The 115,343-nt window shown below is 38.2% G+C and carries 80 protein-coding genes, 2 tRNA genes, 1 pseudogene and 3 riboswitches (1 of these 86 running past the window's edge); of the genes and pseudogenes, 13 read left to right on the top strand and 70 right to left on the bottom strand.

Annotated features, from left to right (window positions below):
• The 3 genes from guaA to Q0X59_RS02900 all read left to right on the top strand — a co-directional run.
• Positions 1 to 580, top strand: the 3' end of a protein-coding gene (guaA, locus tag Q0X59_RS02910; RefSeq protein ID WP_075523263.1) for a glutamine-hydrolyzing GMP synthase. Its footprint begins 983 nt before the window's first position; only the last 580 of its 1,563 coding nucleotides appear in the window; its start codon lies beyond the left edge, outside the window; the stop codon is at positions 578 to 580.
• A 354-nt stretch (positions 581 to 934) separates the two neighbouring features.
• Positions 935 to 2,641, top strand: a complete 1,707-nt coding sequence (gene pta / locus Q0X59_RS02905; RefSeq protein WP_297643012.1) for a phosphate acetyltransferase — start codon at positions 935 to 937, stop codon at positions 2,639 to 2,641.
• 166 nt (positions 2,642 to 2,807) lie between these two features.
• A complete protein-coding gene (locus Q0X59_RS02900) occupies positions 2,808 to 4,037 on the top strand; it encodes an acetate kinase (RefSeq protein WP_297643010.1) in 1,230 nt (409 codons plus the stop codon).
• A 108-nt stretch (positions 4,038 to 4,145) separates the two neighbouring features.
• On the opposite strand, the gene aroA is transcribed toward Q0X59_RS02900, so the two are convergent.
• The 5 genes from aroA to Q0X59_RS02875 form a co-directional block, all read right to left on the bottom strand.
• A complete protein-coding gene (aroA, locus tag Q0X59_RS02895) occupies positions 4,146 to 5,501 on the bottom strand; it encodes a 3-phosphoshikimate 1-carboxyvinyltransferase (protein WP_297643008.1) in 1,356 nt (451 codons plus the stop codon).
• 170 nt (positions 5,502 to 5,671) lie between these two features.
• The gene (locus Q0X59_RS02890; protein WP_297643006.1) at positions 5,672 to 6,556 is read right to left on the bottom strand and encodes an energy-coupling factor transporter transmembrane component T; all 885 of its coding nucleotides are present in this window, start codon (positions 6,554 to 6,556) and stop codon (positions 5,672 to 5,674) included.
• On the bottom strand, positions 6,556 to 8,190 hold the full coding sequence (locus tag Q0X59_RS02885; protein ID WP_297643004.1) for an ABC transporter ATP-binding protein: 1,635 nt from the start codon (positions 8,188 to 8,190) through the stop codon (positions 6,556 to 6,558). Before Q0X59_RS02885 ends, Q0X59_RS02890 begins: the two co-directional genes overlap by 1 nt.
• Before the next feature lie 104 nt (positions 8,191 to 8,294).
• Positions 8,295 to 8,900 (bottom strand): ECF transporter S component, encoded by a 606-nt coding sequence (locus tag Q0X59_RS02880; protein WP_297643002.1) that lies wholly within the window; start codon positions 8,898 to 8,900, stop codon positions 8,295 to 8,297.
• 37 nt (positions 8,901 to 8,937) lie between these two features.
• Positions 8,938 to 9,039: riboswitch (TPP riboswitch) on the bottom strand.
• A gap of 172 nt (positions 9,040 to 9,211) precedes the next feature.
• A tRNA-Pro gene (locus tag Q0X59_RS02875) sits at positions 9,212 to 9,288 on the bottom strand.
• Between the two features lie 263 nt (positions 9,289 to 9,551).
• Between Q0X59_RS02875 and Q0X59_RS02870 the strand changes: the two genes are divergently transcribed.
• A complete protein-coding gene (locus tag Q0X59_RS02870; protein ID WP_075523270.1) occupies positions 9,552 to 10,697 on the top strand; it encodes an ABC transporter permease in 1,146 nt (381 codons plus the stop codon).
• 381 nt (positions 10,698 to 11,078) lie between these two features.
• Here the strand turns inward: Q0X59_RS02870 and glgX are convergent, their stop codons facing one another.
• From glgX to Q0X59_RS02820, 10 genes are all read right to left on the bottom strand, one after another.
• The gene (gene glgX / locus Q0X59_RS02865; protein WP_075523115.1) at positions 11,079 to 13,196 is read right to left on the bottom strand and encodes a glycogen debranching protein GlgX; all 2,118 of its coding nucleotides are present in this window, start codon (positions 13,194 to 13,196) and stop codon (positions 11,079 to 11,081) included.
• 220 nt (positions 13,197 to 13,416) lie between these two features.
• Positions 13,417 to 14,304, bottom strand: a complete 888-nt coding sequence (locus Q0X59_RS02860) for a Nif3-like dinuclear metal center hexameric protein (RefSeq protein ID WP_297643000.1) — start codon at positions 14,302 to 14,304, stop codon at positions 13,417 to 13,419.
• Positions 14,305 to 14,366: 62 nt separating this feature from the next.
• A complete protein-coding gene (polA, locus tag Q0X59_RS02855; protein ID WP_297642998.1) occupies positions 14,367 to 17,537 on the bottom strand; it encodes a DNA polymerase I in 3,171 nt (1,056 codons plus the stop codon).
• A gap of 69 nt (positions 17,538 to 17,606) precedes the next feature.
• Positions 17,607 to 18,374: a response regulator gene (locus tag Q0X59_RS02850; RefSeq protein ID WP_075523118.1), complete on the bottom strand. Its 768-nt coding sequence runs from the start codon at positions 18,372 to 18,374 to the stop codon at positions 17,607 to 17,609.
• Positions 18,375 to 18,635: 261 nt separating this feature from the next.
• On the bottom strand, positions 18,636 to 19,748 hold the full coding sequence (gene menA / locus Q0X59_RS02845) for a 1,4-dihydroxy-2-naphthoate octaprenyltransferase (RefSeq protein WP_297642995.1): 1,113 nt from the start codon (positions 19,746 to 19,748) through the stop codon (positions 18,636 to 18,638).
• A gap of 80 nt (positions 19,749 to 19,828) precedes the next feature.
• Positions 19,829 to 20,602, bottom strand: a complete 774-nt coding sequence (locus Q0X59_RS02840; RefSeq protein ID WP_075523120.1) for an energy-coupling factor transporter transmembrane component T — start codon at positions 20,600 to 20,602, stop codon at positions 19,829 to 19,831.
• A gap of 14 nt (positions 20,603 to 20,616) precedes the next feature.
• Positions 20,617 to 22,551 carry an energy-coupling factor transporter ATPase gene (locus tag Q0X59_RS02835; protein WP_297643067.1) on the bottom strand — a complete coding sequence of 645 codons (1,935 nt, stop codon included), beginning with the start codon at positions 22,549 to 22,551 and terminating at the stop codon, positions 20,617 to 20,619.
• Positions 22,552 to 22,835: 284 nt separating this feature from the next.
• Positions 22,836 to 23,447, bottom strand: a complete 612-nt coding sequence (locus Q0X59_RS02830; protein ID WP_199172726.1) for a hypothetical protein — start codon at positions 23,445 to 23,447, stop codon at positions 22,836 to 22,838.
• A 461-nt stretch (positions 23,448 to 23,908) separates the two neighbouring features.
• Complete coding sequence (locus Q0X59_RS02825; protein WP_103042948.1) at positions 23,909 to 25,285, bottom strand: glycoside hydrolase family 3 protein; 1,377 nt, start codon at positions 25,283 to 25,285, stop codon at positions 23,909 to 23,911.
• An 84-nt stretch (positions 25,286 to 25,369) separates the two neighbouring features.
• Positions 25,370 to 27,748 carry a VWA domain-containing protein gene (locus Q0X59_RS02820; RefSeq protein ID WP_233186094.1) on the bottom strand — a complete coding sequence of 793 codons (2,379 nt, stop codon included), beginning with the start codon at positions 27,746 to 27,748 and terminating at the stop codon, positions 25,370 to 25,372.
• Between the two features lie 185 nt (positions 27,749 to 27,933).
• A riboswitch (TPP riboswitch) is annotated at positions 27,934 to 28,027 on the top strand.
• Between the two features lie 24 nt (positions 28,028 to 28,051).
• On the opposite strand from Q0X59_RS02820, the gene thiM reads away from it, so the two are divergent.
• The gene (gene thiM / locus Q0X59_RS02815; protein ID WP_199172725.1) at positions 28,052 to 29,578 is read left to right on the top strand and encodes a hydroxyethylthiazole kinase; all 1,527 of its coding nucleotides are present in this window, start codon (positions 28,052 to 28,054) and stop codon (positions 29,576 to 29,578) included.
• 4 nt (positions 29,579 to 29,582) lie between these two features.
• Here the strand turns inward: thiM and Q0X59_RS02810 are convergent, their stop codons facing one another.
• The 18 genes from Q0X59_RS02810 to Q0X59_RS02725 form a co-directional block, all read right to left on the bottom strand.
• Positions 29,583 to 30,314, bottom strand: a complete 732-nt coding sequence (locus Q0X59_RS02810; protein WP_297642991.1) for a HesA/MoeB/ThiF family protein — start codon at positions 30,312 to 30,314, stop codon at positions 29,583 to 29,585.
• Positions 30,315 to 30,322: 8 nt separating this feature from the next.
• Positions 30,323 to 31,147 carry a thiazole synthase gene (locus Q0X59_RS02805; protein ID WP_075523129.1) on the bottom strand — a complete coding sequence of 275 codons (825 nt, stop codon included), beginning with the start codon at positions 31,145 to 31,147 and terminating at the stop codon, positions 30,323 to 30,325.
• Positions 31,148 to 31,197: 50 nt separating this feature from the next.
• The gene (gene thiS, locus Q0X59_RS02800; RefSeq protein WP_075523126.1) at positions 31,198 to 31,404 is read right to left on the bottom strand and encodes a sulfur carrier protein ThiS; all 207 of its coding nucleotides are present in this window, start codon (positions 31,402 to 31,404) and stop codon (positions 31,198 to 31,200) included.
• A gap of 33 nt (positions 31,405 to 31,437) precedes the next feature.
• On the bottom strand, positions 31,438 to 32,508 hold the full coding sequence (gene thiO, locus Q0X59_RS02795; RefSeq protein ID WP_297642988.1) for a glycine oxidase ThiO: 1,071 nt from the start codon (positions 32,506 to 32,508) through the stop codon (positions 31,438 to 31,440).
• Positions 32,499 to 32,602, bottom strand: a riboswitch (TPP riboswitch). (Overlaps the previous gene by 10 nt.)
• A gap of 330 nt (positions 32,603 to 32,932) precedes the next feature.
• A complete protein-coding gene (gene pulA / locus Q0X59_RS02790) occupies positions 32,933 to 38,443 on the bottom strand; it encodes a type I pullulanase (RefSeq protein ID WP_297643032.1) in 5,511 nt (1,836 codons plus the stop codon).
• A 957-nt stretch (positions 38,444 to 39,400) separates the two neighbouring features.
• A complete protein-coding gene (locus Q0X59_RS02785) occupies positions 39,401 to 41,029 on the bottom strand; it encodes an alpha-amylase family protein (protein ID WP_297643030.1) in 1,629 nt (542 codons plus the stop codon).
• A gap of 199 nt (positions 41,030 to 41,228) precedes the next feature.
• Positions 41,229 to 42,164 carry a class C sortase gene (locus Q0X59_RS02780; protein ID WP_297642986.1) on the bottom strand — a complete coding sequence of 312 codons (936 nt, stop codon included), beginning with the start codon at positions 42,162 to 42,164 and terminating at the stop codon, positions 41,229 to 41,231.
• 156 nt (positions 42,165 to 42,320) lie between these two features.
• The gene (locus Q0X59_RS02775; RefSeq protein ID WP_297642984.1) at positions 42,321 to 44,213 is read right to left on the bottom strand and encodes a SpaH/EbpB family LPXTG-anchored major pilin; all 1,893 of its coding nucleotides are present in this window, start codon (positions 44,211 to 44,213) and stop codon (positions 42,321 to 42,323) included.
• A gap of 253 nt (positions 44,214 to 44,466) precedes the next feature.
• Positions 44,467 to 46,968, bottom strand: coding sequence for a hypothetical protein (locus Q0X59_RS02770; protein WP_297642982.1), 2,502 nt, complete (start codon positions 46,966 to 46,968; stop codon positions 44,467 to 44,469).
• Positions 46,969 to 47,332: 364 nt separating this feature from the next.
• A tRNA-Leu gene (locus Q0X59_RS02765) sits at positions 47,333 to 47,406 on the bottom strand.
• 242 nt (positions 47,407 to 47,648) lie between these two features.
• Positions 47,649 to 49,088: a pyruvate kinase gene (gene pyk, locus Q0X59_RS02760; RefSeq protein ID WP_075523526.1), complete on the bottom strand. Its 1,440-nt coding sequence runs from the start codon at positions 49,086 to 49,088 to the stop codon at positions 47,649 to 47,651.
• Between the two features lie 179 nt (positions 49,089 to 49,267).
• Positions 49,268 to 51,376: an excinuclease ABC subunit UvrB gene (gene uvrB, locus Q0X59_RS02755; RefSeq protein WP_297642981.1), complete on the bottom strand. Its 2,109-nt coding sequence runs from the start codon at positions 51,374 to 51,376 to the stop codon at positions 49,268 to 49,270.
• A 117-nt stretch (positions 51,377 to 51,493) separates the two neighbouring features.
• Positions 51,494 to 52,198, bottom strand: coding sequence for a dephospho-CoA kinase (gene coaE, locus Q0X59_RS02750; RefSeq protein ID WP_297642980.1), 705 nt, complete (start codon positions 52,196 to 52,198; stop codon positions 51,494 to 51,496).
• Between the two features lie 113 nt (positions 52,199 to 52,311).
• Positions 52,312 to 52,866 (bottom strand): TM2 domain-containing protein, encoded by a 555-nt coding sequence (locus Q0X59_RS02745; RefSeq protein WP_297642978.1) that lies wholly within the window; start codon positions 52,864 to 52,866, stop codon positions 52,312 to 52,314.
• Between the two features lie 372 nt (positions 52,867 to 53,238).
• Positions 53,239 to 54,630, bottom strand: a complete 1,392-nt coding sequence (locus tag Q0X59_RS02740) for a phosphatase domain-containing protein (protein ID WP_296157393.1) — start codon at positions 54,628 to 54,630, stop codon at positions 53,239 to 53,241.
• Positions 54,627 to 56,288, bottom strand: a complete 1,662-nt coding sequence (locus Q0X59_RS02735; protein WP_297642975.1) for a L,D-transpeptidase — start codon at positions 56,286 to 56,288, stop codon at positions 54,627 to 54,629. The genes Q0X59_RS02740 and Q0X59_RS02735 overlap by 4 nt, the downstream gene beginning before the upstream one ends.
• A gap of 199 nt (positions 56,289 to 56,487) precedes the next feature.
• Positions 56,488 to 57,993: a 30S ribosomal protein S1 gene (gene rpsA, locus Q0X59_RS02730; protein WP_075523532.1), complete on the bottom strand. Its 1,506-nt coding sequence runs from the start codon at positions 57,991 to 57,993 to the stop codon at positions 56,488 to 56,490.
• Positions 57,994 to 58,306: 313 nt separating this feature from the next.
• Complete coding sequence (locus Q0X59_RS02725) at positions 58,307 to 59,185, bottom strand: bifunctional methylenetetrahydrofolate dehydrogenase/methenyltetrahydrofolate cyclohydrolase (RefSeq protein WP_103042934.1); 879 nt, start codon at positions 59,183 to 59,185, stop codon at positions 58,307 to 58,309.
• Between the two features lie 148 nt (positions 59,186 to 59,333).
• On the opposite strand from Q0X59_RS02725, the gene Q0X59_RS02720 reads away from it, so the two are divergent.
• Positions 59,334 to 60,395 (top strand): zinc ABC transporter substrate-binding protein, encoded by a 1,062-nt coding sequence (locus Q0X59_RS02720; protein WP_075523534.1) that lies wholly within the window; start codon positions 59,334 to 59,336, stop codon positions 60,393 to 60,395.
• Between the two features lie 224 nt (positions 60,396 to 60,619).
• Here Q0X59_RS02720 and Q0X59_RS02715 read toward each other — a convergent pair whose 3' ends face one another.
• Positions 60,620 to 61,216, bottom strand: coding sequence for a CarD family transcriptional regulator (locus Q0X59_RS02715; protein WP_196489643.1), 597 nt, complete (start codon positions 61,214 to 61,216; stop codon positions 60,620 to 60,622).
• 134 nt (positions 61,217 to 61,350) lie between these two features.
• Here Q0X59_RS02715 and glgB point away from each other — a divergent pair, with 134 nt between their 5' ends.
• From glgB to Q0X59_RS02695, 4 genes are all read left to right on the top strand, one after another.
• Entirely contained in the window at positions 61,351 to 63,624 is a 2,274-nt protein-coding gene (glgB, locus tag Q0X59_RS02710; RefSeq protein WP_296156358.1) for a 1,4-alpha-glucan branching protein GlgB, read from the top strand.
• 16 nt (positions 63,625 to 63,640) lie between these two features.
• Positions 63,641 to 64,366 (top strand): response regulator transcription factor, encoded by a 726-nt coding sequence (locus Q0X59_RS02705; protein WP_296156348.1) that lies wholly within the window; start codon positions 63,641 to 63,643, stop codon positions 64,364 to 64,366.
• Positions 64,367 to 64,889: 523 nt separating this feature from the next.
• A complete protein-coding gene (locus tag Q0X59_RS02700) occupies positions 64,890 to 66,068 on the top strand; it encodes a HAMP domain-containing sensor histidine kinase (protein ID WP_297642973.1) in 1,179 nt (392 codons plus the stop codon).
• Between the two features lie 45 nt (positions 66,069 to 66,113).
• Positions 66,114 to 66,881 carry a type III pantothenate kinase gene (locus tag Q0X59_RS02695; RefSeq protein WP_103042929.1) on the top strand — a complete coding sequence of 256 codons (768 nt, stop codon included), beginning with the start codon at positions 66,114 to 66,116 and terminating at the stop codon, positions 66,879 to 66,881.
• Positions 66,882 to 67,089: 208 nt separating this feature from the next.
• On the opposite strand, the gene Q0X59_RS02690 is transcribed toward Q0X59_RS02695, so the two are convergent.
• The 13 genes and pseudogenes from Q0X59_RS02690 to map form a co-directional block, all read right to left on the bottom strand.
• The gene (locus Q0X59_RS02690) at positions 67,090 to 68,481 is read right to left on the bottom strand and encodes an extracellular solute-binding protein (protein WP_230955909.1); all 1,392 of its coding nucleotides are present in this window, start codon (positions 68,479 to 68,481) and stop codon (positions 67,090 to 67,092) included.
• Positions 68,482 to 68,579: 98 nt separating this feature from the next.
• The gene (gene glmS, locus Q0X59_RS02685) at positions 68,580 to 70,487 is read right to left on the bottom strand and encodes a glutamine--fructose-6-phosphate transaminase (isomerizing) (protein ID WP_075523541.1); all 1,908 of its coding nucleotides are present in this window, start codon (positions 70,485 to 70,487) and stop codon (positions 68,580 to 68,582) included.
• A gap of 79 nt (positions 70,488 to 70,566) precedes the next feature.
• A pseudogene (locus tag Q0X59_RS02680) lies at positions 70,567 to 71,430 on the bottom strand (amino acid ABC transporter permease); the annotation flags it as partial.
• A gap of 66 nt (positions 71,431 to 71,496) precedes the next feature.
• The gene (locus Q0X59_RS02675; protein ID WP_075523293.1) at positions 71,497 to 72,474 is read right to left on the bottom strand and encodes an ABC transporter substrate-binding protein; all 978 of its coding nucleotides are present in this window, start codon (positions 72,472 to 72,474) and stop codon (positions 71,497 to 71,499) included.
• A gap of 147 nt (positions 72,475 to 72,621) precedes the next feature.
• Positions 72,622 to 73,524 carry an amino acid ABC transporter ATP-binding protein gene (locus Q0X59_RS02670; protein WP_297642970.1) on the bottom strand — a complete coding sequence of 301 codons (903 nt, stop codon included), beginning with the start codon at positions 73,522 to 73,524 and terminating at the stop codon, positions 72,622 to 72,624.
• 84 nt (positions 73,525 to 73,608) lie between these two features.
• Complete coding sequence (locus Q0X59_RS02665) at positions 73,609 to 74,610, bottom strand: amino acid ABC transporter permease (protein ID WP_297642967.1); 1,002 nt, start codon at positions 74,608 to 74,610, stop codon at positions 73,609 to 73,611.
• 30 nt (positions 74,611 to 74,640) lie between these two features.
• Positions 74,641 to 75,549, bottom strand: a complete 909-nt coding sequence (locus Q0X59_RS02660; protein WP_075523102.1) for an ABC transporter substrate-binding protein — start codon at positions 75,547 to 75,549, stop codon at positions 74,641 to 74,643.
• A 369-nt stretch (positions 75,550 to 75,918) separates the two neighbouring features.
• On the bottom strand, positions 75,919 to 76,413 hold the full coding sequence (gene smpB, locus Q0X59_RS02655) for an SsrA-binding protein SmpB (RefSeq protein ID WP_297642965.1): 495 nt from the start codon (positions 76,411 to 76,413) through the stop codon (positions 75,919 to 75,921).
• 101 nt (positions 76,414 to 76,514) lie between these two features.
• Complete coding sequence (locus Q0X59_RS02650) at positions 76,515 to 77,852, bottom strand: CHAP domain-containing protein (RefSeq protein ID WP_297643025.1); 1,338 nt, start codon at positions 77,850 to 77,852, stop codon at positions 76,515 to 76,517.
• Positions 77,853 to 78,153: 301 nt separating this feature from the next.
• Positions 78,154 to 79,077, bottom strand: coding sequence for a permease-like cell division protein FtsX (gene ftsX / locus Q0X59_RS02645; protein ID WP_075523100.1), 924 nt, complete (start codon positions 79,075 to 79,077; stop codon positions 78,154 to 78,156).
• Positions 79,074 to 80,603 carry a cell division ATP-binding protein FtsE gene (ftsE, locus tag Q0X59_RS02640; RefSeq protein WP_297642963.1) on the bottom strand — a complete coding sequence of 510 codons (1,530 nt, stop codon included), beginning with the start codon at positions 80,601 to 80,603 and terminating at the stop codon, positions 79,074 to 79,076. The genes ftsX and ftsE overlap by 4 nt, the downstream gene beginning before the upstream one ends.
• 120 nt (positions 80,604 to 80,723) lie before the next feature.
• Positions 80,724 to 81,872, bottom strand: a complete 1,149-nt coding sequence (prfB, locus tag Q0X59_RS02635) for a peptide chain release factor 2 (protein WP_075523098.1) — start codon at positions 81,870 to 81,872, stop codon at positions 80,724 to 80,726.
• A gap of 50 nt (positions 81,873 to 81,922) precedes the next feature.
• Complete coding sequence (gene map / locus Q0X59_RS02630; RefSeq protein ID WP_075523097.1) at positions 81,923 to 82,696, bottom strand: type I methionyl aminopeptidase; 774 nt, start codon at positions 82,694 to 82,696, stop codon at positions 81,923 to 81,925.
• 159 nt (positions 82,697 to 82,855) lie between these two features.
• Between map and Q0X59_RS02625 the strand changes: the two genes are divergently transcribed.
• Entirely contained in the window at positions 82,856 to 85,000 is a 2,145-nt protein-coding gene (locus Q0X59_RS02625) for a M13-type metalloendopeptidase (RefSeq protein ID WP_297642960.1), read from the top strand.
• A 451-nt stretch (positions 85,001 to 85,451) separates the two neighbouring features.
• Positions 85,452 to 85,934, top strand: coding sequence for a single-stranded DNA-binding protein (locus tag Q0X59_RS02620; RefSeq protein ID WP_296156324.1), 483 nt, complete (start codon positions 85,452 to 85,454; stop codon positions 85,932 to 85,934).
• Between the two features lie 422 nt (positions 85,935 to 86,356).
• Here Q0X59_RS02620 and Q0X59_RS02615 read toward each other — a convergent pair whose 3' ends face one another.
• The 21 genes from Q0X59_RS02615 to Q0X59_RS02515 form a co-directional block, all read right to left on the bottom strand.
• On the bottom strand, positions 86,357 to 88,198 hold the full coding sequence (locus tag Q0X59_RS02615) for a proline--tRNA ligase (protein WP_297642957.1): 1,842 nt from the start codon (positions 88,196 to 88,198) through the stop codon (positions 86,357 to 86,359).
• Between the two features lie 151 nt (positions 88,199 to 88,349).
• Complete coding sequence (locus tag Q0X59_RS02610) at positions 88,350 to 89,861, bottom strand: PIF1 family ATP-dependent DNA helicase (protein WP_103042920.1); 1,512 nt, start codon at positions 89,859 to 89,861, stop codon at positions 88,350 to 88,352.
• Positions 89,862 to 89,879: 18 nt separating this feature from the next.
• Positions 89,880 to 90,587 carry an oligoribonuclease gene (gene orn, locus Q0X59_RS02605; RefSeq protein WP_075523092.1) on the bottom strand — a complete coding sequence of 236 codons (708 nt, stop codon included), beginning with the start codon at positions 90,585 to 90,587 and terminating at the stop codon, positions 89,880 to 89,882.
• A gap of 86 nt (positions 90,588 to 90,673) precedes the next feature.
• A complete protein-coding gene (locus Q0X59_RS02600; RefSeq protein ID WP_082266207.1) occupies positions 90,674 to 90,991 on the bottom strand; it encodes a hypothetical protein in 318 nt (105 codons plus the stop codon).
• Between the two features lie 210 nt (positions 90,992 to 91,201).
• Positions 91,202 to 92,746, bottom strand: a complete 1,545-nt coding sequence (gene guaB / locus Q0X59_RS02595; RefSeq protein ID WP_075523091.1) for an IMP dehydrogenase — start codon at positions 92,744 to 92,746, stop codon at positions 91,202 to 91,204.
• Positions 92,747 to 92,792: 46 nt separating this feature from the next.
• Positions 92,793 to 93,896: an MraY family glycosyltransferase gene (locus Q0X59_RS02590; protein WP_075523090.1), complete on the bottom strand. Its 1,104-nt coding sequence runs from the start codon at positions 93,894 to 93,896 to the stop codon at positions 92,793 to 92,795.
• A gap of 193 nt (positions 93,897 to 94,089) precedes the next feature.
• Positions 94,090 to 94,740 (bottom strand): L-threonylcarbamoyladenylate synthase, encoded by a 651-nt coding sequence (locus Q0X59_RS02585; RefSeq protein WP_103042918.1) that lies wholly within the window; start codon positions 94,738 to 94,740, stop codon positions 94,090 to 94,092.
• Positions 94,741 to 94,830: 90 nt separating this feature from the next.
• Positions 94,831 to 95,733, bottom strand: coding sequence for a peptide chain release factor N(5)-glutamine methyltransferase (gene prmC, locus Q0X59_RS02580; protein ID WP_296156313.1), 903 nt, complete (start codon positions 95,731 to 95,733; stop codon positions 94,831 to 94,833).
• Positions 95,734 to 95,758: 25 nt separating this feature from the next.
• The gene (prfA, locus tag Q0X59_RS02575) at positions 95,759 to 96,856 is read right to left on the bottom strand and encodes a peptide chain release factor 1 (RefSeq protein ID WP_297642948.1); all 1,098 of its coding nucleotides are present in this window, start codon (positions 96,854 to 96,856) and stop codon (positions 95,759 to 95,761) included.
• A gap of 309 nt (positions 96,857 to 97,165) precedes the next feature.
• On the bottom strand, positions 97,166 to 97,378 hold the full coding sequence (gene rpmE / locus Q0X59_RS02570) for a 50S ribosomal protein L31 (RefSeq protein ID WP_075523086.1): 213 nt from the start codon (positions 97,376 to 97,378) through the stop codon (positions 97,166 to 97,168).
• Positions 97,379 to 97,555: 177 nt separating this feature from the next.
• On the bottom strand, positions 97,556 to 98,893 hold the full coding sequence (glnA, locus tag Q0X59_RS02565; RefSeq protein WP_075523085.1) for a type I glutamate--ammonia ligase: 1,338 nt from the start codon (positions 98,891 to 98,893) through the stop codon (positions 97,556 to 97,558).
• Between the two features lie 146 nt (positions 98,894 to 99,039).
• Positions 99,040 to 99,978: a hypothetical protein gene (locus tag Q0X59_RS02560; protein WP_297642945.1), complete on the bottom strand. Its 939-nt coding sequence runs from the start codon at positions 99,976 to 99,978 to the stop codon at positions 99,040 to 99,042.
• Positions 99,979 to 100,113: 135 nt separating this feature from the next.
• A complete protein-coding gene (gene dnaE / locus Q0X59_RS02555; RefSeq protein ID WP_075523083.1) occupies positions 100,114 to 103,674 on the bottom strand; it encodes a DNA polymerase III subunit alpha in 3,561 nt (1,186 codons plus the stop codon).
• A gap of 51 nt (positions 103,675 to 103,725) precedes the next feature.
• Positions 103,726 to 104,640, bottom strand: coding sequence for an RluA family pseudouridine synthase (locus tag Q0X59_RS02550; protein ID WP_297642943.1), 915 nt, complete (start codon positions 104,638 to 104,640; stop codon positions 103,726 to 103,728).
• A 9-nt stretch (positions 104,641 to 104,649) separates the two neighbouring features.
• Positions 104,650 to 105,294, bottom strand: coding sequence for a signal peptidase II (locus tag Q0X59_RS02545; RefSeq protein ID WP_297643023.1), 645 nt, complete (start codon positions 105,292 to 105,294; stop codon positions 104,650 to 104,652).
• A gap of 90 nt (positions 105,295 to 105,384) precedes the next feature.
• Positions 105,385 to 106,698, bottom strand: a complete 1,314-nt coding sequence (locus Q0X59_RS02540; RefSeq protein ID WP_297642941.1) for a DivIVA domain-containing protein — start codon at positions 106,696 to 106,698, stop codon at positions 105,385 to 105,387.
• Between the two features lie 312 nt (positions 106,699 to 107,010).
• Entirely contained in the window at positions 107,011 to 107,310 is a 300-nt protein-coding gene (locus tag Q0X59_RS02535) for a YggT family protein (protein WP_075523080.1), read from the bottom strand.
• 276 nt (positions 107,311 to 107,586) lie between these two features.
• Positions 107,587 to 108,054, bottom strand: a complete 468-nt coding sequence (locus Q0X59_RS02530) for a cell division protein SepF (RefSeq protein WP_075523079.1) — start codon at positions 108,052 to 108,054, stop codon at positions 107,587 to 107,589.
• 24 nt (positions 108,055 to 108,078) lie between these two features.
• A complete protein-coding gene (gene ftsZ / locus Q0X59_RS02525) occupies positions 108,079 to 109,296 on the bottom strand; it encodes a cell division protein FtsZ (RefSeq protein ID WP_075523078.1) in 1,218 nt (405 codons plus the stop codon).
• A gap of 224 nt (positions 109,297 to 109,520) precedes the next feature.
• The gene (gene dusB, locus Q0X59_RS02520; protein ID WP_075523077.1) at positions 109,521 to 110,675 is read right to left on the bottom strand and encodes a tRNA dihydrouridine synthase DusB; all 1,155 of its coding nucleotides are present in this window, start codon (positions 110,673 to 110,675) and stop codon (positions 109,521 to 109,523) included.
• Positions 110,676 to 110,801: 126 nt separating this feature from the next.
• Entirely contained in the window at positions 110,802 to 112,322 is a 1,521-nt protein-coding gene (locus Q0X59_RS02515; protein ID WP_075523076.1) for a glycine--tRNA ligase, read from the bottom strand.
• 407 nt (positions 112,323 to 112,729) lie between these two features.
• On the opposite strand from Q0X59_RS02515, the gene Q0X59_RS02510 reads away from it, so the two are divergent.
• Positions 112,730 to 113,086 (top strand): MTH1187 family thiamine-binding protein, encoded by a 357-nt coding sequence (locus tag Q0X59_RS02510; protein WP_075523075.1) that lies wholly within the window; start codon positions 112,730 to 112,732, stop codon positions 113,084 to 113,086.
• A gap of 132 nt (positions 113,087 to 113,218) precedes the next feature.
• Here the strand turns inward: Q0X59_RS02510 and Q0X59_RS02505 are convergent, their stop codons facing one another.
• Together Q0X59_RS02505 and Q0X59_RS02500 are read right to left on the bottom strand one after the other, a co-directional pair.
• The gene (locus Q0X59_RS02505) at positions 113,219 to 113,719 is read right to left on the bottom strand and encodes an alcohol dehydrogenase (protein ID WP_230955887.1); all 501 of its coding nucleotides are present in this window, start codon (positions 113,717 to 113,719) and stop codon (positions 113,219 to 113,221) included.
• 110 nt (positions 113,720 to 113,829) lie between these two features.
• Positions 113,830 to 115,343, bottom strand: a 1,514-nt coding sequence (locus Q0X59_RS02500) for an EF-Tu/IF-2/RF-3 family GTPase (protein WP_297642933.1), incomplete at its 5' end; no start/stop codon positions are given.

The raw sequence follows: 115,343 nt of genomic DNA, 5'->3' as shown, positions 1-115,343 counted from the left end.
AGTACAAGGCACGCTTTACCCAGATGTTGTGGAATCTGGCGGCGGCGATGGAGCTGCAAATATTAAATCTCACCATAATGTTGGAGGACTACCAAAAGACTTAAAGTTTAAGCTTATTGAACCTTTACGAACTTTATTTAAGGATGAAGTTCGCGCTATTGGACACGAACTTGGACTTCCAGATGAGATTGTATGGCGTCAACCTTTCCCAGGCCCAGGTTTGGGTATTCGTATTATTGGAGAGATTACTCGAGAACGTTTAGCACTTCTTCGTGAAGCTGACGCTATAGCTCGAGAAGAACTTTCTAAAGCCGGTCTTGATCGTGATATTTGGCAATGCCCTGTTGTACTTCTAGCAGACGTACATTCTGTTGGAGTTCAGGGCGATGAACGCACATACGGATCTCCAATTGTGCTTCGTCCAGTAAGCTCTGAAGATGCAATGACAGCAGATTGGTCACGAGTACCTTATGATGTTTTAGCAAAAATCTCCACTCGCATAACGAACGAGTGCCGTCAAATCAATCGAGTTGTACTTGACGTGACTTCTAAGCCACCTGCAACAATCGAATGGGAATAAATCGATATAAAATCGATATAAAAATAGTATTGTCAGCATATGTTGGCAATACTATTTTTTTATTTGTAAATTATAAGTCGCGTCTTAAAAATCATAATCAAACAAAAATAAAACCAAAAACAGAACCAAAACCAAAGCAAAAACCAGAACCAAAACAATCTAATCTACATAAAACTAAAACAAAACGCGTATACTTCGCATGTACACTATTAAAATGGTTTAAAATGATAACGAAAATAAAGTTGCGCAGTTCGCACAATCATATACAATGCAAAATTACACAACTTTGTTCTAGAAAATTTAATATATGATTAAATGCATATTAAACACGAACCGAATCAAAGGAGAAAAGGCGTGTCACTAACTAATGTTTCTATCATAAGTGCGCAATGCAATAATGGGCGTAATGTTGTTGCTATAGGAATCACAAATTTATTAGCACACAGACTTTCAACAACTATTTTTAGACCATATGCTCATAAAGACGATGCTTTCACTGCTTCACTTTTAAAACTAACTAACAGCAACACTAGCTTTGATAATGTTATAGGTGTAAGCGATTTAGAAGTAGAAGATAATAAAGAAACAGTAAGAGGAGATATTGTTGCATCTTACAACGAATTATTAAATAAAACACAAGCTCAAGCTTGCGTAATTATTACAAGCGATTACACTCCAGTATACGATCCTGACATTTTCGCTTTTGATGCACAAGTATCAGCTGATTTAGCATCTCCAATTTTCCTTGTTGTTTCATCAAAAAATCGCACCTCGAAACAAGTATTAAAAACTATCGATGCACAAAATGCAAGAATCGTTAAAGAAAGTTCAAAAGTTATAGGCATTTTCGTCACGGATTGCAACGAGAAAATAGGCTCTGCAATAATACGAGATTATACATCTCAAAATTGCTCAAATATTGAAGGTAAAGTTTCTCATATACGTAACACTCCGCTTTGGGTTCTTCCTGAAATAGATAGCAATAATATTGAGCAAACAATAAAAACTTTCGAAGAATCAGTTAAAGAAGAAGACGTATTAAACGCACTACACCAAACATTCAAACGCGCGATTACGCCTTACGCTTTCCAATACAATCTTTTAGGTAAAGCTAAAGAAAATAAAAAAACAATAGTTCTTCCAGAAGGACAAGAGGATCGCATTCTTAAAGCAGCTGATTACCTCTTGCAACGAGATATAGTAAATCTTATTATCGTAGGCGAACGCGATTCAATCTTAGAACGCGCTGAAGAATTGAATCTAGATTATATATGCAAAGCAAGTTTCCAATCTATGAATGACGAAGCAATGCTTAAGCATATGATTACTAAACTTTGTGAGCTACGTGCAAAGAAGGGGCTGAGCGAACAGGAAGCTAGAGAGCAGCTGAAAGATGCGAGCTATTTTGGAACTATGCTAGTAGTTCTAGGTCAAGCTGACGGTCTTGTTTCTGGCTCAATAAATTCAACTGCAAATACAGTTCGCCCTGCACTCCAAGTAATTAAAACTAAGCCTGGAACAAAATTAGTTTCTGGAGCGTTTATAATGTGCTTCAAAGATCACGTTGCAATATTTGCAGATTGCGCTATTAATCCAAATCCTAATGCTGAACAATTAGCTGATATCGCTATTCAATCAGCGAATACTGCAAAAGCATTTGGACTAGATCCTAAAGTAGGCATGCTTTCATACTCAACTCTCGGATCTGGAAAAGGGCCAGACGTCGATATGGTGGAAGAAGCAACACGATTAGTTCATGAAAAAGCGCCAGATTTACAAGTTGTTGGCTCTATTCAATTTGATGCAGCATGGTCCCCAACTGTTGCATCATCAAAAGCTAAAGGAAACTCTATTGCAGGTCATGTGAATGTATTTGTATTCCCAGATCTATGTGCAGGCAATATTGCTTATAAAGCTGTACAACGTTCTAGCGGAGCATTAGCAGTAGGCCCAATCTTACAAGGACTTAATAAACCTGTTAATGATTTATCTCGAGGAGCATTGGTACAAGATATTATTAACACAGTAGCCCTTACAGCTATTGAAGCACAATCCAAATAAATAAATAAACTAACTAACAAACAAAATAAATAAACTAACAAACTTAAAAATGCTGTAAATTACTTACAAACATTTAATGTACTATAAGTAGTGTTGTATAAACTTACATGTACACTTGGCTGTGGCAATTTACTAGCCTTATCAATACTTTATGGAGGATGCCCCCATGGCAAAAACCGTTCTTGTTATCAATTCTGGTTCTAGTTCAATTAAATATCAACTCGTTGATCTTGGAAGTGGCGAAGGTATTGCTTCCGGTATAGTTGAGAAAATCGGTGAGCCAGTTGATGGCCACTATAAGCACGTATTCAATGGCGAAAAACATGAATTCGATGAACCAGTTCACGATCATGAGCAAGGTTTGAAACGCGTACTTGGATTCTTCGAAGAATATGGTCCAAAGCTTTCTGAATCTGGCATTGTAGCTGTAGGTCACCGAGTTGTGCAAGGTGGCTTAACATTCCCTAAGCCTGCATTAGTAAATGCCAAGACAATTAACAAAGTTAAAGACTTGGCAGTTTTAGCTCCACTTCACAACGGTCCAGAAGCTGTTGGAGCAGAAGTTATGAGCGAACTTTTGCCAGACGTTCCACAAATTATGGTATTCGATTCTTCATTCTTCCACGATTTGCCACAAGTTGCTGCAACTTACGCTTTGAACAAGGAAATTGCAAATCGCTACCATATCCGCAGATACGGTGCTCACGGAACTTCTCACGAATACATTGGTTCCGTTGTTCCAAGCGTTGTTGGAAAACCTGCTGAAGGTTTGAAACAAATCGTTTTGCACATTGGCAATGGCGCTTCCGCTTCTGCTCAAATTTCCGGCAAGCCAATTGAAACTTCTATGGGCTTAACACCACTTGAAGGTTTAATGATGGGTGGACGCACTGGTGATATCGATCCAGCAGTAGCATTCCACCTTATTCGTAATGCTCACATGAACGTTGATGAGCTTGATACTCTCTTCAACAAGCGTTCCGGCATGATGGGCATGACTGGTCATGGTGATTTGCGTGATATTCATAAACTTATTGCTCAAGGCGATGAAGACGCTAAGCTCGCTCTCGGAGTATACGTTCATCGCATCGTAGGATACATTGGCAATTACACTGCTCAAATGGGCGGAGTCGATGTAATCACATTCACTGCTGGCGTTGGTGAAAATGATGAAATCGTACGCGCTAAAGTATGCGAAAAGCTTGAACCATTCGGCGTAAAGCTCGATAAAGAAAAGAACTTGGTTCGCTCTAAAGAACCACGCATTATTTCCACTCCAGATAGCTCTGTGATTATTGCTGTTATTCCAACTAATGAAGAGTTGGCGATTGCACGCAAGGCTGCAGCTATTGCTGAAGCTGGCGAAGATACCTACGGCAACAAGTTTGAGCGCTAAAAAATCAAGTTTGTAGCGTTCTCTAACATTCTGCACAAAATAATCCCGGGTTCCATTTAGGCTCGGGATTATTTGTTTATTCGGTCATTTTTTTATTCAAGTATTTGTTTATTCAAGCATTTTATGCCACATTCCCGGAAAATCAGGAATAGTTTTTCGAGTTGTGGAAATGTTTTTGACGCGAATGTTTTCTATACGCAATCCAAGCATTGCAGCAAACGTTGCCATCCTGTGGTCTGCATAAGTTTCCATCACTTCCCCATGCATATTATTCCTTGGCTCAATACGAATTCCATCCTCAAGTTCTCTAGATCCAATACCAACTCGATTCAATTCTTTAACTAAAGCTTGCAAACGATTAGTTTCATGACCACGCAAATGCGCAATACCATGAAGTTCACTTGTACCATCCGCAAAAGCTAAAATAGCTGCAATACTTGGAGCAATCTCCCCTGCTTGACTTAAATCAAGATACGGAATTGCTTTAATAACACCATTGCTTACTACATGAATTATTCCAGAATCATCACTTGTTTTTTCAAAACTAACTTTTGCACCCATTTTTTCTAATATTTCAGGAAGTAAGACTCCAGGTTGAGTTGAAGAAAGCGGCCAATTAGGTACGCTAACACTTCCTCCAGCAATCAATGCTGCTCCTAAAAATGGCGCTGCATTTGAAAGATCTGGCTCTACGCTAACAATATCAGGCAATGTTAAATCGCTATATTTAATACTCCAAACTTTATTTTGAAGAACTTCTACTTCCCCGCCAGCTTTACAAATATCATCTATAGTCATACGTATATGAGGCATACTAGGCAAAATTTTACCAATATGCTCAAGCTCTAATCCGCCAGGAATGCGTGAACCAATTAACAGCAATGATGAAATAAATTGTGAAGATGCTGACGAATCTATGCGCACAATCTTTTTAAAACTATTTTTAAGAATTTCACTCGAAGGCGGAGTAACAGTAAAAGGCAAAAAACCAACTTCCCTATGGTATGTTACTTTTGCACCAAGTTGCTCTAAAGCATCAAGAACAGGTTTCATAGGACGCGCGTATGCTTGCGAGTCGCCATCAAAACGCACTGAATTATCCGCAAACAAAGCTAAAGCAGAAACAAATCGCATTACAGTTCCAGCTAACCCACAATATACTTCAGCATTATTTTTTACATGAAAAACTCCATCTTTGGGCGCAATCACACGAATTTTCGTCCCATCATCACTTAAAGACTCAGTTTTAACACCAAATACAGATAGTGCATTAAGCATAAGTTCAGTATCACGCGAGCGCAATAATCCTTGTAAGACAACTGGCTTAGTGCTAACAGATGCAAGAATTAAATATCGATTTGACAAAGATTTGCTACCAGGCAAAGTTACAGTTGCATTCAAAGGATTAGAAACATATGGAGCATACCAAAAATCGGATTGCATTGTTTCGTTAAGCTCACTCATACTACGATACTATCTAGCAATATGTACGCAAAAAGAAAAAGCATGTTTTAAAATAAAAAAGCGTGTTTTACACAAAATAAAAAAGCGTTATTTTAAAAATAAAAAGCGTGTTTGACACTAAAAGCAATTCTGTAATCATACTAAAGTATCAAACACACCTTTATTATTATTTACATATGTATAAAAGCATTATGATAATATCCAGTTTTTATTGCAGCGGTAAGAGCAATAGCAGGAACTAGAATACATATAGCGTAAAAAATCCAATCTACAATTGTTAGCTTTGAATCCCTAGCTGGGCAACGCTTAATATCACTACCGAAAGCTCGCGCTTCCATAGCAGTTGCAAGTTTTGTACCACGTCTAATAGAAAGAACAAGCAAACCAAAAGATTGAGAAAACATACGTTGTATCGCCTTACTATCAGTTACACCGCGAGAACGTCTAGCAAGACCGAAAGCACGCCAATCGTCTTGTAATAAGGTAAACATACGCAATCCTGCTAATGCTCCATATACGAATCTAGGCGAAAAATGTAAGATTTGCACTAAACCATCTGCTAAATCAGTTGGATCAAGTCCAATAGCCAAAATAACTCCAGGCACTGCTACTGCAGCAACACGTACAAATGTGCTACAAGCAAAATATGCTGATCCTTGACTAATATGAATCAAACCAAATTGAAATAGCATTTTTCCAGAACTTTGTCCGTATAAAAGAACAGAGATAAAACTTCCAGATGCAGCAATCCACACTGGCCACGTATTACGTAAAACAGTCCAAGGCATAACTCCAGCAATAGCTAGAAGAATTAAATCTAATAAGAAAGCTACTGAAGAAGATACTATATCAAGCGTAATAAACATTGGTAAACATAGAAATAGTGCTCCAATAAAACGACTAATCGGATTAAGTTTACAAATAAACCACGATGGAGATTTAAGTCTTTCAGGCTCTACACGATCCGATGATGGAGTTACGTTAATACGCGAAACTTTTAGCAAATCTTCTTCATTTATTTTTTTAACTGTTGCGATATCGCATGTTTTCTTCATTATTTTACATTCCTTTCATCGCAACTTGTATTTTCTGTAGAATCTTCATGATCAACCCTGATTACGCGAGCATCCAAAGCCTGAACTAAAGCATCATCATGAGTGACCATAACTACAGCAGAACCACTATCTCTAATTTGTGCAATCAACTCAACCATAGAAGTCCAAGTAGTAAAATCTTGACCAAAAGTTGGCTCATCCATAATAACAACACGAGGTGCTGCAGCTAGCAAAGACGCAACAGAAAGACGCCTTTTCTCACCACCAGAAAGAGTATAAGGATTAGCTAGAGCGAAACGTTTAAGATTCATTCTTTCAAGCATTTCATCTGCAATTTTATAAGCTTCTTGCTTGCTTTTACCTTGCTTTTTTGGACCTATTGCAACTTCATCACGCACAAACGGAGTAATGAATTGATGTTCAGGTTCTTGAAATACCATTCCAACTCTTCCTAGCAACTCATGACTTTTCCAAGTAAAAAGATTGTTTTTACGCCCTTTTGGCACTAAATCTTCATTTAAACATACACTTCCAGATATAGGCTTTAACAATCCAGCAAGAGTAAGAGCTAAAGTAGTCTTTCCAGCACCATTAGGTCCCATTAAAACGCTTACTTCTCCAAATCGGAAACCTATATTAACATGCTCTGCTAATGGCTTGTTTCTACCAAACGCACAATCATCAGTGTAAAGAGCTAATTTAGAGCTATTATCATGTGATTTTTTAGGAGCAAAAGACTTAATCTTACGACCTGGGACCCATGCTCCTCCATCAGCTAACATATTTCCATACTTCGCAAATATTTCTTCAGGCTTACCATCAGCAATCACACAGCATGAAGAAACATCATTACTTTTTTCAACTACACAAGAATTATTTTCATTCGAAGAATCAGCAATATTACTATCTTCTTTACAACTATTATTTTCTTGAGCTTGCCAAGGTTTTCCTATTACAATAACTCTGTCAATTAAATCCATCCACACATCAATATGATGTTCAACAACAACCATAGTTGCGCCAGTTTTGTTAAGTACTCTAGAAACTGCATCGTGAACTTGTTTTACACCTTCAGGATCAAGATTGGCAGTTGGCTCATCTAATAGCAGCAAACCAGGATGCATAGAAAGTACACCAGCTAAAGCAAGACGCTGACGCTGACCTCCAGATAAACATTGAGTAGAACGGCGAAGTCCGATACTACCAGAAGTGATATCTTCAAGCCCCACTGCTTCAAGTGATTGACGAACACGATTCCAAGTTTCGTCAGCAGAAACACCAATATTCTCGCTACCAAAAGCAACATCGTCACCAATGCGCTCAAGTATTATTTGCGAGTCAGGATCTTGCATAACTAAACCGACTTTTCCGCGAGCTTTAGAAGCATCAATATCGTCAATAGAAAGACTTCCTTCAGCCATTCCTTCAGTTTCATCACCAAGAACTCCAGCTAAAGCTGACATCAACGTACTTTTACCAGCTCCTGAAGCTCCTAAAAGAAGCACTCTCTGACCAGGTTGAATCTTAATATTTATATGCCGCAATACAAAATCTTTACGAGTCGCATGACGCCAACCCCAATCCTTAGCAACAACACTAGCAGGATTCCAAGCAGCATTATCCGCAAGTTGCATAATAATAAACTTTCATTTAAAAGCTTTATAAATAATTAAAATATCGCGCTTTAAAGCCATGTATGACCATAAAGCGCGATTTTCATGACATTATTGACACTTAATCAAACTAAAGCTTGAGGACGTCCAGATTCAAAACGATCAAGCACACCAGTTGCAGCTAATGCTTTTTGTACAACCCACATAAGAATGCCAGCAATGATCAATCCTGAAATAATAGAAGTAACAACATTTGCTAAAGCATATTGTGCATTCCATTTTTGTCCGTTGCTTAACCAGTTATATGAGAAGCAAGCTAAGCCAGCTAAAGCTCCAGAAATAGACGCTGTAAGAAAATTCCAAGACTTATACAAGAAGAAGATAAACGCAAGTTCTGCGCCGATTCCTTGTATAATTCCAACAATTAAAGATCCACCAACACCCCACTGATTGCCTAAGAGAAGTTCAACAAATGCAGCAAGTGTTTCTGCAAACAAAGCAGAACCAGGCTTACGAACAATCAATGCAGCTAAAGGACCAGCGAACAGCCAAAAACCATTGCACAAACCTTCAGCGCCAGGCAAAAGACTTGCAGAAAAATCAATAGGAGCTGCACAGACAATGTCCCAAGCCCAGAACAATACGCCAGACGCAACTGCGATAATAGCGGCTATAACAATGTCAATAACACGCCAATGATTAGAATGCTTAGATACTGAAGTATCAACCATAATAAGTGCCTTTCTTTCTAAAATAAATAGATTTGGGCACGGGAAAAGAGCGACTTCCGTTGCTAATATTGCTTAGCTCACGTTCAATCGGTCGAAGCTAATGCTTCCTCTCAGCCTTGTGGCTCCCGAGTCAATATTTTTATAAACAAGGCGAACGCAAAAATCTATAATTGCGAAAGCCTAACACTACAACATTACACGTTAGTAAGACATATTAAAAGACGTACGTCAAAAAATCTGATTATAAGCAAAAATCAAATATATTGTGAAAGAAATAATAAAACCTAGGCTTCACACCTAGGCTTCACTGATGGTCGGGGTGACAGGATTCGAACCTGCGACATCCTGCTCCCAAAGCAGGCGCGCTACCAAACTGCGCTACACCCCGATGCTTTTAACTGAAATCCAGTTCCAAGCACAAGTGATTAGTGTAGCGCAAATCATCGCTCAACACAAATGCGACACGCTGTAAATATATAAATTATAAAAATATATTTCCAATATGTGTTTAAAACACGTCTTATTAAAACTCGTTTTATATACGAATAATTCTAACAAACTAAACAAACCCAAACACTAAACAAACCCAAACACTAAACAGCATTTCAACACGCACTAATACAATATACATGAAACAAGAAAGGTTAAATGATGGGTAAATTCCAACGCGCAGAAGCAGCAGGTCTTATATCATTCCTAGTCTGCGCAATACTAGCTATAGCTATCATGTATATTTACATGGGTACTATGCCAGCCATTTGGCAAGTAAGCCAACGTTTATTCACAGTTGCCTCAGGCACAGTCGCAATATGCAGCATGGGAGCTTTCATAGTAGGATATTTACGCACTCATGGAGAATTCGACAAAAAACGCTTAATAAAAATCATAAAAAACACTTTTGAAATAAGCGCATTATCAACTATTTACGGCGCAACAATGTTTCTCATGTCTTTCGCACTACTATCAATAATCAATAGCATTGTAGGACGAGCAGTTGTCAACAGTTATCTTCCTATACTTTGCTCAGGTCTTTCAGGAATAGTAGGATACGCAACACTAGTGCAAGCTGAACTATTAGAAGCAAAAACCGTTGCATCATTATTACCTATTTTTGTTATCTCAGGAGCAGCAACAGCTGGACTAACATCAGATGATCCATACTGGTATAACAATAATTTTTCACAATTAGGAGATCGAACAACATTTGCAGCTAGCATGTTTAACGCAACACTAATATTGGCTGGAATTTGCATTATTATTACAAGTTACTTCGCAATTGAAGAATTCATAGAAGCTCAACACACTCTTAAAAACAAAATACAATCAGATACACAAACACAAGATGAGCTAAACGAACAAACAAACAACAAATGCAATAATCATAAAGATCATCCTATAAAATATTTTTATATTCGCACTAGCATTATGGCTACCCTACTGATTCTTGGAGGAATAGCATTCATAGGAATTGGAACATTTAGATATACTCCTCACCCATTCATACACGATTTATGCGCTCGCGGTGTAACACTATTAGTAGGAGCAGTTCTTATTGGACTTCCATGGCTAGCACCGCAGCTTTCAAGAACTTTTTATATAGCATCCGATTTAGCAATAATTATTACTTCATTAGCTGGAACTCAATGGTTAAATGGGCACAACACTCTAACAAATGTTGAAGCACTATCATGCCTTCTATTTTTAGGATGGATTATAGTATTTTCTCGACAAGTTGCAGCACTACAAAGCGACAGAATACAAGGTAACTCATATTCACAAAATAAACATAATGCGTAAAATACAAAGATTCTACGCATTATGTTTCAACTATGTGATTGTTTGCGAAATAATTTTTATACACTTTTTGACTAGCAATCAAAATGATGAGTTTTGTAAAACTACGTATAAGCTTGCTGACAATGTAATTTCGCACTCATCATGTACTAGTGAGGTGTGGAAAATACTTAACGAACAATAAAAAGCGAAACGGTATTTAAAAAAGTTGCACCTAATCCAAACTCTTTATAAAACTAAAGTAACCTAAAATCTAACTTTTACTATTACAAGCAACAACATTTAAACGAACGTAAAAAGTTGAAGCTCCTGTGAGGTAAGTATTTTCCACGCTTCACAACAACAGTCATATTCTGTAAACAAACCTATACGTTATTTGACGCTCTACTTCTCGCTCATCAAAAGCAAAAAACTCCTTGAATGCGCAACGATATTAAAACCAGATTCATAATGCAATTGTGGACCTTTAGGATTATTAGTATCAACAACTAAAGTCCATTTTTCACCATATCTTTTATCTGGCAAAGTGAATGTAATAGGCTCATAATGTGCGTTAAAAATCAATATGAAGTCATTATCTACCATTCTCCGTCCATACCAGTCAGTTTCTGGAATATCTGAACCATTCAAATAGATCATAACCGACAACGCGTGAGTATTAGTCCACGCATGCATATCCATAACAACACCAGTGTGATCAAACCACTCAACTTGCGGAATCTCTGAAACATCATCATCCGCTTGACGACCAGTAAAGAATCTACGACGATGCAATACAGGATGATCCAATCTCAAATGAATTAGTTTCGAAACGAAATCAAACATTTCTTGTTGAGTTTCATTCACTTCCCAATTCATCCAAGAAATACTGTTATCCTGACAATATGCATTATTATTACCATTTTGAGTACGCATAATCTCATCGCCAGCACAAATCATAGGAATGCCCTGACTCATTAACAAAGTTGAAAATAGATTACGCATTTGGCGCTGACGAAGATCATTTACATCGTGTATACTTGTTGGTCCTTCAACACCGCAATTCCAAGAGCGATTATCGTTAGCACCATCATTATTGCCTTCTTTATTTGCTTCATTATGTTTCTCGTTATAGCTCACTAAATCATTCATAGTGAAACCATCATGAGCAGTAATAAAGTTCACAGAAGCAACAGGCTTTCGTCCATTTTGCTCATACAAATCTGAGCTTCCCATAAGACGGCTAGCAAACTCAGGCAGTGTTGAAGGCTGAGAACGCCAAAAATCGCGAACGCAATCGCGATATCTTCCATTCCACTCAGACCAACTTGGAGGGAATCCTCCAACTTGATATCCCCCAACTCCAATATCCCACGGCTCAGCAATAAGCTTAACACTTGAAATAATTGGATCTTGCTCAATAATATCGAAGAACGCTGAAAGCTTATCAACCTCTTGGAATTGGCGAGCCAAAGTTGCAGCTAAATCAAATCGAAAACCGTCTACATGCATTTGAGTAACCCAATAACGTAAACTATCAGTAATCAAACGCAAAGCTTTAGGCGAGCGCATAAGAAGAGAATTACCTGTTCCAGTAGTATCAAAGTAATGTCTTTGATCGTTGTCAACCAAACGGTAATAAGCACGATTGTCAATACCACGGAAACTTAAAGTTGGACCTCTATCATTACCTTCAGCAGTATGGTTATAAACTACATCGAGAATTACTTCCATACCAGCAGCATGATAAGCCTTAACCATTGCTTTAAATTCATTAACTTGTTCTCCGCGCTGACCAGAGCTAGAGTATGAATTTTGCGGAGCAAAGAATCCAATTGTGTTATATCCCCAATAATTACTCAAACCTTTATTTTGCAAGAATGAGTCATTTACAAATTGATGAATAGGCATTAACTCTATAGCAGTAACACCTAATTTCTTCAAATAACTAATAACAGTTGGATGAGCCAAGCCAGCATAAGTTCCACGAATTTCCGGAGGAACTTGACGATCTAAATTAGTCATACCACGAACATGAGCTTCATAAATAACTGAGTCATGGTAAGGAATCATAGGGTGCTGATCATTACCCCAATCAAAGTAAGGATTGATTACTGCAGCCTTCATTGTATGAGATGCAGAATCTAAAGTGTTCATTGCTGTAATATCGTCTGGATTATTAAACCAATAAGAAAATAGGCTTTCATCTCCGTCAATATTACCCTCGATAGCTTTCGCATAAGGATCTAGAAGTAACTTGTTTGGATTACACCACAATCCGTGCGCTGGATCGTACGGTCCATGAACGCGATACCCATAACGTTGACCAGGCTGAACACCCGATATGTAAGTGTGCCACACATATGAATTTTGTTCTGCAATATCAATACGAGTTTCATTATCTTGCTCATCAAACAAACATAATTCAACACGCTTTGCTACTTCTGAAAATAGCGCGAAATTCACACCCGCGCCATCATACGTGGCACCAAGCGGGTACATAGAACCTGGTCTAATCTGCATAATCTAAGTATCGCATATATTTTTGCAAGTTTCATGAATATATTAGCGTTTCTTTAGAAAAGTATAAAGAATACGCTAAAAATACTTTTATTGTGCAAATTTTTGTTTATAAACAGCCTTATTTTGCGTGTTGTTTCAGAAATTTATCAATAAAATTTATGTAATTAAAACAAACTAAAATGCAAAAAGCTACATAGAAGTAACTAAAAACACGCTAAAACTAGTGAATTACATAATTCCACGGATCTGTAGACTCTTTAAGCAAAACAACTTGAGGAGCACTACCGCAAATAGATTCAACAGCTTTAGATATGTCTTCAACAGCATAGTTAAACCACAATGACTCTATTGCACTATGAGCAGTATTAATGAGCATAGGCTTAAAATTAGAATCACATGAATCCAATAATCCACAATTTTTACGCAACGAAAACTCGTAACGAGCTTGCTCTATAGCATCAAGAGCAGGATGATGGCGCAAATCACTTGTAACATATACATCTGCACCACTTGCTCTAACTTCATTAAATAACGAATCCCCAGACCCAGGCAAAACTGCTATTTTAGAAACTTGAGCATCAATATCGCCACAAACTTGTATTCCAACTTCACTATGAGGTATTGCATTAAACACTCTATTAGCAAATTCACTCAAGCTAACTGGACTATCTAATTCTCCGATTCTTCCTAATCCAACTTCATTACCATTAGAATCTTTCGTTTGAAAAACTAGAGGATGTTGATTAAACAAACCTAAAGAATCAGCTGCAGCATGCGCAACTCCCCTGTAAGCGCAATCAGCGTTAGTATGACCAACCCATAATCCGCAATGATTTTCTACAAGATTACGAACAATTTCACCACGTACTGAACGACCAGAAACTTCATGTACAGCACGGAAAAATAGAGGATGATGAGTTACTAATAAATCAGCACCCATATTGCACGCGCGCTTAACAACTTCTAAAGTAGGATCAACTGCACATACAATGCGTTTAACAGATGCAGACATATCTCCAACAATAAGTCCAGGCTCATCCCAAGATTCAGCAAATTCAAGAGGGTAAAGCGATTCTAACGCTTGTACTGTTTGAAATAATGACGCCATAATTTTCTCTTTTTTCGGGTTTTTAGCGTGTTGCAGCTTCCAATATTAAACAACTATATAAATTAGTGAGCAGCCAATTGCCAATCAGCGCCTACACCTGTTGAAATATTTAGAGGAACACTCAAATCAACAGTATGTTCCATAGCATTACGAACAATATTTTCAACTTGTTTTAACTCTCCAGGAGCTATTTCAAGAACAAGTTCATCGTGTATTTGCAATATAACTCGACTTAAAACTCCGTTTTCACGCAAATCATTATCTACTTTAATCATCGCCATTTTCATAATATCTGCAGCAGTTCCTTGAATAGGAGCATTCAAAGCAGCACGCTCAGCAGATTCACGAAGAACACGATTTTTAGAATGTAATTGAGGGAAATATCTTCTTCTACCAAACATAGTTTCTGTATATCCACGGCAACGAGCTTTATCTACTAAAGATTCCAAATAATCATGAACTTTACCAAAAGTAGCAAAATACTTATTTTTCAACACCAATGCTTCTCTTGGAGCAATAGAAAGCTGTTTCGCTAAACCATAAGTGCTTAAACCATAAGCCAAACCATAACTCATAGCTTTAACATGAGTACGCTGATCAGAAGTGACTTCATCCATAGGAATTGAATAAACCATACTTGCTACGTATCTATGGAAATCAACACCAGAACAAAATGCTTTAATTAAAGATTCATCTTTAGAAGCATGAGCCATAATACGCAATTCCACTTGCGAATAATCGCAACTCATAAGCGATTCATAACCTTCACCTGAAACGAATGCAGCGCGAATTTCACGACCTTGAGCATTACGATTAGGTATATTTTGCAAATTTGGATCTACTGAACTTAAACGACCTGTAGCTGCAATAGTTTGCTCATAGGTAGTATGAACTCTGCCATCTTTATAATGAGCTGCATCTATAAGACTTTGAACAATTTGCTTCAACTTATTAGTTTCACGATGCTTAAGTAAAGCTCCTAAAAATTGGCTAGCTGGCTCATCAGAATCTATTTTCGCATACAATTCTTGAAGAGCTTCAGCATTTGTAGTTAAAGATCCACTTTTAGTACGACGAGTTGGCTTTAATGCCATATCTTCGAAAAGGATTTGTTGCACTTGCTTAGGGCTTTGCAAATTAACATGCTTACCTGCAATATCCCACGCGATATTTTGAGCCAATTGCGAATCAGAAACAAATTGATCACGCATCTCAATTAAGCGATTCATATCTACAGCAGCACCGCAATCTTCCATTCTTCTAAGAACTCTAGAAATTGGCATTTCAAGGTTTAACATCAATGATGTTTGCTTACGTTCACGAAGAATTGGCGTAAAATACGTAAATAACGCACGAATAAGAATAGCTTTAGTAATAAGTTGTTTAAAACTATCTGATTCTTGTACTGATTGCTGTTCTAAATCAGCAGAATCTGTATCAAGAAGAATATCTAATTCACCTTGCTTAGTAGCTACTGTTTCGTTAGACGTTTCAATCTCAACGCCAAAAAAGTGTTTTACAACTCCTTCAATAGTTTCTGACTTTGAATCAGGCTCAACAAGATAAGCAGCTAAACGAGTATCCATCGCAGGAGTGAAATCATTTGAAGAATCAATAACTGTGAGGAATCTTAATAATGCTAAATGTTTTTTATAATCATGAAGAACTACTAACGAAGAATATTTTCGTATATATGAGCGCAAAGCATCAAATATTAGCAAAATTGTTTTCTTATTAGAAGAACTATCATTATGGTCACTATTATGCGCTCTAGCAGAAGAATCACTAGAAAGTTCATCGCATTTACGCAAATTAGATGAAGAATCACAAATATTATTTCCGCTAGAATCTACATTATTTCTCAGCAAATTAGACAAGAAAAGTAATTGTGAAGATTGCAATTTAATAACAGCAACTTTAGAATCTACCATAATTACAAGAGAGTCTGCACGAGGGACACCATTATAATTATCATGCTGAGTTTCATTTGCATAAAGCACAAGCGGACATTTAATATTTTTCTCATTATTATCAGAATCCAGCTGAGAATTCAACTGGGAATCCAGATAATCCGAAACAGAATTAAACCAATCATTTACATCTTTAACAGAAGTTATATTAGTAACTTCACATTTGTCAATCTCATCTTCTAAATTGTCTAATTCGCTATAATTTGAATTCTCGAAAGCTTTATTTGAATCACAATTACTAGAATTACTAGAACTACTAGAATTACTACTTGTAGATTCTTTAGAATAATTATCTTGCGAAGCATGAAGCATAGTATACATGTCGTCGTCCAAATCTTTTTTATTATAATTGAACACACGCATTATTTTTCGCTTCTTATTCTCACCAAATTCCAAACGAGAAAGAATAGAACCTAATTTAGAAGCATCAACCGCACCATAACTTAAATCGTCAATTTTTATATCTAAATCTACATTTCTAACAAGTGCATTAACTTTACGATTCAAACGGATTTGCTCAATATTATCTCGTAAAGCTTCACCTCTTTTACCAGTAATTTCATCAGCATGCGCAAAAATACTTTCTAAATCACCAAACTGATTTATCCATTTAGCAGCATAACCATCACCAACTCCAGGAACACCAGGAATATTATCGGATTTTTCACCACGCAATGCTGCTAAATCAGGATATTGATTAGGGAAAACTTGATATTTATTAAACACTTCCTCAGCATTCATATGTTTCAAATCTTTGAAATGCTGACCAGGATACAACACTGTAATATGATCATCGATCAATTGAAAAGCATCTCGATCTCCAGATAAAACTAAAGTTCGATAATTATCCTTTTCACCCATCGTAGCAATTGTTGCAATAATATCGTCACCTTCAAATCCGGACTTTTCTACGTAAACAACACCTAAAGACTTCAATAATTCTTGCAAAATTGGAAATTGAGAAATCAACTCTTCTGGAGCAGCATCTCGCGTGCCTTTATATTGAGGCAGCATTTTATTTCTAAAAGTTCCACCTTTAACATCAAAAGCAATCGCTAATTTATTTGGCTTTTCTGATTCAATAACAGTCGAAAGCATAGTCATGAATCCCCAAATAGCATTTGTTGACTGACCATCTCGAGTTACAAATTTTTCTGAAGGTATAGCAAAAAAAGCACGGAACGCAAGCGAATGGCCATCAACAACCAGCAACGTCCCTTTCTCGTTCTTTCTATCTAAAGGTTCAACGATGTTGGAATTCACTGTTGACCACTCACCTACATTCCGTATAACTATAACTTACTTTTAAAAATAAAATAACAAAAAATATCACTACTCTTCAGATGGTTTATCATCGCTATATTTTGCGATAATTGCCATAGCAAGACGCTTCTTAGGAATACGCTGATCCATAGAAGTCTTTTGAATCCAACGGAAAGCTCCTTGCTCAGAGAACCCAGCTTTATCCATAAGCATGCCTTTAGCTCTGTCTACAAGCTTACGCTCTTCAAGAGTATCTTCAGCTTTCTTAAGCTTTTCAACAGTTGCACGCAACTGATCTTCAGTATCATGAAGCTGAGTTTCTGTACGCTCAACGCTATCAAGCAAATCATTGATTTCACCAAAACGACCCATAGCAACTTCTAATGCAGGAAGAAGTTTAGACTCCTCATAAGGCTTAGTAACATAAGCCATAGCACCTGCGCCTGTTGCTTTCTTAACTAAATCAGTTTGAGAATATGCAGTAAGCATAACAACTGGAGCAATATTTTCATCGCAAATAGTAGCTGCAGCTTGAATACCATCAACAACCGGCATTTTAACATCCATGCAAACAACATCCGGATGATGTTTACGAGTTAATTCAATTGCCTCTTCACCGTTAGCAGCTTGACCAACTACTTTGTAACCATTGTCTTCAAGCATTGCGACTAAATCCATGCGATTAACAGCTTCATCTTCTGCAACAACTACAGTGCGCATTCCATCATCTACATTAGATTCTTCACTAGGATTTTCATTAGCAGCGGCTTTAAGCTCCTCATCAGTAAGCACCACAGGCATTTCGCCAGATGCTTCACCATCACGTAATTCAGACATACAAACCTCATTTCCTTGCCCAACTTTAGGCAACACCGCCGTGTATCTTTTAGCGAGCGCATGCCAACAAACACTTCATTCACATATACCACACGGTAGTATGTGTAATTTTTACCCAATTAAGGCATAACGCGCACAACGTTCGTGAGTATCAATCGTACATATAAGCATGTATAAGACGCGCAAGTGGCAACGCTTTTATATAAAAAGTTAAGGCAGTAAAAGTAATTTTTATAATCACAAAAGATATCACAAAAGATATCACAAAATAGATAACAAAAATAACAATGTAGATATTGCAGTTAACATAGATACACTAACGCATAATGGAAAAGCACGTTTGTAATCGCTTTTATGCAATACTCGTATCAATGAAATTCCTTTAATGAACATAATTGCAAGAACAGCTAATTGCAAAATACATTGAGATATAAATAAACATAATCTAAAAGTATTAAACGCGAAACCTTGAATCAATCCGTCTTTAAAATTAACTCCAAAATGCCAAACAGATGGCATAAAAGATGGGAAAATCAAACTAGCAACAGAATAAAAAGTCATAAAAACTAATACCATAACTACTACATAAGAGCACAAGGTCTGCCCTGCTTTTTCACCAATTCGCACCATTGCAGTTAGCTTTCCATGATTTTTATCTACATTTATATCTCTAAGATTGTTAATCATCATTAAGCATGCAGAACAACCTCCTGGAATAAAAGACATTGCAACACATGCAAAAGAAGAAAGCGGAGAATTTATAACAATATGATTTGAAATTCCAATTCCATAAAAAATAATGCATAAAGTTCCAATGAATGCAACAGGTCCAAAAAATGTAAATGCGCTTATTTCCCCAAAACCGTAATATCCATACGGATGTTTACCTCCTGCATAAAACCATGCTGAAGCTAAGCATAAGATACCTATTAAAATAAACAACCATAATCCTGAGATAACAATAGCAATCAAACCACATAAGCATCCACATAATGCACAAATAATCATAGAGTTACGAACTTGATGTCTTGTAATACCAGCATCAGCTAACTTCCAAGAAACATCGCATAACGATGACTTATTCTTCTTTTGAAAATCATTATTAACTGTATTTCGTAAATTGCGATTATCATCCAAACCTTTTATACCATCGCAATAATCATTAGCGTAATTAACTGATATTTGCAAGAAAAGCGCGATCCCAATACAAAGTATGAATTGTATTATTAACCTAAAAACATTAGTTGAACTAATAAAACAATATGAATTTTTAACTACTCTTATAGCAACAACACCAGCCATAACAACTGGAACTAAGCCAATAGGAAGGGTGTATATACGAGCGCCTTTAATCCAAAACTTAATATTATTCATTACACACCTCAATGCTTTTAACAAAACGCTTGAATGTTAAAACAACCTATATTCAGATTTACACATACTAAAAACTTGCATCACACTATGTATGGAGCGAAACACGAAATAAGTATAGGAGCAACAAGAAGAATCACAGAAATAGTAAATATAATCAAATCGCGCCAAGTGAATGAATATTTATAATATGAAGATGCGCTATTTCTAAGATAAAATCCCCTATGTTCTGCAGCTAAAGCACACGAATCTGCTTTGCGCACAGAAGTTATAACTAAAGGCACAATTAAAGGAGCCATAAGTATTAACTTTTTAAAAGGATTCTTCGTATCAAACTCGACTCCTCTAGCAGTTTGAGCTTCACTAATAGCAGACATTTCTTGTGCGAAAATTGGCACAAAACGAACAGCTGTAGTAATCGTAAAAGCATAACAATACGGAATATGCAAATATTGAACTATAGAATTTGCAAGATCGTTTAATTTAGTTACATTAAAAACGCTAACTAAAGGCAATGCAAAGCAAAATAGTTTTAAAGAAGATTTTGCACTAATATCAACACCACTTTGAGTAAACCATAAAAATATATAGTGACCTTTTTGCATAACAATTGTTTGCATAATAAACATAACAAGAGTGAATACAATAACAGCTTTAATAAGAGTAAGCATAGAAGAGAAAATATGTGAACAAGCTATTGAAACTAATGTAAGAACTATTAAAGCAATAAGAACGCTATACTGTTGAGCAATAAACACACTTATTACTGCGCTTGTTGCAAGAGCAAGTTTAGCAATAGGATTTGCTTTATGAAAAAATGTATTTCCATGCTGGTAAGTCAATAATTTCGTTTTCATAAATATCAGCTACCTTACTTTTCACAATTAAAATCTCTATTTATTCGCGATTTAGCGTTTCGCAATGCTTCTACAAGTTCAGATCTAACATATAAACCATCACATTGCTTAAAACCGTGCTCAACTAAACCTTTAGAAACAGAACAAAGTAATGGCGGACATAATGAAGCAGCTTTAGTAACTTCTGGATTTTCAAAAACATCGCGAGCACATCCATCAATAATAAGTTTCCCATCATTGATTGTTATAAGACGAGTTGCGTAATCAAGTACTACTTCCATATCGTGGCAAACCATAATCACACAACATCCATGATCTCGCAAATCTTCAACTACTTGCATAATTCGAACGCATTCGCGATAATCAAGACCACAAGTCGGCTCATCAAGAACTAGTATTTTAGGACGCGTTACAACAGTTGCAGCCAATGCGACCATTTGACGCTGACCGCGAGACAACATGAACGGAATATCAAGAGGGTTAAGATTAAGTTTTTCAATAACTTCCATTGCATGCGCTTGAGCTTGATTAGAATCTTCACCAATTAACTTACAACTAAAAGCTACTTCTTCAAGAACAGTTTCTTTGCATAATTGATAATCAGGATTTTGGAATAATGTAGATACATATTTTGCTATTTGACTGATTCGTAGCGTTTTAGTATCAATTCCATCGATTATTACACTACCTTTTGTAGGTCTTAATAAACCGTTGATAATCTTTGTAATAGTTGTTTTACCAGCGCCATTTCTTCCAATTAACGCAATCAATTCACCACTGTTTGCATTAAATGAAACATCTTCAAGAGCTTTAACACCATTTGTATAAGCAAAACTCACATGATTCAGCGATAAGCATGGATTTGCAAAACTATTAGATTTTATAATGCGAGAGTCAGAAAGTTCATTAACAGATTCTAAAATATTTGCATTATTTTCATCAGAAGTTTCAGAAATATTAGAAGAATCAAAAGTATTAGAAGAATTAGAAGAATCAGAAGTATTAGAAGTATTAGGAATATCAGATTGCAAAGTTTTAACAATAGTATCTACAGTTTCTTCAACTCCAACAGTAAGCTCAGAATTACTACAAATTTGTTCCTCTTGCAATTGCTTAATTAGATGAGTAGTACGCGGATAATTGATACCAACTTCACTAAGCAAATCAGCATTTTTAAGAGCAACTCCTGTAGGAGCATCCATCACAAGCTCACCTTTAGAAAGCACAATAAGACGCTTACAATACTCGCTTAATAAAGCCACTTTTTGCTCAATTACTACAACAGTAATACCAAAGTTTCTATTCAAATCTCTTAAAACATCGAAAATCATACGAGAAGAAACTGGATCTAACGCACAAGTTGGCTCATCTAATACCATAACTTTAGGTTTTAAAGCCAAAATAGCAGCAATAGCAACCTTCTGCTTCTGACCTCCAGATAGCGTATCTAAATCACGATTACGCAAGTTAGTAATACCAACAGTTTCAAGAGCATTCTCTATACGAGGAAGGATTTCATCGTGCGGAACTGAAAAGTTTTCTAAACCAAAAAGCAACTCGTCTTCCACATTTGCAGCAACCATTTGAGCGTCAATATCTTGAATAACAGAACCAATTAAGCAAGCAATATTAGTAAGTTCAAGACTATTAGTGTCATATCCTGCAATATTCACAGTTCCAGAAAGATGTCCTGAATAATGATGAGGAATAGCACCAGAAAAAAGCGAAGCAAGAGTTGTTTTACCAGCGCCACTTGGTCCAATAATTCCAACAAATTCACCTGTATAAATACTAAGATTTACTTTATTAAGAGCAAAGTTAAGATTACTTTCATTATGTTTCTTATCTTTAGACTCATTATTTCCATCACGATGAATAATGTATTGAAAAGATACATCGTTTAATTCAAGCAATGGCTTAACACTGTTGGAATCATGAGTTTCTTCCATAATCTCTTTACGCTGTCCCGTCCGTTCAAGTAAGCGATTGTCTGAAATCTCTTCTTTTTTTGTTTGCATAACAATTCTCAACTCTAACACACTCGCACAAACACACGAATTTTTGCATAAAACAACGCCACAAGTTGGCACTAACTACATTCATAGCTAGTGCCAACCCACGCTTAATTCATAACTACGCTTAATTCATAACTACGCTTAATTCATAACTACGCACACTATGCCTACAAATAATAACAAATAAAATTACATGCATTTTACGTAGCTGAATTCACTTACTTATGCAATACAAGCCTTATTGGAGTGTAAAGAATCTCAACAATAATAGCATTAAACGCAGCAGTGCCAAAAATAATTGGCAACATTCCTATTATCATTTCTGGGGAATGCATAATAAAGCAAGTAGCAATAGAAGCGAAAATGCAGCCAGAAATTACTGTTGTAACAAAAGTAGCAATAAATGGGAAAACACTTACTTTACGAGCAGCATCCTTTGGGAAGAGATGGACATATCCAATTAAAATAGCTGTCATAATAATTGCAGCAGGAATATCACACGCATATTCAAGGAATGGAATCGAAGTATTAAGTTGAATTAATGTTGCAGCAAGGGCTCCAATAATAGCTCCTTGATAAATCTTTGGACGAACTAATAAAATCGCCAAGCAGAAGGAAGCAATAACAAACTCAGGCTGGATATTTCCAATACGAAGAGGTTTAGCAACAGTAAAATCAAGAATGCATCCTGCAGCAAATAAAACTGCAACTAAAACTAATGAAGTAATATCTAAAGCATGATGCTTTACTTTCACATTTTGCATCATTGATGATGCGTCATAAGTTGTTGGATTGGTAATATTAGCGTCAACTCCATTTTTTTCATTCATTTCGTTATCCATGATTTCTCTCCTTGTTTATGCTCTATAAGCGAATATAGCGCAATCGAATTTTTGTGATTTTGAAAATTAAGCTTGTTATACAAAAAGACCCCCGGTTTACCCGGAGGTCTTTACAAGCTTTACTTTATTTGTGCAGCTTCTAAAACTTCAGAGTAAACTTACGCCAAAGAGAAGTCTGCCACCACCACATACGAACAGCACTACGAACATCGAGAGATTGAGCATTCATGTTACGCATGATATCTACCTCCCAAATTCATACACTTACAGTGGTTATTCACAAAACTTAATTCAAATAAGATATAAGTTTGTGTTGTCATTGATGCTAACACTATAAGCGTACAAAAGCAAATATAATTTGAATAAAAAATAAATATAGCGAAACAAAACAACTTGAAAAACTATAAAATAAAACAAAAAAATAAAACAAAAAAAGCAAAACAAAATAACTAATTTAAAGATGAAGATTCAAGATGCAACTTAACTCTAATAATACGGCGAACAGACTCGTCAATACGTTTCTCACTTATAGAACCATTTCGAACAGCTCTCAATACGGATTTATAAGCTACAGAAAGATCTTGAGGGCACAAAAGCATATCTAATCCAGCACGAATACCTTGAACTGCTGCTTGACCTGATGAGAAAGAATTAGTTATAGCACCCATACCCATAGAATCAGATATAAGAACACCGTCATACTTCAACTTTTTACGAGCTAAACCTGTAACAATCTTTTCAGACATGCTCGCTGGAGTATTATCGCCTGTAACTTTCGGATAAGACACGTGCGAAACCATAATAAATTGCACTCCAATTTCAGACGCGTCTTTGAATGGTTTCAAATCAACATGTTCCAATTCTTTTTCATTAAGATCAGAAATAGTAATACCTTTATGAGAATCCTCTTTAGTAGAACCATGACCAGGGAAATGCTTATAAGTAGCAAAAATATTAGAAGATTGCAATCCTTGTGTAAAAGCAGAAGTCATATTAGTTACAAGATTAGGATCAGAACCAAATGATCTTTTACGCATTAGTTCATTATTCGGATTAGTTAAAACATCTGCTACAGGAGCAAAATCAACATTAAATCCTAGATCAGAAAGATACTTGCCCATATATCTTCCAATTTGCAACGCTTTGATAGTCTTTTTAGACGCACCAACATCGCTCATATTAGGAGAATCTTTAACATTCATAGCATGATTTTTACTAACACGAGCTACAGTTCCACCTTCTTCATCTACTGAAATCAATGCAGGCAAACTAACTCTAGATTGACTTAAAGATTGAAAACTAGATATCATATTTTTAGTTTGATTTGGATCTAACAAATTTTCGGACTTATACATGATTCCGCCAACAGGAATCGCGTAAAATCTCTTATATGTTGCTCTATTTGTGGAAGTAACAGCATTCTTCACACCAATCAATTGTTCAGGAGTTACCATAAACATTTGAGCAATTTTATCTTCTAGAGTCATAGATTTCAGTATTTTATCGACTTCTTCATTTGAAACATTAAAACGAAAACGATATTTTTTTGTAGCATTATGAGATTTATCTCTAGAATTAGATAGTATACTTTCTCGCGAAGATGCATTAAAACCGCTAGGCAAACTATTTTCATAAATTTTATAAGCGCCAAAAATAATTACAGATATAACAGAAATAATTGCAATTACAGACACAAAACTTATAAATATATTTCGCAACGAAAAGCTGTGAACACGCCGCATACATACACGCGTTGCGCGATTTGCATCACGTCTTATGCGTGGGTTCGAGTGAGCCGAAGACCGCGGATCTTTGCAATTAAACATATTCACCACCACGTTTTGATTTTACGCGCTTAAACTTATCAATAATTTAAACTTTTATAAACTTATAAAAGTTTAAAATACTCATCAATTCTTAGAATCTACTTTGCAAATGTATCCTGTTTTGCCGGAAAAAGTGTCATGCAAATAAGAAGAATTATAAAGATTATCCCTCTCATCATTCCAAGACCATTGATCCCCAACTTTCCACAACATAAGATAAAACTCAGGAGAACCATCTCGATCATTACGACTTGGCTCACCTTGCATCCAATTTGTATAAGTTGTTTTTTCACCAGTTATCCAATGCGCGAACACATCTCCATTTGGTCGCTCAGACGTATATCCACCGATCCAAACATACTTAATATCATTTTCTTCAGCTAATTGAATAAGTTTATCTTCTTCATCTTTAGTAGGAATAGTTGCTAAATGCGCTCCATCTTGCATACACGCAGCGTTAGCTTCAGTCCAAGTAACATCGCCTTTATGAACTGTGTAAGAAGCTTTCTGAACCTTTTCTCCTCTAATAGGATTAAACGGAAGATCATCGCCTATTCCGCCAGAATAACTATGCTTAGAATCAGCAAGAAGAGCAGAAATAACACGATCTGCATATGGGTCAGCAGAAGAATCAGAATCGTATTCAAGACAATAAACATTATCTTGGTTTGCTTTAATGCGATCAAGAACCTCGCTCATATCTTTGATAAATTTCAAGTTCCAGAAGTATCCACCAGTTTGTTCAGCAATAGTTTGCAAATAAGTTGTATTCGCATCTGCAGTACCAATCAAATAAATCGGAATACCTTTATCCTTTGCAAACGAAATTACATCATCCATACTATGCTGGCTCATATTATCTTCGCCATCTGTAAACGCAATAACGCAATTAGCTCCAATTCTTTTAGAAGCATTAGTAACGCCAGTGTACAAAGCATCGTATAAAGCAGTATTACCGTAAGGCTCCATATTATCTATGCCGTTTAGAAGATTATCTTCATCTTTCGTATAAGAAGCCATATACATCAAATAAGTATCAAAAGAAATAACTTCAGCTTTATCTCCAACTTTATAATTAAGAGCTCTAACGAAGTCTTTCATTGTATTTTTCATGATGTCCATTGAATTGTACATAGAATACGACTTATCGAGCATAATTTCATAGCCAACGCCTTGCTTGTCTTTTATACGCTCAATATTGCGAATTCTACGTTCAATATCTGAACCTTTACCAACTTTTTCTTTAATAGCTGCAGTTGGAGATTCAATCTCCAAAGATTCTCCAGTATTATCTGTCACAGAAAAATACAATTTAACATGAGGATAATCTCTAACGTCAGAGCCAACAATTCTTATTTTGTAATTATCAGCTACGTTTTGAGTAATCGCTGAACGAAGTTTACCGTATGGCATTTGGAAGCGATTTACCCAATTATAATAGGAAATCAATCCAGCTGGAACAGTAATAATAAGAATCGTGCAAATCACAGATACGATTTTCACCCACAAAGGCCAAAGAACAATTTTTGAATACACATTCTTAGTACCATAAGCAACATTCTTAAAACCATTAGCAATAGATGAAATAGCAGAGTCCATTGCATCATTAGGTGTCGAACTAAGAGAATTCGAATAATAATACGGCGAAGAACCAGATGGTACAGAAGAGCTAGATGATGCAGAGCTAGATGATGCAGAGCTAGATGGCACAGAACTAGATGTCACAGACGATTGAGCAGGAACTCCAGCAGAAGATTGAACGCCAGCAGACGAAGACGCACTATTTGAAGGAATTCCTTTAGGATTTCCGTAAGGTCTTGTTGGATAATTTGACGAAGGATTTGATTGAGGAGCGCCATACGGTCTAGAATATTGAGGATTATTCCCAACTGAATATGAATTATTAGGCGAATACGAACCATTATTTTGATAAGAATTAGAATAAGACGACTGCCCAGATCCTGGTTGACTCATATGAGAATTAGGCTGATAACCGTAGCCTTGATTAGATGAATACTGTGAAGATTGGTATTGATTCGACTGACTGTATGGAGAAGATTGAGAAGACGAAGAAGACGAAGAACCGTTTCCAAAAGAAGGTTGATGCAAAGGTTGATTCGGAGCCTGATTCAGATTATTTGTATGAGGATTATTTGTATGAGGATTTACATTGCTAGAACTAATATCATTATTATTTAAATTATTATTTCCACTAGAAGCAGAAATATTAGTGTTATTGAATCGTGAAAGATTATTCGGAGAATTATTAAACGCTAAACCCTTACTAAATTGAGTAGATTGATTAGTTCTACTAAAATTCGGCTGATTCGATAACGACTTTTGCTGATCTAGAATGTATGTAGGTTTAGAATTTGAATCATCTTTTCTTACAAGATTATTACCGCAGTTTTCACAAAATTTAGAATCCTCAGAATTATTATATCCGCACTTCGAGCAATTCATATCTTCTTCTCCAATGTATTTTAACGAAATAAAACGCCTAAAATAAACACTATAAGTCAATTATATACAATTAAAATATAGACACAAATTATCAATATCAATCAAAATATGCATAAAACTCGAATACAGTAAATACATCCAAAGCGATAAAATCAAAAATCTAGATATCACATGACATCGCGTGATATCACGGTTCGGGGTGCGCAAAATGCGCTGAGATTACACCCGTTGAACCTGATCTAGCTAGAACTAGCGAAGGGAATATCATATAAAATGCTTAATAACGATAACAAACACGAAAACATGATTAAAAACGAAAATACATATTTCGATACATCATTTTCAAAAAAAGCGCGCAAAAGAATGTTTATAAATGACGTAAGAAAATGTATTGAAACAGTACACAAAAATAATCCTTTAACGCATTGCATAACAAACATAATTGTGCAAGACATAACAGCTAATGCACTGTTAGCAGCAGGAGCATCTCCTATTATGGTATGCGATCCGAAAGAATCATATAATATTGCAAAAATCTCATCCGGAGTGCTCGTAAACGTTGGAACATTCCAAAAAGATTCAAGATCGCGCGCAATATACAGTTCTATTAAAGGTTGTGAAGAATCAGGAACTCCATGGGTTTTAGATCCTGTTGGAATTGGATTAGAAGCATTAGAAACTAGAAATAATTTTGTAAAAGATATAATAAAACATAATCCAACTGTTATACGCGCTAATGCGTCTGAAATTCTAGCTCTTTCAGGAATAAAAAGCGATATGAAAGGCGTTGACGCTAAAGATACAGTTGACAACGCTATCCAAGCAGCTAGAAAACTAGCCAAAAAATACGGGTCTGTTATATCAATTTCTGGAGTAGAAGACGCAGTTTACGCACACGGATGCTTCGCTAGAATAACAGGCGGAAGTAAGATCATGACAAAAGTGGTTGGCACTGGTTGCACTCTTGGAGCACTAATAGCAGCTTATGTTGGAGCAAACCCAGAACGACCATTAGCTGCAACAGTAGCAGCTCACGTTCACGCTAAAGCTGCAGGATCATACGCTGAACAACTTTCAATAGCACCAGGAACATTCCGCACTTTGTGGATTGACGCATTATCAACTCTAAGCGTTGAAAAAATGCTAGAACTCACAAATATAGAGTTCACTATTGAACCAACAGATTGGACTTTGTACTTAGTTACTGATCCTAAAATGAGCAACCGTGCTGAAGAAGACGTAGCTGTAGATAGCGTAGAAGGCGGAGTAACTGTATTACAACTACGAGATAAATATTGTGACGATGCAACAATTTCTTCTAAAGCTATAAAACTTAGAAAAGCGTTAATAAAATCACGTCATGCAAATGTACCTATTTTCATTGATGATTCAGTCAACGTTGCTTCTAAACTCGGATTTAATTTGCATATAGGTCAAAAAGACATGCCATTCGTTGAAGCACGCAAACAGATTCCTGCAGAATGGATGGTTGGATTATCTTGTGCAAGACCTGATTTAATGGAAAAAGCTTATAGAGAGTGCAAAGAACACGATGTACCTCTTCCAGATGTAATAGGTATTGGAGCAGCTTTCGCTACAACAACTAAAGAACACGATGTACCACCACTTGGAATTGACGGAGTTAATGAAGTAGCTAAAGTAGCTCATAAAATGGGTGTAAAAACATTAGCTATCGGAGGAATCCACGAAAATACAGTATTCCCTATTAGAAATCTCGAAATCGATGGAGTATGTACTGTTTCTGCACTTATGCGCGCAAAAAACCCTAAAGAAGTTGCAAAAACTCTAAAAGACGTAATAACAAAGTAAAAAATCAAGAAGAGAACTTGAAATGCCTTAAAGAATTATCTAAAGCATTATAACGAGCTAAAACACCGATAAGAGGACGACCTAAACCAGTTATAAGCTTTATTGCTTCAGTAGCCATCATTGCACCAATAATAGCTGCAGTAGCGCCTAAAACGGCAGACTTTGGAACAATTTCTTCAGGAGGAGGGCAATGATACAAATCTCGTAAATTTGGACCTTTAAATGGAACAAAAACGCTTACTTGACCTTCATAATAGAGCACAGAACCGTAAACTTCTGGAGTTCCTACACTCCAAGCAGTATCTGCAATCAAAAAACGCGTTTCAAAATTATCACAGCCGTCAATTATTAAATCATGATTCTTTGCAAGTTGTTCAGCGTTATCTTTATTAAAACGTGACACAAGATTTATTTTTAATCCTGGAGATAAAGCTTGCAAACGCTTTTTAGCAAGTTGTGCTTTAGATTCTCCACATTGATTAACAGTGTATAAAGTTTGCCTTTGTAAATTAGAAAGCTCAACAACATCATCATCACAAATAGTTATTTCACCAACACCAGCAGCAGCAAGAGAAAGCAAGCATGGAGATCCAAGCCCTCCAGCGCCGATCATGCAAATTTTCGCATTTCGAAGCAACAGTTGATGCGCAGTAGTAAAGCCTGGCAAGAGCTTGTGGCGGCAAGTACGCTCATCCTCAAGCTCCTGCACGTTATCATAAGTTTTATCAATCAACATTTAATCACTTACAATACAGAGTCAGCCCAAGCGCGACCTTCAACAGGAGAAGAAGCAAGTGCATGTTCACGCTTAGGGATACGACCAGCATCATGAGCAAGTTTTCCAGCTTTTACTGCAGCAGCCATTGCATAACCCATCTTCACAGGATCTTGGCAACGAGTTACAGCACTTGCAAGAAGCACTCCAGAGCATCCGAGTTCAAATGCTTTAACAACATCTGAAGCAGTGCCAACGCCTGCATCCAAAATCACAGGAATATTTGATTCATTGCTCTCTTGAACAATTAGCTCAATATTTCTAGGATTTAAAATTCCAAGCCCTGTGCCAATTGGAGCACCGCCCGGCATTATAGCTTTTACACCAAGCGAAACTAATCTACGAGCAACAATCGGATCGTCATTCGTATAGCACAGAACACTAAAGCCTTCTTCAACAAGCTTTTCTGCAGCAAGCAAAACTTCACGAGTATCTGGAAGCAGAGTATCGTCATCTGCAATAACCTCTAGCTTAATCCAATCAGTTCCTAGAGATTCGCGAGCCATTTTAGCTGTAAGAACAGCGTCATGCGCAGTTTTGCATCCTGCAGTATTTGGCAAAACGTTAATATTATGACGCTGCAACATGCCATAAATATCAACTCCAGTTTTTGCATGACGGCGGAGTGCAACAGTTGCGACTTGTGCTCCTGATGCAACAAGCGACTTCTCCATAATGTCAATGCTAGTCATACCACCAGTGCCAAGCAAAAGCCTTGAATGTAAGGTTTTTCCGCAAAGCTGCCATGAATCACTATTCTCTTCTACGTTATCTTTAGAATTATTTTCTGTCATTTTAAGCCTCTTATATAAATTTTTACTAAAAATACTCGAATTATTTAAAGTCATCCGCCTTGTACTGCACTAAGAATCTCAATTTGATTCCCATCACATATAAGCGTTGATTTCCATTGAGCACGAGTTAGCACATCGTCGCCAATCGCTACTGCGATGCCAGGACCCGCATCAGAACCATAACGTTTCGCAATAAGCTCAGCAACCGTTAAGCCATCTTGCACTTGAATAGTTTCACCATTGACGACGATTTGCATAATTCAACCTTTATTAACGTCTAAAAATTTAGCCTAAAAACGTGCAGGATCACAGCTTTCCAAGAATCCCTTTTCCTTTTCTGTAAGCTCTTGCTCAAGCACAAGCTTTGTAGTTAAAGAAGATCCTAAAGCTGTAAGCAAAATTCCATGACGGAAGTAACCTGTAGAAATCGTAGTATGAGTCTTAGGATCAATACCAATAAATGGTAAATCGTCTGGAGTTCCAGGACGACCTCCTGCAGTAACTTCTGTAATAGAGCATTCCTGAATACCAGGAAGCACGCTTTGAGCATCGCGAAGCAAATCAAGAACTCCACCAACTTTTGGAATATCACGATCATCTTCACGAGATGTAGCACCAAGCACGAGCTCGCCAGTTTCTTTAGCACGAGGAACTAAATACACTGGTCGATTGTGCACAAAACCTCGAACAACAGAACTAAGAATTGGACGCAATGGCTCAGGAATAGTCATTCGAATCATATCTCCCCAAACAGCGCGAAGCTTAAGCTGTGGAAGCATATCTTTTGCACCTAAACCAGAAGCCAAAACTGTATCTGGACCTAAATCATCTGGAGTGCTCGAGCGGCGTTCAATCACAACTCCGCGCTTTTCAAGTGCATCAATCATTGCTGCAGTGAAAAGACGAGGATTTATTTGATGATCATCTGGAACACTCACAGCGCCAGCAATAGTTGGCGAAAGAGCAGGCTCAATCTCACGAAGCTTACTAACAGAAATATGCTCAGCTCTACGTCCGTAACGGTGCTGCAAATTTAGCAACTCGTTTACGTGCTCGTTATCTGCTGCATCGCCACCAATTACGTAAGATCCGCACTCTAAGTAACCGGTTGGCTTATCAGTATACTTTGCAACCGAATCAACTAATTCCTTGTACATTGTTGCAGACTCAAACATAAGTGGATATAACGCTTCTTGCTGATATTGCATTTCTGCTGTAGGAGCTAACATGCCTGCAGCATGGTGAGAAGCGCCAGAAACTGGATTTGGATCTATAATGCTGACTTTAACGCCAGCTTCCGTGAGTCTCCACGCTGTTGCTAAACCAATGATACCTGCACCAATAATACGAATATTTCGCATGATACTCCTTCCTACGGCGGCATTACCCGCATCAGGTTTCCGGTCGGCTTACGCCCTCTCAGCCTGTATAGAACAAGCTCCCGTGATAAAAAGTCTTGATAGCTCAAGACCATGCATAGTATAACTCAAAGCTCTAATATAAGAACTTCACACAAAATAAACTTAATAATATAGTCTATTATTGCATCACTATACCGAAAAAATTTTAGCACTTTTATAAAAAATACGTTAATCAATGGTATGTCAAATTAAAAAATAAAACACTTAAAATCAAATTTAAAAGCATACGACTTTTAGAATATCTACTATTAAATAAAAATAAGAGTGGAAGACTGCTATAAGAGCAAATCTTCCACCCCTAGTAATCGCAAACTGATATTACGAAATATCAATTATTCAGTTATATCAGTTGTATTGCTTATGTTTAGTTTGCGCGAAGCTTACGCAGAGCACACGCAACAGCAAACGCTAACAAGCTAACAACAAGAACGCTCAAAACATTCACGCCAGTGTTAGTGAGGTTGTTCTTGAGTTTCTTTTGATTAGTTTTATTTGTGTTGTTGTTTTGTGTTTCATTCTTCACAACAATGTTAGTCCAAGCGATCTGTTTACCAGTTTCATCAACCAACACAACAGTATGCTTACCCGAATAATCAGATGGGAACAAAGCGTTAAACTCAGGCTTACCATCAACCATTCGAACAGTCACATACTTAGAACCATCAGTACTCTTAAGCAAACGAGGATTAGAGTAAATATACGCATAAGCGTAAATCACTCCATCACTCTTAAGTTTTTCAATAAACTCGTTATCTGAAACATTCAATATAACTTTGTTTGCAACACCTGCAGTAGCAACATTATTGTTACCAACAGTAAGAGTATTCTTCAACTCAGGTTCAAGACTTTTAACAGAGGAAGGCGCTGGAGCTGCTGGAGCAGAAGGTGCAGGAGCAACAGGAGTTTGGGTCTTATCTGGAGCTGGAGCTGGAGCCGGTGCCGGAGCTGGCGTTGGAACAACCGGAGCAGGTGGCTCAGGCGTTACCGGACCAGGCTTAGGAGTCACAGGACCAGGCTGAGGAGATGGAGTTACAGGCTCACTCTTCTTTTCAGCATTAAGCAACACAGCAGTCGAAAGAGCAGCAACCTTGTATGTTCCGTCAGCAGAAACACTAGCCTCTTGAGCAGTTTCATTGACTTTGCCATCAGCAACAAGAGCAGAATACTTTCCTGCTGGAATCTTTACTTGAGTTTCAGCATTATTAGCATTGAACACTACAACATATTGCTTATCTGCATCGTTAAGCGTGTAAGCAATTACACCATCAGGAGTGCCATCAATCATCTTCATGTTCTTGTTAATTGTTGCATAATCAAAATCACGAAGAGATTTAATGCTCTTGCGTAGCTTCAACAATCCCTTGAAATAGTTCACGGAATCAGACTTGTCAGCAGCACGATTCCAATCAAGAGCATTATCTTTATCGCCAGCATTGTAACTATTATGGTTACCGTTCTTACTTCTTAAGAATTCCTGACCAAGCTGAATAAACGGCATGCCACGAGAAAGCAAAATCATTGAATTTGCAAGCTTTACTCGCTTCAATCGTACTTCTTCAGTGTCTGTAGGCGCAGAAACCTTTAGCTTATCGTACAACGACAAGTTATCGTGAGCTTCAACATACTGAACAATTTGACCTGCATCAGCAAAGTGCGTTTCAGCATTACCATTCGAGCACTTAACAGTACTCGTGTCAAACTGGCAACCAAGCAAATTATGCTCAAGCAAAGCCTTAACACCTTTATCTGTATTGCCATTTACAAAACCAGTACCCTTAGCATCAAACACAGAACCTTTTACAGAATCACGGAATGAATCGTTAAAGAACGCTACTCCTGGAATCTTATAACCATTTGGCTGAATAGTAGACTCGCTCTTAGGAAGTAGTTCATTCATATCCCAGCCTTCACCGAGCACAATAATTGACGGATCAATCTTATTAAGCTCAGCACGCACTTCTTGCATAGTCTTCAGGTCAATTAAGCCCATCAAATCAAATCGGAAGCCGTCAAGGTTGTAATTCGTAGCCCAATACTTTACAGAATCCAAAATATACTTGCGCATCATTTGACGCTCAGACGCAGTATCGTTTCCGCATCCAGAATTACCATTCAGAGCGCCATCCTTATAACGGAAGTAGTATCCAGGAACAGTCTTGTTAAGCGAATGCTTTTGCACATCATAAACATGGTTGTAAACCACGTCCATAATCACACGCAAGCCAGCTTTATGAAGACCAGCAATCATTTGCTTAGCTTCCTTAACTCGCGCTGTTGGATTAGCAGGATCAGTAGAATAAGATCCTTCAGGAACATTGTAGTTCTCTGGATCATAACCCCAATTTTGAGCGCCTGGCTTTCCATAGCTCAAGTCACCAGTTTCATTCACAGAACCAAAATCATACATTGGCATGATTTGCACGTGAGTGACACCAAGCGACTTCAAATAATCAAAGCCAGAAACATTCTGCTTATCTTTAGTCTTAGTACCTTCTTCTATTACGCCAAGATACTTACCACGATGAGCATCGCTAATACCAGAGTTTGGATTGATTGAGAAGTCACGAACATCCATTTCTGCAATTGTTGCGTCACTTGGATTCGTAAAGCTTGGCATACGATTTCCAGCACTACCTGCGTCTTTATCTGCTAATACAACAGAACGCTCACCGTTTACTACTGCAGCTTTCGCATAAGGATCAGCAGAAACATTCACTGTGCCATCAGCAAAATGAACTTCATATGCGTAAGCTGTATTAGCTTTGTCGCCATCAAGCTTTGCAGACCATACGCCATGATCTTCTGCTGTCATAGGTGTTTCTTTGTCTTTTTCAGCGTTTTCTTGAGTCGACTTATAAGTAATCAACTTTACTTCAGTTGCTGTTGGAGCCCAAAGCTTGAAAGTAGTTGAAGAAGCAGAATACACAGCACCTAAATCATTGCCAGTGTAAGCATATTTCTTATCGAATTCATCGGTACGAATTACGCTAGCACCAGTTTTTGAGGAAGCAGAAAGCTTAATATCTTTAGCTAATCCCTTAATACTCAACTCATACTTATGCTTAATATTAAGGTCATTCTTGGTTTCGATAGTAATCTCTGAACCATTAGCTTTAACAGAAGCAATCTCAACAGTCGTGGCAGGATTTTCACTAGCATCCAAAAGTGTTACGTCAGAGTCTTTTACAGAAGACACGTCACCAGATACTTTTACAGATAACTTCTTTAAGCCAGCAATATCAGCAGACATCACGTGAGCTGTAAGTTGTGGCATAGTAGCGTTTAAGTATACTGTCATGTCATCTTGCATTAACCAGACTTCAGCACTACCCTTGTTTGGATCACTTGGATCTAGCTTAATTGCATTGTTTGGAATAAGTCGGTCACTAGGATCTTGTTTATCCCAAGCGTTAATTGGCGTAGATTTTCTAACTTTGAAGCCAACACTGTCAATACCACCATCATTCTTAGCAGTAAAGGTTGCAATCTTGCCATAATCATCATGCGAAGTGAAGTAACGAGCAGATCCATTAGTTCCATCGTTCCAAGTCCACATGTTCCAGCCTTCATAATCGCCAGCATTCCTGCGATAATGAACTGTTACCTTTAACTCTTTTGGCTTCTTCTTAAGGTTGTCTGGAGCAGTGAACTTAGTACTATCGCTAGTGTCTTTTTCATTAGGATTTGCCCAAGCTCCGCCTGTTACCCAAGCTTCAGCAAGACCACTTGCACAGTTTTCAATAGCACGATCACCACCGTCTTTACCCCACTCTTTTGTGGTAGTAATAAAGGAAAGTGACTTGTTTTCAAAAGCTCCATAAACTGTAATTTCAAAAACTTTGCCGAAAGAATCCGTGCCAGTAAACGGATGCCAAGTTCCATGTAGATCTTTACCATCCTTGTCTTTACCCCACAAATAAACGCCAATATCGCGAGTATCACCAGCTTTTGGCTTGTAGTGGATGCGAACAGTAGTCTTTGGCTTATACGCTACTGGGCAAGGATTTACTCCAACACTACCCTTGTGATCTTGAGCTACATACGAATCAGTGTGAGCTGGAATCTTAAAGTTATTATTATCTCCTTCGTGATACCAGTAATCTTTGCCATCGTTAAATACTGCTTCATAAGCTTTGCCATTGGTTGTAATCGTCTTCTTATACCAACCATCGCAAGCCTTGCTCATCTCTTCACCATGACCTTGAGTCCAGCTTGAGCCTATGCCGTAATGAACGTATACTTTCTTATCTTTAAACTTTTCGTCTGGCTTAAAGTAAATAGTTGTTTTAGGATCTTCTGGCATGCCCGCATCAGGCTTTTCTACACCATATTGAGGATCAGATGCGTCTGCAGCAGTGCCAGCCGGATGCTTGGATTTTGTGGCATTAACATGTAAAGCTACAGCTTCGCGAGCGCCAATCTTGGTTTTAACTTCACCATTTGCAACTTTAACAGTCTTAGAGCAGTCACCTGCAGCGTACACATTGCAATACTCACCATCAGGCAAATCAGTCTTATAAGAAACTTCTTTTTCGTCAAGCGAATTGTTGATTGCTAAGAAGCCCTTCTTTTCACGGCTAAAAGCAACGTTGTTATCGCCATCATCTTGCCAATTTGTGACTTTAGCACCTTGAACAGCGTTGTAGAATCCAACCATTCCACGAATAGAAGTCCAACGCTGAGAGCACTGCCAATTGGAATCCTTACCACAAGTTACATCTGGAACAGAAATATCAGTTGCACCAGGCGCACCTTCATCATTCTTATCGAACTTGTATCCGGAATACACGTTTGGAGTGCCGTATGGCCACGCGAGCATGAACGCGTTTGCTAAAGCGTAACGGCGACCGTCCTTATATGTAAGCACGCTGTTACCGCGCTCTGTATCCCAATTCGTAACGAAAATAGCAGCTTTATCGCTTTCAACCATTCCGTCTTGAATTTTGTTCAGCGGCTTGCTTGCCTTCATCAGCGAGCCTTTAAAGTTTTGCTTAAGCTGGTAAGAGTAGCCAAATTCGTTTACTTCGCCTTCGCTTAAATGCGCAGCAGGCTTAATTTGTGCAGCTTCTGAAGGATTGCCAATAGTTTCCTGCATCCACCAAATGTCATTAATCTTTTTGCTGTCGTCAACACTTTCGTTGTATTGCTTTATAGCAGAAGCTTTAATGCCCCTCATATCTTCTGGAGAAATATGCTTAACAGCATCAACACGGAAACCAGCAACACCGAGTTTCAATAAATCTGCAAAATACTTACCTAAAACTTCGCGCACGTGAGTCTTAGAAGTATCCAAATCAAGCAAGCCTACAAGCCTGTGAGTCCAAACTTCTTCAGCATTCGTATAATCTTTAATCTCTTCAGTGCTCTGATGGAAATCGTCTTTAGTGTATCCAGCATCCGGGAAAGACTGATTAGGCGCATCATACTTACTTCCACCAACACCGACAGTATCTTTATTATCAAAACCAGTCATATGGTTAATAACAGCATCAGCAATAATTCCAACATTCGCTGCTTTGCAAGTAGTAATCATATGCTTAAACTCAGCTTCAGTGCCAAGCTTAGAATTTAAGCTATAGCTCACAGGCTGATAAGAAGTCCACCAAGCTTCACCTTTAATATGATCCTGAGAAGGCGAAATTTGCACATATTTCACACCTTCAGGACCGTAAGTATTAGTGCACTCCTCAGCAATACTATTCCAATTCTGCTGAAAAGCAGTAACAATAACACCCTTGCCATTAAGTGTTACATTATTAGAAGTTTCTTTGCTACCGGAAGCAACCCCCCCCCCGGCAGTATTTTCAGCATTCGCATTACCAGTAACAGCAAAACATGTTACAAGCATTGCAACTGAAGCTGCTACTGAAACCATCTTCGATGCGAAATCCCGATGACGATTCATCATTATCCTTTCCTTCATTGGTGCCAACGCATATTCTCCATCGTTTACATTGACATTGATGAACACGTAAACATTGACACGCGCAATGCCTACTAACAACGTTTTTAAAGAACCGCCACGTTACAATAAAAACACATTAATAGAAAACGTACCCATCAAACTATAGAGTATATCAGTCCATATAACAAAAAATCTAACAACTATTATTGTTCGATAATCTATAGTTTTATTTATAGAATTTTCCTATTTGTCGTGGCTGAGCTCTCGGAGTTTCTCTCATCGCAAGATTTTTACATTGCTCTAAGAGAAACTCCGAGAGCTCTTTGCATGTTTAGTCTTTTAATCTTCGGTTAATCACTGAGATTTTTCGATTTTTCTTCTTCATTCGATGAATCACCATCGGGCTGCGAATCGACCGAGATTAAAGCAGCATAGTGCGCTTTAAGCTCCCTCGATGAGTGAGCTGGCACAGAGAGGAAGTCCAGTGGACTTCCCTGCCAGCGAAGTGTTGAGATGTTACTGCGCGCGCGATAAAAAATGGCACTAAAGATCTCATTCAGTGCGAAAAATCTTAAATCTCTGCCTAACTAATAGCAAAGCGCGTCTGGCAAATAAATTCACACATAAAATACTAGTGAGGGATGGGTGTTGCTTGGTCGAACAATATAAAAGTGGAGCGATTCTAAATAAATTCCAACATAATCCAATCCTGTTGGGAATAAAAAGTTAAATTAAAAATCTAAATACTAGTAACACAAGCATAATGACAATGTACCTCATAAGAGCGTAACGTCTGTGAGACAAGTAACAGCCATTACTCACTAGTATGTAGACATAAACACATATGAAAAAACATGTGTGAAAAATCTTAAATCTGCCTAACTAATAGCAAGGAAAATCCTGTAAAACAAACCTACAAGATTATTTCTAATTAGATGTAGAAGATGCAGAAGAATTCTTAAGTTTTGTGGAGCGAAGCACAATATGCCTGTTAATCAAGAAAGCAAACACTAAAGCGATAATAACAAAAACCCAAACAATCATAGTTCGTCTAGAAGAATCCCCAAAGTTTTTCACAGCTTTAACATGAATAGCAACAGCAGAATTAGCTGGAATCGTAGTATCAATTTTCCCATCGCTAACATTAACAGTATGAGCGCACTTGTTTGAAACATAAACGTTGCAATACTCTCCGTCAGGCAAATCAGTCTTATATGAAACTTTATGAGGATTATCAGTATTGTTTATAGCTAAAAATCCTTTATTCTCACGACTAAAAGCAATATTATTATCATCGTCATCTTGCCATTTAGTCACCTTCGTGCCTTTAACAGCATTATAGAATCCAATCATTCCGCGAATTGAAGTCCAACGCTGAGTACACTGCCAATTGGAATCCTTGCCACAAGTCACATTCGGAACGGATGTAACGGTAGCACCAGGAGCACCCTCATCACGTTTCGCAAACTTATATCCAGAATAAATATTAGGAGTTCCATAAGGGTAAGCGAGCATAAAAGCATTAGCTAACTCATATTTTTCATCATCCTTATAAGTAAGAACGCGAGTTGAACTATCACGCTCAGTATCCCAATTCGTAACGAAAATAGCAGCTTTATCGCTAGGAATAAGATTGTCTGTAATATGTTTCAAATTTTCAATAGAACCATAAAAATAATTACGCAAACGATGTGAATACTCAAATTCGTCAACTTCACCAGTTGCAAGATATTGATCCGGCTGAACTTTTTTAGAGCCATTAATATCGCCAATAGTTTCTTGCATCCACCAAATTTTATCTGGAGTAGTATGAGCTGCTAAAGCAGCAGCTTGTTTGATTCCTTTTACATCCTCCGGAGACATATGTTTAACAGCGTCCACACGGAAACCAGCAACACCAAGATTCAAAAGCTTAGCAAAATACTTACCTAAAACTTCACGCACGTGCGCCTTAGAAGTGTCTAAATCAAGCAATCCAACAAGCCTATAATTCCACACTTGTTCAGGATCATTATAGTTGCTAATGCTTTCAGCTATTTGATGGAAATCGTCCTTAGTGTATCCAGCGTCTGTAAAAGTTTGAGTAGATGCATCATATTTACTTCCACCAACACCAACAGTATCTTTATTATCAAAACCAGTCATATGGTTAATAACAGCATCAGCAATAATTCCAACATTCGCTGCTTTGCAAGTAGTAATCATATGCTTAAACTCAGCTTCAGTGCCAAGCTTAGAATTTAAGCTATAGCTCACAGGCTGATAAGAAGTCCACCAAGCTTCACCTTTAATATGATCTTGAGGAGGAGAAACCTGAACATACTTCACACCTTCAGGACCATAAGTTTGTTCACATTCCTTAGCAACACTATTCCAATTCTGCTGAAAAGCAGTAACAATAACACCCTTAGAAAAGGCAAGACTTTTATTATCTGCAGATGAAGCAAACGCTGAATTAAAAGGGATGATTGATAATGCTAATAATGCTAACGATGATATAAAAGCAATTATCGCATACGATTTTATATTCGTCTTATTTTCGCGTATTTTGCACATCTTTACGCAAAACTTTGCATTATGGATCATCTTTGTTCCTTTCAAACATTGCAACACAAGCGTTCACGCTAAACGTTATTTATTATATTCTTTATTAACGCAAAACTTAAGAATCTGTTTTCATGTGTTTCATCTGCTACATCTAATTAGCGATAATCTTGTAGGTTTACAGAATTTTCCTATTGATTGTTGCTGAAAACTAGTTGAGAATTAAATGCTTAGCGCGTTGCAAGCGATCGCGTTTATGTTTTTGAACCATAGCAATAATCATAGTAGTGAGAATAATTGCACAACTAATTACAGCTATTAAAAACATCGTCATCCAAAACGGCCATTGCAAAGAGTCTTTTGGCAACTCTACAGGATTCGGCAATATACGATACCCAGTTACTAAAAGCCGCTGAGTATTAACTCCATACGGAGTACAAGTAAGAAGTGTTGCTAAGTCGCGCCCACGTTCGCGTTGAAGCAATCTAATATCATGTGGGTCAACGATGCTAATACGGAACACTTTGTACTGTAATGTTTCTCCTTGCACGTCAAAGTAGAAGAAGTCGCCTTTTTTAATATCAACTAAAGCATCAAACATTGTTGCATCCGGCAAACCCGTATGCGCTGTCACAACCGTGTGACGATTCTTACCACCAACAGGCAAATCCGTGCCATACAAGTGACCTGCACCTTTAGCTAAAACATCTTGCGAACTTCCGTGGTAAATCGGCAATTTCACGCCAATTTTAGGGATTTTCACAATGCCCATAATTCCCATCGGCTCAGCCAATTGCTTTATATAATCTTTATATTCAGGAGTTTGCATATAATCTGTAGTTCCGTTATAAGGATCAACAGTGATAATAGACTTGTGACGCTTGTTATAACTACGAGCTGCTTGTAAAATTTTCTTTCTAGCTCTCTCAGTCTTCTTTCGACTTAAACGATCATAAGCTACGGAAATCTCCTTCGACACTTTGTTGTTCCACAATGTTGATGCAACTGGATAAGTGAAACATAGTATTGCAGCGAGAGCGAGAATAATTGGCTCTAGAATTCTACGCAAATGTGATTTTTTGCGCTTGCGCGAAACAATTTTGTTGAAGGGAGCACATAATTTTTTAACAGCATTGTTTAATTTCATGCTTCCTCGTTTTCTTAATGTTTATGTAAGTAATTTATTCTGCGTTGCGCAAATTTGGGATTTTTCTCTTGATAGAGCAAGTGAGTCTAGGATTTATCTAAAAACCCTAGACTCACACTTTGTTATTGGACTACAAAGCCAGTTTTAGAAAGCAGATCAAGCTGTCTTCTGTTCTTCTTCTTTACGGTTTTTAATGTAAAGAATCACGCTAGCAGAAATCAAACCAATGCCAGCTAACGCGAAAATCAACACACCAGCAGCACCAGTTGCAGGAAGGTTGAACCAGAAGTAGGTCTTACCGTCTTTGCTTCCCTTATTGCTAAGTTTGAGGTCTTCAAACTCTTCTGGCGTAGCAGCATCTTTCTGAACAGTCACTTCGTGTACTTCAGGAGAAAGCGCGTAACCTTGAGGAGCTTCAACTTCAACAAGATAAACAGTGTCTTTCGCACGAACCTTGTATGTAGTTGTGAAGTTACCTTTAGCGTCTGTTGCAGCAGTAGTCTTTAGGTCAGCAGTAGTGCCGTCAGCTGGGGCAGTTGCAGGAGCATCGGCAAGATTTGATGCAGCTTCACACTCTGGGATTTCGCTTGCTTTCTTGCTAAGATCCGCAAGTCCTTTAGCGCAAGCCTTCGCCTTATCTTTATCAGCGAAAATCCTGAACTTAGCACCTGCAAGATCAGTCTTAGTGTTGCCATTCATGTAGTACTTGTGAACTTGAAGGAAGCCAAAGTCAATAGTCGCGTTAGATTTTTCACCGTTAGGAATGATTGGAGAAGGGGCCTTCTCACTCTTTTCATGAGCTGGGAAGAAACCAGACTTGTTTACAATCTGATCCTGCGATTTATCATTCTCAGCAACAGAACCATTAGTCACTTTAGTGTTCTTATAAGTATCGCTAAGCTCAAACTCGAGATTTACTTCAACATTAACAGTGTCACCGTTATTCTTGCAAGCGTTTATAGCGTCAGCAATCTTTTCAAGACCTGCCTTCTCGAACTTAACTAAAATACGAGTGTGACCAGCAACAAGACCTCTCTGATTTTCATTAGCATCATCATTCTTGTAATTCTCTTGAGTACTGTTCGCAATAGGATCTTCTACATTGTAATAGGTAGTAGTGTCGTTATTCTTAACCTCTTCGCCGTTAATCTTCACGCTCTTTACAACAGCTTTATCGATAGTCTTGAAAGCAGCAGTTGGAGCATCATCGAAGACTTTATAACCTTGAAGATCTTCAGCAGTCAAAGCCTTTTCAGACTTAAATTTGTTCACTTTTGCAGTAATAGTGAATGGTACTTTATCCTTAACGCTTGCGAACTTAGCCTTATCGTAAACCTTCTCAATAGAGTCAGAAGTACTCATATTCTTCGGGTAAACAGTAGGGTTATAGTTATACTTCACACTCGTCTTAGCATTATCACCCTCGCCTGTTGTAGTGTACTCCGGCAAAGGAAGCGTCATATAGAATGATTTCGTATCAGAAACCATGTAACCGGTAGGCACTTGAGTTTCCTCAACCTTGTACAAGCCAAGATCCTTATTTTCGAACTTTACTTGACCGTCCTCGCCAGTTTCTGCACTTTCAAATACATTCTGACCGTCACCAGATTTTGTAGTTCCAAGCGTAATTTCATCGCCATTTTCTTTAATAGTGTGATCATTTAGCTTAGAAACAAGTTTCGCAATCTTCTGCCAAGACTCAAATTTGCTAAGATCTAAAGTAACGTTTTCGTTTCCTTCCTTAACAGAAGTGACTTTAGTCAACGTGAACTTAGCGCCTTTAAGCGGCTTAAAACCAGTTGGGCATTGTGTCTGAGAAGTATCTTTATCATCAGCTTTCTTCTTCTCACACTTAAGAATGGTTATAGTACCAGTTTTAGGAGCATTTTCAACCCACGGATCCTTAGGTTTAGCACCGCCTTGATGAACAGGCGGACGAGGAACAGCCCACGCAACTCCGGACACGGTTACAGCGCCAGCAACGCACAGCGTGCCAGCCATCGCAAGCGACGACACAGCCGCCACGAATTTTCTTGATAATCTGTTCATATTATCTCCTTTTCTCACGCTTCTAATAGAAGTTGAGTTAAGTTGTTTTGTTTTTGTGTTTGTTACTATGTGTTCGTTCGAGTACCGATTTTGCACTTGTTTACGTACTTACTCGGCACTTTCTATGTTTGTTTTCTGTTTGTTTTGACTACCCTGGATATATTGGATTAGTTAATCTAGTTATGTTTTTATTTTCGCTACGCGTAGTACACGGATACACGAGCAAAACTTGATTATGTAGGCAGCTTTCACATCAGCATCGCCGCCTTCCATTTAGCATTGAATGGTAACGCTTAATTGAATCGGAAACAAAATAAATAGCAATCAAAGTTGTAACTAGAGCGCAAAGCACGCTCAAAAACATGTTCCAACCGCGCGCTCCAGCATTAGGAAGACTAAACTTAACAACTTGAATTTTAAGCATGTACTTCTGCCAATCAGTGCCCTGCTTAAAATCAGCAAACTTAGCTTTATTGCTGCCTTCTAACAAAGAGTCACCATTTGGTATGACGCTATTATTCTTAAAGCTAGTTTCGTAAGTTTTCCAAGCATCAGAGTCAAGCACATTCTGTTTTAACGCGTAAACAACGCACTGGTAATCGCCAACTTCTTCAGGCTTTATGCTTGCTTCTATATCAGTTCGCGCAGCAACATTCTTGTTATCAGATGACGTGCATTGTGTATTGCCTTTAGAGTCAGTAACGCAAGGCTCTTGATCGCTAGGCAAAGTAACACCAAGACCTGCAATACTAGTGCTCCAAGTCTTGTATTCAAGTAAATCCAGTTGCTGTTCAGATTGAGAAGATTGTGATCCAGAAGGCGAGCTTGGCGAGCCAGCGCCAGTATTAGCACCATTCGAGCCAGCACTGCTATTACCGTCAGTTGAGCCAGCGCTTCCGGTACCAGTACCAGTACCAGTAGAATTATTCTTCTTCTCGCCTTTCGAGCACAGCATGCGCAAAGTAATCTTCGAGTTATTTGATTGCGAAATTGCATCAATAAACGGATTGATTTCAGCACCTCTTATAAGAGAGAAACTGTAACTTCCATCAGCCAAAGCAGCAGGCAGACTTCCATTGGCATTTTTAAACGGATACACTTTCAGACTAAGATCCTTACCGCCAAACTGGATTGTTATAGTTTTATAATACCAGTCAACGCCTTGCTTAATATCATCAGTCTTCCACGCATTACTATCAACAATGTTTCCCTCAAACAGAGACTTCTTACCTTCATTAGTTTTGGAATTTTTCTTGAACTCTTCTACCAGATTAGAGGGATGCTTGCCAGTTGCTTTGTCTTTTAAATTAGCATCCTTAAAAGCGAACACTGTGCACTCAAAAGTTCCAGCACTCGTAGGCGTGCCACTAATCCAGCTTTGAGAGCGCTCAGTATAAGGATCACTCTCATACACAGCAGAATCCTCTGCATTTTCATCAGGTCGATCCTTATTTTCCATATGCTTGAACTGAGTCTGCGTACCTAGACTCAAACCATTAACACTGTCTAACGTATAATTATCGCTACCATTTTCATGGCAAATCATATGATGATAGATAACACTAGGCTTTTTAGTAGATTTAGAATCAATAAAAAGATTATTAATAGAATCGTAAGTGTCTTTCTTGTCAGTACCGCCAGCACCTTGACTATTAGACTTTGGCTTTATAATAATTTTATTATCACTTACAGGAGTCTTATCCGTCTTATTCACAAAATCGTATAAGCTCAGCGTTAAATCACCGTCGTTCGGCACGTCAGATACATCAACTATTACACTTATTGTAACGGATATTTTTTCTTTTTTATTTTTGTAATATGCAAAAACTTTAAATCTATAACTACCGTAGTCCCACTTACCATTTGGACGCAAAGTTACAGAACCATCAAAGCCCTTTTGCTTTTCAGTATTCGAAACTTTGATAGTTTTACCATTTTCTGTTTTTTCAAAATTCACCCAACTTGGTACCGGATTGTTAGCAAACTTTCCTAATTCAAACCACACGCCGTCTAGTAGATTAGTGGCTGGTATTTTCCCAGGTTTTAATTCGAACTTTGGAGTAATAGTTCTAGGTTCACCACCACGCTTTATTAGAATAGTCTTACCATCATTATCTACAGTAGGACTACCAATATTATAGCTAATACTGTAGCATTTACCTAATTCTTTACACTCCTTCGGTTTTCTCGCACTTCTGTCAGTGCCTTTAACAGCATCCGCAGAATCAATGTCTTTCTTTTGGTAGTCTTTAGCGTTTTGATTTGTAGCAGCCTCATCAGCTTTAGCCTTATTAACACCACTGTTACTATCAGGCTGCTGCTTTTCAACAGACTTTAGCTCACCATCATTCTTCTTTAAACTACTAGAAGAGCCAGTATTACTCTTATTAAGTTCAGCACTATTAGATCCACTCTGCTCATACTGCTTATTTGATTCACCATCGTTTTTAGTAGAACCAGCTTTCGCACGCTCAGTCTTCTCAGTAGAAGTAGCACTTTCGCTAGCACTTAAAGCAGAAGTTGGAGCAATCAAAAAAGCAGCAAGCAAAGTTACACATGCAACAAATAACGAAAGTAACGCTCGACTCGTGCACGAACCACACGCTTTTCGAGACGCGTTTTTAGACGCGTTTGAGCGCAAAGTGGCGCAAGAAGACCTTTTAGACTCTCTTGCAACGCTGGAGTTATAGTGGTGAGCGACAAAATCGCGAATCGCACACGCACACTTTAAGAAACCATACTTCGGAGCAGTCATAACTACTCTCCTTATGTTGTTATAAACGCTGTTCTTAAATACTCAAAATTCAATGCAACTTTTAAAAACTGCACTAAATCTTGCTGCACGGTAACCAGATATTCGCATTTACGAGTAGAACTATACCCCCCCCCCATGGTTAATTTCAAGCAAAAGTAGAAAATTAGTAATATTTTTTAAATCACCAGATTATGAGAATATCATCGCGAAATAATTTTAAAAAAAAACTTAGAAGCTTAATATTTTAAACTCTTAATACTTTAGCGAGAACAACACTCACAAACTTAAGAACACTATATAACACAAAACAGAACTACTTGAAGCACAATATATAGTAGTAATAAAAATATCTCATACACTCAAGTGCCCCCGGTGAGACTCGAACTCACACTGTACAGATTTTGAGGCTGTTTCCTCTACCAATTGGGATACAGGGGCATTTTTAATTATTCGCAACATCTTGCGACTTGTTGACTATACCACACTTTTTTTCATATTCAAAGGTTTATAAATTTTGCGCGTGTCGCAGTATTGAATATTTTATCTATAACCCGAATATTTGTGATTAGATACAAGCAATGCGCGCAACCTAAAAATAGGAAGCGCGCATTACAAGTTACAAATTAAAATTTACAACCTACAACCTATAAGATGTAAGTTGCAAGTCAAAACAGCGTATATTAGTCGCAAGCTCCAACAGTATGAACGTAAATAGAATCAGTACGACCAGCTTGACGCTCACCCTGTGCAGTGCTCAAAACAACAATCTTATCTCCATCGGAAACCTTACCAGCTTCACGAAGAACTTTATCAGTGAAAATCATCAAATCATGGCGATTCATCTCGTGATAATCTTCGTCAATCAAGAAGGATTCAGTACCCCAGCTCAAAGCTAACCAATGATATGTATGCTCGTTGTTTGTCAATCCGTAAATTGGAGCAACAGGACGTTCACGTGAAATACGATGAACCGTGCGACCAGTTTGAGTGTAAGCAACAATAGCTTTAGCATTAAGCTTATCTGCTAAATCAACAGCTGCAGAAGAAACTGCACCAGTACTAGACATATCAAGCTCAACAGCTGGAATACGATCGTAACCGTGCTCAGTAGCGAATTGAGAGATACGAGCCATAGTTTGAACTGTAACAGCTGGATACTTGCCAACAGCAGTTTCGTTAGAAGTCATAGTCGCGTCAGCACCATCGAGAACAGCGTTAGCGCAATCGGAAGCTTCTGCACGAGTTGGAACTGGAGAATTAACCATAGTTCCAAGAACCTCAGTAGCAACAATTACTGGCTTTGCATAACGGCGAGAAAGCTCAATGCAACGCTTAGTAACGAGAGGAACTTCTTCAAGAGGCATCTCAACAGCCATATCTCCACGAGCAACCATAATGCCATCGAAAGTCTTAACAATCTCTTCCAAGTTTTCTACAGCTTGTGGCTTCTCAATCTTAGCAACGATTGGGATACGGCGACCTTCTTCGTCCATAATCTCATGAGCGCGATCAATATCGCTTGCAAAACGAACGAAAGACATTGCAATAATATCTGCGCCAGTACGAATAGCCCAACGAAGATCAGCCTCATCTTTTTCAGTTAAAGCTGGAAGAGAAACAGCAACACCTGGAAGGTTAATACCCTTGTGGCTAGAAACTGGTCCTGCAACAACAACCTTCGTATGTACGTCATTGCCTTCAACTTTAGTGACTTCAAGGCGAACCTTGCCATCGTCAATTAAAATCGGATCTCCTGCATGGCAATCTCCAGGTAAACCTTTGAAAGTTGTGGAAGTACGATGCTCATCACCTTCAATATCATCAGTGGTGATTACGAACTCTTGACCTTCATTCAAATAAACTTTATCTTCGCCGTTCTCATTCTTTTTGAACCAACCGCAACGAATCTTTGGACCTTGTAAATCAACAAGAGCAGCCACATTACGGCCAGTGGATTTAGAAGCAGCACGCACATTGTTGTACACACGCAAATGATCCTCAGGAGTACCGTGAGAACGATTAAGACGAGCAACATCCATACCAGATTCAACGAGCTTAGTAATGCCCTCTAACGATTCGGTAGCTGGACCAATAGTATCAACGATTTTGGCTTTACGCATAATGCCTACCTATTTCTTCTTGATTGTTATGAGTAAAATACTCAAATTCCGGTATCTAGTGTATCAACTTATTATGACCTTAAAAGTATAATAATACGGCGTTTTGTGAACGTTCACAGAAATATTCTCACAATCGAATTCTCACAGGCAAACATTCCCAAAAGCAAACATTCTCCAAATCACATATTCTCCATATTGCGCAATTCCTTCTTCAAATCGCGTATCTCATCTCTCAAACGCGCTGCAAGCTCAAATTGCAACTGCTCCGCAGCTACATGCATTTGCTCACTTAAATTCTTAATTAAAGACATAATCTCATCTTTAGGAAGTTCAGAAACATTAGCAATACGCTTCTTACTACTAACACGAGAAAGATTAGGCTCTTTGGGTATGCCGTAATGTGAATTACCAACCTTACCAGAATTCCTATAGCCACCAGAAAGCAAAGTTTGAGTATCAACATCTTCTTTAGCTAGCATATCGTTTACATCGCTAATTTTCTTTCTTAAAGGAGTAGGATCAATACCATGCGCTTTATTGTATTCAATCTGCTTGTTACGCCTGCGCTCAGTTTCACTAATCGCTTTACTCATTGCATCTGTAACAGTATTCGCATACATAAGAACTGTTCCAGAAACATTTCTTGCAGCTCGACCAATTGTTTGAATAAGAGAACGATAAGATCTTAAGAATCCCTCTTTATCTGCATCTAAAATCGCAACAAGAGAAACTTCTGGCAAATCCAATCCTTCACGAAGAAGATTTATGCCAACAATAACATCAATCTTTCCTTCACGAAGAAATCGCAAAAGCTCCACTCTGCGCAAAGTATCAACATCCGAATGTAAGTATTCAACTTTAATACCAAGCTCAAGAAAATAATCAGTTAAATCTTCTGCCATCTTCTTAGTAAGAGTAGTAACAAGAACTCTCTCATCTTTAGAAATTCTTGCTTTAATCTCATTTAACAAATCATCAACCTGTCCTTGTGCTTTACGAACCTCAATTTTAGGATCGAGTAAACCAGTAGGACGAATAATTTGCTCAACTACACCATCTGAAAGACCCAACTCGTAGTCACCAGGAGTTGCAGAAAGATACACAGTTTGACCAACATGCTCCAAAAATTCTTTCCACTTTAACGGGCGATTATCCATTGCAGAAGGCAGCCTAAAACCATGCTCAACAAGAGTTCTTTTACGAGAAGCATCACCCTCATACATTGCTCCAATTTGCGGAACAGTTACATGAGATTCATCTAAAACAAGCAGAAAATCATCTGGGAAAAAGTCAAGAAGAGTATGAGGAGGAGTGCCTTTTTCACGACCGTCAAAATGTCTAGAATAATTCTCTATTCCAGGGCAAACTCCAACTTGTCTTAACATTTCTAAATCGTAAGTAGTTCGCATTTCTAGACGCTGAGCTTCTAAAAGCTTACCTTGCTTTTTAAGTTGAGCTACTCTTTCTTCTTTTTCAACCTCAATTGCTTCTAGCGCGTGCTCCATCCGCTCAGGACCTGCAATATAATGCGATGCAGGGAAAATGTGAACGCTACTCTCCTTGCGAATTACATCCCCAGTAAGCGGATGCAGCATTGTAATATTGTCAATTTCATCTCCAAAGAACTCAATTCGCACAGCTAATTCCTCATAAACAGGAATAATCTCAACTGTATCTCCTCGAACTCTAAAAGTTCCACGAGTAAAAGCAATGTCATTACGCTTGTATTGCATGCTTACAAATTGACGTAATAAATCATCTCTGTCAATCTGCTCACCAACACTTAAAACAAGCATTCGATCTGCATACTCTTCTGGAGTACCAAGTCCATAAATACATGAAACTGTAGCAACAACAACACAATCTCTTCTAGTTAAAAGGTTTGCTGTTGCAGCGTGACGAAGACGCTCAACATCATCGTTAATATTAGAATCTTTTTCAATATACGTATCTGTTTGTGGAATATACGCTTCCGGCTGATAATAGTCGTAGTAAGACACAAAATAGCTCACAGCGTTATTCGGCATAAGCTCTCGAAACTCAGCACAAAGCTGAGCAGCTAAAGTTTTATTTGGCTCAATAATAAGAGTCGGACGTTGCAAACGCTCAATAAGCCAAGCTGTTGTGGCAGTTTTACCTGTACCAGTAGCGCCCATAAGAACAACATCACTTTCTCCATTTTCAATACGATTCGCCAACTCTTCAATTGCTTTAGGCTGATCTCCTGAAGGCTTAAAAGGCGCTTCTACTACAAATGGCTTATTTGTGCGCTGAATTTTATTTGACATTATTCTTCACTTCCAAGCGCTTTACTACTTAAATTACTACTTAAATTACTCACACTATTACTCACATCACTAGTTAAAACACTACTCACATCACTAGTTAAAACACTACTCACACCACTACTTAAAAACACTACTATTCACATCTCGCTGATTCACATCTCGCATATTCACATCTCGCAGCCATGATTTCAACACATCTTCAACACTTTTAAGCATAAAATCAATTGGTTTAGTTGAATCAACTACATAATTTGCAATACTTTTACGAGCATCGCTTCCAAGCTGATTATTTATGCGTGCTAAAGCCTCAATTTCAGTCATATTTCTTTCTCGAAGGATCCTCGCAACGCGAATATCTTTAGGAGCTTCAACAGTAAGAATATAGTCAAATTTAAATGGAATAGTATCTACCACTTGAGCAAGAAGAGGAATATCGTGCACAATCACGCAACTAAAACAATTTAAGTTATACAGATTTTCTTTAGAAATTCTACTAATATATTCCTTCTCTAAAAGCTTCGCGCAATCATAAATAGCAGGATGAATAATAGACTCAACCTTACTTAATGCTTGCTTATGAATGCTATCATCTCCAAAAATGCAATCTGCAATAAAAGCACGATTTAAATATCCGTCACCAGTAATTGCATTGTTACCAAAAACTCGAACAATTTCTTTAAATACTTTACTTCCAGGCTCAACAACTTTACGAGCTAAAACGTCATAATCAATAACAAACGCACCAAGAGAGCGCAAATGATTTACAACAGTAGATTTTCCAGCTGCAATTCCTCCAGTTACAGCAATACGCATCATCGTCATATTTTGATTATAAATAATCCCCTAATAACTTATAAATAATACCCTAGCAACTTAGAGCCACTAGGGTATTACATAAAAATTAAAATTCTTGATTATAATGCAAAATTCTAAATTTAGTCTTGCAATTCTGCACCATCAGAATCTTTATGCCACTTAGTTCCAGGCTTGGAGCAAAGAATCAAAATGCCTTCAATCAAACCCCAAATGCTAGAAACAAACCATAACATTCCGAAAGAAAGAATAGTGATAAGCAATTGGCCAACAGCTTTACCTGTGTGTCCAAGATAAAAATTATGTACGCCGAAAACGCCAAGGAAAATACCTAACAAACCTGCTGCAAGCTTGCTCTTACTACTAGTAGGACCGTAAACACCAGTATTATTAGTTAACGATGAATATTGAGTTTGCTGAGCATACTGTGGCTGACCGTACTGTGGTTGAGCATACTGTGGCTGAGTATACTGTGGAGCTTGCTGTGGTTGAGCATACTGAGGTTGAGCATACTGTGGAGCCTGCTGTGGCTGAGCATACTGCTGCTCGCTATACTGAGGAGCCTGCTGTGGCTGAGCATACTGCTGCTCGCTATACTGAGGAGCCTGCTGAGGAGCTTGCTGTGGCTGAGATTGTGGATTTGAATACACATTGTTTTGCTCGTTAGTGTTATCCATAACTTTCACGCTTTCTCTATATATACAATTCATACAACATTAAATTAAGATTACTAATAAGAATCAAAACTCAAGTTGATAGAAATCTTACACATATACGTGTACTTAAACTCAATAAAATAGCCTAAATCTTATGCAAAAAGCCTTTATTAAGATTAATTCAACAAAACGCTAAAACGAATTAAGAAATTAACAGTTGCATTTTTCGCTTTTATGAATTAACGAATTAAGCTAAAAATTAACGAATTAAGCTAAAACAAACTAGAAAATTACATCACAACAAACTAGAAAATTATGGGTTATTTCCCAAAATTACACCACAAATAACTAACGAATTACTACACAAATAACTATTGAATTAAATAAAAATAATTAGCGAATTACATCATTCTTATTTTTAAAATTTTGTAAATAAGGCAACATAGTTTTAGCAAGAGATACTCCATCTGGAGCAACAAAAAATGGTACTCCATCAACAGTTCCAGCAGCACCAGACGCTTCAACAGTATTATCAATATCACTATATGCAATACGCGAAGTTGAAAGAGATATATTAAAATCACGATTACTACGATTGCGAAAATCTTTAACAGTAGCATGATTTTTTAATTGACGAATCCCAACAGCAACAACCCTACCTGGATATTGCTTAATAATTCGAGAATAAGTATTTGGATCTCTTTGACCATCATCGCCAATTAAAATAAAACGCATATTCGGAAAATCGTCCATAAGTTGAGCAGCAAATTCCATTTTATGCTGAGGCCCAGTAGGAATAAACGTTTTAGGACGCGGATCTAAATCACGCAATAAAAGCGGACCTTCTGGAAAACCTTCTCGCAAAATAAAATGTCTAATCGAAGCTTCAACATTCCAAGGAGATGTAGAAAGATAGAAAAATGGAGCATCCGGAAGAAGATTAGAAATATCTGAAAACATTGATGCCATGCCACTTACTGGAGAACGATGCTCAGGATTCATAATAAGAACGTTGTACGAAGCTTTAATAATAGAAGGAGCTTGCGTAACCATTATAGTATCGTCTACATCCGAGATAACACCAATACAAGCAGATGAAGATATAGCAAATAAACTTGATTCTACAGGCTCGCGGCCTTCCACACTATAGCTAACAATGTGCTTGCCAACACACAAAGCTCTTTCTGTAATTAAATCAAGATATCCAGCACGATCTGAAATACAATATTCTGCACCGCCTACACCTGAAGAATCCGGCTTATCATACGCTTCAGAATCACCGATTTGAGCACTCTCAACAGGAATATTATCAATTGAAATCGATACGCGAACTCTTACAGCAGGAACAACAAGCATTGCGTAAATTCCGCGCTTTAACACCGAATGATTGCCATTTTTGGGAGCGTATACAGTCCTACAAATAAGTCGAGCGTACTTATCTGTACCATATCCAATATAAGGCTCAACACTAGGATACAATCCGCATTTTCTCGAGATTTTACCAGCCAAACGCATCCATAATCCAACAACTGAAGTTATAAAACGCCTAGTGCACCTCACTAAAAACGGCTTATTGTCAATTCTCTCTTCAGGAGTTGGAGTATCAAACAAAGTAGACGTAACATGAACCGGTATAGGCGTGCTACTAACACACCTAACAGGTTTAAGCGGGGAAGATTTCTCATTTTTCTCAGCAAGTTTTCCCCGCTTAGTTTCATCAACACTAGATTTAGCGCTATTAAGCTCAGATGAATCTAAAGCTATAGCGTCTTTAGAATCGTTCACGGACGCACCGGGTTTTCTGGAGTTTCACCAATAACTTGAACAATAGTTCCACGAGGGCAATTATCGTAGATCCAATGAGCATCAGCTTCATACATATTCACGCATCCATTAGAACCATGTCGTGCAGGATCACCTGTTGCAATGCCAACAGAATTCCAAGCAGCAGTATGGAAACTTTCGCCACCATTATAGAAGCTAACCCAGCGAATTCCAGGAAGAACATAAGGTCTTCCATCATAATGTCTACCGCGCATAGTCTTAACATCGTAACGCAAATAAATATGGAAAGTACCAGAATCAGACTCAGTCAAATTAGTCTGACCAGTGCAAACTGGGAATGTCTTAACAACTTCATCATTCTTATACACAGTTGCAGTCTGAGAAGATTTATCTACTACAATTCGCATTTCAACAAGCTTGCGTTCAACGCTAAACTTAGATACTTCAGAAGGAACAGAAATCTTAACAGCTTTCTTATTCTTTAAAGCATCAACTACTTGCTTTAAAACAGAATCAGAATACTTGATAGAAACACCATCAACGCCTTTAGTAGCAGTGAAAATAACTTTCCCATTCTTGTCTACAGAATCTTCCTGATCTACTTTTACTTGATTCAACTGTTTAGGAAGATTTCCAGACAACCAATCATTTACAGCTTTAGAATCAATATCATAAGAAAGCTTATGCTTAAATTCATCTACATCAATAGATATCCACTTAGAAATTACATTCTTAGGAACAACAAAATCTTTACCATTGCCATTATCGAACTTAATTTCATTTGAAATAACAGAATTAAGTTGATCAGTTAACTTTTGAGCTTCATCACGCTGAATAGGAGAATCAACACGCCTATAAACAACCGATACTTTAGCAACATGACCAGGATTTGCAATCATCTTTTTTACAGCTTCACGAACCGGCAAAGTTTCAACAGAACTACCAGCTTCACCATCTTTAACAACGAACTTCGACTCTTTTTCATCGAAATTAGAAGTAAATGGAATAGCTCTATCTTTATCTTTCACAAAATAAGTTACAACGCTTTTATTCATTTCAGAATCATTACGCTGTGCAGAAAGTGGAACATTGCGAGTTACCCAAGGCATGAGCATAGTAAACAAATTATCGTGCTTAGCGCTAATAATATTGCGAACAGTAGCTTGAACATCTGACTTAACTTTCATATCACCTAAGCTAGAAGTAAGACTACCGCCTCTGTTATCGCTTATTTCAAATGAAGAATCAGAAATCGCTTGCTCAACAATATGAGCAACTTCATCACTTTTCTTTCCAACAATTTGTTCGCTAAATTTTTCATTACCAAAATGCACACCAGGAACTACGCGATCGTGGAAATACCAAGCTGTTAAACAATAACCTGCAATAATTAAAACTAAAACAATCAACAAGGAATATATGAATGCAGAAGCAGAACGATTTTTTACACGATCTTTAACACCATTCTTATAAGATTCAGATACATTGTTGAAAAGGTCATCGGATGATTTCTTAGACGCGCTTTCAATATCAGAAATACTCATAGAAGTAGTCGCATCGTCATCTTCATTATTTGAAACATTGTAGATTGAAGAATCAGCGTTATTGAAATTATTCGCATCATCATTAAAATCATCAAAATTGTTATGCTCGCTCATACTCTCAAACCTCTAGTAGACTTTCAGTCGCAAACCAAAAATCATGCTACCACTAACCGCATAAAACTAATTACAATAGATATTCAATAGCTATTCGTATTATAAACAATAGCTATTGTTTATAAAAATGTGCTCTGAAAATATTTCCAGAGCACATAAATATTATTTATGAATTAAATAATTGCAACAAAACTTACAACTACTTCTTTTCACTTAACAACTGCTCACGCAATTGAGCTAATTGATCAGAATCAGCTAAAGTACCTTCGCTTTGAGCTTCAGAAGAATAATTAGAAGCAACTTCTTCTTTCTTTTCTTCCTTTACTTCAGGCTTCTTTTCAGCTTCTTCACTCTGACCATCTTGAGCAGCAGACTCAGCTGCAGCAGCAAGTTCCTTAGCGGCAAACACCTTATGCTGCTCCCATAATTCATGAGCTGCTGCATATTGTGCTTCCCACTCTTCGCGCTGCTGTTCATAACCAGCAATCCACTCGTTAGTATTTGGATCGAATCCTTCTGGATACTTGTAGTTTCCTTCTTCATCGTACTCAGCTGGCATACCGTAAAGAGCTGGATCGAAATCTTCAGAATTTGGATCAACAGCCTCATTTGCCTGCTTCAAGGAGAGGGAAATACGACGACGATCGAGATCTACGTCAATAACCTTAACGAATACTTCTTCGCCACCCTTAACAACAGTTTCAGGATTCTCTACATGACGATTAGCAAGCTCAGAGATGTGTACTAAGCCTTCAATTCCATCTTCAACTGAGATGAACACGCCAAACTGAACAATCTTAGTGACTTTACCTTTAACAACTTGTCCAGGAACGTGTGTGCGAGCAAAGCGCTGCCATGGATCTTCCTGAGTTGCTTTAAGGGAAAGGGAGATACGTTCGCGATCGAAGTCAACATCGAGAACCTCAACAGTGACCTTATCTCCAACCTTAACAACCTCAGATGGATGATCGATATGCTTCCAAGAGAGCTCAGAAACATGAATAAGACCGTCAACACCGCCAAGATCAACAAATGCGCCGAAGTTTACGATAGAAGACACAACGCCTTCACGAATCTGACCCTTCTTAAGCTGCGAAAGGAATGTTTCGCGAACTTCAGACTGGGTTTCCTCGAGGAACTGGCGGCGAGAAAGAACAACATTATTGCGATTCTTATCAAGCTCAAGAATCTTAGCTTTAATCTTTTGACCAATGTATGGAGAAAGATCGCGTACACGACGCATCTCAACCAAGGATGCTGGCAAGAAGCCACGCAAGCCGATATCTACAATCAAGCCGCCCTTAACAGCTTCAATAACAGTACCTTCAACAATACCGTCTGCATCTTTAATCTTCTCAATATCGCCCCAAGCACGCTCGTATTGCGCACGCTTCTTGGAGAGAATAAGACGTCCTTCCTTGTCTTCCTTAGTAACAACAAGTGCTTCAATAGTGTCGCCAACTCCAACGACATCATCTGGATCAACGTCTTTCTTGATGGAAAGTTCACGGGAAGGAATTACACCTTCAGTCTTGTAGCCGATGTCCAACAATACTTCGTCGTGATCAATCTTTACGACGGTACCTTCAACTAAATCACCATCATCAAAATTCTTGATGGTTGAATCGACTGCCTTGATGAAGTCTTCTTCGGTGCCAATATCATTAATCGCAACCTTGGCGACTTCGTTATTATTCTCTGCCATTAGTTATTAGTGGTTTCTTCTTGGGGTGGATATTACTCGATATTAAATTATGTTTGTATATGTAGCGTGAGCTTTTCGCACACGCTCTGTCAATGTTATAGATAGGCATAGCCAAAGTTAGCTTAGGAGCTCGGGTGTGTCGCATTACCCTCGTTTGAAGCAAAGCTCGCGCTTCAAACGAGCTTAATGCGAGAGGACTTGCTCAATGTTGAAAGCACAGTGTGCTTTCAACGCAAGTACTCTTGATTGCATCCATGCAATCAACCACAACAAACACGCAACCAGCTAACAAACAGCATAAAGATGCAAAATATTAGCAAACTTGATTTTCTGCAATATTTACAACATTAGCTAACAACATTGCTCTAGTCATAAGACCAACGCCACCAGGATTAGGCGAATACGCTCCAGCAATATCTCTACACGAAACGTCAACATCCCCTTTTAGACGATATTTACCAGACTCTTCATCAAATACAAAAGACAAGCCTACATCAACAAGAACAGCGCCTGGCTTAACATCATCAGGCTTTACAAACCCAGCACTACCAATTGCTGCAATAATTACATCCGATCTGCGCATAATCTCATGAACATTACGCGTATGAGTGTGACACAAAGTAACTGTTGCATCTACACCACGTCTAGTCAACAACAATCCAATAGTGCGTCCAACTGTAATACCACGTCCAAGAACACAAACTTCTTTGCCATCAAGGTTAATATTGTATTCGTCAAGCAAAGCTAATATTCCTCTCGGAGTACAAGGCAAAGGCGTTGTAATCTTTCCAGAAATATGCATAACAAGTTCCCCTAAATTATAAGGATGCATACCATCGCAATCCTTCTTAGGATCAACTGCTTCAATTATTTTCTTTTCATCTATGCCTTTCGGTAAAGGCAATTGCACAATAAAACCTGTACAAGAAGGATCATTATTTAAACTTTCAACAGCTTTAAGAACATCTTCCTCACTAGCATCTTGAGGAAGATCATAACGAATAGAACGAATTCCAACTTCCTGACAATCGCGATGTTTACCTGCAACGTATTTCATAGAACTAGAATCATTGCCAACTAACAAAGTACCTAATCCGGGTTCAATACCTTTTTCTTTAAGTAAAGAAACTCGCTTTGCTAAACTTATTTTTATCTTATTCGATAACGCTTTACCATCTAATACAATCACCATAAAATCATCACTTTCCAACTCGCATAATTCGTATCCATAGACTATCGTGAGATATATAAAAAGTGTACGACAGCTGTATGTAATATACGTGGACATGTGGAGCGTACGACAATTGCCGGCGTGGACGCGGCGGAAGGAGTGAGTTTCAATGCGTATCACTGTTACAACTTTGAAGAATACAATCAAAACTATTGCAACGTACGCAATAGCATTGGTTGTTGGATTTGGTGTTGCTGCATGCGGATCTCAAGCACCTAGCACTCAAACAAAACCAGAAGAAGCTAAAAGCAACAAGCCAATTTCAGTAGTATCTACACTAGACACTTGGGGTAGCTTAGCTCAAGAAATTGGCGGAGAAGATGTAAAAGTAGTCAACTTGCTAAACGGATCAAATGCAAATGTCGATGACGCAAAATTAAGCGATAATGATTCTAAAACATTGCATTCTGCTCAAGTTATAGTAGTAAACGGCGCAGGTTATGATGATTGGGCAACAAAAAACTTACCAAAGAAAACAGAATTAGTAAGTGCAGCAAGTACTGTTGGAGCATTAAACGGAGATAACCCATATTTGTGGTTCTCAAGAGATGCTAGAAGCGCAATGGCAAATTCTCTATACGAAACTTTTTCGCGAATAAATCCTGCAAAACGCAAAGATTTTACTTCGCGCTTTAATAAGTGGAAAGATAAGGAAAAAACTCTCGATGCTTATCTAAATAAGTTTGCAAGTGTTCATGCAAAATATAAGATTGCATCAACATCACCTATTATATTCTGGCTTCTTTCAGACATAAATATTAAAGATAGTGCACCTAAAGATTACATTTCATCAATTGCTCAAGGTACAGATCCAAGCACTCAAAGCATAGGTGAATTCAGTAAATTGCTTGAAGATAGGCATATTGACGTTCTTATAAACGATTCACAAAAAAATAAGAATGACAATATTAACGTAATCAATGGAATTGCTGGAAGAAGCTACACTAGCATAGTTAATGTAAGTGAGTTAATGCCTTCATACGCTAAACAACTTGACACTTGGATTATTAAAATTTTAGATGACATCGAAAATGGAACAAAAACAAGTGCTTCAATGCGTTTAGCTATAGATAAGCAAGAAAAACCTAGTAGACTAATTACAGAGAAACCAAAACCTGTTCTTCCAGGTCCAGTTCGTTCTAATGAAGGGCAAAAAGATCCTGGAAAGTAATTCAATTAGTTTATTTGTAAAAGTTTAATTATTAGTTTATCTGCAAAAGTTTAACGATAATTTAAAAAATAAGCCTTGTCTGAAAGTAGATTTTAGATAAGGCTTATTTTATTGGTTATTAAACAAAAATGTGCGATATGTTAAAGCAGGATTTATTTTAATTCTTACTTTATGCACTTAATTCTTGTAATACTTAATTCTTGTGGCGAAAATTTTATAGTTACTTACTTTTTGCGAGATTTACGTGAATTCTTAGCAAGTAGCAATAATGTTTCCGAAGCAGGCTCTTGTGGGAAAGAAGTATGATGCTTTTCGTCACCATCCTTAGCTTTAGCATAACCAAGATTTACATTAAGCAAACGCTCAGCTTCCTGTTCATCAATTTTCTCAGATAAAGCAATTTCAGAAATTAAAATGCTACGAGCTCTAGAAAGCATACGCTTTTCACCTGCTGAAAGTCCGTGCTCATCAATATCTCTTTGAGATAAATCACGCACAACTTCTGCAATCTTATTGACATCTCCAGTAGCAATCTTCTCAACATTAAGCTTATAGCGTCTTGACCAATTCATCTCTTTTTCGATGATTGGAGTACGCAAAATTTCAAATACTTTTGCTACTTCTTTCGCGCCTACAATATCTCTAACGCCAACTTTTTTAACGCTGTCAACAGGAACGTTAATCTCTAAACCATCTGATGACAAAACAACAAGACGCAAATATTGTCGTGTTATTCCTTTTACTGTCCGCTCGCTGATTTCCTCGACACGCGCCGCACCATGACGAGGATAGACGACCATATCGCCGACTTGATATCCCACAGAACCCTCCGTATGCACAGAAAAACTCATAAAAGTTTCTCATAAGCTAACGACTTGAAGAAATTTTTAATATTTTTTAATAAGATATTAAAAAACACGCGACTTACTTCCATAAAGCATGTATTATGGAAACCATGAGTACAGTTTCTACCATCAATGAGGATGCAGTCGCGGTTGCAGTCCGACAGGATGTATTAGCCGCGGTGAGCAATGCAGAATATTACAATCCACACGAGGTCCTTGGTGGACATCTTGGAACAGGCAAAAGCGAAGGCACTGCCACTGTGCGCGTTTTGCGACCAATGGCGAAAAGAGTAATTATCATCACCAAATCTGGTGAATATGAAGCTAAGCACGAATATAATGGCATTTTTACAGCTGTTGTTCCTGCAACTAAACATGCTCGTTCAAAAGAGTTTTCAGTACCAAGCTATAGAGTTCGCACTGTTGAAATAGACGGGACTGAGTCAGTTGACGATGATCCATATCGTTATTTGCCTCAAGTTGGCGAATTAGACATGTATTTGTTCGGCGAAGGAAGACATGAACGCCTGTGGGAAGCATTAGGCGCACACGTTAAAACCATTACAGATTCATGGGGACTTGTTTCTCCTGAAACTGGAAAAATGGTCAAAAAAGTCACAGGTACAGCGTTTTCCGTTTGGGCACCAAATGCTCGTGCTGTTCGAGTAGTTGGCAATTTCAACTATTGGAATGGACGCCGTCATGCTATGAGATCATTAGGATCTTCTGGAATTTGGGAACTTTTCATTCCAGGCGTAGGCGCAGGAGAAGTTTACAAATTTGAGATTCTTACACAATCTGGATCTTGGATTATGAAAGCAGATCCTATGGAACGTTCTCACGAAGTTCCACCAAACACTGGATCTGTTGTTGTAGATTCAGACTTTAAGTGGCATGATACAGATTGGATGGATAAGCGCGCTAAAAGCGATGCACATAATGGTCCAATAAGCATCTACGAAGTACAAGCCAATAGCTGGAATCGTGATTTAAGCGATTATCGCGAGTTAGCAGACAGCCTAGTTGACTATGTAGTAAAAGAAGGATTTACTCACGTTGAGTTTATGCCTCTTACACAATACCCGTACTCCGGTTCATGGGGTTACCAAGTAACTGGTTATTACGCAGTAGATTCTAGACTTGGATCTCCTGATGATTTCAAGTATTTAGTAAATAAGCTCCATAAAGCCGGAATTGGCGTAATAATGGACTGGGTACCTGCACACTTCCCTAAGGACGATTTCGCACTTGGACGTTTTGACGGTACTGCTTTGTATGAAGATCCTGATCCAATGCGCGGTGAACATCCTGATTGGGGAACATACATATTCAACTTTGGACGTCACGAAGTTCGTAACTTCCTAGTAGCGAATGCATGCTTCTGGCTTGACGAATATCACATTGATGCACTCAGAGTCGACGCAGTTTCTTCAATGCTCTACTTAGATTACAGCCGAGAGGCAGGTCAGTGGAGACCAAATATTTATGGTGGGCGCGAAAATCTTGAAGCAATCGACTTCATTAAAGAAGCAAATGCCACTGCTTACAAAAATAATCCTGGCATTATGATGATTGCAGAAGAATCAACAGCCTATCAAGGAGTTACTGCACCAACAGATATGGGTGGCTTAGGATTCGGCTTGAAGTGGAATATGGGCTGGATGCACGATACGTTGCAATATCTTAAAGAAGAACCAATCAACAGACGTTGGCATCACAATGAAATTACGTTCTCAATGGTATACGCTTATTCTGAGCATTACGTTTTGCCTTTGAGCCACGATGAAGTTGTGTATGGAAAAGGCTCATTACTTGGCAAGATGCCAGGAGATGAATGGCAGCAATTCGCAGGATTGCGCGCATTACTCGCCTATCAATGGTCTCACCCAGGAAAGAACTTACTATTTATGGGTGGAGAAATTGGACAATCAAGCGAATGGAACTTCAACACTTCACTTAATTGGAACGAATTGCAATGGCCGTTCCATCAAGGTGTTCAAAAGCTTGTTGCTGATTTGAATGCTTTATACAAGAGTTCAAGAGCATTCTGGAGTCAAGACTTTACGCCTGATGGATTCCAATGGCTTACAAGCGATGATTCTGATCACAATACTTTGAGCTACATGCGTATTGGTGACGATGGCGAAGAAATTGTTGTTGTAGTGAACTTCTCTGGTCAAGCTTGGCAAGACTATCAAATTGCACTTCCAAAGGGAGGCAAGTGGGAAGAAATTCTTACAACTGACGATGCAAAGTATTGCGGTTCAGATATTCACAATGGAACATTTACTGCAGCAGCTGAAGAATATCATTCTCGCCCATACTCAGCAAGAATTACTGTTCCAGCATTAGGCGCAGTATTCTTGAAACCAGTGAAACACTGAAAGGGTTTATTAGATTATGCTTAACGCTCCATTAGGTAACGGAGTTCCTCGTACTATTCTTGTGGTTGAAGATGAGCCAGATTTAGCTACGGCAATTGCACAGCGCATAGCTGCACAAGGATGGCGCGCTAGGGTCGTATCTGATGGAGCGTCTGCTGTTAAAGTAGCAGAACAGCTTAAGCCAGATCTAATTATTATGGACATTATGCTTCCAATAATGGATGGCATTGAAGCAACTAAAAGGATTATTTCTAAACGTCTTGTACCAATTCTTATGCTAACAGCTAGAGATGCTGAATCAGATAAAATATCGGGATTAAGCGCTGGAGCAGACGACTACATGACGAAACCATTTTCGCCACGAGAACTTATAGCAAGATGCGCAGCACTGTTGCGGCGCGTAGATCGCGCTACTCAAATAGCTAAGAATTTGGAAAATGAACGAACAATGACTTTTGGAAATCTAGTTATCAATCCTCGCCAGCGTATTGTTACTATTGACAATGAAGAAGTTCATTTTACTCCTACAGAATTCGACTTATTAGCAACATTAGCTCGTAAACCTCATGCAGTATTTAAGCGCGAAAAATTGCTTGAAAAAGTGTGGGATTGGCCAGACGCTTCTGGTACTAGAACAGTTGATTCACATATAAAGTCTTTAAGACACAAAATAGGGTCTTCCTGGATTCGCACAGTACACGGAATTGGATACGCTTTTGAACCTATGATAAGCGAGAATTAAAGCTGCAAACGATTAACGAGAAAAAATTAAGTCCAATAAATCGCAAAGCTAACAAATCACATATTCCCCACTTTCTTACGCCATCGAATATTAACTTGCAAACTACTTATAGTTTGTTTTACAACGTACGCTTTGCTGTTAGTTAGGCAGAGATTTAAGATTTTTCGCCCTGAATGAGATGAACCTCAGCACGAAGTGGTGATTCATCGAATGAAGAAGAAAAATCGAAAAATCTCGGTGATTAGCCGAAGATTAAAAGACTAAACATGCCAAGAGCTATCGGAGTTTCTCTTAGAGCAATGTAAAAATCTTGCGATGAGAGAAACTCCGACAGCTCAGCAACAACAAATAGGAAAATTCTATAAATAAACATATATTTTGAAATACAAATAACTTAAAATTTATAAGTAATATGATGTGATGTAATGAAATGAAATAACATTAAGATTTGTTAGTGTATTTAACTACAATTAGTAACAAATCATAAAACAATTTTTACACAATTTAAAGATAATATAATCTTATGAAAAAATCACAATCGAGAAAAAACTCCACCACAAACTCTGATATTGATATTGATATTAAGTCGAAAAGAAAAAATAATCATCTCAAAAACTTTAATGTGGATAGTGTTAAAAATATAAAAAACTTATCACATCCACTAAACTTCTTCTCGTCATTAAAATTCTTCTCGTCATTAAAAAGCGAGTTATCAGCGATTATTGTTGTAGCTACAGCAATAGCATTTGTTATGGCATGGTTCCTTCTGAAAATGGGATTAAATGGATGGATTGCAATGCCTTTAACTCTTGCAGTAGCACTAGGAATAACATATACATTCTCGCGCGGCTTAATAGCACCATTGCGCCAAATGCGAGATGCGTCTGAATCAATGGCTGAAGGCGACTATTCAGTAAGAGTAGAAATTGAAAATCGAAGTGATGAAGTAGGAAAACTTACTCTTGCATTTAACGAGATGGCTGAAGAATTAGAACACGTAGACCAAATGCGAAGAGATCTTATAGCAAACGTAAGTCACGAACTAAGAACACCAGTTTCAGCATTACAAGCAATGCTAGAAAATCTTGCAGATGGAGTAATCGAACCAACTCCTGCAAATATGGAAACTATATTAAATCAAACACATAAACTTGCAGATCTTATTACATTCTTATTGGACTTATCTAGAGTAGAAGCAGGAGCAGAAAATCTTAATATAACATCGTTTAATTTTTCGAAATTTATTGATTCAATAGTAGAACCTTTAGAAATAGCAGATAGCGGACACAATCATAATATTTACGTAAAAATTGACGATAATATACAACTTACTGGAGATCAAAATAGACTTTCACAATTATTTACAAATATTATCTCTAATGCTCTTAAACATTCTCCAGATAATACAAAAGTACTAATTACAGCTTATGCAGATTCTCAAAACAATGCTCTAATAAGTAATGTTATTAACTTTGGAAAACAAATACCAAAAGAAGAACGATCTGAAATTTTCCGGCGATTTGTAAAAGGAAACCAAGGCATTGGAACAGAATCTGGAGGAACAGGACTAGGATTATCTATTGCAAGATGGGCAGCACAGCTTCATCATGGTAGCGTAAAAGTAGTAGACGATAAACGTGGTCCAAACTTTGAAATAACTCTTCCTTTGAATTACGAATATTGTGAAAACAATGAAGAATAAAATGTAGAATATATAAAAACAAAACACGTTCACAGCGAGGAAAATATGCTTTTAGCAGTTGATATTGGCAACACAAATATAGTTCTAGGGTTTTTAGAAAACGATAATATTGTTGGAACTTACAGAATGACTACAAAAGCGAATCACACTTCAGATGAATATGGAATTATGATTACGCAATTCCTTCATCTAAGTGGATTTAGCATAAAAGATGTAGATGATGTCATAGTTGCTTCTGTTGTGCCAAAAGTAATGCACTCATTCCGTTCAAGTATTATCAAATTCTTAAATATTGACCCTATGATTGTTGGCCCTGGTGTAAAAACTGGAATGAATATTCGAATAGACGAGCCTAAAACGCTTGGAGCAGATTGCTTAGCAGATTGCGTTGGAGCATTCGCAAAATACGGCGGACCAGCACTAGTAATTGATTTTGGAACAGCAACAACATACAACTATGTTGATAAAAATGGAGCTATAACTTGCGGACTCATATGCACAGGTATTCGCACAGCTGCAGCAGCTTTATGGGATAACACAGCGCAACTTCCAGAAGTAGAAATTTCACGACCAGAATCGATATTAGCAAAATCAACTCGCCCAGCAATGCAAGCAGGACTGTATTATAGTTTTCTCGGCGGAATTGAACGCACTATTAAACAATTCAAAAGTGAAATAAATGAGCCGTTTAAAGTTATTGCTACTGGCGGATTAGGTAGACTTTTTGAAAAAGATATAGAAGAAATAGACTACTATGATCCTAATCTAATTTTCGAAGGTATGGCAGAAATTTACAATCGAAACACGTTTTAGTAAGTAATACATACAAATACATTATTTAGATTTATTGTTACTTAACATTATTTAGATTAAGTGTTACTCAGTGTTACTTATGCACTACTTAGTATTGCTCAGTAGTGCATAACATTATTTAGTATTGCTTAGTATTGCTCAGTGTTACTTAGCAAAAACGGATATGCATATATGATTTAGGAATAACATGCACATATATAATCTGATTTTATCGAACAACAAATCCTTGATTATATCCGTATTCTTGCAAATCTTTGCGCCACAGAGCAAGACCCTTTTCTAAAGAAATTCTAGGACCTGGATCATCTGGAAGACTTAATTGAGAACCATCAGCATTAGTTATACCAGCATCGATCATTGTTTGCACTTCTAATCGCGCGCGAGATTTACGACTCCAATCATATGCTTGACCAACTGTTGACCTAAAATCACTACGAGCATAAACTTCAAACGGAAGATACTTGTATCTTGTATCAACATAATCTGCTGCAACAGAAAAAATACGATTAAATTTTTGACCTCCAAAATAAGGTATGTCAATACCACGTAAATCACGTACTGTTGTTTTATTCAAGAATGATTCATCGTGTAACGTAACAATATCTGCAGGAAAAGCTCCACCATCTACTCTAATACGAATTCCTTTAGAACTATGGCATACATAATCCACAAAACGCATAGCAGCCTCAGGTTTCCTACTAGATTGCAAAACAGATAACGCAGAACCACCCATTTCAGCATTTCTATTCTCACCATGCAAAGTAGGAACAGTAGTAACACGCCATAATCCAGAACTACCTGGAACATTAGATAACAGCAAAGAAGTCATCCAAGCTCCAGCAAAAACTGATGCCACTTTCCCATCACCAAGAGCAGCCTTCCAACTAGAAGACCATGTATTAAATCTAGTTTCAATAAGACCTTCATCAATCATAGATTGCCAAAACTTAGTGAATTGCTTTGTTCCTTCATCTTCATTTAAACGCACAGTTACAGTTTTTCCATCATTCGAAGTTACAAAAGGTCTTCCTGCAGCTAACCAAATCATCGCATCATAAAAGCTAGCATCACCTGAATCTGCAGCAATATAAACACCAATATCTTTCAATTTTCGAGCTGCATGTTTATATTCTTCCCAAGTATGAATTTTTGATGCATCTACTCCAGCTTGACGAAACACATCATCGTTATAAAACCATGCCATAGGACCAGAATCCATAGGCAAACCATAAACCCTATCCCCTAACTTAACAGATGACCAAGTTCCAGGAGTATAAAAAGTTCTAGTATCTCTAACTCTATCTGTAATATCAAGCAACTGACCACTAACAGCATATTGAGGTAAAGCGTGATACTCTAATTGCGCTACATCTGGCATACCATAACCGTCTTGAATAGCATTATTTAGAACATTGTAACCACTCGTATCTTTAACAGTAACGCGAACATCTGGATTACTTTTTTCAAATTCTTTCGCGATACGCTTCATGCTTGGTTCCCAAGACCAAACAGTAATATGCGTTCTAAAATCTGCAGATCCACAAGCACCAGAAAAAATTACGAAAATAGCACATAAAAGCAATATTAAAAAGCGATACAAAGAATTACGAAACACATAAGGAATTCTAAAGTATCTAACAAATTTAAAGTCAAGCCTTGAAATGTTACTTTTATGCGCACACATATAATTTTTACACGCTACTCAACAGTTACTGACTTAGCAAGATTACGAGGCTTATCAACGTCATAACCCTTTAATTTAGCCATGTCCATAGCGAATATTTGTAAAGGAACAACATCAACAAGAGGACTTAAAAGAGTTGGACACTTAGGTCTCCAGAAAACTATATCCGCATAACGTTCAACATCCAAGTCACCAACTTCAGCAACTGCTATTGTAAAAGCACCTCGCGCTTTTACTTCTTCAATACCTGAGATTACTTTTGAATGTAAAACGTCACGTCCGCGAGATGAAGGAACGATTACAACAACAGGTTCCCCATCGTCAACTAGCGCAATAGGACCATGCTTTAACTCTCCAGCTGCAAAACCTTCTGTAAAAGTATATGCAATTTCTTTAAGCTTTAGAGCGCCTTCCATTGCAACTGGATAGCCTACATGTCTTCCTAAGAACAAGAAAGATTTAGCTTCTAAAGTCCTTTTAGCAGCCTGCAAAATAGCATTTTCTTGAGAATCAAGTATTTCTTGAATTTTATCCGGCATAGCTTTTAATTGCATTACAATTTGCTGTATTTCATCGCGATACATTGTGCCTTTTACTTGAGCTAAATAAAGACCAAGCATATACGCTGCCACGATTTGCGCCACAAAAGCTTTAGTTGACGCAACAGCGATTTCTGGACCAGCATGTGTGTAAAGCACAGCATCAGACTCTCTAGGAATACTAGAACCTTGAGTATTGCATATTGCTAACACTCTACTACCCTGCTCGCGTGCGTGACGTAAAGCCATAAGCGTATCCATAGTTTCACCAGATTGTGAAATAGCAACTACAAGAGTGCGATGCGTTAAAATAGGATCACGATAACGGAATTCATGAGCTAATTCAACTTCTACAGGTACACGAACCCAATGTTCAATAGCATATTTTGCAACTAAACCTGCATAACTTGCAGTTCCACAAGCAACAACGATTATTTTATCTATTGCTCGCAATACATCTTGGCTAATACGAACTTCATCGAGAATTATGTTTCCTTTAGAATCAAATCTTCCTCTTAAAGTATCTGCGACAGCATGAGGATCTTCATGAATCTCTTTATCCATAAAGGAATCCCATCCACCTTTTTCTACTGCGGATGCATCCCAATCTACAGTAAAGCAAGTAGGATTATCGACTACTTTCCCACTAAAATCTGTAAGCAAAAGGCTTGATTTACCAGAACCATCAATATCTCCAACGCACACAGCCTGATCTTGACCGACTTCTAAAACTCGATCTGTATAAGCAACAAAAGCTGCAACATCAGAGCCTAAGAAATACTCATTATCTCCAATACCAACCACTAGCGGAGAATCGTGACGAACAGCAGCAACAATACCAGGTTGACGAACATCAACTGCTAAAAGAGTAAAAGCGCCTTTAAGCATTTTTGCAGTACGACGAATCGCAGCAAACAAGTCCGGCTTACCAGTTTCTTCTACAATCTCATTAGCAATTTTCCCAAGTAATTTTGCAGCTACTTCAGTGTCTGTTTGTGAAGAAAACTCATAGCCTTCTTCATGAAGCTGCTCTTTTAGAACAACAGCATTTTCAATAATTCCATTATGAATAAGTGCAATTTTTCCGTCTGCACTTGTATGAGGATGTGCGTTCACGTCACAAGGAGCGCCGTTCGTAGCCCAACGCGTATGACCTATTGCTGCACTAGATTGCGGCATAGGATTTTCAATAATATCATTACGTAAATTAGAAAGCCTACCTGCTTTTTTACGCACAGATGCAACACTCATCCCGGAAGCTACAAGAGCTACACCAGAAGAATCATATCCACGATACTCTAAACGCTCTAATCCATCTAAACAAACTTGCAAAGGTTTAGAACAAATCTTTCCAAAACCTGCATATCCAACAATGCCACACATAATCTTTTATTGTACTTTAATATAGTTGTTTATCTCAAGATTTACACATTATATGCAAATAAATTTACTTTTTTAATTGATGTTTTACAATATCTCGTGCTTCAAATCCTTTACCAAAATGCTTTTCTAACATAGACTGCAAAACCATCAACACAGAAGTAATAACCAAATACCAAACACTAGCAACAATAAGAAGAGGAATAGGCTTATAAATACGATTAGCAATAGCATTCGTAGCAAACTGCAACTCAAGAGTAAAAGGAACAGCCAAAACCAAAGAAGTAGTCTTCAACATACCAATAGTTTCATTACCCAAAGGAGGAACAATAATACGCATAGCCTGAGGAAGAACCACACGACACATCATCAAAGAACGAGACATACCCAAAGACTTAGCAGCCTCAACCTGACCAACATCAACAGCCTCCAAACCAGCACGAACAATCTCAGACAAATACGCAGCCTCATTCAAAGACAAACCAATAACAGCAGCATTAAAAGAAGTCATAACAACATTAGAATCAATAGAGAAAAACTCCAAACTAGTAAACGGAACACCCAAACTCAACTTAGGAACAAGAACAGCAAACATACCCCAAAACACAAGCTGAGTATAAACAGGCGTACCTCTAAAAAACCAAATAAAAAACCAACTAACACCACGCAAAACAGGATTAACACTCTTACGCATCATCGCCAAACAAAGCGCCAACACAATCGCAATAACCATAGAAAGCAAAGTCAACCACAAAGTCCAGAAAATACCAGAAAGAACATTTTCATTGAAAATATACTTAAGTACTATATTCCACTCGAATCTACGATTTGCAGCTATAGAATACAGTAAAAATACAGACACTACCCCAACGATTATGCCTGCAACGATAGGGCCAATTTTCTTAACAGGCAAAATCTTATCATTGTTATTCTCTTTAGAAAGCATACTCACAATATTACACTAGACACAATCAAAATCAGCATATATATTGCAAATTAACAAAAGCAAAAATCATACTTTAGGATTTATCTCAGGTTTCTTAATCATAATATCTTCAACTCCCCAAGACTCCATAATCTTTCTATAATCACCTGTTTGAATAAGTTTTTCTATACCAGCTTGAATTGCCTTAACAAGCTGCTCATCGCCTTTTTGCGTAATAATACCCATCAAAGCTTTATCCTTACTCTTACCTAAAGGCTCAAGTTGATTATCTGTTTGTTCAATAGCAAAACTAGAAACAGGAGTATCAGCATACATAACATCTACTCGCCCTGCTACTACAGCCGTTGTAGCATCAGTTTGTTCTTTAAACGGAAGAACATCAAGAGGAGAATCATTTTTAATCTTACACAAGTCACGAGCATCATACATTTGAGATTCACTTGTAGTTCCAACTTGAACAGAAACCTTTTTGCCACATAAATGATTAAGATTTACTTTCGTTGGATTTCCTTTACGAACAACAAATAGCAAACCAGCATCCGCGTAAGTCACAAAATCAACCGACTTTTCTCGCTCTTTGCTAACAGTGAAGCCAGAAACACCTATATCAAATTTAGTTCCAACAGACGGCAAAATGGCATCAAATGGAGCGTTTACAATATTTAGCTTAACTCCCATAAGCTTTGCCAATGCTTTATTAAGATCAATCTCATAGCCAACTACAGTTTTGCCATCTCGAGCATAAAATCCAGCAGGAGCATAACCAATATTCGTTCCCATAACGAGTTCTCCTCTTTCTAAAATCTTTTTAGGAAGAAGAGAAGCTATTTTCTCATCTTTTTTAATATTATTAACGTTATAACTGCGAGATAATAAAGGATCGCTACCTTCTACGTCAGATGTTCCACATGCTCCAGAAATACCTATTAGTGTTGCGGAAATAAAAGCAGCAATAGAACGTATCAAACGAGAAGGAGGTAATAAAGAAAACCTCTTTTTACGATGCAAATTGTTATTTGTAGCATCAAAACGTTCTTCAATCATAAGATCCCTTAAAGCAAGATAGCAAATACGCTCACAACTTTACCACTATCAACACATAAACAATCATAACTTTCATAAGAATTCATACAAAATTTATGTAAGCAAAGTACATGAAGTTTTGATTACAAGAAATTGCATAGCTATAAGCTAAAGCACATGCTTAAGAAAATCTTTCAATCTATCTGTTTTAGGATTGTCAATAATACTTGCATCGCCTTGCTCTACAACCATTCCATCATCCATAAACACAACCTGATCTGCTACTTCTTTTGCGAAACCAATCTCGTGAGTCACAACAATCATAGTCATGCCTTCTTTTGCAAGATCTAGCATAACATTCAAAACTTCACCAACAAGTTCGGGATCAAGAGCAGACGTTGGTTCATCAAACAGCATAATCTCCGGCTTCATAGCAAGAGAACGAGCAATTGCAACACGTTGTTGCTGACCTCCAGAAAGCTCAGCAGGATAATGATTCATGCGTTCAAGCATTCCAACTCGTTTAAGCTCTTTAATTGCTAAATCACGCGCATCCTGTTTTTTCATTCCTAACACATGAACAGGAGCTTCTATAACATTTTCTAATGCTGTCATATGTGGGAACAAATTAAAACGCTGAAATACCATTCCAAGCTTAGAGCGCTGTTTGGAAATTTCTTTATCGTTAAGAGCTCGAAGACGCTCTTTACCTTTATATATTACTTTCTTTACTCCAATACGCTTTCCATAAATACATATGCTCCCAGAAGTAAGAGTTTCAAGTTGATTTATTAAACGCAATAAAGTAGATTTACCAGATCCTGATGGGCCTAAAATAACTGTTACACTGCCAGAATCAACAGTAATATTTATATTTTTTAATACTTGAATAGATCCAAAAGATTTTTGAACATTCGTTAAAGATACTGCAACAGTTGAAGTACTATTTGCATCATCTAGACTATTGCTTGCATCATCTAGACTATTGCTTGCATCTTCTGAAGTATTATTCTCAAAAGACTTAGAATCATCTATATTTTTATTAACAAATTCATTATTTTCAATATCCATATTCACACCCCGTCATAACTACCATTGATAATACTACTAAATTATCATACTTAAAATCACACAAATAATGTAAATATGCTATCACTAAGCATTAAAACCTAACATAGTAGCATCATTACGCTTTTGAACATTTTTTTGCTGAACTTTTAACGACTCATCTGTACGCTGATCCGTATTTGCATACAATTGCGTATGTTTTACAATATCTCGTGCTTCAAAGCCTTTACCAAAATGCTTTTCTAACATAGACTGCAAAACCATCAACACAGAAGTAATAACCAAATACCAAACACTAGCAACAATAAGAAGAGGAATAGGCTTATAAATACGATTAGCAATAGCATTCGTAGCAAACTGCAACTCAAGAGTAAAAGGAACAGCCAAAACCAAAGAAGTAGTCTTCAACATACCAATAGTTTCATTACCCAAAGGAGGAACAATAATACGCATAGCCTGAGGAAGAACCACACGACACATCATCAAAGAACGAGACATACCCAAAGACTTAGCAGCCTCAACCTGACCAACATCAACAGCCTCCAAACCAGCACGAACAATCTCAGACAAATACGCAGCCTCATTCAAAGACAAACCAATAACAGCAGCATTAAAAGAAGTCATAACAACATTAGAATCAATAGAGAAAAACTCCAAACTAGTAAACGGAACACCCAAACTCAACTTAGGAACAAGAACAGCAAACATACCCCAAAACACAAGCTGAGTATAAACAGGCGTACCTCTAAAAAACCAAATAAAAAACCAACTAACACCACGCAAAACAGGATTAACACTCTTACGCATCATCGCCAAACAAAGCGCCAACACAATCGCAATAACCATAGAAAGCAAAGTCAACCACAAAGTCCAGAAAATACCAGAAAGAACATTATTGCTTATAAGATATATTCCAACTTGATCCCATTCAAAACGAGGATTCGTAAGAATACCATATAAAAGAACACATGCAATAATTGCGCTTACAATACCTGCAACAATAGGGCCAATTTTCTTAACAGGCAAAATCTTCTCAAACTGTTCTTCAGAAGAGTTATTTTTAGAAAATTGTTCTGTTTTTAAGTCCATAATATTTACTCCAAAATTGTTTAAACATGCTTAAACTTCAGGATTTATAACTGACTTATCAACAGCAACATTTTCAACACCCCATTTTTTCAAGATGTCTTTATAAACGCCAGAGCGCATAAGCTTATCAATACCAGCTTTAACAGCCTTAAGCATCTTGGAATCACCCTTCTTGACAGCAGCACCCATTGGCTCAGAATCTTTACTATTAGCTATGATTTCCAATTTTCCATCATTTTTAATAGACGCATAACCTGCAACAGGAGTATCAGCATACATAACATCTGCTCTACCTGATAATAAAGCTACAGTAGCATCAGTTTGTTCTTTGAAACTCATAATTTCAAGCGGCTTATCTCTCTTTACTTCACACTGTTTCTTCGCTTCTTCCATAACAGGCTCCCCTACTGAACCAGTTTGTAAAGAAACCTTTTTACCGCATAAATTGTCTGGATTAACTTTAGTTGGATTTCCTTTACGAACTTCAAAAGATAATCCAGCATTAGCATAAGTTACAAAATCAACACTTTTCATTCGCTCTGCATTAACAGTAAAACCAGAAATTCCAACATTATATTTACTACCAATAGCAGGAATAATTGCATCAAATGGAGCATGAACGATCTTAGCTTTCAATCCAAATACTTTTGCTAAAGCTTTAGAAAAATCAATTTCATATCCAACAGGAGTTTTTCCATCTGCAGCAAAAAATTCTGCAGGAGCATAACTTACATTTACACCTACAGTTAATTCACCGCTTTTAACAACATCTTCAGGAAGCATTGCAGCAATTTCAGGATCTTTTTTAATCGAGTTGACATCATAACTTCTTGCAATATCTGGATCAGACGCCTGTGAATCAGCTGGACCACATGCACAAAGACTTAACAATAATAACGATGAAACAGCAACAGAAATATTCTTAACGGATTTAAACATAACCTTCTCCTAAAATCAGTGTTTAAAAAATAAATAATTTACATTGATATGTATAACTATACAGGAGAACGTTACAATTTAGAGCAGAATTTATACAAGCTTTTGCATAAACAAGAATACACATACAGCGATTTAGCGCAATAATAAGAATACGCAAAAATAAAACTGTATATTATTCATAAAAATGAATAATTATGTGTCGCGAAACAATTTAACAATCTGCAATATTACTATTGCTAATATTATTATTTCTAAAACTACTATTCTGAAAACTACTGTTACTAAAACAAGCATCTACATGCAATATCGAAAAAGTTAAAATGCTTTCTTTTGCAAAGATAAAACTCATACAAAATAGCGAAAACAATATCAAATAGCGCGCGAATGCAAATTTTTATATCGCATAGCACGCAATGCCTCACGCTTATCTTGCTCTTCACGCAAAGCTTGACGCTTATCGAATTCTTTTTTACCTCTAGCTAAAGCAATCTCAACTTTTACGAAACTGCCACGAAAATATAATCTCAAAGGGATAACAGTGTATCCTTTAGCTTCTGTTTGCCTAGAAAGCTTAGCAATTTGAATAGCATGAAGTAATAATTTACGTTTACGTTTAGGAGCGTGATTATTCCAAGTTCCATTCAAATATTCTGGAATATTCGCACCTTCCAACCACATTTCGCCACGTCTATCAATACTTACAAATGACTCAGCTAAAGAAGCGCGACCTTCACGAAGTGATTTTACTTCAGTACCAGTGAGAGCAAGACCAGCTTCATAGCAATCTTCAACAGCATAATCATGGTAAGCTTTACGGTTATTAGCAACCGTTAAAGTACCATCTTGAGCAAGTTTCTTATCCACTTTTCACTCCAAAATATTAGCTTCTTATAAAAATTCTTAATAAAATAGCTCCTCATAAAAATTACAAGAAGCTATCTATTATTTAGACTACAAATCACATATTAGTAATGCACAAACTCGTATCTAGACGCATTTTGTATAGTTCTGTAATGCGGAAAAGTAGAAAACACAACTCCGCCTTCAGAAATCAAAACAGATCCATCGGAATTCACGCGCTCAACAATCGCAACATGCCCATACATTCTGTCAGATCCAGCTGCACCACGAGGGAACACCATAGCTGCACCAACATGAGGAATATCATTAACTAAATAGCCATAACGGCGACCAGTATTAGCCCAATCAGCACCATTACCCATATGAGTTGCAACAGGAAGTGATAATTGCGATCTGCGCAAATACGCCCAAAGAGTGCAATTACGCGCAGGATACGTAACAGGTCCGCCAGTATTTCCAGTGTTATGCCCGTAACAGAATCCAGAACCCTCAGGACAATTTCCAGGAACAGTGTAATCCATTCCATTAGCAAAACCATCAGAAGCAGGCATAGGCTGCAAAACAGGACGATTCAAAGATATACGCCTACCACCTTGCTGACGATTACCATTCCTAGGATCAAGACGAGCAAGAGGACTATTAGCTAAAGCTCTAGCTTGAGCATCAATTGCAGACTTCATTTGAATAATCTCTGCAGCTTCACGAGCTTGCTGAGATTTCAAACTACTCTTTTCACTCTCCAATTGTTTACGAATCACATCACCCTGATCTCGCAAATCTTGCAACTGTTTTTGCTTATCTCTAGCAGCAGCAGCAGCAGCCTCAGCGCTTTTTGCTTGATCTTGCGCTTTTTGCTTTAGCTTTGCGATTTCTGCTTCAATAGCTTCTAAACGCTGCTTGCGATTCATAGAATTATTAAGAGTTACAGCAGCATTATGAGCCGCATTAGACTCACTACGAGCAACAGCGCAATCAGATTGCAACTTCCCTACAAACTGTTCTGTAGTTGTGGAATTAGTTAGCATAGCCATAATATGCGAAGAACTAGAGCCATGGAAACTTTCGCGCGCAAGCTGTGCAACAGCTGCTTTTGCATCATCATAATCTGCACCAGTTTGCTTAATTTTCTCTTCTAAATCTTGCTTATCTTTTTTTGCAGATTCAAGACGTTGATTAGTTGATTCAACAAGACTACGAGCCTGTTCAGACTGCTGTTGAGCTTGCTCAGCTGCACGAATTTGATTAGGAATTTGACGCTCATTAAGATCATTTAATTCCACTATTTTATCTGCAAGTTTTTTACTAACTCCAGATAATTTTTTACGCAATGCAGCATTGTTTTGCAATTTCCTGTTGTATTCTCGCATACTAACAGCATTCGCAGGAGAAACAGTAAACAAAGACATTGCTATACAACTAAAAAGAACTAATGTAGAAGCCATGAACATACTAATCGCAATATGAAAACGACTATTGAAGTTCATTACAGTCTTCATAATCATCCTTTCAACGCTTCTGTTCGTGTAAGTATAACATTTTAATTGAATTATAAAAACTTATAAAAGTAAAAGAATCATATAAAATTCACACTTTAAATAAGTTAAATAAACCTTTTAAGTACAAGTCTTTAAGTCTTTAAGTTTTTAAGTTCTCAAGTCTTTAAGTTTTTAAGCCTTAAGTCTTAAATCTTAAGTCTTAAGTACAGTTTTAAAGTTTTAAGTACAGTTTTTAAGTTCTTGAGTATTATGCTCTCAAATATCTACGCAATGCAACAGAAGAAGCAATAATAGAAAGAACTACAGCACCTATAACAAGCATTGGAACAGTCACCCATACAGTAGCTTGATTGACAAATGGCATCCACTTAACTTTTTGAGCAAGCCAATCTGTAATAAACACTTTTACAACGGCACTCAACACAAGACCCGATAGTAGCGAACCCATGAATGAAGCTATAGCACCTTCAAGAATGAACGGCATGCGAATAGTCCAATTTGAAGCACCAACAAGTCGCATAATTTCTGTTTCCTGCTTACGAGAAGCAGCAGACATACGAATAGTCGTGCCAGTAAGCAAAATAGCAACAATAACCATCACAGCAGCTAATACGACTGTAATCGCAGTAGCTCGATTCAATACACTAAAAACAGGATCAAAAATTTGACGCTGATCGACAACACTTTCAACGCCGCTGCGACCTGAAAGGACTTCAGAAACAACTTGATATTTCATAGGATTACGCAATTTCAAACGTAAAGAATCTTGCATATCTGCAGCAGTAAGAGTACGACCTTGATAAATTCCTTGTGGATATTGTTTCAAAAAAGTATTCTTATAAAAATCTTCCCTACTAACATACGTAATGTGAGAAACGTCATCTCCAAGCTCTTGATTAACAACTTCCTCAAGTTTAACTATCTCTTCTTTAGTTGGAGCTTTACCAGAAGCACAGGTTGCAGACTGACTTGTTCCGTCAGGACAAAGCCATGCAACAACTTCAACTTTATCGTACCAATCACCTTTAGCTTTAGTAATCTGAGCTTGCATTAACACAGAAGAACCTATGAAAAGGAACGAAATAAACGTAACTAGCATGACAGAAAGAATCATAGAAACATTGCGGCGTAAACTTATGCATGTTTCTGAAAATATGAATCGTAATCTCATTTATTCTCTCCATCGATAATAGAATTTGCATCTTCATCATTTGCGTAAGAATTACTACTGAAAGAACCATTAGCAGAATTATTATCGCTATTTTCAGCATTATTCTTTCCTTGCTCTAAAGAATCAGCTTTAGAACTACTAGACGCAGAGCGCTTTTTATCATTTTTATTAAATTCAGGAGGAGCTGGAGGAGCAGGAGGATTATTATTAGAACCAGAATTTGGATCCGAACTATGATCCAAACCAAGCTCAGAACTATGACCAGACTCAGAATCATTACCAGAATCCAACACTAATCCGCGCCCCCATGTCATAGTTGTTTCCAAAGATTGGAAAACTTCACCATAACGACCTGTACGACCGGAATGCACTGACTGAGCTAAACGCGCAATACCCTCATTTTCAGATTCTGAATTCTTCAAAGTATTAGCAACTAAATCTAAAGCCTGCTGAGCTTGTAACGCTCGAAGCTCTTTTTTAGACAATCTCTTATGTTGAGCACCATTCTTGAATTCACTACTATACGAAAAATTAGAAGATGAGCTAGAAGAATTTGAAGATTGCGAATCATTAGAACTCTCACGTTCTTTAGAATCAGATTCAACTTTTTCAGATTTTGCATCGTATTTTGAAGAGTCAATTGATGACGCATTTTCGCTATCGCTATCAAACTCATTCGCATTATTTTTCGAAGATGCAGTTGAGGCAGAATTATTATACGAATCATTTTTATTTTCTTCTGTTTTGGCGGATTCTGATTCGCTATTTTTATAAGATAAATCAACAGATTGCTGAGCTTTAGAATTTTGCTCAACATCAGCATCTGGAAAATAAAGAGCAGAATCATAAGAGCCTTCACGCTCATCTCGAACAATCTTGCCAGCATGCAACTCAACAACACGCTTACGCATAGAATTCACGATTTCTTCGTTATGCGTAGCCATAACAATAGTTGTGCCAGTTCTGTTAATAGCATCTAGAACTTCCATAATTCCAAGAGAAGTAGTCGGATCTAAATTACCAGTAGGCTCATCGGCAAGAATAATTTGAGGATGATTTACATACGCTCTAGCAATAGCTACACGTTGAGCTTCACCACCTGAAAGCTCATGAGGATAATTATTTTCTTTTCCTGTTAATCCAACTGTTTCTAAAACACGCGGAACTAGCGAACGAATAGTAGCTCTACTCGTACCAATCACTTCTAAAGCAAAAGCAACATTTTGATAAACAGTCTTATTGTTTAAAAGCTTATAATCCTGGAATATAAATCCGAGAGATCTGCGATATTGAGGAACTTGGCGATTTGCTAAGCGTCTTAAATCATTGCCTGCAACATGAATCTCTCCGCTACTCGCTTCTTCTTCACGCAATAGCAAACTTAAAAGAGTAGTTTTACCAGATCCGGAAGCGCCTACTAAAAATACGAAATCACCGCGATTAACATCTAAAGAAATATCATCTAAAGCTGGACGCGAACCCTTCGGGTAAATCTTAGACACATGTTCTAACGACATCAGTGACATGTTGACTTTCCTTTATTATCCTACTTTTATTATCTAGTTCTGTATTGCATATAATTATGTAAAGCTACAAAATTCTACATAAAAGCACAAAGATTCATATTTTTGTTAGACGCGCAAACATCACATTTCCGCCTCTTTTTGAGCTTCAGCTTCTTTTTGAGCTTCAACTCTTTGCTCATGTCTCCAACGGATACCAGCTTCAATAAAACCGTCAATATCACCGTCAAAAACAGCTTGAGTTTGCGAAGTTTCGTAGCCGGTACGCAAATCCTTCACCATTTGGTAAGGGTGAAGTACGTAAGAACGCATCTGATCTCCCCAACTTGCTTTAATATCACCAGCAAGCTCCTTCTTTTTTGCAGCTTCCTCTTGATGCTTAAGCACAAGCAAACGCGATTGCAAAACAGACATAGCAGCAGCACGATTTTGAATCTGACTACGCTCATCTTGCATAGAAACGACTAATCCAGTTGGCAAATGCGTAATACGAACAGCAGAATACGTTGTGTTCACACCTTGTCCGCCAGGGCCAGACGCTTGGAAAGTATCAACTCGAATATCGGAATCTGGAATATCAATATGATCTGTAGCTTCAACTAAAGGAATTACTTCAACTGCACTAAAACCAGTTTGACGGCGACCTTGATTGTCAAAAGGAGAAATACGAACCATTCTGTGAGTTCCGCCTTCCACAGAAAGACGACCATATGCGTAAGGTGCATCTACTTGGAAAGTAGCAGATTTAATACCAGCTTCTTCTGCATAAGACGTGTCCATCATCTTAGTTTTGTAGCCATTTCGCTCAGCCCAACGCAAATACATACGAAGCAACATTTGCGCAAAATCAGCAGCATCCACACCGCCTGCGCCAGATCGAATCGTAACGACTGCGCAACGCGCATCATATTCGCCGTCAAGAAGAGTCTGAACTTCCATATCATCCAACTCATGAGCAATATTTACAAGCTCTTCTTGAGCTTCGTTCATGGAAGATGCATCGTCTTCTTCTTGACCAAGCTCAATTAAAGTCTTAGCATCTTCAATACGTTGTTCTACATCTTGTAAACGCTTCAATTGAGATTGAGATGCAGAAAGCTTACTCGTAACATTCTGAGCACGCTCGGAATCATCCCAAAGCCCAGGCTCTGCAGCTTGCTTTTCTAAATCTGCAATTGTATTTTTTAGTGTCTCAACGTCTATTGCTTTAGCAATAGAAGAATACTTTGCTTCAACATCATTTAACGCTTGAGCAAAATCAAATTCCGCCATTTACTTAAAGTACCTCTTTATATACGTTTTACGCAATTACTATTCAAATTTTAGCGTACGGTCAAAATCTCCGGACCATTCTCAGTAATTGCAATCGTATGTTCAGTGTGCGCACCGCGAGAACCATCAGCAGAACGAAGAGTCCAACCGTCCTTAGGATCTTGATAAATCTCGTCAGTAGTCTTTAAGAACCACGGTTCAATAGCAATTACCAAGCCTGGGCGAAGTTTATAACCATGATGAGCAGTTCCATCGTTAGGAACATGCGGATCACCATGCATAATATGGCCTACTCCGTGCCCACCAAACTCAAGATTTACACTGTAACCATAATCATGAGCAACACATCCAATAGCTGCAGAAACATCTCCAAGGCGATTCCCCGGCTGCGCCATATTGATACCAGCTTGTAAAGCTTCCTCAGTACACTTAATCAAACGCAAATCCTCAGGATCAGCATGCTTTCCTACAACGAAACTAATAGCAGAATCCCCAACCCAACCATCAACGTTAATTGCTAAGTCGAGAGTTAACAAATCGCCATCTTTAAGATTGTAATCAAACGGAACACCGTGAAGAACAGCATCATTTACAGAAGTGCAAATGTAGTGCGCAAAAGGACCTGTTCCAAAATCAGGAGCGTAGTCAACATAGCAAGAAGACGCACCTTTACGGCTAATAATGCGTTGGCGAACGAAGTCATCAATCTCAAGAAGATTCGTTCCAACTTTAGTCATTGCTTTCAAATCTTTAAGAATACTACCGACAAAGCGACCTGCAGGTTTCATCGCTTCAATTTCAGATGGAGTTTTAAGTTCAATCATGCTTTAAGACTAACGCGCAGGCACGAAAATAGCACGAAAATAGCGCAAAAATAAGACGAAAATGAAACAAAAAAGCTGCAAATAATTAGAAAATAATAAAAATATATCAACGCACACTTTACAACAAACACTGTCGCTTAATACTTGTAAGCTAGGCTCATGCTTAATAACAATGAAAACAACAATAATAACAATATTGAGGAAGCAAAGAAAGAGATTTCTCCTGTAGATTTTGATCCAGCTTCCTTCTCATCAGTTATTCGCCCACAAGACGATTTATTCCGCTATGTAAATGGTCCTTGGATTGACACTTACACTCTTCCAGAAGACAGACCAATGTTCGGAGCTTTTCACAAACTCGCAGAAGATGCAGAGAAGCAAATTCGAGATATTTTAGAAAGCGAAGACTGCTCAGCCAAAAAATCTCAAGCTTTATACCGTAACTATTTGGATACTGCAGCTATCGAAAAAGCTGGAATTACGCCAATTAAAAGCGATTTAGATGCTGTTGATGCAGCTAACAGCAAGGAAGATTTGGTTCGCACTCTCGGCACGCTTAACCCTTACGGCGGCCCAAATGCAATGTTTGCTTTTGGTGTTTACGGCGATCCTAAAGATCCTAAGACAAATATTATGCACATTGAGCAGGCTGGATTGGGCTTGCCAGACGAAGCATACTATCGCGAAGATAATTACGCTCCGATTCGCGCTGAATACGTAAAAATGGTAGCAAAGTTGCTGCGATTAGCTGGTTACGGAGATGCCACTACTACAAGCGAGCAATCGGAACGTTTCTTGAAGGTGGAAACACAAATCGCGAGCAACCATTGGGATAATGTAGCAACACGCGATTCTCAAAAAACTTATAATCCTTACAATTATGCTGATTTAGCAAAAACACTTGAAGCGTTAAATCTTGACGCTTTCTTAGACTCTGCTCAAAAAGCTTACGATAATTCAAAAGAAGCAAAGAATCAGCCAATAGATTTTCGTAAAGCTTTTATCAAAGTAGTAGTTCACGAGCCAAGCTTTATAGAAGGATTGAATAAGATTTGGCAAGAAGCTGACTTAGAAGATCTAAAGCTTTGGGCACGCGTTCATGTGATTTTGTGCTGGGCAAGCATGTTAAGCGAAGATTTTGCGCAAGCGAAATTTGACTTCTACGGCAAAGTGCTTTCTGGCGCCACCAAGCAGCGCGACCGCTGGAAGCGCGCAATCGGAGTTGTTGACGATGCTTGCGGCGAAGAAGTTGGCCGCGAGTACGTGCGCTTGCACTTCCCTGAGTCTTCTAAAAAGTATATGGAAGGCTTAGTTAGCAATCTTATTAACGCATACCGCGTATCTATTTCTCACAGCAGCTGGCTTGGTGAGGAGACTAAGGCTAAGGCTTTGGAAAAGCTTAGCAAGTTTGAGCCAAATATTGGATATACAAACCATTGGATTGACTACTCTGCGCTAAATATTAAGGAAGACGCTGGCTTAATTGAGAATATGCGCGAAGTTTCTCGATTTATCTTTGGTAGGTATACTGCAAAAGCTGGAAAGCCTGTGGATCGTGAAGAATGGCAGATGACTCCGCAAACTGTGAACGCTTACTACGATCCGCTGCTTAACGTAATCGTGTTCCCTGCTGCAATTTTGCAACCTCCATTCTTTAACCCGAGCGCTCCAGACGCAGCAAATTACGGTGCTATTGGTGCTGTGATAGGTCATGAAATCGGTCACGGGTTTGACGATCAAGGTTGCGAATACGATGGCGATGGTGTTCTTAACAATTGGTGGACTGAAGAAGACAAAACCAACTTTACTGAGCGCACTAAAGCGCTTATTGAGCAATACAATGCTTTTACGCCAACGCAACTTATTGTTAAATACTCTCACTTGAAGAGCAAAGAAGAGCGCAATGCAATGCCTCACGTAAACGGTGCTTTAACAATCGGTGAAAATATTGGCGATTTAAGCGGCGTAACTATTGCGCTTAAAGCGTACGCTTTTGCTTTGCAAAAGAGCAATGGGCAAGAGATTGACGGAAGTGACGATGCGATTAGCGAAACTTTGTTAAACGCTCCTGCAATTGATGGCTTCACTGCTTTGCAACGCTTCTTCTTAAGCTACGCGTTGGTGTGGCGTTCCAAAGCTCGTAATGAGATTGCAGAGCAATACCTTCAAATCGACCCACACTCCCCAGCCGAATGCCGCACTAACGGAATTGCGCGCAACGTGGACTTGTTCTACGATGCTTTCAGCGTTAAAGAAGGCGATGAAATGTGGCTTGCTCCAAGCGAGCGTGTGCATATTTGGTAAAGCATAGTGTTTTAAATACTTTAAGAGATTTAAAGATTTAAAATATGTGACTATAGACCAAAATATGAATAAATGAATAAGTGAATAGATGAATAAATGAATAAAAGATAGATGAATAGATGATAGTAGTAACTAAATAGTGCAACTAGCGCAATTATTTATTTTCTACTATCATCTACTATTTTATAATTTGAATTTCAAAAGCAAGCTACTACTACATACTCGATTGAACTTAGTAACTCTTTTCAATTAAAAAGTCAAGATTTTAATGCTTTTGTGGATAGAAGATAACTTCTGACCACAAAAGCATTTTTTTCTATGCAAAACTTCGAACATACTTCATAGTAGATAGTACTGCAGCGTTTCCTGAGAGCTGCGAAGCTCAGGGGCAATGAAGGCTCTGGTTTCGGGGCTGAAATAGCTGCAGTCCAATTTTGTGAAAGGATTAAATATGGTTCAGCAACAAGCAACTATTACTATGAGTGGGTATGTTAGCGCAGACCCTATAGAATTTGGCAGAAATGGAGGAACTACAGCATGTTCGCTACGTATAGCCAATACACCTTCTTACTATCATGCTGAAGAAAAACATTGGGTAGATAAACCAACAACATGGATGACAGTAAAAGCATACAGAAACTTAGCAAGTAACGTATTGCAAAGTGTACACAAAGGCGATGCGATTGTTGTATGTGGAATTCTAAACACTGAAGCATGGCAAAAAGATGGATCTGACTATAGCAGAGTAATCTTAGAAGCTTCTGCAATCGGACACGATCTCAATCGTGGAACTACTCAATTCACAAAGCATGCAAATCAGTCAAATAGTAATCAACCTAATAATATCAACAAAACTGGGAATGATAATATTGAAAAATCTAATTCTAACTCACAATCTGTAAATAAGGAATTTGACAGTAATTTAGATATTTAGGTGAAAGATAGCAAATAAAAATATTTGGTCTATAACACAAATATTTTTGTAAATTAAAAACTAAATTTTATATAACTTTCTTATATAAAATTTTGCCTATAATTTAACTTGCTTATATAACTTGTTTATATAATTTGCCGTCAAGAATATCTATATTCTTCATATAAAACGCTTTAATATGCGAATATAACAATATTCCTGACGGCAAGTTTCACAAGTTGTGACTCAGTTTAAAAAGCTACGCTAAATCGCAGCGCTCAAGCAGGTCGTCACGCACTACACTCAACACACAATCCCTAAAGTGAAACCAAACAAACCCACCATGCCTTCGTTAAAAACACAAAGTCATACCTCGCTTGCATTGAAAGTCCACTGGACTTTCAATACTAAGCAAGCTCGGCGCTCCGAATTGCTTTTGCGCGCTAAATCGCAGCGCTCAAGCAAGTCGTCACGCGCCTTACAATGCGATCCACTGCATCCTCAACTGGAACAGCTTCAACGTTTGAGCCATCTCGATTGCGAATTTCAATCGTTCCATTGTTCACAGTATCTCGACCTGCAACAACAACAAGAGGAACACCAATAAGCTCAGCATCCTTGAACTTTACACCTGGTGAAACCTTTGCTCTATCGTCAAAGATCACTTCAATTCCTCGCTTATCAAGCTCCTCAACCACCTTTTCAGCAGCGTCAAAAGCAACTTGATCTTTTCCGGTTGCAACAACATGAACTTGAGCTGGAGCAATCGCCATTGGCCACGCAAGACCAGAATCATCATGATGAGTTTCCGCTAAGCACGCAATAACACGGCTAACGCCAATACCATAGCAACCCATCCACACTGGCACAGCTTTACCGTTTTCATTAAGAACGCTTAAGCCCAAGGCTTTAGAATACTTTAATCCAAGCTGGAACACTTGACCTATTTCCACGCCACGCTCAAAACTTAACGGACCAGAACCATCTGGGCTCATATCTCCATCTCGAACGAGAGCTGCTTCAACAACACCGTCCGCTGCAAAATCGCGTCCATAAACAGCGTTATAAACGTGCTTTCCTTCCTCGTCCGCTCCTGTAATCCATGCGCTGCCTTTTGCAACGTGCGCATCTATCAAGTAGCGAACTGGATTTTCAATTCCACTACCATCCTGGCGAGCTTGAGGACCTAATACGCTAAATCCAATGTATCCTTTAACAAACTCAGGATGAGCTTTCAAATCTTCCTCATTTGCTTCTTCAATTTCTGCAGGAGCAAACTGAGCTTCAAGACGTTTCATATCCACTTGTCGGTCGCCAGGAATACCAATTGCAACTATTTCGCGCCATGGCTCCTCGTGCTCGCCACCTTCAGCATCAGCAGGATGCTTAACAGCAATAATCAAGTTCTTCAAAGTATCGCTTGCCTGCCAAGCTCTGCCATCTTCGCGAGGATGCAAATCGTTAGAAACCTTAACCAAAGCTTCAATCGTCTTAGCATCTGGAGTTTCTAGAGCAAGAGCAGCAGGAGTTGCTGAGTAATCAACATCTTGCATTTCTGGAGTTGTCAAAGCCTCAACATTCCAAGCTTTCCCGGAAGGCGCGAGCGCAAAAGTATCTTCACCAATTGGCATTGGAGCTAAGAACTCTTCAGAATCAGAGCCGCCCATTGGACCAGAAACAGCATGAACAATCACATACTTAATTCCTAAACGGTCGAAAATACGAGCGTAAGCAGCACGCTCGTCAACATAAGCAGACTTCAAACCATCTTCGTTAATAGAGAACGAGTAAGCGTCTTGCATAATAAACTCGCGTCCACGAATAAGACCTGCACGAGGGCGGAACTCATCGCGATACTTTGTTTGAATCTGATACAAAGTAACTGGCAAATCCTTGTAAGAAGAATACATATCTTTTACAAGAAGAGTGAAAACTTCCTCGTGAGTAGGAGCAAGAAGATAGTCAGCATCATGACGATCTTTAAGGCGGAAAATGTTGTCTCCGTACTCTTCCCAACGGTTAGTAGCCTCATAAGGCTCACGCGGAAGAAGTGCCGGGAAGTGGACTTCCTGTGCACCAATAGCATTGATTTCATCGCGAATAATCGCTTCAACTTTATTTAAAACTCTTAAACCAAGCGGCAACCACGTCCACACGCCCGGAGCGGATTTACGAATATATCCTGCGCGCTGCATTAGTTTTGCGGAAGTCACATCCGCATCTGCAGGATCCTCGCGCAGCGTACGAAGAAACATATTAGACATACGAAGTACATTGGAATTCATGCGTTCCAATCTATTTGCGCATGAGGACATAAACACTTGTTTAAGCACATATACAATAGTTTATGCATAATTGTTAATCCATATTCATTACAATATTTACTACAATATTCACTACCATATTCACATATATTTCAACTTCATTTATATGCAATCAAAATTCATCGTTAAATACAAATTCATCGTTGACAGCATCATCTTTTTCATCGTTGACAGCATCATCAGCATTAGCATTAACAGCATCATCTTTGTGATTGTTTGCAAAGACATCAAGCTCTTGTATTTTCGCATAATCGTCTTCATTATTATTTTTTACAAAAGCAACTGCACCATCTTTAGCAAGCATTTCACTTGCATGCTGTGAAGATTGGCGCAATACGCTATCAAGAAGAACAGCGTCAGCAGAAACACTAAACGCGCGATCGTTAATTCCCTCTAAGTAAAGACTTTCAAGATTTTCTACTCTAGAAAGCGCAACATAACCCATTCCAGGCGCAAAAGTCCTTCTCAAATCCATTACAGCAGCATCAAGAGTCATGCCTTGTGATTTATGAATCGTAATCCCCCAAGCGCAACGAAGCGGAACTTGATTCACACTAGCAAGAACAGTTTCACCGTCTGTCATTTCCCAAGTAGCTGGCTTAAGAGTAACAATATTACCGTTTTCAAACTCAACAATAGGCCAGCCACCTTTAGATGAAGCAGTAAATCTTAAAACTTTACCAATTGAACCATTCACATACTGTTTGTCTTGATCATTTCTTAAAGCCATTACAGCAGCTCCAGCTTTTAATACTAAATGCTCTGGAGCAAGCATATTCTTCTTCAATCGTTCAACTAGATCTTTAGGTCCATCACCAGTTGCAACAAACTCATAAGATTCGCCATCAATTGAATTAAGCTTAACATTATTCAAACCATCTGCCTGTGAATTTGTTGGAAAAAGATGCACAGCAACAGAATCATCTTTAGGATACTCACCAAGACGTCCAGCAAGCAGCTGTTTATCGCAATAGGTTACAGAACCGCAACGAATATCAGTTAAAACATCAAGTAACTTTTCGTCATCTTGCCTATGCTGCTCAGTTAAATAGCATACAGTAGGATTTAAAGAGTCCCAAGCAAATGATTCTGTAATATATCCTTCAGGATTCTTACCTGCATCAGCATATCTTTTACGCGAAGAATTGAACTCAGGACTTGGATCAAACATATCACGATTTCTAGCAGATGTGCTCACAGGTGGAAGCTGAAAAAAATCACCTGAAATAACTACTTGCAATCCTCCAAAAGGAGCAGAATTTTTGCGTATTTTACGGCAAACTTCATCAACCATATCAAAAAGCCACGCATGAATCATTGAAACTTCGTCCAAAACAAGCACATCAGTAGCTTTAATATTTTTAGCACGCCGAGAACGAATAGTTTTAAGAAGAGTAGCTGTAAGAGTATTAGATACGCCAATCCCGCTCCATGAATGAATAGTTTGTCCGTTCAAATGCGTAGCAGCAATACCTGTTGAAGCTGTTAAAGCAACACTTAATCCATTCTTACGCAATGAACGAACAGCTTTATTCAACACATATGTTTTACCTGAACCAGGAGCACCAGTAACAAATACGCTTGCACCAGCGTCAATTATGCTTAAGGCTTCAGATTGCTTCATTGGCAGTACCTTGTGTGTTTAATAATCGCGCTTTTCTGCGGAATTTACGTCTTCTAACGCTTCTCCACGATTTTCGTAATCGCGAAGCAAGCTCGTGCTTTCAATGTGCTGTGCACCTGCTTTTGCCTGTGCTTCGCTTGGACCTGGAGCTTTTACGAACATCATATCGCGATAGTAACGAAGCTCGTCAATCGACTCAATAATATCCGCGAGCGCGCGGTGACCGCCGTGTTTTGCCGGCTTATTTCGATAAACGTCTGGGTAAAGTCTACGAGAAATCTCCTTCAACGTACTTACATCTATTACGCGATAATGCAAATTTGCCATTAAATCTGGCATGTAACGGTCGAGGAACTTTTTGTCGGATCCAACAGAATTTCCTGCAAGATGCGCTTTCCCGCGAGCTGGCAAGAAACGCTTTACATACTCAACAACCTGCTTTTGCGCTTCCTGTAAAGGCAAACCGTTTTTATTCCACTCATCAACGAGCCCAGAAGACGTATGCATATTGCGTACAAAATCATTCATATGAGCCACAGCAGCTTCGCTTGGCTTAATTACTAAATCAATGCCATCGTCCAAAACTTTCAGATTAAAGTCGGTTGGAACTACAGATACTTCGCATAATTCATCGTGGAAAATATCAAGACCAGTCATCTCGCAATCAATCCAAATTAAGCGCGATTCTTCCGGAGTAAACGTAAGATCTTCCTTAGCTTCAACCATTTTTATCCTTTCCTAATATTTTTTCGAACCCATCAGCCTACATCTTCGTAGAGACTACTATGAACTAAGTTGTACGAAATACTGATTTAAGCATCTAATAAATCCTGCATAAGTTCATCTGTGTTATTAAATGATTTTCCCTCATGAGCTTCAGCTTGACGACGAGCTTCGTCAGAAAAATCAACTGGTTCAGAGACTTTGCCAATTTTAAAATTGCGAATTGCTTCATCCATACTTTTAAGAGTTCTAGAAGATATACTCTTTGGAACAGTAAGTTCACGAGGTTCTAATAAAATACAACCATTATCACATTCTTTAACATTGTAATAAGGATATTTAGCACCACGCAGAGTTACACGCTTTTTACTATCAAGACGAACGTCATAATCTTTCACTACTTCCACAAAATCACCTCATTTTTAGTGGGATATCCCACTAACTATATAATAATTTTATCCGTCTTGTCAAAACAAAAAACGACGAAAAGCATGCAAGTTGTAGATAACTTGCGTAACTTTTCGCCGTTTAGTGCAAAATTAATTGCGCCTTATACGCGACTTATACGCGCAACTCACGTAACTCGCGCACCACGCGCACCACGCGCACCACGCGATTTAATTATGGAAACCGCTGTAGTTTGGCGCTTCTGCAGTCATCACAATATCGTGAGGATGCGATTCGCGCAGCCCTGCATCTGTAATTCGAATAAAGCGGCCGCGCTCTTGCAATTCCTTAATATTGTGCGCACCAACGTAGAACATAGACTGATGCAATCCGCCAAGCAACTGGTAAAGCACAGCGTTAAGCGGACCACGGTATGGAACTTCACCTTCAACGCCTTCTGGAACAACTTTATCGGAGCTAGTAACGTCTGCCTGGAAGTAACGATCCTTTGAGTAAGACTTCTTACCACGAGGAGCCATTGCACCAAGAGATCCCATTCCACGGTAAAGCTTGTATTGCTTACCATGAAGCAAAACCTTCTCGCCAGGAGCTTCCTCACATCCAGCCAATGTACCACCGAGCATAACAGTGTCCGCACCTGCAACCAAAGCCTTAGCAATATCGCCAGAATAGTGAATACCACCATCAGCAATGCAAGGAATACCAGCAGCTTTACAAGCCTGAGCTGCATCGTAAACAGCAGTAAGTTGAGGAACACCAACGCCTGCAACAACGCGAGTAGTGCAAATAGAACCTGGTCCAACGCCAACCTTTACAGCGTCAACTCCAGCGTCAATCATAGCTTGAGCGCCTTGTCGAGTTGCAATATTACCGCCAATAATTTGCACGCCATCAAAAGCTTTATCTGCTTTAATGCGGCGAATCATGTCGAGAGCTAAACGAGCTTCGCCATTTGCAGTATCAACCACAAGAACGTCAACTCCAGCTTCCATAAGAGCGCAAGCACGCTGCCAAGCATCACCAAGAAAACCAATTCCAGCAGCCACGCGCAAGCGACCCTGATCGTCTTTAGTAGCATCTGGATATTGCTCAGTCTTAACAAAGTCCTTTACTGTAATCAAACCAGTAAGCTTACCAAAAGAGTCAACTAAAGGTAATTTTTCAACTTTATTGTCTGCTAAAAGACGATGAGCATCTTCTTTAGAAATATTTGAAGGACCAGTGACTAGATTCTCACGAGTCATCACGTCCTTAACTTTCAAGCGATCATAATCTTCGGAAGCAATAAAACGCATATCGCGATTAGTGATAATACCAACTAGGCGATTCTCACTATCTACTACTGGCAAACCCGAAATATGGAATCGCCCGCACAATTTATCTAAATCGGCGAGCGTTGCATCTGGGTGAACAGTAAGTGGATCGGTAATCATACCGGACTCACTGCGCTTAACAATATCTACTTGCGCAGCTTGATCATCAATAGAAAGATTGCGGTGCAATACACCAATGCCACCATTTCGCGCCATAGCGATAGCCATATCTGACTCAGTAACAGTATCCATAGCTGCCGAAATAGCAGGCACTTTCATGGTAATCTCACGAGTCAAATGAGTAGAAGTATCCACTTCAGACGGAATAACATCAGTTTCATTTGGAAGCAATAGAACATCGTCATAAGCAAGTCCAAGCTTCTCAAAAACTGGAGGGACAGGAGCATACAGGATTTCCGCGTTAATATCAGTTGTAGCCATAGGGTTACTATACGTTTTTGCTATGACGTTTGTAAAAATAGCGTTTCTAAGAATTATGAATTTCCGGCAATCTCTTACGCAAATAAGGCATAAGAGTGAGAACAGTAAGCAATAGTGTTGCAATAATCATACAAATAATAACGTAAATAGCTTTGAAGAAAAGAATCATTATAGATCCAAACGAAATCAGTGCAGCCCATCCCCATAAAATTAAAACAGCACCTTGCACAGAATGACCAATTCTAAGCATTCTATGATGCAAATGCATTCTATCAGGGTGTGTAGGTGACTGACCTTTACTAACTCTTCTAACAATTGCTAAACACATATCTAACACAGGCAAGAAAAGAACCAAAATAGGCAATAAAATAGGCATAAACACAGGCAAATATACACTCGTATGAACAGCTGAAGGATCAATATGGCCAGTCATTATAATCGAAGCGCAAGTAATTAAGTATCCTATTAACATAGAACCAGAATCACCCATAAATAGTTTTGCAGGATGCCAATTATGCAATATAAATCCTATGCAAACACCCACCATAACTACATCAATAAGAGTTGCCATAGAAGCATATATTGGAGATGTCCTAGCAAGAATATAGGAATATGTAGCAAATGCGATTCCACCAATTGCAACAATTCCAGAAGCAAGTCCATCTAATCCATCTACAAAATTTACTGCATTAATAGATGCAACAATCAAGAATGCAGTAATAGCAATAGATAAACTTGGAGAAGCAGTGACAAGAGAGCCTAACGGTAAAGTAACAATTTGCAATCCACCCCATGCTACAAACACTGCTATAAGAAGCTGTCCAGATAACTTTAGCATCCAATCTAAATCCCAAATATCATCACATACTCCAAGCAAGCAGATCATTACAGCTCCAGCTAAAACTACCCACGGCTGATACGTACCTGCAAAAAGACCAGAAATAAAAGGCATAGAGCTTGCAAAAGCCAAAGATACAGCCAAACCAAATAACATACCAACACCACCCATACGAGGTGTAGGTATAGTGTGAACATCTCTAGCTCTAACTTTCCCAACTGCACCCATAGTTATAGCTAGATGACGTATAAGAGGCATAATGAGCCAAGTTGCACCACCGGCAATTGCCGAAATAAACAAGTACACTCTCATATTAAATGCCTTTCTTAACACGCGTTGAACACATATTCTTATATTATTATTTCTCTTATATCAATAAAATTTATCAAATTTAATAAGCTCAAAACACACATTTACTTGCAAAAAGACACTCACACAACATAAAACACATAACACACAACACTTCTCATAAAACGCAAATAACGCACGCTACTAAAAAACGTGTTTAATGTAATGCGTTACGTATTTCACAATCTGAAATTACGCCTTCACGAAATACAACTATTCCATCTTTATCGTTCTTATCAACTCCAACAACCGTACTTGCAACATGTGAACGAGTTCGACCAGCATCCAAGTACAAAGGTATATCCTCACCAAATGCATCAAATGCTTCTTCAACACTATCAGCACTTGTATCACCACTTCTGTTAGCGCTAGAAGCAGCTAAAGGACCTGTAACACGCAAAATTTCCATCAAGCGCGGGCAATCTGGAACACGTACACCTTGAGTAGCTTCATCAACACTATTATTAGCAACACAAATAGTAGCAAGCTTAGAAGCATTAGAATTCTTCTTAACAAACGCTATCGGAGAAAAACCACCAGGCAAGAATTTCTGACCTAATTTATCTAAAGGATCCGGTAAATATAATCCAAGCTTTTCTAAATCACAAACACCACTCATTAAAATTTGTAATGCTTTCGTTCTAGGTCTACGCTTAAGCTCATAAATCTTCGCAACTGCTTTTTCATTAAATGGATCGCAAGCAACTCCATAAACAGTATCAGTTGGAACTACTATTACTCCACCAGCATTGATAATTTGAGCAGCGAGCTGAAGTGATTCTTCATTAATACTACAAATTTTACTCATCATATTCGCCTCTTAATTTCATTACAATCTTAATTTCATTACAAAATACAAAAATATTCAATTTTACGATACAATACTGCTTACGCAATTTTATTTTACGTTCTTTAAAGCAAATAGATACCTCGGTCTTCCCGTCAAATCATTGCGCACATCAGCATACGAAAAACCAATACTCATAGCATATTCTTTAAGCGATTTGCCTTGCGAAATATCATGTTCCATAACAACTACACCATTTTTCTTAACAAGCTCATAAGATACACGCATAATTTGCTCTGGAATACGCAAGCCATCTAACGAACCGCCATATAACGCCATTTCTGGATCATAATCACGAACCTCAATCTGCTCAGGAATTTGATTTTGCGGTATATAAGGCGGATTTGTAATAACTAAATCAACTTTTCCTTTTATATCTAACAATTCAGGTATATCGTTTTTTGTAGCATCTGCCAAAATCGCGTGATAATTAGATAAAATATCAATATTTTTATATATTTTCGAAGTATGCTCAACATTTTTACATAAATATTTGAATGCTTCAGAAGATTTTTCTACTGCCCACACGCGCGCGTTTGGGAATTCAGTTATAACAGACAAACCAATAGCCCCAGATCCTGCACACAAATCAACTACAATAGGATTTTTTATACAAGATTTACGTAGCCAATTCAATCCTTCTTCAACAACTATTTCAGTTTCAGGACGCGGTATAAACACTCCTCTAGCAACATTCAAATCTAAATAACGAAAAGACGCATAGCCAACAATATATTGCAAAGGCTCTCTGGAAGCACGTCTTATAATAAATTCTTCGTAACGATTTTTATATTCAACGTCAAAACTCTTATAATCTCCCATAATCAGAGCTTTATCGAGTTCAGATAAACTCACTGAGCACGCATGAGCTAACAACAAACGAGCGTCATATTCTGCTGACTCAACGCCTGCTTTACGAAGACGCGCAATAGCATTTTGCAAAAGTAAAAGCATAACAAACGCAATAAATATAAAATCACTATTTAGCTTGAGCTAAACGATCTGCTTCATCTGCTTGAATATCGCTGTCAATAACTGGCTGTAAATCACCATCAAGCACTTGATCCAAGTTATAAGCCTTGTAGTTTGTGCGATGATCCACAATACGATTTTCAGGGAAATTATACGTGCGAATTCGCTCTGAACGATCAAGAGATCGAACTTGAGAATGACGCATATCTGCTGCTTCTTGAGCTTCTTGCTCATGCTTCATAGCAAGCAAACGTGATTTTAATACGCGAAGAGCTGCAGCACGATTTTGAATTTGTGACTTTTCATCTTGCATGCTTACAACAATTCCTGTTGGAATATGAGTCATTCTAACTGCAGAATACGTAGTATTTACAGACTGACCGCCAGGACCAGAGCTCATGAAAATATCAATTTTCAAATCTTTTGGATCGATTTCAATTTCGTCATCGTCTTCATCTGCTTCCGGAAACACAATCACACCAGCAGCAGAAGTTTGGATACGACCTTGAGATTCAGTAACTGGAATTCGCTGAACTCGATGTACTCCACCTTCATATTTCATACTTGCCCAAACGCCGTCTTCCGGAGCAGGAGTGCCTTTTGCGCGAATAGCAAGCTGAACGTCTTTTATTCCACCAAGTTCTGTTGAATTCTCGCTCTGAATAACAGTAGTCCATCCACGTTTTTCAGCATAACGCATATACATACGCAACAAATCGCCAGCAAATAAAGCTGCTTCTTCACCACCTGTGCCAGCTTTGATTTCCATAATCATATCTCGCGCATCATCTGGATCTCTAGGAATTAAAGCAGTACGCAATTTTTCTTTAGCTACAGGCAATTGTTCTTCTAAACGCTTAGCTTCCTCAGCAAAATCAGGATCTTCACTAGCCATATCATTAGCTGCATCATAATCCTCACATAATTGCTTATAAGCGAGATACGCATTCACAATTGAACCAAGCTCAGCATGTCTTCTACCAAGCTTACGGATAGCATCTGGATTCGATGCTACTTCTGGATCTCCCATGCGAGCCTCAATATCGCGATATTCTTCTAACGCTGTTGCTGCCGATGGGAACTGTTCATCTACTGACTCAGCCATTGTATTCCTTTGATAGATGACTAAAGAAATTTATAAATTAAGCGTTAATTTTACGTTATCTTACGTTATTTTACGTTATCTTACGTTATCTTACGTTATCTTGCTTATACTTTTGCTTTTATTTTGCTTATAATTTTGCTTTTATTTGTACGTTGCATTGTACTTCACACATAGAAGCGCTGATTTTACTAGCTTAAACACAATTAAGATAATTTACGCATTCTAAACGAATTAAGTACAATCAACTAAACTAAAAACGCCAGCCAAGATTCGTGAAGTTACACGAAAACAAGGCTGGCGTTATAAAAGCTACTTAGTCTTCTTACCGTAGCGCTTCTCGAAGCGAGCAACACGACCACCTGTATCGAGAATCTTCTGCTTGCCGGTATAGAATGGATGGCACTTTGAGCACACATCAACAGTCATATGATCACCATTAGCTGTGGAACGTGTTACGAAAGTGTTTCCGCATGAGCATGTAACCTGCACTGCGTGATAATCGGGATGAATACCCTGCTTCATAATGTCTCCTATGGAATCCAGGCGACCCGGGTCGCAAAACCCCAATAGCTTCGCGTGAACCGGAACCTACGCTATCTTAATTACAACCCTAGACTCACTAAATATTCAAAACTATTTAGAAAAACCTAAAGCATCTAAATTTAGATAAGCAAAACTTTAAATTTAGATAAGCAAAACTTAAAGACGTGGCAAATACTTTTCAAGCTCATAAGGAGTTACCTGACGGCGATACTCTTCCCACTCTTGATGCTTATTGCGCAAGAAGTATTCAAAAGCATGCTCACCTAAAACGCTAGCAACAAAATCAGACTTCTCCATAATCTTCAAAGCTTCATCCAAAGACTCAGGAAGAGGCTGAATTCCCATAGCTTGACGCTCAGCATCTGTAAGCTCCCAAACATCATCGCTAGTAGGATCACACAAAGTCATTTGCTTATCAATACCATCCAAACCAGCAGCAAGCAAAACAGAGTATGCAAGATAAGGATTAGCTACAGGATCAAGAGCTCTAAACTCCATACGGCAAGAATTGCCTTTCCCAGGTTTATATTGCGGAACACGCAAAAGTGCAGATCGATTACTATGACCCCAACACACATAGCTTGGAGCTTCAGCACCACCCCACAAGCGCTTATAAGAGTTGACATATTGATCAGTAACAGCACAAATCTCAGACGCGTGATGCAAAATACCAGCAGCAAATTGGCGAGCAATCAAAGACATATTAAACTCTTGACCTGCTTCATAGAAAGCATTCGTATCTCCCTCAAACAAACTCAAATGAGTATGCATTCCAGAACCAGGTTGATCAGTCAAAGGCTTAGGCATAAAGCTAGCATACATTCCACGCTCAAGAGAAATCTCCTTAACAACAGTGCGGAAAGTCATAATATTATCTGCAGTAGTAAGAGCGTCTGCATAACGTAAATCAATCTCGTTTTGACCAGGACCACCCTCATGATGCGAATACTCAACAGAAATACCCATCTGTTCAAGCATGCTTACAGCACTACGGCGGAAATCCATTGCCGAACTTCTAGGAACATGGTCAAAATATCCGCCTTCATCAATAGGCACAGGAGCTTTAGACCAATCATCTTGAGATTCAAACAAATAAAATTCTATTTCTGGGTGAACGTAAAAAGTAAAGCCCTTTTCTTTAGCTTTAGCGAGCGCAGTTTTAAGCACATGACGAGGATCTCCAAGCGAAGGCTCGCCATCAGGAGTTAAAACATCGCAAAACATCCTAGCTGTCCCCTGTGGGCCACCATGCCAAGGCAGAATCTGGAATGTAGAAGGATCTGGTTTTACAATCATATCGTCTTCTAAAACTCTAGTCATTCCTTCTATTGCAGAACCATCGAAACCAATTCCCTCTTCGAATGCAGCTTCTAGTTCAGCTGGAGCAATAGCAACAGATTTTAATGTTCCTAATACATCAGTGAACCATAGTCGAATAAATCGTACGTCACGCTCTTCAACTGTGCGCAAAGCAAACTCTTGCTGTCTATCCATAATCTTTATAGTCCTGTATAAATTCGGAAAATCTTACCGTATATTTATTATCCCTTATACATGTCTATTTTTATGAATATGCATGAGGAATTTACCTATTGTTAATGTGATCTATAATCAAATCGCACAAAGCAAATCTATTTTACTCACATACCGAACTTAGTAAAATATTTATTACAAATTGACATCGCATTGTTAAAAGTTAGTTTCTCAGAATCAAAGATTTCATCTGTTAATTGAAAATCTTTCATTGCACTCACACCTAAAACGACATCTGCTACTTCATCAGGTAAAATTGTCAGAGCTAAAGGAGCAGGAAGAAACATCTCTTTTGTCTTTCCAGCTTCATATACAGATACATCAAGTTTATTAGCTCTGTTTACTAAAAGAATCATTGCAACAGGACCTAATAATTCACTTAATCTAACTACTGCACATTCTGGCTCATCATTATTAAGATTCCTTAAAATAGCTATACTACCGGTTTCTGACGTAACACAAATAGCAGAAATCTTAGAAATTTTACAAAATGCAGCTAATAAATCTGCTTTATTAACATAAGTGCTAATTACTGCAGAACGAGCTTTCTGACCAGTTAAACCTTCAAGCGTATCTTCAAAAGACGTATTTTCTTCAAATTTTTTAGCAGCTTCTTCAGCTTCTTTACTTCTATGAAGAGTAGTCATATCTATAGCTTCAGGAATTTGATTTCCATCTTTTAGATTATCAGAATTATTTAATTCTTCCGACTTAGTTGAAGAGCTTCCAGAAAATTCATTAGAATTTTCAACATTAGAAGATGAATCTATATTATTTACATCAAATTCACGCTCAAAATTAGCTAATGCTGCATCAAGTTCTTCATCAGTAAACGAAGTTCTTACATGCGAATTATCTTTCGAATCACATGAAGAATCTTCTTTACTTTGATTATTTTGATCATTTTGATCACTTTGATTATCTTCAGAATCAGGCATAGAATCCTGACCCTCAATAGAATCCTTAGAATTATCTTGTTCTTGCGATTTAGCGTCCCCGCTCATCTTAATACTCCGCTTCTTAAAACTACTTTCATCATCTTTCACTAGAGCTTCTCAATCAGCATATTAAACACATTATTGTAAACATCACAAATATTTACAAAATTCAGCTTATATTCTACCTATTTTACAATAAGTTAAATCGAATACGCTATACGTTAATCACTTCAATTAAAATAATCACGCGCTTGGCAAGCAACTAGGACCGAATAGTATTTTAATTTCAGCAAAAAGCGAAGTATCACGTTTGACTCTAAACTTATCTCCAAATACAAATACTTTCGAATTTCCTTGATCGTCAACAATAGCTAAATTAACTTCGCAACAACCCGGATGCTCACATAATATAGAACTCAACTTGTCTAATTTAGATTTATTGATACTCATATGAGGAAGAACAATATTAAGAGGTCTTGAATCTACAGATTCCAAAGAAGGTATTTCAAAATATTTACCACGCAAAGAAACTGTTTCATCGCGAACCTCAACTACTCCTCGAATTTGAGCTACTTGATCAATCGCAAAATCATTTGCAGCAGCTTCATATGCTTTGCTGAAAAACATACATTGTATGGAACTTTCCATATCTTCCAGTGTGATTATTGCCCACGCATTACCTTGTTTAGAAACACGTCTATCTACACCAGTAATTAGGCCTGCTAAAGTCACTTGAGTGCGATCATTCATAGTTTTTGCTTTATCAATCAATTCAGCAATACTCATATCACTCAAGCTAGTTAAAACAGCAGAAAGACCGCTCAAAGGATGATCAGAAACATAAAGTCCTAACATTTCACGCTCAAAATTAAGCTTTGTTTTTTTATCCCATTCTTCTACATCAGGAACATTTACTTCAGCATCGCCTAAAAACGACTGATCTGTATTATCTTCATCAATACTAGAGAATAAATCAAACTGACCTTCCAATTGCTTACGCTTAATAGGTATTACAGAATCTATCATTTGTCCACAAATTTCCCAAATAGCACGCCTATTAGGATCAATGGAATCGAAAGCTCCAGCTTTAATCAAAGATTCAACAAGTCTTCTGTTAAGAGCATCGAAAGAAACTCTTTTAACGAAATCTTTGAAATTCACAAAACGTCCTCTAGAAGATTCACGTTCAGCAATAATATCTTTTACAGCTTTATCTCCAACGTTTCTAATTGCGCCAAGACCGAATCGCACAACATCGCCTACAGCAGAATACTCTAATACTGATTCATTAACATCAGGAGGTAAAATGCGAATTCCCATGCGCCTTGCTTCACCTAAATACAGTGCAGTCTTATCTTTATTCGTACGTTCGTTTTGGAGTAACGCAGCCATAAATTCAACCGGATAATGCGTTTTTAAGTAAGCAGTCCAATATGAAATCAAACCGTATGCAGCAGAATGAGCTTTATTAAACGCGTAACCAGAGAATGGAACTAAAACATCCCACACAGCTTGAGCAGCTTCTTTAGAATACCCATGCTCTTGCATACCTTTAAAGAACGGGATTTTCTCTTTAGCCAACACTTCTGGCTTCTTCTTACCCATAGCTCGACGCAAAACATCTGCCTTACCAAGGCTATACCCTGCTAAAATACGCGCAGCAGATTGCACCTGCTCTTGATAAACAATCAAACCATAAGTTTCGCCTAGAACATCTTTTAATGGCTCTGCAACTTCTGGATGAATAGGCGTAATCTTTTGCAAACCATTCTTACGTTTAGCATAGTTTGTATGAGAATCCATATCCATAGGACCTGGCCTATAAAGCGCAATCAAAGCCGAAATATCGTTAAAATTATCTGGCTTTAAAGTACGAAGAAGAGCTCGCATACCATCAGAATCAAGCTGGAAAACTCCTAAAGTATCTCCTCTTGCAAGAAGTTTGTAAGTTTCTTTATCGTCTAAAGGTATTTTCGTATAATCAATTTTTGTATGACGATTATTCTCAACATTTCGAATAGTATCTCTAATAACAGTTAAGTTAGAAAGACCCAAAAAGTCCATCTTAACTAAGCCAAGAGTTTCGCAAGTGTGATATTCAAAAGTTGTTGTAATAGTTCCATCAGTACGTTCAAGAAGAGGAGAAGTATTAGTTATAGGCTCAGATCCCATTATTGTTGCACAAGCATGCACACCAGTTTGACGAATCAAACCTTCAATACCTCTTGCTTCTCCTGTAATTTTCTTTATATCTTCATCTGAACCATACATTTCACGGAATTCTCGAGCTTCAGCATAACGCTTAGAATTTTCGTCAAAAATCTCACGCAAACTCATATCTTTACCGTTTTTTGCAGGAGGTAAAATTTTCGTTATTTTTTCTCCAACTGAAAACTCGTAACCCATTATTCGAGCAGCATCTTTAAGAGCTTGCTTAGTTTTAATAGTTCCATAAATAACACATTGTGCTACTTTATCTTTACCATACTTTTCACCAACATATTCAAGAACTTTAGCTCGTCCATCAGGGTCAAAATCAACGTCAATATCAGGTAAAGACACGCGCTCAGGATTCAAGAATCGTTCAAAAATCAAACCATGCTTCATAGGATCTAATTCGGTGATTCCCATTGCATACGCAACCATCGCGCCTGCTGCACTTCCTCGACCAGGACCAACCATAACACCATGCTCTTTAGCCCAGTTAATATAATCTGCAACAACAAGGAAGTATCCGCAGAATTGCATTTGACATATAACGCCGCACTCGTAGTCTGCTTGTTTAAGCACTTCAATAGGAACGTTATTGTCATACCTACGTTCCAAACCTTCTTCTACTTTTTTAAGAAACAGCGAAGTTTCATCCCAACCTTCAGGGCAGTCAAATTTTGGCATAAAAGCGCCATCTTCACCGTCATCAAACATAACATTGCATCTACGAGCAATTTCTAAAGTATTATCACAAGCTTCAGGGAATTCTTTAAAAAGCTCACGCATTTGCTCTGCAGACTTTAAGTAATACCCAGAACCGTCAAACTTAAAACGATTTGGATCGTCTAGTCTAGAACCAGAATTTATACAAAGCATTGCATCTTGTGATTCACGATCTTCTTCTCGAACATAATGTAAATCGTTAGTAGCAAGAAGAGGAGCATTCAACTTCTTAGAAATCTCAAGCAAATCTTTTGTAACTCGAGTTTCAATAGAAAGACCGTGATTCATCAATTCTATGAAAAAGTTATCTTTCCCAAAAATATCTTGAAACTCTCCAGCTGCTCTAAGAGCTTCATCAAATTGTCCTAGACGAAGACGAGTTTGAATAATTCCAGATGGGCATCCAGAAGACGCTATAACGCCTTTAGAATAAGTTGAAAGCAAGTCTTTATCCATACGAGGATATCTCATAACAAGACCTTCAAGATTAGCTATAGAAGACGCTTTAATAAGATTCTCGAGTCCTTCATCATTTTGAGCCCACATTGTCATGTGTGTAATCAATCCACCGCCAGAAACATCGTCACTTCTTTGTTCTTCAGTTCCCCAATGAACTCGGCTTTTGTCTTGACGAGCTGTTTCTGGAGTAACATAAGCTTCTATTCCAATAATAGGCTTAATACCGTTCTTTACAGCAGTGCTCCACATTTCGTATGCGCCATGCATATTTCCGTGATCTGTAATCGCAATAGCTGGCATACCTAACTCTTTTGCGCGCGCAACTAGATCTGGAATCTTAGAAGCACCGTCTAAAAGCGAATAATGCGTATGATTGTGCAAGTGAACAAAAGAAGTTTCTGGATGTGTCATAGTCGCTATTTTATAGATTCAATATGACCTGTTTTATAAATATGCTCTCTTTCATAATTGGCGCACGGCCTGCAAAGCGTGTTGCAAATCTGAAGGATATTTTGACTCTAAAACAATCAATTTATTCGTACGAGGATGCTTAAATTTTAGAGTCATTGCATGAAGCCACTGCCTAGAAAGCCCCAAAGTCTTACTTAATTGAGGATTTGCTCCATACATAGGGTCCCCAACAACAGGATGTCCTATTGACGAGAAATGAACGCGAATTTGATGCGTTCTACCTGTTTCTAAATTAACTTTTACTAAAGTAGCTCCCCTAAAGCGCTCTATAACATCCCAATGTGTAATCGCAGGCTTTCCTGATTCAGTTACAGTAAAACGAAAATCGCAAACTTTTGCTCTACCAATTGGAGCATCAATAGTAGCCTTATCTTGTTTAATATTTCCTTGCACTAAAGCATGATAGATTTTTATAACATCATGATTTTTAAACTGCTGTTTCATAACTTCATAAGCTAAATCAGATTTGCACACTAGCATAAGTCCACTAGTACCAACATCTAATCGACTTACTATTCCTCGTCTATAAGATTCGCATTTTGTTACGTTAATATTTATGCCCATAGCAAGAAGGTTTTCTACTACAGTTGCACCTTGCCATCCAGCAGCTGCATGAGCAGCCACTCCTACAGGCTTATCTACGACTACAATGTCATCATCGTTATACACGATTTGCATATTACACAAAACAGGTTTAGAAACTATATCTTCTTTTTTAGAAAGTATAATTAAATCGCCATTTTGCAAAATAGATGATTTATGAGATTTTTTATCTGCAATTTTTGCTTGCCCGCTATCAATTAAAGATATTGCATTTGCTCTAGAAACACTTATCATTTTTGATAATGCTATATCAAAACGACTTCCAACGAGTTCACTAGGAATCGGCAATAAAGAATCGCTCATACACGCTCTCTATAATTCACTATCTAAATGAGTATCTATACAAGATTCTTTAGAATCATTATCTAAAGAATCAGAATCTGCAAATTTATTCTTAAACGAATCAGACTTATCAGAATCTTCAGAATCCTTAGACTTATTAGACTCCGCAAAATCCTTAATCGTATTATCACTTTTTTCCACAAGAGGAAGTCCAACAAAAACAAGCAAAACTATATAAAGAGCTGCAACGAAAAGTTCAATATCTGCAACATTACCAACAGACCAGCCGTAATTTATAAAATCTACGACTTTTCCGTCCAAAAAGCCATCAGCGTATTGCGCTCTATCTATAAGATTTCCAAAAGCTCCAGCAAAAGCTAAAGCAAGCGCAAAAGTCCAATACAAAGATTTCGTGCGCTTAAGAACAGCTATCATTGCACCACAAGCAGCACAAGCTAATATGCTAATAACCCATGTAAAAGAGGATCCTAAACCAAAAGATGCTCCAGGATTTCGTACAAGAGTTAAAGAAAGCAAATGTGGAAGAATCTCTACTTTTCTCCCATCACTAAGCGTTGCTAAAGCCCAAATTTTAGTTATTCGATCTAATGCTACGCCAGCAAAAACAATTAGTGCAAAAACGGCTGCGCGAACACGCAGCCGTTCCACACGCACATCTCTATGCGTCAATTTTTATCCGATCTGTAATAGAAATAGAATCGACTTAAAAGCGAAAACATTTAAAAGTTACGCTAGTCTTTAAAACTATTCCTGCTTATCTTCATTCGAAGTCTGCTTCTGACCAAGAGCAGCATATGCGTTTTCGTCAGAAACTTGAGCAACAAGCTGACCAAGGAAATCAGTCAAGCGAGTACGATATTCAGTTTCAAATTGCTTAAGACTCTGAATGTTGCCCTCAATAACCTTAGTTTGCTTCTCAAGATTCTCACGAACTTGGCGAGCATAAGCATCAGCCTTAGTACGAGTATCTGCATCGTAATCTGCAGCACGATGCTGAACTTCTGCTTCATATTGATCTGCTTGATCATGAACTTGCTTAGAGTAATCATCTGCAGCTTGACGAACCTTGCCAGAATAAGCATCAGCTTCATTATGAGCACGAGCAGCATAAGCATCAGCATCAGAACGAGTACGTGCAGAATAATCATCAGCATCATCACGAGTCTGCTTGCTATACGCGTCTGCTTCGCAACGAGTGCGATTAGAATAATCATCAGCCTTAGCAATAACTTCGTTATAACGAGCTTGGCTTTCTTCAACAATCTGCTGAGCTTTAGCTTTACCTTTATCAACATATTGATCATGCAATTGCATTGCAAGAGTCAACATTGCTGTAGCACGCTCTGGTTCAGAACCTACTGCTTCAGCGCCAGCTCCAGCAATTTTCTGCAAGCTACCAGTTTCAGTATTAGGCTCTAACTTTGAAACCTGCTGACGCAATTGCTCTTCACGCTGACGAGATTCTTCAAGTTGACGAGTCAAATCCTGAACTTTAACATTTTCTTGTTGCGTTACAACGAGTTGTTGACGAATAGAATCAAGCTCACGACTCAAATTCTCACTATTAGCGCGGAAATCATCACGTTCACGCTTAGCTGATTCAAGCTCCTGAGCTTGAGCTTTATCGTCATTATCAGACTTAGCTGCTTGTGCTGTAAGCTGATCAATTTGATTGCTCATAGCATCAAGCTGTTCTTTAAGCTGCTCGTTTTGCACAGACAACGCGCGATTACTTTCTTCAGCTTCACTAAGCTTTGCAGAAACAACATCTTCTTTATCTGAATTTTGCTGTGAAGATGCGCGCAAAGACTCATTTTCTTCATTCAAAGATGCAACTTGAGAAGTAAGCTCAGCAATCTTTTTATTTAATCCAGCAACATCCTGACCTAGCGACTGAGTAGAAGCACCAAGCCCCTGAACAGCTTGCTGACCAAGAGCTTCAATAGTTTCAGTTACTTGATCCAAAAAATCGTCAACTTCGTCAACGTCATATCCGCCTTTAAAACGAACAATTTGAAAAGTATGCTCTCGAATATCTTTAGGCGTTAAAAGAGTCATAATGCATTACACCTCACTTTTGGGGACGATGCTCCAAGATATATATCTCTTTGATGCTACCACGTTGAGTCACCAATTACATCAAAACACGAGTATTAAAAATAAAATTACAAATAATATTTGTTTTCATATCTAATTTATTTTTAGATAATAACTAGGAAATCCTACACTAAATCCATTATTTTTTAGGATTCTTCAAGCATTGCTCGCGCTACATATTATTCATTTCTTGTAATCTTAGTATCAAGATCACGACTCAAACTCTCATCTAAAATCACTACTAACTTCAATAATCTACACGCTAGAAATTATTTATAGAAAATAAATAAGATTTTTCAGAACTATCAAAGCAAAATACAAAACAATAAATGACGTATCAAAACTTATTCTACCCATATTCATAGGAGGAATATAACGTCTTAAAAACATTAAAGGCGGATCTGTAAGATAGTAAATAACGCGAAGAATAATACTTAACACACCTTTAAAACGCAATGAAGGGAAAAATACATGCAACCAATCAAAAATAACTCGCAAAAATAGTATTGTCATATACGCGTCAATAAGTAGAGATAACACAAGTACTATAAAAAATAACAAAATTTTAATCATATTATCTAAGTAAACTCCATCAATTTATATTCGTAGTCTTTAATTATATGTGATTTTGTAAGTTAAGTTAAACAGATTGTATACTATTACTGTATGAAAAAACTGTGCTATAGGCAAAGAACCTGCCCCCCCCCCACAGAAAACTTCGTGAACAATAAAAAGCGATATTTAAAAACATAAGGCAATGCATTTTAACAAAAGCATTGCCTTACATAAAATAAATATTAAATTGTGCTGCAATCAAATCAACATATGTTAATGCGATTTGCTAACAGTCTAGTCCGCAAATAAATCCCTGGCTGAATTGCTCTTAGCAGTACTTTCAACCTTAATATTTACTTGAGAAGGGCTTAGTAAGAATACTCTCGGAGTTACTCGTTCAATAGAACCACCAACACCAAACACAACACCAGCCGAAAAATCAACAATACGATACGCAATTGATTCTGAAACACCTGTAAGATTCAAAACAACAGGAGTACCATCTCGAAGAGCACGGCCGACCATTTGCGCATCATCATATGACTTAGGATGAATAGTAGTAATTCTACTCATACGATTAGCTCCGCTAGATCTAGAAAACGTATCCCTACTGCGAGAAGTATCATCATGCTGAATACTAACTGGAGCTACAGAATAATCGTTATCAAACGATTTATCTTGTTCTTCAGATTCAATCACATCATCGTCTTGTACGTCTGACATGCCCATATATGACATTAAGTGATTTACTAATCCAGCCATTTAACAACCCTCCTCTATTAAGTTTCAGCGCAGAAAATCAGGGATATCTAATTCATCTGGTTCTTCAGCAGGTTGAGCAGAAGGCGCAGGCGCTTCATAACGATTAGCAGCAGGCTCTTCAAACATAGAAGGAGCATTCGTTGTAGCTTGCGTTTGTGGACGCGATTGCGCTTGCTGCTGTTGAGCAGAAACCTGAGATGTTGATTGAGCTGGAGCAACATGATCAACGCCAGCTTGCATATCTACAAACTTACCAGCTAAACCAGAATCATCCTTCTTGCAATGAGCATCGAAACCAGCAGCAATAACAGTAACACGTACTTCATCACCGTAAGCGTCATCCAAAGAAAGACCCCAAATAATTTGAGCTTCAGGATGAATTGCTTTACGAACCAATTCAGTAGCAGCAGATGCTTCTTGCAACTTCAAATCGCAAGGACCAGCAATATTTATCAAAGCACCATGAGCGCCTTCAATGCTTTCTTCAAGCAAAGGAGAACTAATAGCAATCTCAGCAGCCTGAGTTGCACGATCTTCACCTTTAGCAGCACCTATTCCAAACAATGCTGTGCCAGCACCGCGCAAAATTGCTGTTACATCAGAAAAATCAACATGAATATATGAATTAGTTGAAATAATATCTGTAATTCCACGAACACCTGAAAGCAAAGCAGTATCAGCTAACTTAAAAGCATCGATTATTCCGATAGCACGATCAGAAACTTCTAACAAACGATCGTTAGGAATAACAATCAAAGCATCAACTTCTTTACGAAGATTTTCAATACCAAGATTTGCAGAAGCAGCACGCTGAGGGCCCTCAAAGCTAAATGGACGAGTGACTACAGCAATAGTCAATGCACCTTGCTGATGAGCTGCACGAGCAACAAGAGGACCAGCACCAGTACCAGTGCCACCACCTTCGCCGCAAGTAACAAACACCATATCGGCGCCCTTTAATGCCTCTTCAATATCGGATTGATGATCTTGAGCAGCTTTAGCACCCTTTTCAGGATCTGCTCCAGCTCCAAGTCCTCTACTAGAAGCGTCTGATAATGAAATCTTTACGTCAGCATCCGAGCGCATCAAATCTTTAGCATCTGTATTTATAGCTACAAACTCTACATTCTGTAAGCCCTCGGTGATCATTCGGTTGACGGCATTACCGCCGCCACCACCGACGCCGACTACCTTAATGATGGTTTTGTCGTTGAAATTGTCAGTCTGGGCAATCTCGCTCACCGTTGTCTCCTGTCACTCAAGCACGTTTACGCAATACTTTAGCGCAAAACGCTCGATAATGGCGACTTTTTACTAATAAAACTTAAAAAAATCACCTAGTCAGATAATACACCTTCCTATACGCAAATTATTATTGCGTTTTTGCTTATATAAGTTTAGATGCGTAAACAAAAGTTTATCATTCTTCACAAAATGCAGAAAACCCTTGAAAATACTAATAAAATTTAATAACTAGCATCCATAGGATCGTCCCCAAAAAGCTCTTCACGCTCTTCGTGAGATGTTTTACGCGAATCCAACCAGCCATAAGGCAAGTGAACTTTTTTAGCAAATCGTATTCTTCCGCGCGGCGTGTCTAAAACTCGCTCAGGCAACTTCAACGAACCATCTAACAAATCAATATTGCGCTTAACATCTTCAACAGACTCACATTCCATAAAGTTTTTGCGAGTTCCGCCTCCAACAGGAAATCCTTTAAGATACCATGCGATATGTTTTCGTAAATCATGAACAGCCATGCGCTCATCGCCATCATAAAATTCAACAAGCAATTCCAAATGATGAAGAATCACATTGCAAACCTCTGCAAGAGTTGGATTAACACGCTCACTACTACCATTACAAGCGTTTAGAATATCAGCAAACAACCATGGTCTACCCTGACAACCGCGACCGATAGCAACACCAGCACAGCCTGTTTCCTTAAACATTTCTAGCGCATCATCTGCACCCCAAATGTCACCATTTCCAAAAACAGGAATATCAAGAGCTTCTACAAGCTGAGCGATACGATTCCAATCTGAATGACCACCATAATATTCAGCAGTAGTTCGAGCATGCAAAGTTACAGCAGCACAACCTTCTTCTTGCGCAATATGACCAGCTTGAATAAACGTTTCATGAGAATCATCAATACCAACACGGAATTTAGCAGTAACTGGGATTCCTGCTGGCTCGCACACGCTTACAACGCGATGCAAAATTTCTTGCAATAAATCTGTTTTCCAAGGAAGAGCAGATCCGCCACCTTTACGCGTAACTTTAGGCACAGGGCAACCAAAGTTTAAGTCAACATGATCCGCCATATTTTCATCAACTACAATACGAGCAGCAAGCTCCACAATAGATGGATTCACTCCATAAAGTTGAAGAGAACGCACTTTTTCACTAGGAGCAAAACGACAAAGTCTAAGAGCTTTTGGGTTTCTTGCAACTAGAGCACGCGCTGTAATCATTTCTGCAACGTAAAGCCCGTCATGACCGTATTCCTTGCAAATAACACGAAAAGGCCAATTCGTGATACCAGCCATTGGAGAAAGCACAACAGGAGTAGCAATATGAACTTTACCTAAATCTACTGGTTTTATAGAAAAATTCATATTGCTATAATCTCCATTCGTTGTGTTTATAAATATGCTTTATTAAAGTTTATTTCAAATGATTAGCATGAAAGCTGTATTTGATTAGTACAAGTCACCATTTGATTAGTACAAGTCACCATTTGATTAGTACAAGCCACCAGCTTGAGCAATCTTAACAGGCTGAGATTCATCCTCTCCTGCTTCTTTAGCAACATCCATAGCACCATCAGCAGCACGAGTACCAACAATTTCCACAGGACCTTGAGGATACTTAACACGCTTCTCGTTAATGCGGCCAGCCACGTAATCAGCAACTTTATCAAGAGAAACACGCTCTTGACTCATAGTATCGCGCTCGCGAATAGTAACAGCATGATCTTCCAAAGTATCAAAATCAACTGTTACGCACAAAGGAGTGCCAATTTCGTCTTCACGGCGGTAGCGGCGGCCAATAGCGCCAGCTTCATCGTAGTCAATAACCCAGTCGTGCTGACGCAAATCTGCAGCTAAATCTTGAGCAACCGATTGTAATTCTGGCTTCTTGCTCAATGGCAAAACTGCAGCCTTAACAGGAGCTAATCGCGGATCGAGTCGAAGAACTGTACGCTTATCAACTCCACCCTTAGTATTTGGAGCTTCATCAACGTCATAAGCATCAACTAAGAATGCCATAAGCGAGCGAGTAAGACCAGCAGCAGGCTCAATAACGTAAGGCACGTATTTTTCGCCAGTAGCTTGATTAAAGTAACTCAAATCCTCACCAGAATGCTTCGAATGCGCAGACAAATCATAGTCAGTACGATTTGCAATACCTTCAAGCTCTCCCCAGTCAGATCCTTGGAAACCAAACTTGTATTCAATATCTACAGTACGCTTTGAATAATGGCTGAGCTTCTCCTTAGGATGCTCATACATACGCAAATTCTCAGGATTGACTCCCAAATCAACATACCAACGAACGCGAGTATCAATCCAATATTGATGCCAAGCTTCATCAGTTCCAGGCTCTACAAAGAACTCCATTTCCATCTGCTCAAACTCGCGAGTGCGGAAAATAAAGTTTCCAGGAGTAATTTCATTACGGAAAGACTTACCAATATTTGCAATACCAAAAGGAGGCTTCTGGCGAGTTGAAGTCATGACGTTTTTAAAGTCAACGAAAATTCCCTGAGCTGTTTCTGGGCGCAAATAATGCAAGCTATTTTCATCTTCAACAGGACCTAAATGAGTGCGAAGCATCATGTTGAAGTCACGCGGCTCAGTCCAGTTCCCTCGAGTTCCACAATCTGGGCAAGCAATATCTTTTAAACCATTTTCTGGCATTTTATCGCCGTGCTTTTCAGCATAAGATTCTTCCAACTTGTCTGCACGATGACGCTTATGACAATTCAAGCACTCGATCAAAGGATCATTAAACACAGAAACGTGACCAGACGCAACCCAAACTTGTGAAGGCAAAATCACAGAAGTATCTACACCGACTACATCTCCGCGCGTTGTTACCATGTAACGCCACCATTCGCGCTTGATATTATCTTTCAATGCAACGCCCAATGGACCATAATCCCACGCAGAACGCGTACCACCATAAATTTCGCCAGCAGGGAACACAAATCCGCGACGCTTAGCCAACGACACAACTTCATCAAGCTTAGAAACAGCCACAATACACCTTTTTCATGAAAATTTAAGAAATCTGGGTGAAAACGGTGTTTATTATAGAAAAACCCTGTGACGCGAAACATAATTTTAATCAGGCTTTTAGTTCTCTATACGCACGAATACTAGCCAAAAACAAATTAAACACAAGTAACAAACCAGCAAAAAACAACCCAAAACTAGCAAAACGCGCTAAATGACTGTCAAATAAGCTATACGCATAAGCAAATATGCAAGAAGGATTATAAGCACATATAAATATACAAAAATAAATATATAAATATTTACAAAGTCTTACATGGACTATTCTTGTAAGCACACTATTCAATCACACAATTTTCTTAACACATAGCATGCGTATATTATGAAAGTGAACGTAAATTTTATGCAAATATTTTGAAAGGATTACGGATATGACTAATACAGATGATACACAAACTAAAAACGAGCATAAAACTAACACAGTAGCAGCTTTATGTGTTGCTCCTAGTGGAGTTGGAGAAGAACTTAGCACATACGTTGCAGATGTAGTAAAAGTAATACGAGAATCTGGATTAAAAAACGAAACAAATGCAATGTTTACAAATATTGAAGGCGAATTCGATGATGTTATGCGAGTTGTGAAAGACGCAACAATGGTATTAGTTGAAAAAGGATATCGCACAGGAGTTTTGCTTAAATTAGACATTCGCCCAGGTTTTAGCAATCAAATCGATGCAAAACATGAATTAGTCGATAAAATACTTGAAAATCGCGATCAAGAAAAATAGTAAAAAATATCTGGATTTTTTCTTTAACACTGGATTTTAGAGTAATATCTAAAATCCATTTTTATATTATAAAGTAACTTTACTTTTCAAGATCATTAGATGATTTGTTCAATTAACCAATTCATCAAAAGCTTATTTTAAAGAACTCTTTGAATCAGAAGATGATTCATCAGAAACAGATTCATCAAAAGCTGATTTTTCGGATTGTGCAGATAGTGACACGCTAGATTTAATAACAAACCATTTAGATGGAAGAATCAACATAATTAGTTGAATTAAAATCACGCCATAAAGCCATATGTATCCTGCATGCTGAGAAAGCCACGGAAGTTGTCCACTAAACCCAACTGGAACTATCACAGCAGTACCAATAAGTCTTAAAGCTAAAATCCACGCAACAGCACTACTGAATACAGTATGAGCTAAAAGTCCCAGCATTGCCGTCCTAGACCTTGCACACCAAGCAGATAAACTTATTAGCAATAAAGCTACAATTAAGCCAATAGGAATATTGCTTACAGCACCAACTCTATGAGAAAACGTGCCAATCAATCCGCATAAAATAGCCGATAACAAAGTAACAGCATATCTACCCCAAATAGGAAGATTATGCGACCAAGGTTTTACGCTCATAACAATACCTACCGCTACAAAATATAAAACACGCATAACTTATGCAAAATTACAATTCAATACATAAATTACGCGCATTTTATTTATAAACCAAATAAAACTATATAAAATCACGCAGCATTATTCTGACGGCGCTGCTTTGCACGCCACTTATACCACTCGTCACGACTCAAAATAATCTTGCGTACACGAATAGATTCAGGAGTAACTTCAACACACTCGTCTTCATTAGCAAAGTCAAGCGACTCTTCCAAACTCATCTTGATTGGCGGAGTCAAAGTTTCGAGAACATCAGCAGTTGAAGAACGCATGTTAGTCATGTGCTTAGCAAGAGTAATGTTTACATCCAACTCGTCTGGCTTGTTGTTAATACCAACGATTTGACCTTCGTAAACTGGGCTTTGCGGATCTACGAAGAAGACACCTCGCGCTTGCAAGCGTTGCATAGCATAAGGAGTTGCAACACCTTTGCGATCGCAAACCATAGAACCGTTCTGGCGAGTAACAATTTGACCAGCCCACGGAGCGTAACCTGCAGAAATAGAACTTGCAATACCAGTTCCACGAGTAGCAGAAAGCAAAGCTGTACGGAAACCAATAAGTCCGCGTGAAGGCACAGTAAATTGCAAACGAACCCAGCCAGAACCGTGGTTACTCATAGAATCCATGCGACCTTTACGATCAGCCATAAGCTGCGTAACAGTACCCATATATTCTTCTGGAACGTCAATTGTTGTGCTTTCCATAGGCTCGTTAATCGTGCCATCAATAGTCTTAGTAACAACCTGAGGACGACCAACTGTAAGCTCATATCCTTCACGGCGCATTTGCTCAGCTAAAACAGCTAACGCAAGCTCGCCACGACCTTGAACTTCCCAAGTATCTGGACGATCAGTTGGAATAACTTTAATAGAAACATTACCAATTAGCTCTCGATCCAAACGATCCTTAATCATACGAGCAGTAAGCTTATGATCTTTGCCTTCAGTTCCTGCAAGAGGAGAATCATTTACACCGAAAGTCATAGAAATAGCTGGATCGTCAACATGAATCAATGGAAGTGGCTTTGGATCATTTTGATCAACAATCGTTTCGCCAATCATAATATCATTCACACCAGCAACAGCCACAATATCTCCAGGACCAGCTGAAGGCACAGGAGTACGCTCCAAACCTTGAGTGCGAAGAAGCTCGGAAACACGGAAGTTTTCAATAGAACCATCAACGCGGGAAAGACCGTAAGTCTTACCCTTCTCCAAAGTTCCGTTGTAAATTCTCACTAAGCCCAAACGTCCAAGGAAATCAGAGGAATCAATGTTTGCAACATGAGCCTGAAGAGGAGAGCCTTCATCGTATTGCGGAGCAGGAATATTGGAAATAATAGAATCAAACAAAGGCTCCAAATTATCGTTATCTGGAAGAGCTCCATTTTCTGGCTGATTTACAGAAGCATATCCAGCTTTTGCAGCACAATAAATCACTGGTAAATCAAGCAAAGCATCGAGATCAAGATCAATTCCTTCTTCAACAACATCTTGAGCTAAGCCAAGCAATAAATCAGTAGATTCTCCAACAACTTCTTCAATACGAGCATCTGGACGATCAACCTTATTTACGCACAAAA

Source organism: uncultured Gardnerella sp. (assembly GCF_947280595.1).
Classification (GTDB): Bacteria; Actinomycetota; Actinomycetes; order Actinomycetales; family Bifidobacteriaceae; genus Bifidobacterium; species Bifidobacterium vaginale_A.
The sequence above is the reverse complement of the archived record's forward strand: the minus strand, read 5'-3'. Positions and strand labels throughout refer to the sequence as shown.

Bases quoted from the DNA above. Each gene is read 5' to 3' on its own strand.
- pyk (WP_075523526.1), bottom strand. From the start codon at position 49,088: ATGCGTAAAGCCAAAATCGTTGATACTATTGGTCCAGCTACCGAATCG.
- Q0X59_RS02675 (WP_075523293.1), bottom strand. From the start codon at position 72,474: ATGATTGAAGAACGTTTTGATGCTACAAATAACAATTTGCATCGTAAA.
- Q0X59_RS02660 (WP_075523102.1), bottom strand. From the start codon at position 75,549: ATGTTTAAATCCGTTAAGAATATTTCTGTTGCTGTTTCATCGTTATTA.
- dusB (WP_075523077.1), bottom strand. From the start codon at position 110,675: ATGAATTTTTCTATAAAACCAGTAGATTTAGGTAAAGTTCATATTGCT.
- thiM (WP_199172725.1), top strand. From the start codon at position 28,052: ATGATTAAAAACGAAAATACATATTTCGATACATCATTTTCAAAAAAA.
- Q0X59_RS02890 (WP_297643006.1), bottom strand. From the start codon at position 6,556: ATGAAGAAAACATGCGATATCGCAACAGTTAAAAAAATAAATGAAGAA.
- Q0X59_RS02810 (WP_297642991.1), bottom strand. From the start codon at position 30,314: ATGTTGATTGATAAAACTTATGATAACGTGCAGGAGCTTGAGGATGAG.
- Q0X59_RS02820 (WP_233186094.1), bottom strand. From the start codon at position 27,748: ATGAATTGCTCGAAGTGCGGATATAATAATTCTGAGGATTCTAAATTT.
- Q0X59_RS02780 (WP_297642986.1), bottom strand. From the start codon at position 42,164: ATGAAATTAAACAATGCTGTTAAAAAATTATGTGCTCCCTTCAACAAA.
- Q0X59_RS02805 (WP_075523129.1), bottom strand. From the start codon at position 31,147: ATGACAGAAAATAATTCTAAAGATAACGTAGAAGAGAATAGTGATTCA.
- aroA (WP_297643008.1), bottom strand. From the start codon at position 5,501: ATGAGTGAGCTTAACGAAACAATGCAATCCGATTTTTGGTATGCTCCA.
- Q0X59_RS02835 (WP_297643067.1), bottom strand. From the start codon at position 22,551: ATGGAAGAAACTCATGATTCCAACAGTGTTAAGCCATTGCTTGAATTA.
- Q0X59_RS02585 (WP_103042918.1), bottom strand. From the start codon at position 94,740: ATGAGTAAAATTTGTAGTATTAATGAAGAATCACTTCAGCTCGCTGCT.
- Q0X59_RS02665 (WP_297642967.1), bottom strand. From the start codon at position 74,610: ATGGACTTAAAAACAGAACAATTTTCTAAAAATAACTCTTCTGAAGAA.
- Q0X59_RS02825 (WP_103042948.1), bottom strand. From the start codon at position 25,285: ATGTTTAATTGCAAAGATCCGCGGTCTTCGGCTCACTCGAACCCACGC.
- Q0X59_RS02510 (WP_075523075.1), top strand. From the start codon at position 112,730: ATGACTAATACAGATGATACACAAACTAAAAACGAGCATAAAACTAAC.
- Q0X59_RS02550 (WP_297642943.1), bottom strand. From the start codon at position 104,640: ATGAGCGATTCTTTATTGCCGATTCCTAGTGAACTCGTTGGAAGTCGT.
- ftsX (WP_075523100.1), bottom strand. From the start codon at position 79,077: ATGAGATTACGATTCATATTTTCAGAAACATGCATAAGTTTACGCCGC.
- guaB (WP_075523091.1), bottom strand. From the start codon at position 92,746: ATGGCTACAACTGATATTAACGCGGAAATCCTGTATGCTCCTGTCCCT.
- Q0X59_RS02505 (WP_230955887.1), bottom strand. From the start codon at position 113,719: ATGAGCGTAAAACCTTGGTCGCATAATCTTCCTATTTGGGGTAGATAT.
- Q0X59_RS02615 (WP_297642957.1), bottom strand. From the start codon at position 88,198: ATGAATTCCAATGTACTTCGTATGTCTAATATGTTTCTTCGTACGCTG.
- thiO (WP_297642988.1), bottom strand. From the start codon at position 32,508: ATGCGAAATATTCGTATTATTGGTGCAGGTATCATTGGTTTAGCAACA.
- Q0X59_RS02900 (WP_297643010.1), top strand. From the start codon at position 2,808: ATGGCAAAAACCGTTCTTGTTATCAATTCTGGTTCTAGTTCAATTAAA.
- Q0X59_RS02885 (WP_297643004.1), bottom strand. From the start codon at position 8,190: ATGCAACTTGCGGATAATGCTGCTTGGAATCCTGCTAGTGTTGTTGCT.
- glgX (WP_075523115.1), bottom strand. From the start codon at position 13,196: ATGCAGATTAGACCAGGTTCTATGTACCCGCTTGGTGCCACGTATGAT.
- Q0X59_RS02540 (WP_297642941.1), bottom strand. From the start codon at position 106,698: ATGACTCTTTTAACGCCTAAAGATATTCGAGAGCATACTTTTCAAATT.
- prfA (WP_297642948.1), bottom strand. From the start codon at position 96,856: ATGGCTGAGTCAGTAGATGAACAGTTCCCATCGGCAGCAACAGCGTTA.
- Q0X59_RS02620 (WP_296156324.1), top strand. From the start codon at position 85,452: ATGGTTCAGCAACAAGCAACTATTACTATGAGTGGGTATGTTAGCGCA.
- glgB (WP_296156358.1), top strand. From the start codon at position 61,351: ATGAGTACAGTTTCTACCATCAATGAGGATGCAGTCGCGGTTGCAGTC.
- Q0X59_RS02870 (WP_075523270.1), top strand. From the start codon at position 9,552: ATGGGTAAATTCCAACGCGCAGAAGCAGCAGGTCTTATATCATTCCTA.
- Q0X59_RS02830 (WP_199172726.1), bottom strand. From the start codon at position 23,447: ATGAATGAAAAAAATGGAGTTGACGCTAATATTACCAATCCAACAACT.
- Q0X59_RS02745 (WP_297642978.1), bottom strand. From the start codon at position 52,866: ATGGATAACACTAACGAGCAAAACAATGTGTATTCAAATCCACAATCT.
- Q0X59_RS02775 (WP_297642984.1), bottom strand. From the start codon at position 44,213: ATGAACAGATTATCAAGAAAATTCGTGGCGGCTGTGTCGTCGCTTGCG.
- glmS (WP_075523541.1), bottom strand. From the start codon at position 70,487: ATGTGTGGCATTGTTGGATATGCAGGTTTTGGAAAGATTTGTTCTAAA.
- prmC (WP_296156313.1), bottom strand. From the start codon at position 95,733: ATGCTTTTACTTTTGCAAAATGCTATTGCGCGTCTTCGTAAAGCAGGC.
- glnA (WP_075523085.1), bottom strand. From the start codon at position 98,893: ATGGATAGACAGCAAGAGTTTGCTTTGCGCACAGTTGAAGAGCGTGAC.
- Q0X59_RS02720 (WP_075523534.1), top strand. From the start codon at position 59,334: ATGCGTATCACTGTTACAACTTTGAAGAATACAATCAAAACTATTGCA.
- orn (WP_075523092.1), bottom strand. From the start codon at position 90,587: ATGGTTGAAGCTAAGGAAGATCTTACGTTTACTCCGGAAGAATCGCGC.
- dnaE (WP_075523083.1), bottom strand. From the start codon at position 103,674: ATGACACATCCAGAAACTTCTTTTGTTCACTTGCACAATCATACGCAT.
- pulA (WP_297643032.1), bottom strand. From the start codon at position 38,443: ATGGTTTCAGTAGCAGCTTCAGTTGCAATGCTTGTAACATGTTTTGCT.
- Q0X59_RS02880 (WP_297643002.1), bottom strand. From the start codon at position 8,900: ATGGTTGATACTTCAGTATCTAAGCATTCTAATCATTGGCGTGTTATT.
- rpmE (WP_075523086.1), bottom strand. From the start codon at position 97,378: ATGAAGCAGGGTATTCATCCCGATTATCACGCAGTGCAGGTTACATGC.
- Q0X59_RS02590 (WP_075523090.1), bottom strand. From the start codon at position 93,896: ATGAGAGTGTACTTGTTTATTTCGGCAATTGCCGGTGGTGCAACTTGG.
- Q0X59_RS02770 (WP_297642982.1), bottom strand. From the start codon at position 46,968: ATGACTGCTCCGAAGTATGGTTTCTTAAAGTGTGCGTGTGCGATTCGC.
- Q0X59_RS02735 (WP_297642975.1), bottom strand. From the start codon at position 56,288: ATGAGCGAGCATAACAATTTTGATGATTTTAATGATGATGCGAATAAT.
- menA (WP_297642995.1), bottom strand. From the start codon at position 19,748: ATGAATAATATTAAGTTTTGGATTAAAGGCGCTCGTATATACACCCTT.
- Q0X59_RS02625 (WP_297642960.1), top strand. From the start codon at position 82,856: ATGCTTAATAACAATGAAAACAACAATAATAACAATATTGAGGAAGCA.
- Q0X59_RS02840 (WP_075523120.1), bottom strand. From the start codon at position 20,602: ATGAAAACGAAATTATTGACTTACCAGCATGGAAATACATTTTTTCAT.
- Q0X59_RS02725 (WP_103042934.1), bottom strand. From the start codon at position 59,185: ATGGTGATTGTATTAGATGGTAAAGCGTTATCGAATAAGATAAAAATA.
- Q0X59_RS02530 (WP_075523079.1), bottom strand. From the start codon at position 108,054: ATGGCTGGATTAGTAAATCACTTAATGTCATATATGGGCATGTCAGAC.
- map (WP_075523097.1), bottom strand. From the start codon at position 82,696: ATGATTGAACTTAAAACTCCATCTGAAATTGAAGCGATGAAACCTGCA.
- ftsE (WP_297642963.1), bottom strand. From the start codon at position 80,603: ATGTCACTGATGTCGTTAGAACATGTGTCTAAGATTTACCCGAAGGGT.
- Q0X59_RS02670 (WP_297642970.1), bottom strand. From the start codon at position 73,524: ATGGATATTGAAAATAATGAATTTGTTAATAAAAATATAGATGATTCT.
- Q0X59_RS02610 (WP_103042920.1), bottom strand. From the start codon at position 89,861: ATGAAGCAATCTGAAGCCTTAAGCATAATTGACGCTGGTGCAAGCGTA.
- thiS (WP_075523126.1), bottom strand. From the start codon at position 31,404: ATGCAAATCGTCGTCAATGGTGAAACTATTCAAGTGCAAGATGGCTTA.
- Q0X59_RS02695 (WP_103042929.1), top strand. From the start codon at position 66,114: ATGCTTTTAGCAGTTGATATTGGCAACACAAATATAGTTCTAGGGTTT.
- Q0X59_RS02785 (WP_297643030.1), bottom strand. From the start codon at position 41,029: ATGTGCAAAATACGCGAAAATAAGACGAATATAAAATCGTATGCGATA.
- Q0X59_RS02850 (WP_075523118.1), bottom strand. From the start codon at position 18,374: ATGTCTGAATTACGTGATGGTGAAGCATCTGGCGAAATGCCTGTGGTG.
- coaE (WP_297642980.1), bottom strand. From the start codon at position 52,198: ATGACGATGATGCGTATTGCTGTAACTGGAGGAATTGCAGCTGGAAAA.
- Q0X59_RS02700 (WP_297642973.1), top strand. From the start codon at position 64,890: ATGAAAAAATCACAATCGAGAAAAAACTCCACCACAAACTCTGATATT.
- Q0X59_RS02705 (WP_296156348.1), top strand. From the start codon at position 63,641: ATGCTTAACGCTCCATTAGGTAACGGAGTTCCTCGTACTATTCTTGTG.
- uvrB (WP_297642981.1), bottom strand. From the start codon at position 51,376: ATGTCAAATAAAATTCAGCGCACAAATAAGCCATTTGTAGTAGAAGCG.
- Q0X59_RS02860 (WP_297643000.1), bottom strand. From the start codon at position 14,304: ATGGCGTCATTATTTCAAACAGTACAAGCGTTAGAATCGCTTTACCCT.
- Q0X59_RS02650 (WP_297643025.1), bottom strand. From the start codon at position 77,852: ATGGCTTCTACATTAGTTCTTTTTAGTTGTATAGCAATGTCTTTGTTT.
- Q0X59_RS02535 (WP_075523080.1), bottom strand. From the start codon at position 107,310: ATGATTAAAATTTTGTTATTTTTTATAGTACTTGTGTTATCTCTACTT.
- prfB (WP_075523098.1), bottom strand. From the start codon at position 81,872: ATGGCGGAATTTGATTTTGCTCAAGCGTTAAATGATGTTGAAGCAAAG.
- rpsA (WP_075523532.1), bottom strand. From the start codon at position 57,993: ATGGCAGAGAATAATAACGAAGTCGCCAAGGTTGCGATTAATGATATT.